This is a genomic window from Priestia sp. YIM B13486 (assembly GCF_042787865.1).
GTDB classification, from domain to species: Bacteria; Bacillota; Bacilli; order Bacillales; family Bacillaceae_H; genus Priestia; species Priestia megaterium.
The window spans coordinates 57,672-149,126 of sequence record NZ_JBHZOZ010000010.1; the positions used below are offsets into that span (position 1 = coordinate 57,672).

The 91,455-nt window shown below is 34.2% G+C and carries 112 protein-coding genes, 2 pseudogenes and 1 riboswitch; of the genes and pseudogenes, 38 read left to right on the forward strand and 76 right to left on the reverse strand.

Features of this window, described 5'->3' with window-relative positions:
- The first annotated feature begins 258 nt into the window (after positions 1 to 258).
- The 3 genes from ACFX4G_RS21620 (at position 259) to ACFX4G_RS21630 (ending at position 2,370) form a co-directional block, all read left to right on the forward strand.
- Positions 259 to 813, forward strand: coding sequence for a helix-turn-helix domain-containing protein (locus ACFX4G_RS21620; protein WP_050691107.1), 555 nt, complete (start codon positions 259 to 261; stop codon positions 811 to 813).
- A gap of 416 nt (positions 814 to 1,229) precedes the next feature.
- Complete coding sequence (locus ACFX4G_RS21625) at positions 1,230 to 1,436, forward strand: hypothetical protein (protein WP_377576823.1); 207 nt, start codon at positions 1,230 to 1,232, stop codon at positions 1,434 to 1,436.
- A 289-nt stretch (positions 1,437 to 1,725) separates the two neighbouring features.
- Positions 1,726 to 2,370: a hypothetical protein gene (locus ACFX4G_RS21630; RefSeq protein ID WP_377576826.1), complete on the forward strand. Its 645-nt coding sequence runs from the start codon at positions 1,726 to 1,728 to the stop codon at positions 2,368 to 2,370.
- Between the two features lie 256 nt (positions 2,371 to 2,626).
- On the opposite strand, the gene ACFX4G_RS21635 is transcribed toward ACFX4G_RS21630, so the two are convergent.
- Complete coding sequence (locus ACFX4G_RS21635; protein ID WP_034652983.1) at positions 2,627 to 3,028, reverse strand: hypothetical protein; 402 nt, start codon at positions 3,026 to 3,028, stop codon at positions 2,627 to 2,629.
- Positions 3,029 to 3,346: 318 nt separating this feature from the next.
- On the opposite strand from ACFX4G_RS21635, the gene ACFX4G_RS21640 reads away from it, so the two are divergent.
- From ACFX4G_RS21640 to ACFX4G_RS21655, 4 genes are all read left to right on the forward strand, one after another.
- Entirely contained in the window at positions 3,347 to 3,901 is a 555-nt protein-coding gene (locus tag ACFX4G_RS21640) for an ABC transporter substrate-binding protein (protein WP_377576829.1), read from the forward strand.
- Between the two features lie 313 nt (positions 3,902 to 4,214).
- Positions 4,215 to 4,553 (forward strand): PadR family transcriptional regulator, encoded by a 339-nt coding sequence (locus tag ACFX4G_RS21645; RefSeq protein ID WP_098622479.1) that lies wholly within the window; start codon positions 4,215 to 4,217, stop codon positions 4,551 to 4,553.
- Positions 4,550 to 5,392 carry a permease prefix domain 1-containing protein gene (locus ACFX4G_RS21650; protein WP_342832011.1) on the forward strand — a complete coding sequence of 281 codons (843 nt, stop codon included), beginning with the start codon at positions 4,550 to 4,552 and terminating at the stop codon, positions 5,390 to 5,392. Before ACFX4G_RS21645 ends, ACFX4G_RS21650 begins: the two co-directional genes overlap by 4 nt.
- A 106-nt stretch (positions 5,393 to 5,498) precedes the next feature.
- Positions 5,499 to 5,897: a hypothetical protein gene (locus ACFX4G_RS21655; protein ID WP_053487885.1), complete on the forward strand. Its 399-nt coding sequence runs from the start codon at positions 5,499 to 5,501 to the stop codon at positions 5,895 to 5,897.
- Between the two features lie 680 nt (positions 5,898 to 6,577).
- On the opposite strand, the gene ACFX4G_RS21660 is transcribed toward ACFX4G_RS21655, so the two are convergent.
- The 7 genes from ACFX4G_RS21660 to ACFX4G_RS21690 all read right to left on the reverse strand — a co-directional run bounded on the left by ACFX4G_RS21660 (position 6,578) and on the right by ACFX4G_RS21690 (position 13,125).
- A complete protein-coding gene (locus tag ACFX4G_RS21660; RefSeq protein ID WP_377576832.1) occupies positions 6,578 to 7,309 on the reverse strand; it encodes a GntR family transcriptional regulator in 732 nt (243 codons plus the stop codon).
- A gap of 261 nt (positions 7,310 to 7,570) precedes the next feature.
- Entirely contained in the window at positions 7,571 to 8,413 is an 843-nt protein-coding gene (locus ACFX4G_RS21665; protein ID WP_377576835.1) for a PfkB family carbohydrate kinase, read from the reverse strand.
- A 151-nt stretch (positions 8,414 to 8,564) separates the two neighbouring features.
- Positions 8,565 to 9,332, reverse strand: a complete 768-nt coding sequence (locus ACFX4G_RS21670) for an amino acid ABC transporter ATP-binding protein (RefSeq protein ID WP_182005969.1) — start codon at positions 9,330 to 9,332, stop codon at positions 8,565 to 8,567.
- A complete protein-coding gene (locus tag ACFX4G_RS21675) occupies positions 9,310 to 9,984 on the reverse strand; it encodes an amino acid ABC transporter permease (RefSeq protein WP_098525984.1) in 675 nt (224 codons plus the stop codon). Before ACFX4G_RS21675 ends, ACFX4G_RS21670 begins: the two co-directional genes overlap by 23 nt.
- 21 nt (positions 9,985 to 10,005) lie before the next feature.
- Positions 10,006 to 10,803: a substrate-binding periplasmic protein gene (locus ACFX4G_RS21680; protein ID WP_377576839.1), complete on the reverse strand. Its 798-nt coding sequence runs from the start codon at positions 10,801 to 10,803 to the stop codon at positions 10,006 to 10,008.
- A gap of 161 nt (positions 10,804 to 10,964) precedes the next feature.
- The gene (locus ACFX4G_RS21685) at positions 10,965 to 11,801 is read right to left on the reverse strand and encodes a YitT family protein (protein ID WP_377576842.1); all 837 of its coding nucleotides are present in this window, start codon (positions 11,799 to 11,801) and stop codon (positions 10,965 to 10,967) included.
- Between the two features lie 310 nt (positions 11,802 to 12,111).
- Entirely contained in the window at positions 12,112 to 13,125 is a 1,014-nt protein-coding gene (locus ACFX4G_RS21690) for an SIS domain-containing protein (RefSeq protein ID WP_377576845.1), read from the reverse strand.
- A 1,014-nt stretch (positions 13,126 to 14,139) separates the two neighbouring features.
- Here ACFX4G_RS21690 and ACFX4G_RS21695 point away from each other — a divergent pair.
- Both ACFX4G_RS21695 and ACFX4G_RS21700 read left to right on the forward strand, forming a co-directional pair.
- Positions 14,140 to 14,364, forward strand: coding sequence for a hypothetical protein (locus ACFX4G_RS21695; protein WP_218812954.1), 225 nt, complete (start codon positions 14,140 to 14,142; stop codon positions 14,362 to 14,364).
- 293 nt (positions 14,365 to 14,657) lie between these two features.
- Complete coding sequence (locus ACFX4G_RS21700; protein ID WP_377576848.1) at positions 14,658 to 14,930, forward strand: HU family DNA-binding protein; 273 nt, start codon at positions 14,658 to 14,660, stop codon at positions 14,928 to 14,930.
- A 95-nt stretch (positions 14,931 to 15,025) separates the two neighbouring features.
- Here ACFX4G_RS21700 and ACFX4G_RS21705 read toward each other — a convergent pair whose 3' ends face one another.
- The gene (locus ACFX4G_RS21705; protein WP_162837702.1) at positions 15,026 to 15,172 is read right to left on the reverse strand and encodes a hypothetical protein; all 147 of its coding nucleotides are present in this window, start codon (positions 15,170 to 15,172) and stop codon (positions 15,026 to 15,028) included.
- 328 nt (positions 15,173 to 15,500) lie between these two features.
- Between ACFX4G_RS21705 and ACFX4G_RS21710 the strand changes: the two genes are divergently transcribed.
- Positions 15,501 to 15,644, forward strand: coding sequence for an anti-repressor SinI family protein (locus tag ACFX4G_RS21710; RefSeq protein ID WP_080743158.1), 144 nt, complete (start codon positions 15,501 to 15,503; stop codon positions 15,642 to 15,644).
- Between the two features lie 28 nt (positions 15,645 to 15,672).
- Here ACFX4G_RS21710 and ACFX4G_RS21715 read toward each other — a convergent pair whose 3' ends face one another.
- A complete protein-coding gene (locus ACFX4G_RS21715) occupies positions 15,673 to 15,801 on the reverse strand; it encodes an anti-repressor SinI family protein (RefSeq protein ID WP_218812978.1) in 129 nt (42 codons plus the stop codon).
- Positions 15,802 to 15,823: 22 nt separating this feature from the next.
- A riboswitch (cyclic di-GMP riboswitch) is annotated at positions 15,824 to 15,908 on the reverse strand.
- Positions 15,909 to 16,466: 558 nt separating this feature from the next.
- Between ACFX4G_RS21715 and ACFX4G_RS21720 the strand changes: the two genes are divergently transcribed.
- Complete coding sequence (locus tag ACFX4G_RS21720; RefSeq protein ID WP_377576853.1) at positions 16,467 to 16,955, forward strand: DinB family protein; 489 nt, start codon at positions 16,467 to 16,469, stop codon at positions 16,953 to 16,955.
- Positions 16,956 to 17,479: 524 nt separating this feature from the next.
- Here ACFX4G_RS21720 and ACFX4G_RS21725 read toward each other — a convergent pair.
- Positions 17,480 to 17,908, reverse strand: coding sequence for an SMI1/KNR4 family protein (locus ACFX4G_RS21725; RefSeq protein ID WP_377576856.1), 429 nt, complete (start codon positions 17,906 to 17,908; stop codon positions 17,480 to 17,482).
- A 1,018-nt stretch (positions 17,909 to 18,926) separates the two neighbouring features.
- On the opposite strand from ACFX4G_RS21725, the gene ACFX4G_RS21730 reads away from it, so the two are divergent.
- The 6 genes from ACFX4G_RS21730 to ACFX4G_RS21755 all read left to right on the forward strand — a co-directional run bounded on the left by ACFX4G_RS21730 (position 18,927) and on the right by ACFX4G_RS21755 (position 22,443).
- Positions 18,927 to 19,100, forward strand: a complete 174-nt coding sequence (locus ACFX4G_RS21730) for a Fur-regulated basic protein FbpA (protein ID WP_377576859.1) — start codon at positions 18,927 to 18,929, stop codon at positions 19,098 to 19,100.
- A 44-nt stretch (positions 19,101 to 19,144) separates the two neighbouring features.
- Positions 19,145 to 19,327: a YolD-like family protein gene (locus ACFX4G_RS21735; RefSeq protein WP_029325259.1), complete on the forward strand. Its 183-nt coding sequence runs from the start codon at positions 19,145 to 19,147 to the stop codon at positions 19,325 to 19,327.
- 135 nt (positions 19,328 to 19,462) lie between these two features.
- Positions 19,463 to 19,600, forward strand: a complete 138-nt coding sequence (locus ACFX4G_RS21740) for a hypothetical protein (protein ID WP_377576862.1) — start codon at positions 19,463 to 19,465, stop codon at positions 19,598 to 19,600.
- Positions 19,601 to 20,227: 627 nt separating this feature from the next.
- On the forward strand, positions 20,228 to 20,491 hold the full coding sequence (locus ACFX4G_RS21745; RefSeq protein WP_034652926.1) for a hypothetical protein: 264 nt from the start codon (positions 20,228 to 20,230) through the stop codon (positions 20,489 to 20,491).
- Between the two features lie 166 nt (positions 20,492 to 20,657).
- A complete protein-coding gene (locus ACFX4G_RS21750; protein ID WP_377576865.1) occupies positions 20,658 to 20,930 on the forward strand; it encodes a stage V sporulation protein S in 273 nt (90 codons plus the stop codon).
- Positions 20,931 to 21,094: 164 nt separating this feature from the next.
- Positions 21,095 to 22,443, forward strand: a protein-coding gene (locus ACFX4G_RS21755; protein WP_377576868.1) for an IS3 family transposase whose coding sequence is annotated in 2 segments (ribosomal slippage) — positions 21,095 to 21,554 and positions 21,554 to 22,443 — 1,350 coding nt in all. Because the reading frame shifts where the segments join, the coding sequence is not laid out codon by codon here.
- A gap of 138 nt (positions 22,444 to 22,581) precedes the next feature.
- On the opposite strand, the gene ACFX4G_RS21760 is transcribed toward ACFX4G_RS21755, so the two are convergent.
- Both ACFX4G_RS21760 and ACFX4G_RS21765 read right to left on the reverse strand, forming a co-directional pair.
- Positions 22,582 to 22,854, reverse strand: a complete 273-nt coding sequence (locus ACFX4G_RS21760; protein WP_097825604.1) for an HU family DNA-binding protein — start codon at positions 22,852 to 22,854, stop codon at positions 22,582 to 22,584.
- Positions 22,855 to 23,119: 265 nt separating this feature from the next.
- Positions 23,120 to 23,389 (reverse strand): hypothetical protein, encoded by a 270-nt coding sequence (locus tag ACFX4G_RS21765; protein ID WP_377576872.1) that lies wholly within the window; start codon positions 23,387 to 23,389, stop codon positions 23,120 to 23,122.
- Positions 23,390 to 23,618: 229 nt separating this feature from the next.
- Between ACFX4G_RS21765 and ACFX4G_RS21770 the strand changes: the two genes are divergently transcribed.
- Positions 23,619 to 24,101, forward strand: coding sequence for a hypothetical protein (locus tag ACFX4G_RS21770; RefSeq protein ID WP_377576875.1), 483 nt, complete (start codon positions 23,619 to 23,621; stop codon positions 24,099 to 24,101).
- 293 nt (positions 24,102 to 24,394) lie between these two features.
- Here ACFX4G_RS21770 and ACFX4G_RS21775 read toward each other — a convergent pair whose 3' ends face one another.
- From ACFX4G_RS21775 to cshA, 4 genes are all read right to left on the reverse strand, one after another.
- The gene (locus ACFX4G_RS21775) at positions 24,395 to 24,892 is read right to left on the reverse strand and encodes a hypothetical protein (protein ID WP_377576878.1); all 498 of its coding nucleotides are present in this window, start codon (positions 24,890 to 24,892) and stop codon (positions 24,395 to 24,397) included.
- A gap of 194 nt (positions 24,893 to 25,086) precedes the next feature.
- The gene (locus ACFX4G_RS21780; protein ID WP_377576881.1) at positions 25,087 to 25,275 is read right to left on the reverse strand and encodes a hypothetical protein; all 189 of its coding nucleotides are present in this window, start codon (positions 25,273 to 25,275) and stop codon (positions 25,087 to 25,089) included.
- Between the two features lie 28 nt (positions 25,276 to 25,303).
- A complete protein-coding gene (locus ACFX4G_RS21785; protein WP_214989313.1) occupies positions 25,304 to 25,474 on the reverse strand; it encodes a hypothetical protein in 171 nt (56 codons plus the stop codon).
- A gap of 338 nt (positions 25,475 to 25,812) precedes the next feature.
- On the reverse strand, positions 25,813 to 27,213 hold the full coding sequence (cshA, locus tag ACFX4G_RS21790) for a degradosome RNA helicase CshA (RefSeq protein WP_377577008.1): 1,401 nt from the start codon (positions 27,211 to 27,213) through the stop codon (positions 25,813 to 25,815).
- A 237-nt stretch (positions 27,214 to 27,450) separates the two neighbouring features.
- Here cshA and ACFX4G_RS21795 point away from each other — a divergent pair, with 237 nt between their 5' ends.
- On the forward strand, positions 27,451 to 27,693 hold the full coding sequence (locus tag ACFX4G_RS21795; RefSeq protein WP_162215385.1) for a cold-inducible protein YdjO-related protein: 243 nt from the start codon (positions 27,451 to 27,453) through the stop codon (positions 27,691 to 27,693).
- A 242-nt stretch (positions 27,694 to 27,935) separates the two neighbouring features.
- On the opposite strand, the gene ACFX4G_RS21800 is transcribed toward ACFX4G_RS21795, so the two are convergent.
- Positions 27,936 to 28,139, reverse strand: a complete 204-nt coding sequence (locus ACFX4G_RS21800; RefSeq protein ID WP_047934552.1) for a cold-shock protein — start codon at positions 28,137 to 28,139, stop codon at positions 27,936 to 27,938.
- A gap of 317 nt (positions 28,140 to 28,456) precedes the next feature.
- Between ACFX4G_RS21800 and ACFX4G_RS21805 the strand changes: the two genes are divergently transcribed.
- From ACFX4G_RS21805 to ACFX4G_RS21815, 3 genes are all read left to right on the forward strand, one after another.
- On the forward strand, positions 28,457 to 28,648 hold the full coding sequence (locus tag ACFX4G_RS21805; RefSeq protein ID WP_377576884.1) for a hypothetical protein: 192 nt from the start codon (positions 28,457 to 28,459) through the stop codon (positions 28,646 to 28,648).
- A 338-nt stretch (positions 28,649 to 28,986) separates the two neighbouring features.
- Positions 28,987 to 30,039 (forward strand): Delta(5) desaturase DesA, encoded by a 1,053-nt coding sequence (gene desA, locus ACFX4G_RS21810; protein WP_162215342.1) that lies wholly within the window; start codon positions 28,987 to 28,989, stop codon positions 30,037 to 30,039.
- Positions 30,040 to 30,635: 596 nt separating this feature from the next.
- The gene (locus ACFX4G_RS21815; RefSeq protein ID WP_374989571.1) at positions 30,636 to 31,481 is read left to right on the forward strand and encodes an STAS domain-containing protein; all 846 of its coding nucleotides are present in this window, start codon (positions 30,636 to 30,638) and stop codon (positions 31,479 to 31,481) included.
- A gap of 568 nt (positions 31,482 to 32,049) precedes the next feature.
- Here the strand turns inward: ACFX4G_RS21815 and ACFX4G_RS21820 are convergent.
- The 4 genes from ACFX4G_RS21820 to ACFX4G_RS21835 all read right to left on the reverse strand — a co-directional run bounded on the left by ACFX4G_RS21820 (position 32,050) and on the right by ACFX4G_RS21835 (position 35,397).
- A protein-coding gene (locus tag ACFX4G_RS21820; RefSeq protein ID WP_377559212.1) for an IS3 family transposase occupies positions 32,050 to 33,200 on the reverse strand; the annotation gives its coding sequence in 2 pieces (ribosomal slippage) (positions 32,050 to 32,948 and positions 32,948 to 33,200; 1,152 coding nt in all).
- Positions 33,201 to 33,384: 184 nt separating this feature from the next.
- Positions 33,385 to 33,855, reverse strand: coding sequence for a hypothetical protein (locus ACFX4G_RS21825; protein WP_377256935.1), 471 nt, complete (start codon positions 33,853 to 33,855; stop codon positions 33,385 to 33,387).
- A gap of 4 nt (positions 33,856 to 33,859) precedes the next feature.
- Complete coding sequence (locus tag ACFX4G_RS21830) at positions 33,860 to 34,648, reverse strand: hypothetical protein (protein ID WP_377576889.1); 789 nt, start codon at positions 34,646 to 34,648, stop codon at positions 33,860 to 33,862.
- Between the two features lie 509 nt (positions 34,649 to 35,157).
- On the reverse strand, positions 35,158 to 35,397 hold the full coding sequence (locus ACFX4G_RS21835) for a hypothetical protein (RefSeq protein WP_377259742.1): 240 nt from the start codon (positions 35,395 to 35,397) through the stop codon (positions 35,158 to 35,160).
- 316 nt (positions 35,398 to 35,713) lie between these two features.
- Here ACFX4G_RS21835 and ACFX4G_RS21840 point away from each other — a divergent pair, with 316 nt between their 5' ends.
- Complete coding sequence (locus tag ACFX4G_RS21840) at positions 35,714 to 36,025, forward strand: hypothetical protein (RefSeq protein ID WP_377576894.1); 312 nt, start codon at positions 35,714 to 35,716, stop codon at positions 36,023 to 36,025.
- Positions 36,026 to 36,233: 208 nt separating this feature from the next.
- Complete coding sequence (locus tag ACFX4G_RS21845; protein ID WP_377576897.1) at positions 36,234 to 37,070, forward strand: STAS domain-containing protein; 837 nt, start codon at positions 36,234 to 36,236, stop codon at positions 37,068 to 37,070.
- Between the two features lie 229 nt (positions 37,071 to 37,299).
- Here ACFX4G_RS21845 and ACFX4G_RS21850 read toward each other — a convergent pair whose 3' ends face one another.
- Positions 37,300 to 37,737: an STAS domain-containing protein gene (locus tag ACFX4G_RS21850; protein ID WP_377576900.1), complete on the reverse strand. Its 438-nt coding sequence runs from the start codon at positions 37,735 to 37,737 to the stop codon at positions 37,300 to 37,302.
- A 520-nt stretch (positions 37,738 to 38,257) separates the two neighbouring features.
- On the opposite strand from ACFX4G_RS21850, the gene ACFX4G_RS21855 reads away from it, so the two are divergent.
- On the forward strand, positions 38,258 to 39,673 hold the full coding sequence (locus ACFX4G_RS21855) for an MFS transporter (RefSeq protein ID WP_197227541.1): 1,416 nt from the start codon (positions 38,258 to 38,260) through the stop codon (positions 39,671 to 39,673).
- Positions 39,674 to 40,377: 704 nt separating this feature from the next.
- Here ACFX4G_RS21855 and ACFX4G_RS21860 read toward each other — a convergent pair.
- The 7 genes and pseudogenes from ACFX4G_RS21860 to ACFX4G_RS21890 form a co-directional block, all read right to left on the reverse strand.
- Complete coding sequence (locus tag ACFX4G_RS21860; RefSeq protein ID WP_377576903.1) at positions 40,378 to 40,782, reverse strand: VOC family protein; 405 nt, start codon at positions 40,780 to 40,782, stop codon at positions 40,378 to 40,380.
- A gap of 380 nt (positions 40,783 to 41,162) precedes the next feature.
- Positions 41,163 to 41,288 carry a hypothetical protein gene (locus ACFX4G_RS21865; protein ID WP_377259753.1) on the reverse strand — a complete coding sequence of 42 codons (126 nt, stop codon included), beginning with the start codon at positions 41,286 to 41,288 and terminating at the stop codon, positions 41,163 to 41,165.
- Between the two features lie 53 nt (positions 41,289 to 41,341).
- Positions 41,342 to 42,288: pseudogene (locus tag ACFX4G_RS21870) on the reverse strand (helix-turn-helix transcriptional regulator).
- Between the two features lie 712 nt (positions 42,289 to 43,000).
- Positions 43,001 to 43,222, reverse strand: a complete 222-nt coding sequence (locus ACFX4G_RS21875; RefSeq protein WP_197227536.1) for a hypothetical protein — start codon at positions 43,220 to 43,222, stop codon at positions 43,001 to 43,003.
- A gap of 1,106 nt (positions 43,223 to 44,328) precedes the next feature.
- Positions 44,329 to 44,598, reverse strand: coding sequence for a hypothetical protein (locus ACFX4G_RS21880; RefSeq protein WP_377576907.1), 270 nt, complete (start codon positions 44,596 to 44,598; stop codon positions 44,329 to 44,331).
- 87 nt (positions 44,599 to 44,685) lie between these two features.
- Positions 44,686 to 44,958, reverse strand: coding sequence for a hypothetical protein (locus tag ACFX4G_RS21885; protein WP_074684125.1), 273 nt, complete (start codon positions 44,956 to 44,958; stop codon positions 44,686 to 44,688).
- A 29-nt stretch (positions 44,959 to 44,987) separates the two neighbouring features.
- The gene (locus ACFX4G_RS21890; protein WP_377576910.1) at positions 44,988 to 45,161 is read right to left on the reverse strand and encodes a hypothetical protein; all 174 of its coding nucleotides are present in this window, start codon (positions 45,159 to 45,161) and stop codon (positions 44,988 to 44,990) included.
- 124 nt (positions 45,162 to 45,285) lie between these two features.
- On the opposite strand from ACFX4G_RS21890, the gene ACFX4G_RS21895 reads away from it, so the two are divergent.
- Both ACFX4G_RS21895 and ACFX4G_RS21900 read left to right on the forward strand, forming a co-directional pair.
- Positions 45,286 to 45,417, forward strand: coding sequence for a hypothetical protein (locus tag ACFX4G_RS21895; RefSeq protein ID WP_377576913.1), 132 nt, complete (start codon positions 45,286 to 45,288; stop codon positions 45,415 to 45,417).
- Positions 45,418 to 45,584: 167 nt separating this feature from the next.
- The gene (locus tag ACFX4G_RS21900; protein WP_377576916.1) at positions 45,585 to 46,571 is read left to right on the forward strand and encodes a DUF3231 family protein; all 987 of its coding nucleotides are present in this window, start codon (positions 45,585 to 45,587) and stop codon (positions 46,569 to 46,571) included.
- Positions 46,572 to 46,785: 214 nt separating this feature from the next.
- Here ACFX4G_RS21900 and ACFX4G_RS21905 read toward each other — a convergent pair whose 3' ends face one another.
- The 3 genes from ACFX4G_RS21905 to ACFX4G_RS21915 all read right to left on the reverse strand — a co-directional run bounded on the left by ACFX4G_RS21905 (position 46,786) and on the right by ACFX4G_RS21915 (position 48,934).
- On the reverse strand, positions 46,786 to 47,346 hold the full coding sequence (locus tag ACFX4G_RS21905) for an MEDS domain-containing protein (RefSeq protein ID WP_377576919.1): 561 nt from the start codon (positions 47,344 to 47,346) through the stop codon (positions 46,786 to 46,788).
- Positions 47,347 to 47,557: 211 nt separating this feature from the next.
- Complete coding sequence (locus ACFX4G_RS21910) at positions 47,558 to 48,394, reverse strand: STAS domain-containing protein (RefSeq protein WP_377576922.1); 837 nt, start codon at positions 48,392 to 48,394, stop codon at positions 47,558 to 47,560.
- Positions 48,395 to 48,622: 228 nt separating this feature from the next.
- Positions 48,623 to 48,934, reverse strand: a complete 312-nt coding sequence (locus ACFX4G_RS21915; protein ID WP_377576925.1) for a hypothetical protein — start codon at positions 48,932 to 48,934, stop codon at positions 48,623 to 48,625.
- Positions 48,935 to 49,249: 315 nt separating this feature from the next.
- Here ACFX4G_RS21915 and ACFX4G_RS21920 point away from each other — a divergent pair, with 315 nt between their 5' ends.
- The 5 genes from ACFX4G_RS21920 (at position 49,250) to ACFX4G_RS21940 (ending at position 53,131) form a co-directional block, all read left to right on the forward strand.
- Entirely contained in the window at positions 49,250 to 49,489 is a 240-nt protein-coding gene (locus ACFX4G_RS21920) for a hypothetical protein (protein ID WP_377576928.1), read from the forward strand.
- A gap of 430 nt (positions 49,490 to 49,919) precedes the next feature.
- Positions 49,920 to 50,774 carry an STAS domain-containing protein gene (locus tag ACFX4G_RS21925; RefSeq protein WP_377576931.1) on the forward strand — a complete coding sequence of 285 codons (855 nt, stop codon included), beginning with the start codon at positions 49,920 to 49,922 and terminating at the stop codon, positions 50,772 to 50,774.
- A 67-nt stretch (positions 50,775 to 50,841) separates the two neighbouring features.
- Entirely contained in the window at positions 50,842 to 51,660 is an 819-nt protein-coding gene (locus ACFX4G_RS21930) for an STAS domain-containing protein (protein WP_377576934.1), read from the forward strand.
- Positions 51,661 to 51,770: 110 nt separating this feature from the next.
- Positions 51,771 to 52,619, forward strand: a complete 849-nt coding sequence (locus ACFX4G_RS21935) for an STAS domain-containing protein (protein WP_377576937.1) — start codon at positions 51,771 to 51,773, stop codon at positions 52,617 to 52,619.
- A gap of 86 nt (positions 52,620 to 52,705) precedes the next feature.
- Complete coding sequence (locus ACFX4G_RS21940) at positions 52,706 to 53,131, forward strand: hypothetical protein (protein ID WP_377576941.1); 426 nt, start codon at positions 52,706 to 52,708, stop codon at positions 53,129 to 53,131.
- Positions 53,132 to 53,857: 726 nt separating this feature from the next.
- On the opposite strand, the gene ACFX4G_RS21945 is transcribed toward ACFX4G_RS21940, so the two are convergent.
- From ACFX4G_RS21945 to ACFX4G_RS21955, 3 genes are all read right to left on the reverse strand, one after another.
- On the reverse strand, positions 53,858 to 54,442 hold the full coding sequence (locus tag ACFX4G_RS21945; RefSeq protein ID WP_377576944.1) for a YitT family protein: 585 nt from the start codon (positions 54,440 to 54,442) through the stop codon (positions 53,858 to 53,860).
- Positions 54,443 to 54,664: 222 nt separating this feature from the next.
- Complete coding sequence (locus tag ACFX4G_RS21950) at positions 54,665 to 55,528, reverse strand: pentapeptide repeat-containing protein (protein WP_377576947.1); 864 nt, start codon at positions 55,526 to 55,528, stop codon at positions 54,665 to 54,667.
- 423 nt (positions 55,529 to 55,951) lie between these two features.
- Complete coding sequence (locus tag ACFX4G_RS21955; protein WP_377517160.1) at positions 55,952 to 56,134, reverse strand: Spo0E family sporulation regulatory protein-aspartic acid phosphatase; 183 nt, start codon at positions 56,132 to 56,134, stop codon at positions 55,952 to 55,954.
- 264 nt (positions 56,135 to 56,398) lie between these two features.
- On the opposite strand from ACFX4G_RS21955, the gene ACFX4G_RS21960 reads away from it, so the two are divergent.
- The gene (locus ACFX4G_RS21960) at positions 56,399 to 56,602 is read left to right on the forward strand and encodes a cold-shock protein (RefSeq protein WP_377517158.1); all 204 of its coding nucleotides are present in this window, start codon (positions 56,399 to 56,401) and stop codon (positions 56,600 to 56,602) included.
- A 268-nt stretch (positions 56,603 to 56,870) separates the two neighbouring features.
- On the opposite strand, the gene ACFX4G_RS21965 is transcribed toward ACFX4G_RS21960, so the two are convergent.
- Positions 56,871 to 57,071, reverse strand: coding sequence for a cold-shock protein (locus ACFX4G_RS21965; RefSeq protein ID WP_013056497.1), 201 nt, complete (start codon positions 57,069 to 57,071; stop codon positions 56,871 to 56,873).
- A gap of 243 nt (positions 57,072 to 57,314) precedes the next feature.
- On the opposite strand from ACFX4G_RS21965, the gene ACFX4G_RS21970 reads away from it, so the two are divergent.
- Together ACFX4G_RS21970 and ACFX4G_RS21975 are read left to right on the forward strand one after the other, a co-directional pair.
- Positions 57,315 to 57,455, forward strand: a complete 141-nt coding sequence (locus ACFX4G_RS21970; RefSeq protein WP_377517155.1) for an FbpB family small basic protein — start codon at positions 57,315 to 57,317, stop codon at positions 57,453 to 57,455.
- 138 nt (positions 57,456 to 57,593) lie between these two features.
- Positions 57,594 to 57,776, forward strand: coding sequence for a hypothetical protein (locus tag ACFX4G_RS21975; RefSeq protein ID WP_377576950.1), 183 nt, complete (start codon positions 57,594 to 57,596; stop codon positions 57,774 to 57,776).
- A gap of 267 nt (positions 57,777 to 58,043) precedes the next feature.
- Here the strand turns inward: ACFX4G_RS21975 and ACFX4G_RS21980 are convergent, their stop codons facing one another.
- From ACFX4G_RS21980 to ACFX4G_RS22010, 7 genes are all read right to left on the reverse strand, one after another.
- Positions 58,044 to 58,181, reverse strand: a complete 138-nt coding sequence (locus tag ACFX4G_RS21980) for a hypothetical protein (RefSeq protein ID WP_377576953.1) — start codon at positions 58,179 to 58,181, stop codon at positions 58,044 to 58,046.
- Between the two features lie 131 nt (positions 58,182 to 58,312).
- On the reverse strand, positions 58,313 to 58,624 hold the full coding sequence (locus tag ACFX4G_RS21985) for a hypothetical protein (RefSeq protein WP_377576956.1): 312 nt from the start codon (positions 58,622 to 58,624) through the stop codon (positions 58,313 to 58,315).
- Between the two features lie 381 nt (positions 58,625 to 59,005).
- A complete protein-coding gene (locus ACFX4G_RS21990; RefSeq protein ID WP_034656093.1) occupies positions 59,006 to 59,476 on the reverse strand; it encodes a hypothetical protein in 471 nt (156 codons plus the stop codon).
- 292 nt (positions 59,477 to 59,768) lie between these two features.
- On the reverse strand, positions 59,769 to 60,614 hold the full coding sequence (locus tag ACFX4G_RS21995) for an STAS domain-containing protein (protein ID WP_377576959.1): 846 nt from the start codon (positions 60,612 to 60,614) through the stop codon (positions 59,769 to 59,771).
- 21 nt (positions 60,615 to 60,635) lie between these two features.
- Positions 60,636 to 61,031, reverse strand: a complete 396-nt coding sequence (locus tag ACFX4G_RS22000; protein ID WP_377559028.1) for a hypothetical protein — start codon at positions 61,029 to 61,031, stop codon at positions 60,636 to 60,638.
- 26 nt (positions 61,032 to 61,057) lie between these two features.
- Positions 61,058 to 61,489: a hypothetical protein gene (locus tag ACFX4G_RS22005; RefSeq protein WP_377576962.1), complete on the reverse strand. Its 432-nt coding sequence runs from the start codon at positions 61,487 to 61,489 to the stop codon at positions 61,058 to 61,060.
- A 127-nt stretch (positions 61,490 to 61,616) separates the two neighbouring features.
- Complete coding sequence (locus tag ACFX4G_RS22010; RefSeq protein ID WP_034656101.1) at positions 61,617 to 61,814, reverse strand: hypothetical protein; 198 nt, start codon at positions 61,812 to 61,814, stop codon at positions 61,617 to 61,619.
- Positions 61,815 to 62,271: 457 nt separating this feature from the next.
- On the opposite strand from ACFX4G_RS22010, the gene ACFX4G_RS22015 reads away from it, so the two are divergent.
- The gene (locus tag ACFX4G_RS22015; RefSeq protein ID WP_034656103.1) at positions 62,272 to 62,484 is read left to right on the forward strand and encodes an alpha/beta-type small acid-soluble spore protein; all 213 of its coding nucleotides are present in this window, start codon (positions 62,272 to 62,274) and stop codon (positions 62,482 to 62,484) included.
- 150 nt (positions 62,485 to 62,634) lie between these two features.
- Positions 62,635 to 62,931, forward strand: a complete 297-nt coding sequence (locus ACFX4G_RS22020) for an HU family DNA-binding protein (protein WP_370511592.1) — start codon at positions 62,635 to 62,637, stop codon at positions 62,929 to 62,931.
- A 110-nt stretch (positions 62,932 to 63,041) separates the two neighbouring features.
- On the opposite strand, the gene ACFX4G_RS22025 is transcribed toward ACFX4G_RS22020, so the two are convergent.
- The 29 genes and pseudogenes from ACFX4G_RS22025 to ACFX4G_RS22165 form a co-directional block, all read right to left on the reverse strand.
- Positions 63,042 to 63,365 carry a hypothetical protein gene (locus ACFX4G_RS22025; RefSeq protein ID WP_034656109.1) on the reverse strand — a complete coding sequence of 108 codons (324 nt, stop codon included), beginning with the start codon at positions 63,363 to 63,365 and terminating at the stop codon, positions 63,042 to 63,044.
- A gap of 393 nt (positions 63,366 to 63,758) precedes the next feature.
- The gene (locus tag ACFX4G_RS22030; RefSeq protein ID WP_377576966.1) at positions 63,759 to 64,319 is read right to left on the reverse strand and encodes a L,D-transpeptidase; all 561 of its coding nucleotides are present in this window, start codon (positions 64,317 to 64,319) and stop codon (positions 63,759 to 63,761) included.
- Between the two features lie 198 nt (positions 64,320 to 64,517).
- The gene (locus ACFX4G_RS22035) at positions 64,518 to 65,345 is read right to left on the reverse strand and encodes a hypothetical protein (RefSeq protein WP_377559018.1); all 828 of its coding nucleotides are present in this window, start codon (positions 65,343 to 65,345) and stop codon (positions 64,518 to 64,520) included.
- Positions 65,346 to 65,396: 51 nt separating this feature from the next.
- Positions 65,397 to 66,035, reverse strand: a complete 639-nt coding sequence (locus ACFX4G_RS22040; protein WP_377559016.1) for a restriction endonuclease — start codon at positions 66,033 to 66,035, stop codon at positions 65,397 to 65,399.
- The gene (locus tag ACFX4G_RS22045) at positions 66,028 to 67,023 is read right to left on the reverse strand and encodes a toprim domain-containing protein (protein ID WP_377576969.1); all 996 of its coding nucleotides are present in this window, start codon (positions 67,021 to 67,023) and stop codon (positions 66,028 to 66,030) included. Before ACFX4G_RS22045 ends, ACFX4G_RS22040 begins: the two co-directional genes overlap by 8 nt.
- A gap of 78 nt (positions 67,024 to 67,101) precedes the next feature.
- Positions 67,102 to 68,136: a hypothetical protein gene (locus ACFX4G_RS22050; RefSeq protein WP_377576972.1), complete on the reverse strand. Its 1,035-nt coding sequence runs from the start codon at positions 68,134 to 68,136 to the stop codon at positions 67,102 to 67,104.
- A gap of 303 nt (positions 68,137 to 68,439) precedes the next feature.
- Positions 68,440 to 69,540 (reverse strand): annotated as a pseudogene (locus ACFX4G_RS22055) (ArdC-like ssDNA-binding domain-containing protein); the annotation flags it as partial.
- Complete coding sequence (locus ACFX4G_RS22060) at positions 69,533 to 69,808, reverse strand: hypothetical protein (protein WP_050691675.1); 276 nt, start codon at positions 69,806 to 69,808, stop codon at positions 69,533 to 69,535. The gene ACFX4G_RS22060 and the pseudogene ACFX4G_RS22055, both read right to left, overlap by 8 nt.
- Before the next feature lie 43 nt (positions 69,809 to 69,851).
- A complete protein-coding gene (locus ACFX4G_RS22065) occupies positions 69,852 to 70,292 on the reverse strand; it encodes a hypothetical protein (protein ID WP_207372123.1) in 441 nt (146 codons plus the stop codon).
- A 1-nt stretch (position 70,293) separates the two neighbouring features.
- Entirely contained in the window at positions 70,294 to 71,499 is a 1,206-nt protein-coding gene (gene mobP2 / locus ACFX4G_RS22070; RefSeq protein ID WP_377576975.1) for a MobP2 family relaxase, read from the reverse strand.
- Positions 71,496 to 71,876: a hypothetical protein gene (locus ACFX4G_RS22075; protein WP_377576978.1), complete on the reverse strand. Its 381-nt coding sequence runs from the start codon at positions 71,874 to 71,876 to the stop codon at positions 71,496 to 71,498. The genes mobP2 and ACFX4G_RS22075 overlap by 4 nt, the downstream gene beginning before the upstream one ends.
- Positions 71,873 to 72,130 (reverse strand): hypothetical protein, encoded by a 258-nt coding sequence (locus ACFX4G_RS22080; RefSeq protein ID WP_155660827.1) that lies wholly within the window; start codon positions 72,128 to 72,130, stop codon positions 71,873 to 71,875. Before ACFX4G_RS22080 ends, ACFX4G_RS22075 begins: the two co-directional genes overlap by 4 nt.
- A 244-nt stretch (positions 72,131 to 72,374) precedes the next feature.
- Positions 72,375 to 73,262 (reverse strand): hypothetical protein, encoded by an 888-nt coding sequence (locus ACFX4G_RS22085; RefSeq protein ID WP_377576981.1) that lies wholly within the window; start codon positions 73,260 to 73,262, stop codon positions 72,375 to 72,377.
- 10 nt (positions 73,263 to 73,272) lie between these two features.
- Entirely contained in the window at positions 73,273 to 73,857 is a 585-nt protein-coding gene (locus ACFX4G_RS22090; RefSeq protein WP_377559007.1) for a MerR family transcriptional regulator, read from the reverse strand.
- Positions 73,858 to 73,870: 13 nt separating this feature from the next.
- Positions 73,871 to 74,986 carry a bifunctional lytic transglycosylase/C40 family peptidase gene (locus ACFX4G_RS22095; RefSeq protein ID WP_377576984.1) on the reverse strand — a complete coding sequence of 372 codons (1,116 nt, stop codon included), beginning with the start codon at positions 74,984 to 74,986 and terminating at the stop codon, positions 73,871 to 73,873.
- A 3-nt stretch (positions 74,987 to 74,989) separates the two neighbouring features.
- A complete protein-coding gene (locus ACFX4G_RS22100) occupies positions 74,990 to 76,924 on the reverse strand; it encodes a VirB4 family type IV secretion system protein (protein WP_377576987.1) in 1,935 nt (644 codons plus the stop codon).
- Positions 76,925 to 76,950: 26 nt separating this feature from the next.
- Positions 76,951 to 77,079: a hypothetical protein gene (locus tag ACFX4G_RS22105; protein WP_268798492.1), complete on the reverse strand. Its 129-nt coding sequence runs from the start codon at positions 77,077 to 77,079 to the stop codon at positions 76,951 to 76,953.
- A gap of 16 nt (positions 77,080 to 77,095) precedes the next feature.
- Entirely contained in the window at positions 77,096 to 77,746 is a 651-nt protein-coding gene (locus ACFX4G_RS22110; protein WP_377576990.1) for a hypothetical protein, read from the reverse strand.
- Positions 77,747 to 77,760: 14 nt separating this feature from the next.
- Entirely contained in the window at positions 77,761 to 78,051 is a 291-nt protein-coding gene (locus ACFX4G_RS22115; protein WP_060746299.1) for a DUF5592 family protein, read from the reverse strand.
- A gap of 40 nt (positions 78,052 to 78,091) precedes the next feature.
- Complete coding sequence (locus ACFX4G_RS22120; protein ID WP_377576993.1) at positions 78,092 to 80,890, reverse strand: pLS20_p028 family conjugation system transmembrane protein; 2,799 nt, start codon at positions 80,888 to 80,890, stop codon at positions 78,092 to 78,094.
- Between the two features lie 23 nt (positions 80,891 to 80,913).
- Entirely contained in the window at positions 80,914 to 81,120 is a 207-nt protein-coding gene (locus ACFX4G_RS22125) for a hypothetical protein (protein ID WP_029325442.1), read from the reverse strand.
- 25 nt (positions 81,121 to 81,145) lie between these two features.
- On the reverse strand, positions 81,146 to 83,764 hold the full coding sequence (locus ACFX4G_RS22130; protein ID WP_377558998.1) for a VirD4-like conjugal transfer protein, CD1115 family: 2,619 nt from the start codon (positions 83,762 to 83,764) through the stop codon (positions 81,146 to 81,148).
- Positions 83,754 to 84,260: a hypothetical protein gene (locus ACFX4G_RS22135; RefSeq protein ID WP_377558996.1), complete on the reverse strand. Its 507-nt coding sequence runs from the start codon at positions 84,258 to 84,260 to the stop codon at positions 83,754 to 83,756. The genes ACFX4G_RS22130 and ACFX4G_RS22135 overlap by 11 nt, the downstream gene beginning before the upstream one ends.
- Before the next feature lie 170 nt (positions 84,261 to 84,430).
- The gene (locus ACFX4G_RS22140) at positions 84,431 to 85,546 is read right to left on the reverse strand and encodes a hypothetical protein (protein WP_377576996.1); all 1,116 of its coding nucleotides are present in this window, start codon (positions 85,544 to 85,546) and stop codon (positions 84,431 to 84,433) included.
- Positions 85,547 to 85,605: 59 nt separating this feature from the next.
- Positions 85,606 to 85,911 (reverse strand): hypothetical protein, encoded by a 306-nt coding sequence (locus ACFX4G_RS22145; protein ID WP_055990036.1) that lies wholly within the window; start codon positions 85,909 to 85,911, stop codon positions 85,606 to 85,608.
- A 21-nt stretch (positions 85,912 to 85,932) separates the two neighbouring features.
- Complete coding sequence (locus tag ACFX4G_RS22150; RefSeq protein ID WP_061860170.1) at positions 85,933 to 86,181, reverse strand: hypothetical protein; 249 nt, start codon at positions 86,179 to 86,181, stop codon at positions 85,933 to 85,935.
- Between the two features lie 28 nt (positions 86,182 to 86,209).
- The gene (locus tag ACFX4G_RS22155; protein ID WP_377576999.1) at positions 86,210 to 86,674 is read right to left on the reverse strand and encodes an ABC transporter permease family protein; all 465 of its coding nucleotides are present in this window, start codon (positions 86,672 to 86,674) and stop codon (positions 86,210 to 86,212) included.
- 482 nt (positions 86,675 to 87,156) lie between these two features.
- Entirely contained in the window at positions 87,157 to 87,405 is a 249-nt protein-coding gene (locus ACFX4G_RS22160; RefSeq protein WP_274582673.1) for a hypothetical protein, read from the reverse strand.
- A 31-nt stretch (positions 87,406 to 87,436) separates the two neighbouring features.
- A complete protein-coding gene (locus ACFX4G_RS22165) occupies positions 87,437 to 87,694 on the reverse strand; it encodes a helix-turn-helix transcriptional regulator (RefSeq protein WP_377577002.1) in 258 nt (85 codons plus the stop codon).
- Between the two features lie 97 nt (positions 87,695 to 87,791).
- Between ACFX4G_RS22165 and ACFX4G_RS22170 the strand changes: the two genes are divergently transcribed.
- The gene (locus tag ACFX4G_RS22170) at positions 87,792 to 88,226 is read left to right on the forward strand and encodes a helix-turn-helix domain-containing protein (RefSeq protein WP_211079594.1); all 435 of its coding nucleotides are present in this window, start codon (positions 87,792 to 87,794) and stop codon (positions 88,224 to 88,226) included.
- 156 nt (positions 88,227 to 88,382) lie between these two features.
- Here ACFX4G_RS22170 and ACFX4G_RS22175 read toward each other — a convergent pair whose 3' ends face one another.
- From ACFX4G_RS22175 to ACFX4G_RS22185, 3 genes are read right to left on the reverse strand one after another with little or no spacing between them, the layout of a single operon-like run.
- Positions 88,383 to 89,012 (reverse strand): response regulator, encoded by a 630-nt coding sequence (locus ACFX4G_RS22175; RefSeq protein ID WP_377558990.1) that lies wholly within the window; start codon positions 89,010 to 89,012, stop codon positions 88,383 to 88,385.
- Positions 88,981 to 90,393: an ATP-binding protein gene (locus ACFX4G_RS22180; protein ID WP_377577005.1), complete on the reverse strand. Its 1,413-nt coding sequence runs from the start codon at positions 90,391 to 90,393 to the stop codon at positions 88,981 to 88,983. Before ACFX4G_RS22180 ends, ACFX4G_RS22175 begins: the two co-directional genes overlap by 32 nt.
- On the reverse strand, positions 90,390 to 91,025 hold the full coding sequence (locus ACFX4G_RS22185) for an HAD hydrolase-like protein (protein ID WP_098602761.1): 636 nt from the start codon (positions 91,023 to 91,025) through the stop codon (positions 90,390 to 90,392). Before ACFX4G_RS22185 ends, ACFX4G_RS22180 begins: the two co-directional genes overlap by 4 nt.
- Between the last annotated feature and the right edge of the window lie 430 nt (positions 91,026 to 91,455).

Consider the following 91,455-nt stretch of genomic DNA (forward strand, 5'->3'; position numbering starts at 1 on the left):
TATGTGGAACTGGAATTGGAGCCATCTTAGGAATACTAGCTTATACAAATAATTGGCTAGGATAAGTAATTTATTAGATGAAAAAAAGCCGTTTTCTCTAACGGCTTTTTTTGTGTCGTATTTTTATTTTCTCGGAAACTAGTTATTAAAAAATAAACTTTTTCCCCAATGTAAACTAAGCGTTGTCATATGTATACCAAGGGTTTATAGCTTTATGTGGATTAAGAAAATACACTGAATATGAAGGAGGAAGCGAAGATGAGACTTGGTGAACAAATACGAAAGATACGTAAAAATGAAAATCTTTCACAAGAGCAGTTGGGACAAAAAATGAATGTTACCAGACAAGCTATTTATAAATGGGAAAGTGGAAAAGGATACCCTGACATTCAAAATCTAATTATGCTAAGTGAATTATTTGAAATTAGTCTCGACGAGTTAATAAAAGGAGACAGTTCTTTTCAAGGTAAAATTAAAGTGAAAGGAGGTACAGGTATGTTCTCTAATCGTAATCTCTTATCAGCATTAAACTACTTTAGCTTGTTTTTTGCTCCGGTTTTTTTTCCACTCATCACACTGATATTTGGATATAAGGAAATGAAGCAACACGGAAAAAGAGCATTTATATCTCACTTAATTCCGACTGTAACGCTCATCATTATAGCAATTACCTATTACCTATCTGCAAAAGTAGAAGGAGCAAATACGCCTAATTCCATATTAGTTAGTGGCTGTACGATTTTAATCTCCCTGATCACAATGGGCGTTATTATATGGAACATTAAGGAAGGCATAAAACAATTAAGGTCGTAAATATAGAACCTTTTTATTTCTACCGAGAATAATTGTGATATTAACTTGAAATTAATGATATAATTACCTTTAAATGTATAATCACTGTGTTTATTTGTTAAATACATTTCTTATATAAGAAAACATGGTAGGGAAAGGGTTAAGTAATTATGAAAGAAGAGAAAAAAGAGCATAAATTTGAATTTTTATTTTATGTCGTACCAGCTGCGATTTTATTTTTCCTAGATAAATATTATTTCCACTTCTTTGATTAATTCAAGAAATCTATACTACATATTTATATTCAGACAAAAGAAGCCTAAGTAAAAGGCTTCTTTTGTTTCTACCCAGAACGTACATTATGTAAATTAAAATACTTTATTTATCCATAAATGTTATTATTTATAGTATACATATAAATGAAAGGTGGAATGTTTATGGAAAATAGGTCAGTTGTAGCTTACATTTTAATCTTTTTATCATTGGCATTATCAATTTATTTATTTGTTAGCCCAAGCTTATTAGTTCCGAAAGGTTATGAATTAGCTATTGATGGCTATCTAATATCTCGAACATTAGTAATGATTTTTACTTTATATTTAGTTTCCAAATTGGGATATGCTCTATTAAATAAAAAAGGTTAACTCATTAGAGCTAACCTTTTTTATGCTACCTAGAAGAGTAATTACGTTAACTAACTTTATATATTCTATACAACATAAAAAAGGGAAAAACTACTGCTCCTGCACAGTAGTTTTCCTAGTCGTTGAAATATAGATGTTACGCTGATGCTCTATTGCATCCTGAGTAGTTTACTCAATAAACAAATTTTTATTCATCATAGATAGTTTCAATAGAATAAGTTATACAATTGGTTTATAAATTATAAACATAGGACAACTTAGATTGAAATAAAAAAGGGGGTTATAATGTATGTCCCAAACTACGATTCCCAGAGCTGCTGTGCGTGGTACAGCTTCTGGAGTTATCTTCATGGCGTTTTTCGGTACTCTTTGGGCAGGAATTGGAATTAGAGGAATGCAAGGGTGGGAATTTCCTGTACTTATCACCCTATCTTTATTGATTGGAGTCATATTATTTATCAGTGCAATTGCATTAATAAAGAATTCTCGTCAATTAACTAATGAAGTAATTAAAAAGGATGGGGATCGTTGGAGAAAAAAGAATAGATGGTTCGGTATTATTTTCATTTTAGAAGGTCTTTTTATTGCTATTGCTGCTTTTATTTGTGTATCTACTAATCACTTAAATTTGTTTGTTCCTGTTATGGCCCTTATTGTCGGTGCTCATTTTTTCCCTCTAGCATCCCTATTTCAAGTTCCAATTTATTATATTACGGGGACACTTCTGTGCTTACTTGCAACTATTACCATGTTAACTTTTCCTGTGAAAATAATAATAAGTGATCATCAAATTATGGCATGGTGGGTATCTGTAGGTTTTGGCTCAGCTCTAATATTATGGGGAACTGGAGTAATCGTTTGCCTTAAAGGATTTAGGCTACTTAGCATAGCTCAGCATGGAGATGAAAATAGTAAGATATCTACACGATTATAATGTGCTTTTCACTACCGGTAAATTGTTTTATGTTAACTAGAAAGGAATAGTTAAACATATACTCTAACACCGGTGTATATAGGGATGTTAAGTATAGGCGTATCTTTTTATAAGGGCCAAATATATGTTGAAGGTTATAAAAAGTGGCAGCTTAGTATGAGAAGTTGCCACTTTTATTTTACATGATCAGTACCATTATTTGTGATACAAGAATCTAAAAGAGAATCCTTAATTTCTGCTTTCATATTCCATGATTTTAATACTTCTGTTTCAAATCTTTGTATATCTTTAAAGCTTGTTCATACGTATTGTTGTTCGAAGCAATTTGATAATTTTTTGTACTATCATCTGTATGAAAAATCCCCTTATCATCTATCATTAAAGTTCCCGAAATTTTATCATGATAGACAAATATTATTGATATTGCCTTATCATAATTCAGTTGTTGGTTGGTTTGTCCTATGTATTGAAGTTGATTATAAGAATTAACAAGTGATTGAACACTTTCTTGCTCAACTTTATTATATCCCTCATATAAACTTTGCCCTAAACCAATATCAACGTAATCTGCTTTGATTCCCTTTACAGAGTTATTACTGCATCCATTTATAATAAGGACTATTATTACAATGCTAAGAATAAATAATGATCTTTTCATAATTTTAATCCCTTCAAATTATTAGTGTTATTAATTTTTAAGCTTTAATAAACACGCCACTATCTTTTTTACTTAGACCTATATATTTAAAATACCTCCTAGAATTTTTTTGTATTATTAATGGTAACATTTATTTTTTAATTTAAATTACTAAAGTGTAAAACTAATTCAAACTTCCCAGAGCGCACATTATGGTAAATAAAAATGTATATATTACTCGCTTAAAAACAAAGATTTCATTTTAATTTTTTCTATTTTATGAAATAATTGTATGGTTCATTTAAAATATGACAATTAAATTTATAGGGAGAAGAAAAAATGAAATCAATAAAAAATATTGTATTTTTTGTGCTGTTGTTATTTATTATTTCAGCTTGTTCTAATTCAAAAGATATAAAGCTTTCAAAAGCAGACGCTATAATAACTAATAACAAAGACCTTGTAGGAGAAACTGTTAGAACCATAGGAGAAGGTAAGAGTCAAACAACTGTGGACACGGTGTTATACTATACGTTTGTAGTAAAGAACAATTCTAATAAATCTATATCTAATGAAGACTTGAACCAGATAAAACTAAAAATAAAACCTAATCAAGAATTACTATCAGTTGTAGAAGATACAGTAGGATCTAACATTTATAACGTTAACAAGAGCAAAATAGGAGGGGGCCAAGGAATAGAGGAGATTCCAGCTCATGGTACTGGAAAGTTTACTATTTATTATAACTTAAGTACAGATAAACAGGGGAATAAACTACCTTCTATACCTACTAAAGAGGAGTTAAAAAGAATAAAGGAAAATGCTTTAAAATCTACACTTGTTGTCTCAGAAAATGGAGAAGAGATTGCTCACTTCAATTTAAATAAAAAGTAGTATGTAATTTAGAAATACATAGAGTAATTAAAGAGAAGACCATTTAAATGGTCTTCTCTTTAATTACTACAGATAAGCTTTATTATCCTAATCAAGGATGCATAGAATATATTACTTGAACCTAACTAACTTTAGATTTTTCATTCATAGATTCCATCCTCTAGAAAAGATTAAAAATGTTATTTTTTTATTAGAGCAGATATACTTATTACGACTTTGGTTATTTCCGACAATCTTAATTATGGTACTTATAAAAAATAATACCTTGTAATAAAAGGTATTATTTTTTATAATCAACAAAGAGGTGGAAAATTTGGAAATTAATAGAGAGATCTTAAAGGGTCATATTGATACGTTGATTTTGTCGTTACTTTATCAAAGGGATATGTATGGTTATGAATTGGCTAAGATTGTTCGAGAAAAAAGTGATGAACAATTTGAACTGAAAGAAGGAACTCTTTATTTGTCTTTAAAGAGATTAGAAAAGAATAATTGGATTTCTTCTTACTGGGGTAGTGAGCAAGGTCCTGGCGGAAGAAGAAAGTATTATAAGCTTACCTCCTTAGGTAAGCAAGGCTTTGAAGATAAGCGTTTAGAATGGCAATTTATAAAGAAAATGATGGATTCGTTTTTATGGGGAGGAACTAAGTGAAGAAAATAGAAGCATTTGTGGATTCTATGTATCTAAATGTAGACGGAGATAAACAAGAAATCGACGAATTAAAAGCAGAAATGAAAAATCATTTGTTTGAATCAGTTCAGGAGTTAAAAGAAGAAGGAAAAACAGAACAACAAGCTATTACAATTGCGATTCAACGGTTTGGTGAAGAAAAAGAAATGCGCGCTGTTATTGGACAATTGTTTGAGATACAAAAAATATTTGCAAAGCGTGTGCTTTACATAGCAATAGTCTGTTTAATATTAACAATATCAATGGGTAGTTTTCTTTGGGAAATTGACGATTCAACTGCTCAAGGATTATCTGAAACAAGTACATTAATATCTAAGGAATTAGAAAACAAAGACGTTATGACCTTCAGTATGAAAAGGAAAATTGAAACTTTAGTAGAGGATACGAATTATATATCTGAAGTCACTATCTATAATTCAAAAGATATAAGAAGTGTTAGCCAAAATTCTGGTGAGTATCATTGGAAATCACAGAATCCAGATTTTCAATATCAAAGAACGATTTGGGCTCCAAAATGGCTAGGTGTGGATTCTTCCACGTCTGGAAATGGAAATGAACAATGGTTTGTACTAATAGAGAGTAGAAGTTTTGATCAATTACAGGTAATTGTAATATTTATGGGTGGAGCTATTTACTGGACGCTGTTCACTATTTGGGCAATTATTAATGCACACCATCAAAAACGGTTACGAATTGGATGGATTTTTATATTTATAGGGCTTAATGTTTTAGGTTATTTACTTTATTATTTTACAGGAATACGGAGCGTTTCTTCTAAAGAGCATGAGGATTTATATTAAGATTCTGTATCCTCTACCTCAAAACTAATATATACACTTATAAACTAATATGGTAAAATTACTCATATTTTGTCGTTAGGAACTTAGATTTTGTTGGAGGTTACAAATGAGTTACGGCGTTTCAGTATTTTTTATATTAGTGCTTATGTGTATTATTGCAAGTCAGTCTTACTTACCAAAATGGTTAAAGTGGTTAGTTGGTGTCTACTATTCTTTAGGAATATTACTTTTTAGTTATCTTCAAACTCGTTTAGCCGATAAATGGTATGTACATACTCCTGTTCCAGACGAGTATTGGGATGCAAATTCAAGATTAACAGATCTATTTGCTGCTGTGTTCTTTATACCCGTCTGCATACTTTTTTTCATACTATATTATAACTGGTTCAAAAAACTAAAAAAGCCCCTACATCGTGTGTATTTGGGAATTAGTGTGGTTCCTGTTTTACTTATAGGTTTTGTATGTTTCTTTATGTTTGAATTCTTATATGGGTATAGGCCTTAAAATCATATTACATTTTACAACTCCAGAACTAAGCGTACAAAAAATAAACCTTTGCTAATATAAGCAAAGGTTTTTCAAATTTATTGGAATAGGGGGAGTACGTTATTAGCCTGGCCAGATTTGTAGATTCATATACATATACCTTAAAAACAAATGTTGTCATTAACTATATTTATAGAAAATAACCTCGACTCCGTTTTATTGTTCTTTAAGTAAATAATAAATTACTTCATTTATTATTAATGTTTTATCATTTACTCTAGGTGACGACAAATATATTGTTTTTCTACATTATAATTAATATCTATAATATTCTTTAACAAAATACTTTAAGTATTACTTTTATTATTAATAAAATAATTACATTCTACTAATTGATATTATAGTTTCTCCATTTAATGTACTTACATTAAAACTGTAGATTAATCTATAGAAATAATAAAACTAACGAATATCTCCTTATTTCGATAAATAGGAATACCTTATATTATGTATTACAAGAAATTTTTAATTTTATATAAACTTATAATAAGTTATATCTATTGCAATGGTTATAGAAAAAGGAGCATTGCAATTTAAAAAGTCACCTAACCTTATATGAGGCTAGGTGACTTTTGATTAATCATGGAATAACTACATAAAAAATTTATATGTAAATGAAAAACAATTAAATCTTATACTCACTGGGGATTAGTAGGTTCTGAGTAGAATTCGATAAGATCTCCTCTTGCTAACGTTTGATAATATTCAATAGGTCTTTCTAAGGAATCATAAGTGGTGCCTTCAATCGAAAGGCAGGGGGTTTCATTTCCGATTTTAAGTAATTTACTTTCAATCGAATCGGATAAAGATATTCGCATATACTGCTTTTGTTTAGCCAATTTTAACCCAAAAAATTCATCTAATATCTTATACAAGGATATTTTGTTAGATATATACTCTTCTATTTGCGAACAAAATTTGTATGGTATTTGACTTAACTCTATAGCAACTGGAATATCATCAATAATTCTCAATCTTTTTAAAGAAAAGACTTCTTCTCCAGTAGAAATATTTAATTTATTTGCTAGAAATTCATCCGCCTTTTCAATTTTTGCAAAGATTGTCTCAGTAGTAGGTTTTAATCCTTTATCCTCCATCCCTTTAGTAAAACTATTTACAGTTATAAAATTCCACTGAATTTTACGATTAGATATAAATGTACCTACGCCTACTCTTCGTTCTACAAACCCCTCCCTTTCCAAAGTAGATAGCGCATGACGAGCTGTCATTCTACTCACTCTAAATTTATCAGCTAACTCCCTTTCTGAAGGAATCTTATCGCCGTACTTAAGATTTCCATTTTTAATTTCCTCTATAAACATTGTTTTTAGCTTTTGATAATAAGGAACTCCATCAATTTCTTTTTCCATTTTCTACCCCATTCTTTACATTTTCAAATTATATGTGTTATTAATAGATAATATATATATAAGTAAAAGTTTACAACCTTGGCATAAAGCTACAATTAGTCAATCTTATTGGATAAATATTGGGTAACTTCAATCAATACCATTTAAAATAAAAAATACTTCAATATTTCTAATTATCTGTGGTAAGTATAAAATAAAATAGGGAACGGACTCAAATACTAAAAAGGACCGTCCCCTATAATTCACAGATACTCTAAAAAATCATACCAATTTTTTAGAGAGATTTTTTTTTTTACTTAATCCATATCCAAATGCACCGTAACTTTCACAGTTTTTTGCTGCTGCTATTGCCGATTGATACAATGCTTCATTTACATTATGATGTTGATGATAATGTGTCAAGAACATCGAGATAAAGGAATCACCTGCTCCTAGGGTGTCTATTACATTTGCTTCAACGATAGGCTGTTTATAAACTTGTTCATCTACTAAAAATAAGGCACCTTTTTCCCCTCTTGTAATTCCAATAACTTTTGTTCCTAAGCTTTTCACGTAATGCATTAACTCAATACACTCCGTTTCGTTTAATTCGCTTCCTGAGAAAAAGCCATAATCAACGTAGGGGCAAACCTCTTTAAGGTATGTTTCTTCGTGTCGGAAAGAAAAGTCAAAAGAAATAGCTATTTTTTCAGAGAGCATAGGTAACTCTTGTTCTATATGACTGTATAAACTTGTATGCATAAGATCATGAGTTGAAATATAGTTAAGGTCGGTTTTATCAAAGTTTAATTTTATTAGGGCTTGTACCCCTCCATTATTTGATCCAACAAAAGTACGATCGTTATCTTCATTAAGGGAGATTACAGATTCTCCATTTGGTCCATATGCTTTCCTGATTCTAGAGATATCAACATCTTCGGCCACCAAACTATTTACAATATGATCAGCCGCCATATCGTTTCCAATCACTCCAATATACGAGCTTTTCTCAACCCCATATCTTTTACATAAAACAGCTATATTCAGAGCGTTTCCTCCTGGATAAATTTCATCACGGTCTTGATAATAGTCAACTACGTTGTCCCCTATCCCTATTACCTTCATTTCCCTTCACCTCTGTATCTATATTTCATCTAATAATTAAGTTATTTAAAAAAAAGTGAAGGATCTTTTATTTAATTTAAAGATATACTACTTTCTTTAACCCTATAATTAATTTAAAGATCCTTTTTATTTCTAAATGTACTTTCTAGTTTCAAACAGCATTCCTTGATAATGTACTTAAAAACTTCCTGATACGTTCATTACCATTAGTAGTATGAAAGAACTTTTCTGGTGGTGCATCTTGAACAATTACTCCCTGATCAATGAATATGACACGGTCACCTACTTCACGAGCGAAGCCCATTTCATGGGTAACTACAGCCATTGTCATTCCTTCTAGTGCTAACTCTTTCATTACTATAAGAACTTCACCGACTAATTCAGGATCTAAGGCAGAAGTTGGTTCATCAAAAAGCAACATTTTGGGCTTCATAGCCAAAGCTCTTGCAATAGCAATTCGTTGTTGCTGCCCCCCCGAAAGAGAATGAGGATACTGATCGCGTTTATCTGACAGACCAACTTTCTTTAGCAAATATTCTGCTTCCTGGATTGCTTGCTCTTTTTTTATTTTCCTTACGTGAATAGGACCTTCAATAATATTTTCAAGAACAGTTTTATGGGCAAATAAGTGGAAACCTTGAAATACCATTCCAATTTCAGCTCGAAATTTGCTTAATTCCTTGTCATTTCGTGAAGTATGCTTTCCATTTATATCTTTATAGAGAATTGACTCTCCTTCTAGCCTGATATCTCCTTCGGTAGGGTACTCAAGGGCATTCATCATTCTCAGAAGAGTACTTTTCCCACTACCACTTGGTCCAACGATAACGACTACTTCACCTTTTCGTACTGATAAATCAATTCCTTTAATCACTTTTTTTTCATTAAAAGATTTTTTAATATTGGCTAGTTGTAACATTATTTTTATTACCTCGCTTTTCTAAATAATCTACAAGAATGGCAAGTGGATAATGTAGAGCCCAATAAATAATCCCGATCATCGTGAATATCTGTATATTTTGATACGTGGATGAAGCTAATAAATTTCCTTCATGCATTAACTCTGTCACTGTAATAACTGCTGCTAATGAAGAGTTTTTGATTAATACAATAGCTGAATTTCCGATCGCAGGAATGACATTTTTAATTGCTTGAGGGAGAATAATCCTACGCATTGAAAGAGAGTAATTCATTCCAATAGCCTTTGCTGCTTCCATTTGTCCTTTAGGAATGGATTTAATGCCTGCTCGGAATGTTTCAGCTAAGTAAGCACTCTCATTAATAGAAAGAGCAACAATAGCTGCCTGAAAAGCACTTAATGAAAGACCTAAATCCGGGAAAACGAAGTAAACGTACATCATTTGCACTAAGAGAGGTGTTCCCCTCACTATGCTGATATAAATACCACATACTTTATTTATAAATTTATTAGGGGTTATTTTACCAAGAGCAACCGTTAAACCAATAATAAGAGAGAGAATTAATGATATTATGGTTAATTCAACTGTAATAATGGTACCTTCAAGAAATCTTGGCGCAAATTCTCTCGCATTTGATAAAAAATCATTCATTTTTAGTCCCCTTCCTCTTCATTAATTAAAGTCCCAATCTACACCCCATTTTTTATAAATATCTTTAAGAGTGCCATCAGCTTTCATTTCTTGAATAGCTTTGTTAAATTTTCCAACTAATTCAGGACGATCTTTAGATACACCTATTCCCACTTTCCCAGTAAGAGAAGGAACATACCCCTCGACAATTCGATACTTCATATTAGGATTTTTAGCTTTAAAATAACTAAAAGTAGGAGCATCTGCCAAAGCTGCATCTATACGGTTTGTTTGAATATCTTTTAGTAAATCGGATAGTGTTTGGTAAGTCTTCACTTTTATATTTAAATCTTTATTTTCTTTTTCTAACATGTCTTTAAATGACGTTCCCATTTGAACACCAATTACTTTTCCTTTTAAGTCTTTCAATGATTTTGTCGTTTTATCGCCTTCTGGTACAATAAGGCCTTCACCAAAGCCAAAAACAGGATCTGTAAAGTTAATTTGTTTTTTTCTTTCGTCAGTGATATACATAGCATCAGCAATAACATCTGCCTTACCTGATTGTAAAGAAGGAATAAGTGAGTTCCATTCTCCAGTTGATATTTGAGTTTTTACATCTGATCTCTTCGCTACTTCATTAACAATATCGATGATAAAACCTTCAATCTTATTCGTTTTTGGATTTGTAGCATTGAATGGATATCCTCCAGCTGTAGTTATTACTTTAATTTCCTTATCATTTTTTGAAGCTTCTCCACTAGTTGATGTATTTTTTCCACATCCTACTACTCCAATAAGTAAAATAAGAGTTATACATGCTATTAGAATTTTTTTCATTACAAACTTCCCCCTATATTAAAGATGTTCTTATTTGTTAAACGCTTACAACTTGATTGTCATATTATTAGATAATATAGAAAATTCCTAAAGTTATAAGGATAGGGCTATCATATCACAGAAAAAACAAAATGGTATATACCAAATAGAATTTATTTAAATCACCACTTCAATTTAAACTTTCCAAACGTTTTCTTAGTTGGTAATGATAAAATAAAGGCTTCGGGGTCAATACTCTTTACTGCATGTGTTACTTCTATCCACTCTAATTCGATAATCAAACATAGTAACACCATTTTTTTCTTTTCTCTGTAGATATCAATATCTTTCCATGAAGTAACTTCTCTATCTAATTTTTTTGCTAGTACTGAAGAGACTTCTTCACCCTCGTTTGTAATAATCATGATGGCACTTTTCTCTGCAATGTTTAAAATAGCATCATATGTTTTGGTGCCCACAAAAAATGATAGGATGGTATACATAGCTAGTTGAATATCGAAAATAAGCGCTGAAATGGCTACAATAGTGGCGCTAAAAATCAAGCCAAACTTCCCTATAGAAATGTTCGTATACTTAGCGATAACACGAGAAAGTATATCAAGCCCTCCCACTGATCCGCCTAGTCTAAGAATAATAGCAGCTCCACTTCCTGAAATGATTGCTCCATAAATGCAGCACAATAATATATCATTAGTCCATACTAGGCGGACAGGAATCCACTCTAAGAAAAGAGAAGATACTATTACTGAAAATACAGTGTAAATAATAAACTTTTTACCAATATGAATGTATCCTAAAAACAGTAATGGAATATTGTAAACAAAATACTGTATCCCCATTTGCCATTCAAATAAATGATAAAAGATTGCACATATTCCGCCTAGCCCGCCAGCTAGTAAACTTGAAGGTGTTAGCAAGCAATTAGTTCCAAAAGCAAAAAGAAAACAACCTACTGTAATTCCTGCTAGTTCATAAGTAATTTGATACTTACGAGCCACACTAAAACACCCTTTCACACACTCTCTCAGATTATCTTCTGTTAACTCTTCATTAACTTTAAATTCATTATGCTCTAGGTCTAATGAATGGATGTTAAAGGGAAATTATTTTGTGATCAATACTTTTCCAAAAACTTTTTTTCATCAGACACATCTATTTGTACGTTTAAAAACTTTAAATTTCCAGAAAAGTATTGACGTATGTAGTAATTATTGATTCTTTTATTACTAAAATCTGTAGTTTAAGAAACTCACTTGAGGAGAACGCTTATATCTTATATCTTATATTCTCCTCAAGTTTAACTACTTCTTAATAAGCTACAGTACGGTAATACCTTCTTTTATCTAAGGAGTGATTGCGCTTATCTTCTAGGTGAACACTTACCCGTTGAAGTAGACTTCCTAAAACCAGTGGAGGGAAATATTGACGAAATTCTGGACTAATCCCTTCAAGCGTATAATCTTTAGTATCAAAAATCGTAAGCTTGTCTGTATATTTCTCAGCAAAACGCTCTACTCTATCAGCTAATGGTCTCGTTGCATCTTCCCCTTTAAGTAAGATAATACTCGTGTCTCTTTCAACCAGCTCAATTGTTCCGTGGAAAAATTCTGCTGCATGTACGGACTTCGTACGAATCCATTGCATCTCTTCCAATACGCACATACTATATGCATAAGTTCTTCCCCATGCTGTTCCAGATCCAATTAACATATGATAATCTTCATCCTTATATTTGTTTGCAAATTCTTTAGCCTTTTCTTCCACCTGTTCTTTTACTGAAATTAGATTTTCAGGCATTTTTTCTAACTCTGATACAAATTTATCGTATTTTGGGAATTCTCCGTTATTATGCATTAGTCTGAAGATAATCATATACATTTGAAGATTTATTGAATCTGCAGCATAGTCGTTTTCTGCGTAGTTAGCTATCGGATAATCTACGATGTTAGCTAATGGTGTACCCATTTCTCCTACTAACCCAATAGTAGTTGCTCCTCTTTCCTTACAATATTGTGCTGCTTCAACAGTCTCTTCTGTAGTACCTGATAGAGAAGAGAGAATAACAACTGAATTTTTATCAAATTGCTTATGACTCTGTAGCATAAATTCAGAAGCAATTTCAGCGTAAACAGGAATAGTTGAAGTAGAATTCCATATGTATTCAAATGGATACATGATAGCAATAGAACCCCCTGATCCAATAAGGAATAAGTTTTTAAATTCTTTTTTTGAAACTTCATCCATTTTCTTTTCTATTTCTGCTCTTAATAAAACTGCTCCATTTGTTACTTTTAAGTAGTTCTGTGGATTAAACTTTAACATTTAGCAATCTCTCCTCTTATTTTTTAAGTTAGCCACTCAATGGTATATACCATTGAGTGTAAAAAATATAATGGTATATACCATTTGTAATTTAGATTATAGCACGCAAAATTCTGGGTTTCAATAAAAATATTAAAAAATTCTGATAATTAAAATAACAACTGTTTCTTTAAGGCCATTGGTAATTCAATCCCCAACAACAATGATTGTTAAAAATGATGAATTATTGTTGTTTACAAAGCTCGTAAAATTATACTTTGGTGAACTAAATAAAACTTGATTCGAAAGTGTTTTTTTAAATCAATTTAGCTGTAAAAATAATATGCGGTCAATTTTGGTCTAGTACTTAAATAGTGTTTTTATATACTTTGTAGAAAAAATAGTTCATTTTCCTCGTTAAATGTATGTATAAATGGTTTTCTTTGATAATATAGCTAACATGTTCATAACATCTTCAATGGTAATGATTTAACTAGAATTATCGATCATACAACACACTCCTTTTATTTATGTTATCTAATAATTTATTATATTGTATTAATACAAAGTTACAGATTAAAAGTTTTTATAGTAGATGTGTAAATGGTGTAACTAACTTATAAAAGTTTAAGTTATATCATTTACTCTAAGTGACGACAAATAGATCATTTTTCTACAAGATGTGTAAATGATAACACTATTTTTTATAAAGTATTATACTATTTACTCTTATAAATAATATAACAATAAATTTTATCTATATTTAAAAGTAAAAAGTATTAATAATTTATTTAATAATTAATTTTAAAGCTATCTCACGTTTATTGTTTTTAGTTCGATGTTCGTTATGATGAGAATACGTTCCTTAATTTATACAAGTAGAATTTACCTTCAATTCTTTTGTTCAATAATTCCTTTACAATTTAATTTTCTAAATATTCGAGACGAATTAACTAAAAAGGTTAAATTATCCATAACCATCTTATATACTAATAATGAACCAATACACAATAAGAAAGAGGAGGAAGAAATCCTATGATAAGCATAAAAAAAGTTGCTTGTACTCATTATGGAATAAGAATGGACGTTTTTAAACCTGAGGAAATAATTAGCTTTAATCATTTGCAATCAAGAGGATACCTCACTTGTCCTTATTGTGGCGATATCGAAATCGCTCATGAATGCCAAGAAGGAAAATCAAGGTTTGTAGTTGCTGCTAATAGAGTTCATACTCATGATTGCCTCTCGAAAGAGTCATAAAAAATTAGTCGCTCTAAAAAGATCCATCCTTTTAGAGCGACTAATTTTACTTACACAAAAGTCTTTTCAAAATGACATATTTTATAGAAGAAACTCGCCAAAAAAGTAGCCTTTGCTCAACGGGAGCAAAGGCTTATTAGAATTTAGGCGGTTGGGAAATATGATATTAGTTTGAGCTAAATTAAAAAATCATCTCCCTTTTACCTAACCTTATTAAGTGACAAGTGTGTAAAAGCTATGATATGTTAGCATCTCTACATATGATCTAAAATTAGAGAATGAGGTGTTTGAATATGAATAAAACTGAACTAGTAGATGCGGTTGCTACACAAGCAGAACTATCAAAGCAAGATGCTAAAAAAGCTGTGGAAGCGTTGTTTGAGACGGTTTCTAACACACTTGCGAAAGAAGAAAAAATTCAGTTGATTGGATTTGGAACATTTGAAGTACGTGAACGTGCAGCCCGTACAGGTCGTAACCCTCAAACAGGTGAGGAAATGACAATTCCGGCTTCAAAGGCTCCTGCTTTTAAACCAGGAAAAGAATTAAAAGAAGCCGTTAAATAAATATGTCTTATAATCAGCCCTCTCTAGAGATAGACTTCTAAAGGGGGCTATTTTTCACGGTGAAAAACTTCTAAATACCTACACACAAATATTACCTAATCAAGGTTTCTATTTTCTTGTGTCGTCTTAGAGTTTGAGGTAGGCTCTTTGCCAAGTCCAGGTTTCCAATTACCTAACTTGTTTTTTAAGTAATCCTTTAAAAAATCACGTTTCTTTTTTCGTCTTTTATCCCTGTTTTTCATAAGTACTCACCACCTTTAGGTTACTTAATAGGTGCAATTTCTCCTTATTATAATTATGTTGAAAAATCCACTCCTTATGCTAAATCTATAAGTGAAGATACTTTTTCTCGTCGGTGAAGGGAATATCAGAGTATAAAAAATGCGGTGACTCCGGAAGAATAATAGAAAGAATTTTATTTTTCACTACATAAAAAGCTATCTATAGTCGATTAAAGTAAAGAGGATTAACTATTTAGTTGTAATATAGTGGATGGTCACTATAAAATAGGGTTTTAAGCTTAAAATAAACGGTAAATGATAAAAAGGATTTATGTAAGGAGGTACTATTATGAAAAAGTCTATAGCAGTTCTGCCAGAAGAGTGGATGAAGCTAGTTAAAGATGCAATGAATTCAAATGTGAGTAAAGAAGAATTTAAACAGTTTCTAGAAGCAAAATCTCAAGATAACACGATAGCAAAAAACATTAGATAGCGTGCCTATCTAATGTTTTTTGTTATCACTAGGTTTGTGTATTATCTAAGAATGCTTTTACTTCTTTAACCGATAACCCTACTTCCTTAGCCTCTTGGATAAGTCTAATCCATTCTTGGTCTAAATGTGGCGTTATTACTTCTTTTTTACTGTCCATAAACATAAATTCCTCCAGATTTTCAGGAGGCTCAGCTGTCATAGTCAATTGACTTTAGACCTGTAGCTTTGCGTCCTAGCTTTTCAACTAGTTTGCCTTTATCTGAATGTGTAAATTTATATAAATATTACTACATAATGGATGTTGAAATATGTCGAAATAAGTATTCTTATAATTATTTTCTGAATTAAATAACTATTCCTAACTCCAAAAACAATGCTGAGAGTTATCAGCTGGGAAGAGACGTAAACCAAGCGTACAATAAGGCCTAGTATTTTTAATACGTCTAAAAAGGATTGTTTATAAGATTAAATTGTCACTTTAAAAGGTAATTTGCACTTATTTTAAGTGCTATTTTGCATATTATTATAACATAAGATAAAAATAAATAAGTTATTGAACATAGAAAAGTGAACAGGGTTTTGTAACATTTTTGACAATAAAACACGCCTCTTTCAAATCAAGAAGAAGCGTGTTCAGAAAAGGACGAGTTTTGGAACAAATAATAAAATGTGTGCTTTTTTAACGTTGTTCAGCAATTGGGTAAGGGAGGTAATCAGATGGTTCATCTCGAAATTGTAAGTTATGCCAGAACAACATGCCGCAAATGAATATTGACCAATGGGATTATCTATTAAAAGGGATAAGATTGGAGGGAATAGAAAATGGATGTAAGGACACTTTTGTTACAACAATGGGCAAGCTGCTTAGATAAAGAAGACTGGTTTCCACCACTTGAAAAAGTACTAGAGAATATTACTTTGGAACAGGCAATTTGGAAACCAGTTGAAGGGGCACATTCCATTTGGGAATTAGTTTGTCATTTACTTTTCTATGAAAAGAGAATTCTGTTACGCTTTCTAGGTGAAACAGCAAATGAACCAAAGGCAGAAAATAATGGCGCTACATATCGATTACCAACTGAGACCTTTCAAAATTGGAAGGAAACAAAACAAGAATACTTTTCTGTTCATCGTGAACTTGAAAAAATACTAGCAAAATCAGAACTAGAAGATTTGTATAGACCGATTCCTGATGACAATCCATTAGTGCTTGAACTGAAGAGTTTAGCAATGCACGACGCATATCATATTGGGCAAATTGTATTCCTTAGTAAAATGCAAGGAGCTTGGGCAAGGAAACGCAGCTTTTAAAAAGTTTTATTAGCTTTACAGTTATTCCACTATAGAGCACTATTCCGAAGTGATGATAAAAGTCCAATTTCTTAATTTTAATATTGAGAAATTGGACTTTTTATATTTATTTATAGTGCAAAATATCGCTTGAAAAAGGTGCAAAATAACTCCTAAAGTGACAATTAAATAGACGCATTATCGTTTATTTTTTTACCGTCTAAAAAGGTGTACCTTTTTAGACTACCTATATTGGACAACCCTGAACATTAACAAAATAAAAGGCTACACCATAATGAAATGATGTAGCCTTTTATTTTTGAGTATTAGATAAAATTTGTAAAATATAATCAGTTTCGCTACAAATATATCACATTCATATGATTAATAAATAAATTTTTTTGGCGTTTCTGCATTTATCTAAACGTAACATTTTTTATGCAGTACGTATTATTTATCCAAAGCCCTTTTATTAGTTGTGCATCGGAAAGAGTCATTATGGGAACTTACTTATAATAAATTGCACTTAATAAAAAAAGAGCTATTTAAATGCTTAACTTTCCACTTATCCACCCTTCTACAAAATCTTTTAAAGAAGGTGCAGTCTGAGTTCTTTGATTGGTCTCATGATTCCAAACATAAATACCATTTTGTTTTATGGATCTATCTGATGTTGAATATCCAAACATATCGCCATTCCCTGCATCTGCGAAAAACAACAAATTGTTAAAAGGAATGTATGTGTCCTCCATTCTGTCTCCTAAACTTAAATTCTCTCTTATAATTTTCTCTATAGACCAAATTAACGAGCAACCATAACCATCATTTACACCATTTGTTTCATACAACAAATTTCTTAATTCTTTTGGGATCTGAATACTAAATAGTTTTTCTAGCACTTCTATGTCCTCTATGCTAGCCGGTTCTCCATATACACATTCTGTTGAAATATTTTGTATTAAATCCTTCCACATAGGCTCACCTTCCTTATTAAAAAATTATATGTTAAGTTGGTAAGATAACAAATAATTGCTTCAATTGCAGTGAGAAAATTCACAGCTTCAAAGACTGAAGGATGTTACGATGTATTTGACTTTTCTAACAAAAGGTCAGTCTTTCTTTGCATTATATAAGAACAATCACTCTGTAGTAATCTCTGTTTTTCTATGTTCAGAGATTTTTTCTGTGTTGAGAATACTTTCTAGTTGTGTCGGGTAGGAAGGCCCTCTCACGAGTGCCCCTCCTACCTGACTAAAAGGTTTTATGAGCTAAATCACTTCTAATACACATGTAATGATTCATAGAAAAAATAGAGTCTTTTTCTACATACGTTTAGAAAAATATTTCTCTTTTTACTTTTTAATATCAAATAATGCTCCACAAATTCGTGATTTTATGACTATTCAGGAAGTCACAATTTATAGGCTGCAAAAAACCCTTAATAAAAGGGTTCCTTAGCATGATGTTTCAGATATTTTATATCATGCAAACCGGTCTCTACTTCAAATCAACGAAAGATTTTGTGGAAATTTGCATTTACTTTTATTTGAAAAGAGTAAAATTATTTGATGATAATTTAGAATCTTTGTAAATTAATAGGAAGTTTTGTAGAAAGTATTTTATATACAGGAGAAAACTAACATAATGTATTTAATGTTAGTTTTTATAAGGAGTTTATTACAATCCATAATGAACACAATCTTTTGTTGTTTAGAAGAGAAGTGAATCGCTTGAGGGAAGAATACAAGAATTGGGAAAAGGAACTGTTTAAAAGTGAAATTCATAGGGATATTATATTATTGAGCGATGCCATAAAAGTTGATTATAAAATAAATAGGTAGGAAATATGCGTTCACTTATGTAATCAAATTTACTTATTTATTACACCAGTTTAACTTCATTTTCATTTCCTTGTAACTGGCATGCTTTATAATGAATTAAAGTAGTTGGACAATCATACGAAAGACCATTTTGAATTTAGGCGGTGGGATAATGAGCGAACAGCCCTATTCTGACATACAACGTAAAAAAAACTCGATTATAGATTCTTTAATCCATTTAGGAATCTATAAAAAAGGAAACAAACAGCTCTATGAATTAACATTACATGAGTTAGAAACAGAGTATCATATAGTTAATCCGGCAATCCAAGACCTATCTTTTTAAGTTTTTGCTAACCGCAATTCATTTGTTAAGAGGAGGGTTAATCTATGTTTTTGAAAAAACTAATCAAAAATGGTTTAATTACGGTTAATTATTATGAAAATGGGTCATTACAAACTTGTAAAGGCCGTGTTTATAATCTTAATCTCCATGAACAGACCCTGTCTTTAAAAGATGAAAAACAAAATATTTTCTTTATTCGTTTATCCGGTATTGAAGACATTTATTGATTTCCTTTATTTGATTTAAACTTAGTGAAGAATTTTCTCTATTTTTTATGATAAATGGTCACTTTGTATGTATAAGAAATTTCTAGTTAAGGAGCCATAAAGATATAAAAGTGAAATAAAAAAGGGGGAGGAATGATGAGAGAAACCAAACAAATATGGTCTGATTTTATTGAGGAGGACCAATTTGAACTACATTCGTACCTTACTTATTTATTTAAACAATGTGACGAGGAGAATCTAAGACAGTTAGAAGATGAAAATATAAAAGAATAAACCTATAAATAAAGCAAACTGGAAGGATAAAAAATGAAAATGAAAATAATGTAGGCGACCTTATGATTCTAATCGAATGAATAGGTCGTTTATTGCTGTTATAAATCTTTTTATAGGGAGCTAATTTGATGTCAAAAGAAAGCGTAATGTTAAATTTGAGGATTAATTTATGTAAACAGATTAAAGATTTACTAGAAGAAATAGAGCAGGGGAATTTAGTTTAAAAAAGAATATATATAAAATAAAACTTCCTAATTTTCTTTAAAGCTGGTAAGGAGAAAGTCTAATTATTAGTTTATCAATGATTCCTTTTTAGTCCTCTTAATATGGTATTAGTGCAAAAATCATCAAATCAAGCTAATTAAATTGCCCGTGGGATTAACACTCCTTTACTACAGGGATAACTTTTCCCTTCTCCACTATCTTCTACGCGTATTCATACAAGTTCCCGTTTTCTAATATAATACACTTATGTAACAGCTTCCCCCTGCAATATTACGTAGCATTTTCATTATAGAAAGTAGAGTGTTTCTTCTACACGCAGTTAAAAAGTGTTCTCGTTCAGTTTATAGTAACTATGTGGTATCCGGTTTTTAACCGTCTGAATTTTAGAAGGAGGAATCCATTGTGAATACAACTGTTAATGAATTGTATGATTTTGGAACAGTCGTAAAGGGGAAGCTATTAAATAATAATCTTTATGCTCATTATTTGAGTGATGCCATGAGAAGAGGAAATCATTTTGATTTTTTATATTATTTTTTGACAGCAACTGTAGATAGTCGAACACCTATACCTGAACATGTCTCTACTGTTTTTTTAAAGGTTCTTAGCAATAAAATAAAGTTGAGTGATCTTACTCCATTTATCATGGGAATGGTCGGGAAATAAACAAAAGTTAAGAGATATATGTCTTAACTCCTTTAATTGAGGCACCCATTTAGGAGTCGGTTAATAGTTCAGTTTAATCGGGATATGGATATGATTTAAAGATACGTCAATTACATTCGTTCCATTGATCAAATAAATCGATTAAATAACAGGAGGAGCACTTTATATGGATACTATATTAAGAGTATCATCAATATCAAATCCAAGTTCAGTTGCAGGTGCAATTACAGCCGTATTTAGAGAAAGAGGTAATGTAGAAATTCAAGTAATGGGAGCCGGCGCTTTAAATCAAGCGATTAAAGCTGTTGCGATTGCAAGGGGATTCGTAGCTCCCAGTGGTGTTGATTTGGTTTGTGTTCCTGGGTTTACATATATTTCAATCGATAATGAAGAACGAACAGGAATCAAATTAATTTTAAGCCCTAGAAAAAAACGATAGATTTGCGTTAAGTAAAAAGGACTTTTTAGCATGTTATTGCCGATAATTGCTGTTATACAAACTAAAAAAGCATATAGTATGCATTTTTAAATGCAAAAAAACTACCTCAGGTGAACTGCACCCCAATTGTTAGACAAAGAAACTCTAATGATTGGGGTGCTTTTATGTCTAGACATACATTTGAAGATAAGTTGAAGGCTATTGATTTGTACCTAAATAAGCGCAACTCATATAGGGAAACAGCCAAGTTAATGAGCGCCACTAAATCAGATATTATAAAATGGGTGGCATTGTATCAAAAACATGGAGAAAAGGGTTTACAGCCGACCTATACAAATTACTCTGTGAAGTTTAAAATGGACGTATTAACTTATATGGAAAAAACAGGAGCGTCTATTCGTGAAGCATCATATGTATTCAATATTCCTTCTTACTCAACGGTGGCGAAATGGAAAAGAACCTTTGAAGAACAAGGTAAGGATGGCCTGTTTCCTAAAAAGAGGAGTCGTCCAAAAATGAAGAAAAAGCCTACTGAAAATCTTGATACAGACAAGACAAATGAAGAGTTACTAAAGGAAAATGAATACCTACGAATGGAAATTGCGTATTTAAAAAAGTTAAACGCCTTAGTTCAAGCATCAAGGGAATCAAAGAGCGAGAAAAAGCCCAAATAGTGTTTGAATTAAGGCATGAATATAAGGTCGTCGACCTTATAAAGGTAGCTAAAATCGCTCGTAGTACTTATTATTACTGGACGAAAGCTTTTAAGGGTCCTGATAAATACAAAGAGATGAAACAACTAATTAAGCATATTTTTCATGAGCACCAAGGTAGATATGGTTACCGTCGTATTACCTTAGAGCTGAGTAGACTAGGGTATTCTATTAATCACAAGACCGTATATAGACTGATGAAAGAATTAGGATTAAAGAGCCTCGTGCGACTCAAAAAATATCGCTCGTACCGTGGGAAAACAGGAAGGATCGCTCCTAACATTCTTAAACGCGACTTTGAAGCGTCTAAACCAAATGAAAAATGGGTCACAGATATTACAGAGTTTCATCTGTTTGGAGAGAAGCTTTATTTATCCCCTATTCTAGATCTTTTTAATGGTGAAATTGTCTCTTATCATATAGACAAACGGCCTGTTTTTTCCCTTGTGACAACAATGTTGAATGAGGCATTTAATCACTTACAAGTCGGAGAACGTCCAATACTCCATTCGGATCAAGGGTGGCATTATCAAATGACAAAATATCAGCATTTACTTAAAGAAAACAATATTACTCAAAGTATGTCCCGTAAGGGAAATTGTTTTGATAACGCAGTCATTGAAAACTTCTTTGGTCTATTAAAATCAGAGTTACTCTATCTCCAAGAGTTTGAGAGTATGGAGCACTTTCAACAGGAATTAGAGAGGTATATTGTTTATTACAACCACAAACGAATAAAAGTAAAATTAAAAGGATTGACCCCTGTAGAATACAGAGTTCAATCCTCATTCGCTGCTTAGATAAAGGGTCTAATTTTTTGGGTTCAGTTCAAGGAGGTAGTTTTTTGAGAACATACACCATAATAAAATTGGAGTTGATGTTTCCATCTTTATAATCAATTTTAAATTTATAGTGGTTTTATTCATCAAAAACTATAGTTATTTAACAGCTTGTTTTAATTCCTTTCCTGCTTTAAAAGCAGCCACTTTCGAAGCAGGAATATCTACTTCTTCACCTGTTTGAGGATTACGACCTGTTCGTGCTGCACGGTCCCGCACTTCAAATGTCCCAAATCCAATCAGTTGGATTTTTTCTTTCTTGGCAAGTGTGTCATAAATTGTTTCCAGTAGCGCATTTACAGCGTTTTCAGCATCTTTCTGTGTTAGTTCTGCTTTTGTTGCAACAGCACTAACTAGTTCCATTTTATTCATATTCAAACACCTCATCCTATTATTTTAACTTAGTATGTAGAGGTGTTAACCTAGCTTCTACACACTTGTTACCTTATAATATTAGATAGAAAGTGAAAAAAACCTCTTTTTGTATGATTTACATACGAAAATTCATATATTGTTTGGTATGATAAATTCCGCATAAGTATACTTAGATGAAAAGTATAAGTATAATTTTATAGATTTATTTATCTATATATTTCAATTACACGTTGCTGTTTTAGTGGGTGCTTTTGATATGCCATTATTTCTGATCGTCATAATTTGAAAGAAAGTATTTAAGCGTGTGAATTTCTCCTGAAGCTAGAAGATCTTCTTTCATTTTCATAACTCGAAGTTTTATTGTGTCACCCATTGTCGGGAAATTCATCATATCAAACCTATCTCCTAAACCTAATGGAATATTTTCCCCGTGCATGCTTCCTTCTTTAAAAAATTCAGAGGCTGGACCTTCCATTAATAAATTTCCATCTAAGTAAAACTCTACTTTTTCTTTTCCTGTGATTTTAGCCATAGCTTTCACTACCTTTTCCATAAGTTACTTTCATTTAATGTTTTATATTATTCTGAATATTTTTGATGCCTATTTCCTATATTGGTTTAAAGATAAGTTAAATAAAATTGCAGGAAGTACAAATTGTATACCGAATTCTCTTTAACAAACAGAGTTCTTTTTAAACCCAAGAGTTTCTGGTATGTTGACTAGATATATATAAAACCTATACTGAGGAGATGAGTGCTAGTTGTATTCTTGGAGAGTAACGAAATATAACCCTTTAAAAAGAGATAATAATGGTTACTTTCTCAATGATGAATGGACCTGTTTTTCTGAAGTAGGAATAAATGTAGAGATGGATGAATATTTGAAAGTGGAAAAAAAGTATATTAATGCTGTTATAACATTCATGAATGAAATGAATATCAACAAACTTTATATAAAAGGGTTAGAACAATGGTCTGAAGATATAGAAGCTCAAAATGCAACTGAATTCATATCAAAATTATGGATAGGACAATGGATAAGTATTCAAGAAGTAAAAACGCTAGTAAAGTTAACATTACGAAATGCAGTGTGGTGTAAATTAGAGTTAGGAAACCAGTTCTTTGTCCATTTTGGCTATGATTATTATATGTACATAGGAACCTCTCAAAAATGTTTTAATGCTTTAGAAAAAGTAGTTTTAACAGGTCTACATGTTGAGAGGGTTGATTCCCCTTATCTATAACTTTAAAAAATAACTTTCTCAAATGTATGTTATATAAAGAATATTAGTTAATTAGCAGTCTTTGTTAATATTCGTCTAGAATAGTAAGGGTAGAAAAGATTCTGTATTAATATTACATATTTGTATATATTTTTAGTGAATAGTAAAACTAATGATTTTCACAAAATACTTTATCATTTACTTAAGCATAACGACTGTTCTCGGAAATAATATACGAAAAGGCTCGTTATGGAAAAATAAATAAGCACCTTGATAAGATAGGGGTGCTTTTACGTATTTATTTCTTCTTTACCCTAAAGTAATTCTTTCTTTAACGTATCAAAGTCTCTTTTAGCTACTTTTTCAATCTTATCAAATAATTCATCACCTTCGATTAATCCTTTTTCTTCTAGTATTTCTTCTAACGCTTTAAATCTTACTCTAGATAAAACAACCTCATTTACGGCATTAACCATCAACTTCTGATCTTTTGTAAGTTCTTTTTCTTTGACTGGTTCTTGTTGTAACTTAATTCTAAATACGACTTTTGTGTCATCTGATATCTCTGCTGCTTGATAAAAAGTACTGTGTGAAATATTTCCCATTTTAAGTTTCTCATTTGTATCAACAATAGTAAGTTCAAAATGGGGGCTTTCGAAAAATAAGTCATATAAGTTATAATCTTTTTTTCCTATAACCGAAAATGCAAAACCAATCTTTTTTAGCTGCTCACCTGTAGTGGAATGTGTAATTGTTTTTTCTTCGAAATTTTCAACGTTAAATTCAACATTATTGATAATTAATTGTTTCAATTCAATCACCTCTTTATCTATATTAATACGACGAGTCTTAAAAAATTCCCTGTTTTCTCAAAATAAAAAAGGACACTGATGACACGTCATGGAATCAAAAAGCTCTAAACCTTATAGTGTTGCTTATTTCTTAAATCAGTATTTCTATCAAAATAAAAAGCACCCCAATTAATAGATGCCTATTTTTATTATTCTTATTTTTCTTCTGTAACCATAAACTGTACCACATTATTTAAATTGATGTGCACTAGCTCTTTTTCATTCGAAATGAATCTTTCATATTTTGTTATATGACTAATGACTTCTTTCTTTGATGTGGCTTCAAATTTTAATTCCTTTGTCCTGCCATTTATAAATGCAAAAATAACTTTAAATTTAAGCATAGGTGTAGCACCCCTCTTTATCTACTTATTATTCTTGCTTCATTAATTCTTCTTCAAAGAAAAAAGTACTTGGATATTTATTGACCGTATAAGAGTATCTTTTCATGTTTTTTACATAATGACTTTTTAAGATTGTCACTAATTCATTCGATACTCTTATGTTTACTATTTCTCCATTAGTAAATGGTTTTACGCTCATGGCCCTCATCCTCTCTCGTATCAGAAATAATAAAATTTATCTTAAGACATAATTTAAATCTCTTAAGATTCTTTATTTTTACCCAGTTCTTTTGCCTGATATTTTTTTAGTTCTCCACAATCATAAGGATTAACAATTAAAGTTTCCGTGTGATTCTTATAATGGAGCTGAGAAAGGCTTACATCAATTCGTATAGGTTTTCTGATATATGTGTTAAAAAAGTAAGCAACCTTTCTTCGATAGTTGGTTCACGAAGGGATAGTTGTATGTTGACACCTTACGGTGTGATAAACCTCAATACCTACTAATGAAGTACATAGTCATAAAACAGTAAGGGATTATTTTCTATACTTTTTTTCACGCCATACTGTTTCTTTTCTGCCTCTACTTCTCTTACGCTCCGTTTTTGCCTTTTCATTACGAAGTGGTGCCACTTCAGTTAATTGGACAGGAGCCATATTGGATTCTTTTGTTAAGAGCTTTAAAGTGGCTGACAATAAAGTAACAGAATCCACTTCTTCTAATAACTTTTCCGCCACAGGTTTATATTCCCCGAACTCTCTCTTGTCGATGGTGTTCAAAACGCGGTGTATGATTGCTTCCTGATGTCCTGCCATTACTTCACTAGAAGTGGGAGGCGATTGTCTAGACATCTTTGTTTTCGTAACATCTTCAATCACTTTTAAGTGATGACGTTCTCTCGAAGTTATAAATGTAACCGCCAATCCCTTATTACCTGCCCGTCCTGTTCGACCAATACGATGAACATAGCTTTCAGGATCCTGAGGAATATCAAAATTATAGACATGACTGACACCTGTAATATCAAGTCCTCTTGCTGCAACGTCGGTTGCGACCATAATCTCAATCGTATGATCCTTGAATTGACGAATCACATCGGCACGTTTTGATTGTGTAAGGTCTCCGTGAATGCCTTCTGCTGCATACCCACGTTTTTTTAGCCCTTCAGCAAGTTCATCCACACGTTTTTTTGTTCGTCCAAACACAATAGCAAGGTCTGGTGCTTGAAGATCTACAAGATTACAAAGAACATCAAACTTTCGATTATCTGGAATTTCCACATAACGTTGCTCAATATTCTTTACTGTTAACTCCTTCGCTTTTACTCTCACGAGTTCAGGATTGTTCATAAATTTCTGGGCTAAACTTTGTACTTGCTTCGACATGGTTGCTGAAAATAGTAAGGTTTGATGGGGAGAAGAAATCCCACCAAGGATTGTTTGGATATCTTCAATAAAGCCCATGTTTAACATCTCATCTGCTTCATCCAGAACAGCCATACGAATATGATTTAAACGAATCGTTCTTCTTTTCATATGGTCCATAAGACGTCCAGGGGTTGCCGAGATAATATGCGGTCTGTTCTTGAGGGCCTTGATTTGACGATTAATGTCCTGCCCCCCATAAATGGGTAATGTTTTAACTCCTTTTACCTGTCCAATTCGATTTAATTCCTCAGCTACTTGAATCGCCAGTTCACGCGTCGGCGCTAGAACGATTCCCTGAATCGCTTCTTCATCAAGCTCAACTCGCTCAATAAGGGGTATACCAAAAGCTGTTGTCTTTCCAGTCCCGGTTTGAGCTTGTCCAATTAGATCTTTACCCGTCATAGCCATTGGAATAGCTTCAGCCTGAATTGGCGTAGCCTCTTCAAAACCCAAGTTATGAATGGCCTTTTCAATGTCCTTACTTAAGTGAAAATCAGAAAAATTTTTCAACTGTTTCGTGCTCCTTCTTTTACTCAAATTCAGAAATGAGAAAAGTACTCTTTAACCAGAGATGTTACTTATTCATTCCTGCGTATTGTAAATCAGTGTTATTATCAATGGAAGTCTTGTTCTAACTTATCTGTACAAGACGAATTCATGCCTTATTTTATCCGCGCTTCCGTGTATTTATAAATTCTTATAGGATCTATAAAATGCGGTTTAATTTAGAAAGATAGGGGTCCTGATATCTCTTTTTTAAAAGGTAAACTATTTAGAAGGAATGATGTAGTTAAGTATTATAACCATAGGAAGAAAGGTCAAGAACCCTTACCTAAAGAACGAACAGAAATTTGGGAATATCAATCAGAAGAGTCTAATGGTTGGATGAGAAAAAACTTCTCTTATGAAAATCATCAAAAGTGTCCTTTATGTGGTCATAAAATGAGAGCTCGAGAACGGTTTTTAGATGAGTCTCCTAATCCCCATTAAAAATAATTCATACCCACATTTTTGTGTAAATCACCAAAAACTTCTGATTTTTTTAACTACAATTAAACTCTTTAACAAATTGATATCCTTATTTGCTTTATATTTCCAGTGTATGTTTTAACTAGTCTACATCTTGTACCGTTCGTTTTGTCTAAAAAACCAGACTTTTAAGTCTGGTTTTTCTAGCTAGTGGAATTAAAAGTAAAAAAGACTCCCAGGTGGAGTCTTTTTACTCATTTTGATTATGCTACTTTATGAACGTTAGCAGCTTGTGCTCCACGTTGACCTTGTTCGATATCAAACGTTACTTTTTGACCTTCGTCTAACGATTTAAAGCCTTCACTTTGAATAGAGCTGAAATGTACAAATACATCGTCTCCGCCTTCAATTTCAATAAAACCGAACCCTTTGTCTGCATTAAACCATTTTACTGTACCTTGTTCCATAATATTGCCTCCTGGTGTGGAATATTCCACACTTGTATTACTACCCTTGTCCAACCATACTATCTTAAGATGAAAATTTCTATGGAAGAGATTTCTCTTCTCTTAATCCTACACCGAACAAAAATAATTAACTTAATCGTACCATATAAAACTTAATATAGCAAATCCAGGAAAGTAGATGAATCTTTAAGATGTAAAAACCTGTATTGTAAAAGGCCTAATTTAAAATTTACTGTTTTTGTGTAGATGAAATTTTTTATAAAATTGATATGTTGGGTACAATACAGGGTATATACGTGATAGAGGGGGAGGATTATTTGAGACTGAAGGATGGAGATTTTTATACAGATAGTAGAAGCGATAAGGTATATAGGTTAAATGAAGATGACAAGGGCAGCTGGTATGTGAGTACATATGAAGATGAAGGTAATGATAAACTGTCTAGAACATCGGGGCGTGAGATGATGAAATTGTTAAAGAGTTTTTATACCAAAATGAACGACAGTTGAACATTCATAGCTCTGAAAAACTACCATCCTTAGTCATCATAGGGGAGGTAGTTTTTTGTTCGCATTATATTTAAAAGTAGTGGCTCAAAGTCTGTTGGAAAGGTACACATTTATGAGCACTTTTAAATAGCTGTAACTAAAATAATGCTACTACTTTAATGAAAATGAATTTTTCTTCACACCCTTTTCCTTTCATTAAGAAAATACATACACACATGTATGACAGTTGTCATACTAGTTACTTGACGTTTATATCTTTCATTACCAGGTACTATGCTCTACTATAAAGATAAAGAAGAGCTGAATATTAAACACGGTAAAGATGTAAGGAGGAACACATGAGTAAACAAAAAACGACTGAATTAAGAAAAAATGTAGCACCTTTTGAAAAATCCAATACGAAATCAAGTATAAAGCAATTAATAAACACATTCCTTCCCTTTTTACTACTTTGGTTTCTAGCTTATCAAAGTTTGTCTATTTCTTATTGGCTAACACTACCATTATGTATTGTTACAGCCGGGTTCGTCGTCCGAATCTTCATTATTTTCCATGATTGTTGTCATCAATCATTTTTCAAAAGCCGAAAAGCAAATAATATCCTTGGTACAATCAGTGGGGTTATAACCATGTTTCCGTATGAACAGTGGAAACGAAGCCACTCGATTCATCATGCTACGAGCAGCAACTTAGATAAACGAGGAACTGGTGATGTGTGGGTCATGACAGTTGATGAGTATGTTGCAGCTTCCTACTGGGGCCGGTTAGCATACCGAGTTTATCGCAATCCAATTGTTATGTTTGGATTAGGCCCCATCTATCTTTTCTTCGTTTCTAACCGATTGAATCGAAAAGACGCGAAACGAAAGGAACGTTTGAACACATATTTAACCAATTTCTCAATTGTTGCGGTGTATGCACTTTTATGTTGGGGTATTGGTTGGCAAGCTTTTCTGCTCGTTCAAGCTCCCATCCTTTTTGTAGCAGGATCACTTGGAATTTGGTTATTTTACGTACAGCATCAATTTGAGGATTCCTACTTTGAAAGAGAAGAAGAGTGGGATTACGTGAAGGCTGCGGTTGATGGTAGCTCCTATTACAAGCTCCCTAAAGTTTTACAATGGGTAACAGGTAATATTGGTTTCCATCATGTACATCATTTGGCTCCAAGAGTTCCCAACTATAATTTAGAAAAGGCGCATGAGTCTACGCCACCATTACAGAAAGCAACAACCATTACACTAAGCACAAGCTTGAAGTCTCTTCGTTTTCGACTTTTAGATCAACAAAATAAACGTTTTGTAAGCTTCAAAGAAATTAAGCATCTACTAGACAATAAAAAATCGCGTGTGAATTTGAATAACAAAAGACCAAACCTCGATAAAAATTGAATATCCATACGATAAAATCATTCAATCTTAATAAAAAAATACCTGGATTAGCTGAACTATAACCCGAATAAGGGTCACTACATAAAAAGTGTCCCTTATTCGGGCTTTTTTCACTTGAGCACTTTGTGAGATTTTCTTACTAATAAATCATTTCTTTTCGTCTTCTAGTATCATCAATCATGAAGTTATGTTTTTTGTAACAAAAGTGGAGAAGGTAGTTGAAAAAATATCGAGATATTGGTATTATAACTATTGTTTTTGCAAAAGACCTTGAAGAGAATCTTATGGAAATTCAAAATTGGAGAAAATAAAAGAGAATAAAGAAGAATTGCTTAAAGATAAACAAGCAGTTGAAAACTTATAGAAAAACGCCATGAAAATATAAAGCTAGCTTAACACAGCTAGCTTTATTTGTAGTTTATAGAGCTAGTTACTATAAAGCGAGTTCTTGAAATTAAAGAATTAATAACAATGACTCTTACTACCTTAGGAACAATCAAATTATCTAAAAAATCTAATTATGTAGCTCATATTTCAAATGTTAAAATAATGAAAATTACCTTTTTAGATAAGGTAAGATCGGAGGACAAAATTCAATGAATAATTTGCACTTTCTAGGAGAAAAAATCGTAGAAAAAAAGTATGAAATTGCGCATAAAGTACATACAAATAGAATGGTAGACCTTAAACAAACAAGAAATTTCAATCTTACAAATGAAAAAATTATTGAAATGAGAGCAAACTTCATCAACAATTTTGGAGAAGCAATCATGTTAAACCTCGATCAAAATACAAGTTTCGATCGAATATTGAAATGGGGCAAAGAGTCAGGAGAATTGGCATCAAATCTAGGGGTTTCTCTGAGTGAGGCTTTAGAGACCACAAGTTATTATCGGAAATTCATATGGGAAGTACTTAAAGAAGAAATAAAAAAACACAACATGCCGATAGACACTGTATTTGAATTAAGCTCGATTATTGATCCTTTATTAGATAAAGCTGTTTATGCTTTTAGTTTGACTTATGTTAATTTCCATCATGAAACATTAAAAAAAGCAAAGAGTGCCTTCCTTGAATTATCCGTCCCTATGGTCCCTATCACAAAAGGAATTGCTATACTCCCTCTAATTGGAGAGGTAGATACGGAAAGAGCCACTCTCTTACTAGACGAAACGTTGAAGAAAGCAAATGAATTGAAGTTATCTCACCTTCTATTTGATCTCTCTGGTGTTATGATTGTGGACACTATGGTTGCCCATCAAATTTTTAAAATCATTGAGGCATTAGATTTACTTGGGGTAAAAACCATGTTAATTGGTATCCGTCCTGAAGTTGCTCAGACCATGATACAACTTGGAATTAATTTTAGTAAAATAACTGTAAAATCAAACCTCGAACAAGCACTTCTTAGTTTGAATTTAACCATAGATACGTTAGAATAAATAGTCTCACCTAATAGTGTATGAATTGAATTCTATTTATCTTCAAAAAACTGCTTAACATAAGACTATTTATAAGTAGTTAATCTATTTTTAAAGCGATACTCTTTCGAACAATTGAAGTAAAATACACACTATAAAGTATAGAATTTTTTGAGTAGGGCAGACTGCTAAAGTTCGCTTGAATATACACAATACCTGTTGTGAATAGCTTTATTTCTTGTTGCAGACTTCCTAACAAGTCTGCTTTTTACATATAGCAAATTTCTTCCACATAAAATATTTTTGTTTCATTTCTTAAACAAAAGGGTAAAGTACCATGATAGATTGGAATGTAACAAGAAACAGATCTTTTTTAAAAGATCTGTTTCTTGCTTTTTATTTAATAATTACAAAAATGAACAATAACTCATACCTTGAGTAAACTATTCAAGACAGGGTGAGCTGTCATCACAAAACCTAATTACGTAACAGAAAAGACTACTCAGATTGAACTGCACCCCAATTGTTAGACAAAGAAACTCTAATGATTGTGGACTTGTCAATATTTATTGGACACTAAGTTAAGATACTATGATGAATAGGCTTTTTCGTATTCAATAGGGGAAAGATAATGCAGAGAAGAATGCATTCTTTTGGTATTGTAATAGAGCTCTATATATTTAAATACTTCTTTTCGAGCTTGTTCTGGTGTTGTAAATTTGGCACCATGAATGAGCTCTCTTTTTATGGTCTTATAAAAAGATTCCATTAATGCATTATCGTAGGGGTTTCCTTTTCTGCTGACACTTGAAACAGCACCATACTTTTTCAGTACGGCTTGAAAATTACTACCCGTATATTGGGATCCTTGGTCTGTATGGATAATTAATCCTGTTGGAGGATGTTCTTTGTTATATCCTTGTAAAAAAGCGTCTATCACAAGAGAATCTTTCATCCGTGTACTCATAGACCAGCCACTCACTTTTCTCGAGTACATATCCACAAATACCGCAAGGTATAAAGTACCCTTTTGAGTAGGGATATAGGTAATGTCACCGACCCATATTTTATTTCGTCCGTCTGTGTGAAAAACTTGATTAAGGAGGTTGGGTCTTTCTATAGAAGGTGATTTTTTATTATAACGTTTATAGCGATACCTGCTTCCTTTCGCATATAGGTTCATTTGACGCATCAGTTTTCCTACTCTTTTTCTGTTTACCTTGATTCCCTTCTTCTCAAGAACCTTTGTAACTCTTAAAGATCCGTATCGACCCTTATGTTCCTTAAATATCTCCTGTATTTCCGCACGTAACACTTCATTCTCTAAAGCTCTTTTAGAAGGTTTTCTCTGTAAATATTCATAGTAACCTGATCGTGAGATGTTTAACGTTTTACAAGCCTTCTTGATGTTATAGTTGTGTTTATTTTCTTTTAAGAATTGAAACCTTACACATTCTTTTTCTTCAAGAAGACCCGGAACTTTTTTAGTAGATCAAGCTCTTTTCTAAGTTCTTCATTCTCACGTTTAAGCTTTTTCATTTCATACTGGGAATTATAAAGTGCGCTCCCACGGCCTGGAAACGCACTTTCCCCATATTCTTCGTATTCACTTACCCAACGATATAGCGTATTAGGATGAATAGATAATTCTTTCGCAATCTCTTTTACAAATAGGTTCTCTTCCAGTACCAACTGAACTGCAGCCATTTTAAATTGACGATCATAAACTTTTCTACCCATAAACCGAATCACCTTTTTCTCTTAATTTAGTGTCCAGTTTATCGTACCATCTCCAATTGGGGTGCTTTTATGTCTAGACATACATTTGAAGATAAAATTAATCGTCACTTATCATAAAATCAAAAAAAGCAGAAGTTAATTTATCTTATGTCTGGTCATTATATTGTACGTTCATGACTTGTTTTTATAAACCATCTGATCTAATTTTTGAAACCCCTAAGGCTAAATTATTCCACAAAATGTGTTCAACCACTTCGGCGTCTACAGCATGACAATCAACAATGAGTATGACTTCCGAATGTTTACCGCGTAGAAGCCGTTGCTTTTTCTTAATGACTTTAAACATAAATAGTTTAATTCCTAGTCCTAAGACAAATCCGATAAAAGCACTAATAATCCCCCAATAAATAGGGCCCCAGCTTAGTTTAAAACCAATACTCGCACCAATAACAGAAAAGGCTGTGGCTAGAGCCATTCCTAAATCAATAAGAGAAACCCCATCTGCTCGATGAAGGCTATCAAAAATCCGACGGTTTTCCGTTCGATTATTGAGAGGAACAATAAATGTGTCTTCTTTTCCTATTCCTTTTTCCTCTAACTCGGAAATAGCTAGTTCTACATAACTTGAGTATTCAAATGTAGAAAAAATTTGCATATGTTCATTTCACCTTTTTTCCTTTTCCAATACGAAAGCTGGGGTGTTGATACATTTTCTCGAAGAAGTTTTTCTGCTCTCTTTCAACAAGTTTATTATTCTCCACGGTATTCATATAGGAATCGAAGATAGCAAAACCATATAAAGAGGGGAAAAACAACAACCATTCTGCATCTAAAACAGAAGTCGCCTGTTGTATTTCTCCTGAAAATAGCAGAGAAATACCCTCAAGTAGGTGAGAATAATAAAAGAAAACGACTGCCCAAATGATGACAAAGAAAGCACCAATGATCCGATGAATATAGAGTTGTCCTAGGCCAGGCATTAATACCGACCAAAAAACGGATAAGATGGGATTCCGTTTATCTAAATAGTTTATTTCCATGGCTCCTATACTGAAGGAGTTGAACCGATGATTTTCTCTTTCAGCTAACACGTATATTTTATTTAAATCAACTGTTGTTCGGTAACTATCCCATATAGCAAAAATATAAACGGGAATATAAATAAGAAGCCATCTTGTATTAAGCACGTCTTTGGCCATATCAATGTTTCCTTGAAAAGAATAAATCATTGCCAAATTTACATGAGATTTAATATTTATGGTGACCTCCCATATAAATAACACAAAGCCGCGAAGGTATTTAGACAGTAGTAAATGTCCAAAACCAGGAAAAGCTGCTGACCACCAAGCAATAATATAGGGGTTTCTTAAATGGATTTGAGTCGTTCCAAATATACTAACATGAGCAATATAGCGTCTTATAGTATTGTCATTATTATAATTATTCATTTGCGATCTCCTATAGATGTTATGAAAATATACTTTTTATACCTACCATCCATATTTAACATGCTCTTGTTTGTTTATTCTGATTCAATCAATTGATATAAATCTAATCCTTATCAAAATGAAGAGTCTTGTGACTAGAAAAATCCCTATATTTTTCCATAAATAGATTTTTTATATGTTATTTTCAAGAAAACAAAGTATGGTAACTAAATTCGTATATTCAAACGAAAAAAACTACTGCTCCTGTACAGTAGTTTTCCTAGTCGTTGAAATATAGATGTTATGTTGATAATGCTCTATTGCATCTTGAGTAGTTTGCTCAATTTACTGTTTATGATTCGTGATTTTTGTATGTATTTAGAATGTACATTATGGTAACTAAAGATAGAAAAGCTCCTGATGCCTATTCAGGAGCTTTTCTGTCTACAAATATTCATTCTACTGCCTACTGATATGGTGAACAGTAAAGAGAAACATCATACTTGTTATGTAAACTTTAAAATGGATTATTACTCAGTGACTTCTTTTTCCACAATACTTATTACTCTATACAAAGCTAAAGATGTAGTCTCCACATCCGGAAAATGTTCAATATGGCCCGTTTTAATATTCTTCACTTGAAAATTCTTTAGTTTTTTAGAATAACTGAGAGAAAAGGTATGATTTCCATTACAAAAGGTATGAGTGATTTCACTATCTTCATATCGTAATAACGTTTCTAACATTTCTTTGATTTTTATTATTGTCATGTATCACCAAACCCCTTTCTCACTATTTAAAGAAATTTTACAAATTAAAGTTTAATCCATTTTAACATAGGGTATATTTATAAGTTATTACCTTCAATAATTGAAATAAAGATTTTAAAATTGAAATAAATTTGTAAAAAAAACAAAAAGTGTAATGTTACATTGGGATTAGGAAATATATTACCAATATAACGTAGTTGGGAATTACAGATAGATATGGTATAAAAGATGTAAATAAAATATATGTTTTAGGGGTAAAGATACAAAGAATCTTATTTAAAAATGAGATTTTTGGGGAGGTAGGAGGTATCTGAAGTTGAGTAGTGGATCTAGATTCAAAATGCAAATATACAGCCCTCTATTGGGGTATAAGGACCTTTATCATTTTAAAAAAACAAAAGATGGTTGGACGTTTGAAAACTATAGATGTAAGGGTGAAGTAGATAAAGGTGGTAATCCTTTATTTTATAAAGCCCTTATTACTGAATCCATTTCCTGTCCTGATCATCTAGGGATTTATATTTCTAGTGCATGGGAGAATGTTGACACGTTAAATAAAGAACAAGTGCAGAATATTTTTGATGAGCTATCTGAATGGATAGCAGCCAGTGGAAATAACCTCCATTGATCCTTTATCATGTTGAAAAAAGTGGGCACGACCATGGGTATATCCAGGTTTAAAGATTCATTATAAAAGTCTTATTGTTCTTTTATTTAAAACATATTTAGTGAAGGTAGTACAAGGCATGAAAATAAAAATAAATAATAACTCATTTGGGAATATGTATTAATTAAGGATAACAATAATCAGTAAACAAATAAGGGGCGTATTCAAAATGGAAATTATTTATAATCAGAGAGAGAAAATGACCGATTTCATTAAAGATAACAAACAGAACTTCCAGGATAAACTTTTATCAGAGGCAGTTAACGTAGCCTCTAAGATTAATGACATTTTAGAAACTGGAAATATTGATCTTTTAAAAAATGCTCAAAAGTTATCTCTATATGTCGTGGAGCAAAAGGCAGAACAACTCGTTGCTTTCGCTCAACAAGAAGGAATAGCCTGGGCAGAGTATTCCTTAACTCTTGCCTTCAAACTAGAATGGGTACAGGCCATTAGGCGAACATTGTGGCATTTTATCTATCAATATGATCAAATAAATAACCATTTTAATGGCCGTGAAGAATTTTATGCCTTAGAGAAACGAATTAATGATAAGATTGATCAATTTCTTAACACTTTTCTCATTAGTTATTCCACGTATAAAGATGAATTAATTGCCTCCCAAAGGGACTTAGTTGAAAATCTATCAGTACCCGTTATACCACTTAGCCAATCTATAGCTGTACTACCGTTGATCGGAATGATTGACCTCAATCGTATCCAAACGATTGAGGAGAAAGTATTGATGGGTATCTCAGGTTTAAAGATTCAAACATTAATTATAGACCTTTCTGGAATTGCTAACATGGAGATGCATGTCATTGACCATTTTCAAAAAATATTAACTGGGATTTCAATGATGGGATCTAAAGCTGTTCTTACAGGTTTACGTACTGACCTAGTGCGAACAATGATTCACTCAGGAATCTCTTTTGAGGACAAGGCAGAAGCAAAAGGGACATTACAGCAAACATTAAAAGAATATCTAGAACTCGACCGCATGTAGGAGGAATAGAGAAGTTTTCTCTACACGCAGAAATGAAGATGAGTTTGTGAAATTAGAAGCGTTGTTGAAAAAGTAAATAAAGTTTATTATACCTGAGTAATCATTACTCAGGTAACCCTGGAGTTATAACTCTAGGGTTGTTTTGCGATAGTACCGATAAAATACTAATTCCGCATATGATATACATCCTAAATCAACTTAATGCAAAAAAGCTGGGAAACTTAATTTCCTAGCTTTTTTGAGTTTCTATCGCTTGTTTAACCGTTGCATAGGTTTTAATAGAGGAGAAATCAATGCCATTTCTAACAACAGTTTGAGCAAGTTCAGGTCGTATACCTGTCATCATGACCTCCTCAATACCTTGTAAGCGAAGAACACTGTAGATACCAAAGAGGTAACGTTCAGCTATAGTATCTATATTCAAGATACCTGAAAAATCAACAATCAGATACTCTATTTTCATTTCGATAATTTTCAAGATCACATTCTCCAAGATATATTCAGCTCTTTCTGAATCGATAGAGCCTATTAGTGGGAGAACGGCAGTTTTATCCTGAATGGGGACGACAGGAACCGATAGTTTCAACACCTCTTGTTGTGCCTTTTTAATAATTTCATCTTTTACTTGTTCAAATACTATAACAGTTTCGGTGATACTTATATCCAACAAATAGTTAAATCGTTTATTAATAAATACAATTTCTTCTGTAGAGAGTCCGTGTTCTATACTTATTTTGCGTTAAATATGTATATCAATCAAGTTACATGACTTTTCTTTGAAAGCTTGTTATTCTATAATAAGAAGAAGTTACTCTCTAATGAGGTATCTTCTTTGAAACTACATAACATGTAGTTATTTACAATATATGAGTAACATTTGTATATTGTGGGTAAACTACTTAGGATGCTGAGAGGCATCAACTTTCTTATTCTATGTGAAAAAAGCTACTGTTGGTGGAGTCAGTCAGTAGCTTTTTTCTATGTCTTTCAACTTTACCCCTATATTTGACTACTAACTAAAAGGAACAAATTGTATGTAGTATTTTTTCAGAATGAATACTTCCCACTGTTTTATTTAAAAATAATGAATGTTTAAAAGCTTTTGTATGTCTGGTTAAGTAAGCCTTGAGTTTGACTTTGCTTCTTATTCTTGTATAATCATATGCCTTGGAGGTGACATAATATAAATGAAGTTTAACAAGAAAAAAATTAACGTCGTAGATATTGACAAAGCTAAAAAAAGCGTTTTTGCTACAGGCGTAGGAAACGCAATGGAATGGTTTGACTTTGGTTTATATTCATATTTAGCTGTTATCATTAGTCAAAACTTTTTTAGTGCTGTTGGGAATGATGAGCTAAAATTGGTATTCACATTTGCCACTTTTGCGATTGCCTTCTTAATGCGCCCAGTAGGGGGTATTATATTCGGAAGAATTGGAGATAAGTTAGGAAGGAAAGTTGTTCTAACCACCACCATTATTTTAATGGCGTTTTCCACATTGCTCATCGGTTTATTACCTACATACGATCAAATCGGTATATGGGCACCGATCCTCTTATTAATAGCAAGAATTATTCAAGGTTTTTCAACCGGAGGTGAATATGCTGGTGCAATGGTCTATATCGCCGAATCGTCTCCAGACAATAAGCGTAATGTACTTGGAAGTGGATTAGAAATTGGAACCCTCACGGGTTATATCCTAGCATCACTGCTGGCTAGTTTGCTTTTTCTTCTTCTAACGGATGAACAGATGGCCTCATGGGGATGGAGAATACCGTTCTTACTTGGCTTACCTTTAGGTCTAATTGGATTTTATTTACGAAGCAGTTTAGAGGAAACGCCGATTTTTGAAAATGAACTTTCCAGCTCTGATGACCAAGTCCAGGAAGAAAGCTTTCTATCCATTTTGAAAAATCACAAAAAAGATGTGTTTGTTTGTTTTGTAGCTGTGGCATTCTTTAACATTACAAACTACATGCTATTATCGTACATGCCTTCTTATTTAAATGAAATTATTGGATTGTCTAATACAGTGGGAACTGTATTAATTACTGTGACCATGATTCTGATGGTGCCACTTGCTTTCATGTTTGGAAAGCTTAGTGACAAAATTGGAAACAAGAAGGTTTTCTTAATCGGTTTAGGTGGATTAAGTCTATTGTCAGCTGTTTCGTTTTATTTAATCAATTTAAACAGCTTAGTCTTTATTTCATTAGGTATTTTAATTTTAGGTGTTCTACTTTCCACTTACGAAGGTACCATGCCTGGAACATTACCAACGATGTTCTATACCGATATTCGCTACCGAACATTAGCCGTGACGTTTAATGTTTCTGTTTCAATATTTGGTGGGACGACGCCATTAGTTGCCACATGGCTAGTTCATGAAACAGGAAATAACTTAGCCCCTGCTTTCTATCTAACCATTGTGAGCATTATCGGGTTCTTAGTGATTTTATTTTTATTCAAGAACACGGCAGGAAAATCTCTAAAAGGTTCTTATCCAACAGTTGCTTCTAAATCTGAATACAACGAAGCTGTTGAAAACCCGAAAGATGCATTATGGTGGCATACCGAACAAAAAGAAAAATCAACGGAATAAAAGAAAGTAGCTACTCAACTATTTTGCGTTTTAAGCTTACTTGTTTCCGAAAAGCATTTTCTCACAAACGTGATTTCTCGGGAGAAGAAAGACAAAAGACAACTTTTTGGGTTCAGTTCATATAGGATAGTTTTTTCATTTGCTGTTAGTATATTTTTTATGCACTTGGAACAAAATGCAAGTAGAATGCCTTCCGACTTTTGGTATTCGAAACCCATTTTTTTGATTAGAAAACACTATTGTCAAGATACAGTAGTGTTTTCTTTTTGCAATAAATGTTTAATACCTCTAATTTAAAAGTATGCATATTATACTGAAGTGGATAAGGAACGGGTTTCAAATTTGAATCTGCTCCTTTTTTATTTTTCAGACTGTATATCGTATTCACTTCTAGTTTACATAAGCCCGATTATGTAAAACATTATATGAACTAAATTACTCTTAATCCTTAAACAATAGTTAACGTATTTTAGTGAAAATAGTTTTATTTATTATACTTGTGTAGAAAAACATAGTAAATAACATCTTATCCTGTAGGATTAACAGTCTCCCATTGATTTTATTAAAGATACCACTCTCCATACCTTCATTAATTGGCCCTTTACATAAAGAAAGAGTGTAATTCTTGCTGTAGAATTGCGCCCTTTCGCTGAATAACAATTATGTTTCTTAGATTATATCTTTCCAATAGATCCAAGCGTTTATTAACCCCTACCGCGGAACCGTTTGATCGCTTCTTCGGTCACCGGCTCGAAGAGGTTAACGAGGTTGCCGTCGGGATCACGGAACAACACAGCACGGTTCCCCCCCGGCATCATGGTCGGTTCCTTTACCCACTCGTTGACAAACGGTTTCAAGCGCTCGTATTCGGCATCGACATCGTGGATGCGGAACTCGATGATGACAGTGTGATTGTCGGCCGCCACTGCGGAACCGGCGCCGAACAGTGGCATCGTCTGTGAGTGGCCGATCGCCAGGGTGCACGATGGCACAACGAGTTCGGCAAAGACAGGCACGGGGCGTTCCGCCGAAACACCCATGACTTTCTCATAGAACTTGACAAGACGATCCACGTCGTCGGTAATGATGCGTACAGAAGCAAAATTCATAAGATACCATCCTTCCTATAATAAATGATACAATATCGTATCAGATCATTTTGGGCCAGAACCAGCGAAGCTTCAGTAAGGGGCAAAGTAGCTGTAAAAAATAGGTTACAAAAGTTCCAAGGACGATCATTTTCGGAACAATTCACTTAATGCTGTAAGAGAAAGAAGGACTTTTACACCACTAAAATCAATGGTGTTCCTTTTCCATTTTAATTTTCGGAACTTTTCCTTTCCTCAAGCATCAAACAGCCTATTTGAAGGCTTGTTTTTTCCATTTCTAAGTAACCTACTTTACGAGTTAACCGACGTTCGCTGGTTCTACCCCGTGTTGTATATTTTCCGTAAAGGCACGATTTAATCAGAAACTGAACCATTTGGTTCTACGACCATCCTTCCATGCCTTGCTGCTGCTCAATTGATCCATAGTGAAATGAATTAATTCCTGTGGATGTTGATTGGCGGTCTCCCCCAACCGATGCAAGACATACTTCGCATTTATCTCTCACCCCTTTATGTTTACTTACTCCAATTATAAAATAACGCTACTGACAACTGTATGTCAGTAGCGTTTTAACATTTTTTTTGTTTCCTCACGAATCCGATTTCGGAATGATTCAGGCTCCAATACAATCACACCTGCTCCCCAGCCAAGCACCCATTGCAACAATTCGTCCAGTTGATGAACGCGTAAAACCACATGCAATCCATCTTGATGCTCTTCCATATCCTCCATGTAATGATAGTTCGATTCCTTCACCATATCCGCGATGTCATGGTTAAATCGAAGGCAAACTAGCAAGTGCCGATCATCCGGAGGGGTATACTCCCTTAAGTTAAAATGCGCCGGTAGTTCGAATCGTTCTTCCAGATTGATAAGTTCCGTCATTCGGGACAAGCGAAAATGGCGAATTTCTTGGCGCAGATCACACCGAGCCACGAGCATCCACGAACCTTGAACGAGCACCAATCCATAGGGAGCAACCGTACGAACACTATGGCGATTACCTTCGGAATCTGCAAGCCTTTTTGCATAATGAAAGCTAATCTTTTGCACGTCTAATATCGCTCGACGAATCTTTTCTAGATATTCCTTTTCTTTTGACTGCCTGACCTGTTTATCAGAAATGAGCAAACGCATAGCCTTGCGTACACGAGATGTTTCATTGCGAATGCTCTCCGGTAAAATGGCCTCAATTTTGCCGCGGGCAGCTTGAGCTCTGACACGATAATCGTCATCAAATCGTTGTTCGATAAAATCTGTTCCAATCAGCAGGCTCACGGCTTCTGGTACCGTGAAACCGATCGGCGGGAGGAAATAGCCTTCCATCAGGGAATATCCTGTCCCAGGGGCTCCTATGATCGGCACGCCCACTTCACTCAGTGCCTGAATGTCGCGGTAGATGGTCCGCACGCTAGTTTCAATAGGGTCGCCAAATCTTCGGCCCGTACAACTTCTTTACGTTGCAGCTCCAGTACGATGGCTAACAAACGGTCTGTTTTGTTCATTGGTTGCCTCCCTTTAATGTTTATTGCAAAATAAAAAGCCACCTCTTGAGTGTGCAGCACTAGAGATGGCTTTTTATTTTGGTGTACATGTATAACAAAAAAATCGATTTAAATAAATATTAGCACATTTTTGCCATATAGACTACATTTTCCGTGCGATCACACGTATAAAAGGTGCACTTTTTATACATCCTCTTCCTACTTGGGTATCGGGTAAATGTAGTCATATCAAGGATCTATGAAAAGCTGCATAAAAGAGAAATAAGGACCCCATCAACTGTTTGGACTAGTTGCTTAAGACCACGAGTCACTAGAAATTATTTGCTTTTTTATATTTTCTTCAAGTATTTGCACCAGAACCATGAATAAAGATGAGCTATTTAAGAAGGTCATAGAAGAAGCTAAAAAGGAAATAATCAATTCTTTAATTTGGTTGCTACATTTTGAATTTGGGCTACTGGTGGGAATAACTCACAAAGAATATATCCAATCAGTAGCAGAACGATACAAACATAATCATAAAGTGTTGAAGCAGCTCGAACCATATTTCGAGTTATGGAAGAACGAAATAAAATAAACTGGCTATATCTTATATAAAAGGTATGGTCAGTTTATTTTTTTACTTATTTAAAGGTGCGTTATTTTGCATCAAATGGTGATATATCTTACTAAAAAAAGTTAAGTTTCTTAAAATACTCAATAGAAGCAACGCTTATGTATATATCTTTCTTTGGTTATCTGTTCTAAAGGAATTAGTTACTGGTTCAAGAGATACGACATATTTAGGATTGATAGAGATTTCAGAGAAATGAATTAATCCATCATATAACTTTCCTTCCGAGTCCTGAATTCTTTCAAGGACCTCGTCGACATGTTTTTGAAACGTAATTTCTTTGCCGTTAGATAAAGTAATTTTACAAAGGTCTTTCTTCATCTTAATTACCTCCTTTTTATTATCAATACGACAAATAGTATTGAAATACCTCTTCATTATTAGATTTATGTAGTTCTTATAATTTATATCAATTCAAAAAAATGGATTTAAATGGATAATTAGAATTATATTTATTTCACAAATAGACCAAATATGGAAGAAAAAATATAATATAGTTATAAAAAATACATAAGAGGGAGTAAAAATGATGAATAAAAAGAGAATATTTATTGCTTTATTAGTCTTTCTTGTATTCGGGAGTACTACACAAGCTTAAGCCGATGTAAGTGTACGTGGATACTACAGAAAAGATGGTACTTATGTTAGACCTCATATGAGAAGTGATCCTGACGGTAACTTTAACAATTACTTATTTTCCAAACGGACTAATGATCATTTATTGGATAGCTTTATTTTTATTAGTACTGCTACTGATTTACAGTATGTATCTTTTTTTAAAAAGTACACGATGAAATAAGCTTTATGTAAACCAAAACAAGCAGGTCCTCAATTATTAAGGATCTGCTTATTTTACTATGAATTTTAAATTATTACCGAAAACATCCATTACTTGAATTTACTTATAATAAATCACGATTAATAAAAAAGAAGCCTTTGCTGATACCCGGCAAAGGCTTTTCAAATTTATCGAAATAGGGGGAATACGTTATTAGTCTGGACAGATTTGTAGATTCATATACATGAAAATTCAAAAATAAATTTTGTAATCCAATCTACTGAGATAAAAACCTACTTTTCTTCTACCTAGGTTTAATTATTTGTTAAGTAAACACTAAAGTAATTCGTATATTATTAAAGTTTATTGTTTACTCTTATCGACTAAAAGTTATGAGTTATTCTAATTATGTATATAATTTATATAGTTACATGACACATGATATATTATTGAAAAATATAATGATATTTATATAAATTAAATTTAATCTCATTAATAGGAGTAACAACTAACTTACTTTATTAAAAATAGCATTAACTATTACTTATAATGTAGAAAAAGACGCTATTTGTCATCACTAAGAGTAAAGGTGTAAACTTTCATTATAATATTGATAAAACACCTTTTACACCTCTATATAAGTAAAGATTTAAAAACGCACATATAAGTCAAGTGAGTTGTAAGTAGTGTTACGTTTATTGTTAACGATATTAATTAATGAATTTAAACGTTTATTATCTTTCACTTCTGTTCCTAGCAAGTAATCACAAAATGCTATACTGTGTAATGTGGTAATGAGCATAAGCTCTAAATCTTCTTCATCGACAATATCATGAATGGTTTTATAAAACTGATCTCGTCTACTGGTTAATGTTTTTTCCTCGATGACAACTGATTTATCAAATTTATGAATGCTCACGCTCTGTTCAGCTCACTTTCTTATAAGTCCCTTATTCTAGTAATATGCTCAGACTGATAAAAAAAGAGACACGTGTCATCACGTATCTTATTCGTCCTCCATTTTATTTAGGGATTCGTAATTCTTCTGAATGGATTTTGTCAATATAGAACTTCGTAAATCACCTCGTACGTTCAACACTACCTCTTCATCGATTATCACTGTTCGTTTATCAACATTTTTCTCTACGATGTCGTTTGCTTCTTCGGGAGAATATAAGCCAGCTCTTTGAAGATTCGTCGTATATCCACGTTGATTCTCTTTCCAATATGTAACCATTCCCGAATATATCGAGCGTTCTAAATCCATTAAATAAACCATGATGTCCCCCCTATAAAAAAACGTAACGATTAATTTTCGTTACGTACATGTTTTTTATGAGAACCTTCAATAACTTGATCAAAAAATTCTTTTTTCGTAATCCCTAATGCCTGTACTACTTCTTCTAATTTATCTCTAGTCTCCACGCTTACATCAGCAAGGATTCTGACTTTAGGTTCTGCCATCGTACGAACAGCTCCCATCTATATTACCTCCTTCTATTTTAACATGGACGTACGTACTTTATATAAGCTATTTAAAAAGAGAGCCGAAGCTCCCTTATGTTGGTTATTATTTTTTAAAAGATCAAGTATGAGGGTAGATGTAATGACACATTGTGAAGCATCTATTCTAAGGGATTTAAAATTTACTACAAGTTGGGGAAACATTATGATTGAAAGAGGGTGGATAGAGAAACCGCCTCAAGCAAATGATCGAAAGGAATTGCCTAATAATTAAAGTTTAGAAAAAGACATCAGGACGTTAATCGAGCATCTTACTTTACCAATAAACAGGTTGAGAATTATTTAAATCATTTTTTCTGGAAAAACTATAGTTTAGGGAGTAGGAGAATAGATATTCTTTTAATGGTAAATCTAAGAAAAAATCGGTTTAGGAGATTGTATATGGAAAAATTAAATTCTGCGGAAATGGGTAAACTTTGGGCTACATATATGGGTAATAGCATGGCTACATGTATCCTAAGTTATTTTCTCCAACATGTTGAAGACCAAGATGTAAAGAAGTTATTAGAAAATGCATTAAACTTGAGTAAAGAATTTCAGAGTACTATAAAAGATACTTTCGTAAAAGAGGACATTCCTATTCCAAATGGTTTCACAAAAGACGATGTTAATCTTGATGCTCCAAAATTATTTGAAGACGAGTTCTATGTACATTATTTAAGATATGTAACTAAAGTAGGACTTAGTCTTTACAGTGTAGCAATACCGTTAATGTATAGAGAGGATATAAGGAAATTTTCTCTTTATTGTATGGAGTCAACTATAAAATTGGGGGAACAGATCAAAGATCTTTCAATAAATAAAGGGTGGGTTATTAAATCGCCTATTATTCCGACCCCACAAAAAGTAAATATAGCACACAAAAATTATTTAAAAGGTTTTATTGGAGATGTACGACCTTTACATGCATTAGAAATTGCCCATTTATACGATAATTTAGAGACGAACATGGCAAGTAAAGCCTTAGTAATGGCGTTTAGTCAAGTTACAAAAACGAAAAAGATTCGAGATTTATTTATAAAAGGAGAAGAACTTACTTATAAAGCGATTGAAGGTTATAAAAAAAAACTTCATAATGATAACTTACCTTCTCCGGAATTAATCGATCATTTAGTAACAACTTCAACATTTTCTCCTTTTTCGGAAAAATTAATGGTATTTCATAAAATGGATATGTTTTCGATGAGAGTAAGAAATTTTGGAAATTCAGTAGCTGTAAACGGAAGACGCGATCTAGCGCTAATGTATGCTAACTTTTTAAAGGATATATCAGGATTTGTTAATGATGCTGCCGATATCATGATAGAAAACGGATGGATGGAAACACCACCCGAAGCTGCGGATAGAGAAGACTTATCTTCAAAGTAGGGACTACACAATTGTCAATGGCAGGCGGTCCGGGAAGCATTATCATGCTAATTCTCCAGTTTCCTTACGAGAACAGACAAAGCCACTGTGAAGGGCAGTAGCTTTTTTCTGTTTTTAACCTGTATATTATATACATCTTTAGTTAACATAATGTGAAATATAGGAACCAAAAAAGCCATGGATATGTAAATTCATGGCCATATTTTTAATAAATTCACTCATTGTAAAAGGAAGAAATAAAAAAGGTCTCATCTGTCATAATGTATTGATGTAATTGTTGCAGAGTAGTATCCAACGTTGGAGATAATGATTCAGCAGCATATGCACAAACAGAAATCATACCTTCCTCTTTAACGAAATTATCAGCAGTTGATTCAAATTCTTCTAGTAAAAGAACATCTGGTACCTCTGAAGCCCATTCTACGTGAGCCCATGTTCTGATCCATGTATTTTTCATTTTCAACATAGACAAATCTTCTTGAAAATGAGTAAGAATGGTTTCGGTGTGAAAATCACCATTTGCCAAGTAATAATCAAAATTATTAACTAAACGAATAGATTCTTTTTGTTGATGATTAAACTCTTTATCAATACTAGCTCTTATTTGAGGAAGGGTCCTCATATTCTCAATTATTAATATACGTTGTTTACTCTCTAATCCATTTTTTATAAAACTCATTAAATTATTTATATAAAATTGTTTATCCTCAAAACGGTAAAAGACATGGCCTTTATCAAATTTTTTGGAACTAGATATAGAATTAACTGTTTTCATAGTTCACCTCAGAATAATTTCGGTAAAAATCCAAAAAACTTACAGGCTAATAAGGTATTCTCATTTGCGGAATTAGTGTTTTATCAGTATTATAGCAAAACAACCTAGGGTTATAATTTCAAGGCTATCTTATTAATGATTACTTAGATAGAATAAATTTTATTTACTTTTCAATACGAATGTATTTTCACAAACTCATCTGTATTTCCTCCTACAGTTGGTTCTGTACTAGATATTCTTTTAATGTTTGCTGTAATGTTCCTTTTGCTTCTGCCTTGTCCTCAAAGGAGATTCCTGAGTGAATCATTGTTCGAACTAGGTCAGCACGTAAACCTGTAAGAATAGCTTTACATCCCATCATTGAAATTCCAGTTAACACTTTCTGAAAATGGTCAATGACATGCATTTCCATGTTAACAATTCCAGATAGGTCTATAATTAATGTTTCAATCTTTAAATCTGAGATGCCCATCAACACTTTCTCCTCAATCGTTTGGATACGACAGATGTCAATCATTCCTATTAACGGTAATACAGCTACAGATTGGCTAAGTGGTATAATGGGCACCGATAGATGTTCAACTAAGTCCCTCTGGGAGGAAATTAATTCATCTTTATACTTGGAATAACTAATGATAAAAGTGTTAAGAAATTGATCAATCTTATCATTAATACGCTTCTCTAAGGCATAAAATTCTTCACGATCAATAAAATGGTTATTTATTCGATCATATTGATAGAGGAAATGCCACAATGTTCGCCTAATAGCCTGTACCCACTCTAGTTTAAAGGCAAGAGTTAAGGAGTGCTCGGCCCAGGCTATCCCTTCTTGCTGAGCGAAAGCAACGAGTTGTTCTTCCTTTTGCTCCACGACATATAGAGCTAGCTTTTGAGCATTTTTTAAAAGATCAATATTTCCAGTTTCTAAAATATCATTAATCTTAGAGGCAACGTTAACGGCCTCTGATAAGAGCTTATCCTGAAAGTTCTGTTTATTATCTCTAATAAAATCGGTCATTTTCACTCTCTGATTATAAATACTCTCCATCTTGAGTACGCCCCTTATTTTATAGTTGGCTTTAAGTAATCAATATTTCTAACTGAAATATTATTTGTTTTCATTTTCATTCTTTATATATAAAGAAAAGTCCTCCTTCCTTGTACTATCCATAATAGATTTGGCTTTAAATAAAAAAACGATAATACTTTTATAATGATTTTTTAAATCTTGAGCATACACTTAAGTAGTGCTCACTTTCTCCATATGGATACAGAGTTAATGGAAGTTGTTTTCATTAGCTGATATCGATTGAGACAATCTATCAAAAATGTTCTGAACTTGTTCTTTATTTAACGTGTCAACATTCTCCCAAGCAATAGAAATGTAACCTTCTAAATAATCAGGATAGGAAATAGATTCAGAAGTCAGTGCTTTATAGAATAAAGGATTACCACCTCTATCCACTTCACCCTTACATCTATAGTTTTCAAACTTCCAACCATCTTTTGTTTTTATAAATTGATAAAGGTCCTTTTGTCCCCATATAGGACTATAAATTTGCATTTTAAATCTAGATGCACTACTCAATTTCAGATACCTCCTACCTCCCCAAAATATCATTTTTAAATAGGATTCTTTGTATCTTTACCCCTAAAACATATATTTCATTAACACCTTTTATACCATATATTTCTGTAGTTCCTAACTATATTGCATTTTCCATATAGCGCCTAATCCCCTTAAGAAATTACATTTTATTGATTTATTTACAAATTTATTTCATAATTGAAATCTTTATTTCAATTATTGGAGATAACAACTTATTTGTATACCCTATGTTAAAATAGATTAAACTTCTATTTGTAAAATTTCGTTAAATAGTGAGGAAGGGTTTGGTGATAAATGACCATAATTAAAATCAAAGAAATGTTAGAAACTTTAGTACAGTATGAAGATAGTGAAATCACTCATACCATTTGTATTAAAAATAATACCTTTTCTCTCAGTTATTCTAAAGAACTAAAGAATTTTCAAGTGAAAAATGTTGAAACAGGTTATATTGAACATTTTCCAGATATGGAGACTACGTCTATAGCTTTGGAAAGAATAATAAGTACTGTGGAAAAAAAAGTCACTGAGTAATAAGCTACTTTTAAAGTTTACATAAGAGGAATTCTAGACATTAAAAGGATAAGGAATTTAATTCAAAGTTATTTTTCTCTCTATTAGTTTAATTTGAAGGACAGAAGAAATCTACTCAAGTTGCAATAGGGCATCAGATTAATGTCTATATTATAAGTTCTAGAAAAACTGCTGAAACAGAATCAGTAGTTTTTTTATTTTAGGATATATAGGGTATACAAACTTTCCGTTTATTGGATTAACCATATAATAAAAGACGAATTCGACTTTGATTCTTTACCATTTGTAACAAATTGTTTAATAAGTCATAAAGGTGAGAGTAGAGAACTTTATACTAAGAAATTAACAAAAAAATAAGTATTTTGACACGTGGTGGTATAATTAATATAAAAACTAACTAATAGCCTCAACAGGCTTTTCGGAGGAAATCATGAAAGATGAAATAGGATTTTTAGGAGATAAAATCTTAGAATATAGATTTGAAATCGCGAATGAAGTACATGAAAATAGAATAATTGATATTACAGAAGAAGAAAAAAAACAATTGGCTTCTTTTGAAGTGGAACTTATTAATATCCGAGCTCACTTTATAAGTCTATTTGGTGAAGTTCTTAGGGATCATCTGGATGAAGAAACAGCACTCCAAAAATTTACACAATGGGGAAAAGAAACAGGCGGAATGTTTTGCAATTTGAAGGTACCATTGGATGAAGCGTTAAAAGATACAAAGTATTATCGAACTTTCTTATGGAAGAAATTGAAGGAAGTAATAAAGGAAAATAATCTATCAATAGATACGGTATTTGAAGTCGGTGGAATTATTGATCCTCTTCTCGATCATGCTGCTTATTCCTTTAGTTTAAGTTATATGCATTTCTATCAATTAACCCTTGAACGTGCGCAAAATGCATTTCTTGAATTATCGGTGCCTGTTGTACCTTTAGCCAAAGAAATCGCTGTGTTACCTCTCATTGGAAATATAGATACAGAAAGAGCCAATTATCTAATGGAAGAAACGTTGAAATCAGCGAACAGACTACAGCTTCAACGTTTAATAATAGATTTATCGGGTGTTTATATTATAGATACCATGGTAGCAGATCAAATTTTCAAAGTGGTAGACTCGTTAAAGCTTCTTGGTGTAGAAACAATTCTAACAGGAATTCGTCCGGAAGTTGCACAGACTATTGTAAGTATTGGTATTGATTTCAGTAATTTGACTATAAAATTAAGTTTACAAAAGGCGATAGAAGATCTACTTATTCGTGTCAAAACCAATAAATAGAGAAAGCAAGAGATAAAATGACTAACTAAACGTATTCATGAATAAGAAGATGAGGAAGTGACTATTATTGAAAGGGATTATAGGGGTTGCTAGATACTTAAATGATCACGCAGAAATGTTAGCAAATGAAATTGTTCAAAAAATTTCCCAAAGCCCTAATTTTGAGGCTCTGAAGGAGGAACTTGAACAAGCAATTATCGTCTATACTGAATTTATTAGGTTTTTAGGCAAAAGTCTCCTTAGCAGTGAAAACAACGTACCTGAAGGACTTGTTGAATGGAGTAAGACCAATGGTAAGCGTACAGCATCTCAAGGGGATAGAATTTCTATTATTATTACACGCTATCCTCCTACTCGCCTAGTCTTTATCGATCGCCTTACTGAAATAAGTATAAAGCACGGACTTTCTTCAGAAGAAGTTGTATTTATTAATAAACGATTTAACTATTTGCTGGATATAAGCATCAGCGAAACGGTTACAGTGTTTGAACAAGTAAAAGATGAAATGGTAAAAAAGGCACAACAAGAGGTATTGAAACTATCTGTTCCTGTCGTACCCATCCAAGATGGAATTGCCGTGCTCCCACTAATTGGCTCTATTGATTCAGAGAGAGCTGAATATATCTTGGAGAATGTTATCTTGAAAATTATTGAAATGAAGGTAGAGTATCTAATTGTTGATTTCTCAGGTATCTTGAATATAGATGCTATAGCCGAACGTTATCTCTTTGATATCTACAGTGTTCTTCGTCTACAAGGTATTGAGGTAGTGATGACTGGTATACGACCTAAACTTGCCCAAACTGTTGTTAGAAATGGAATCAATTTCACATCTATTAAAACCTATGCAACGGTTAAACAGGCGATAGAAACTCAAAAAAGCTAGGAAATTAAGTTTATGAACTTGCTCGTACCTTAATCGTCAATTTAACATGATTAGTAGTACAATAAATAACTGGAGTAAAATGAGTTTTTAGCTAGGAGTGAAAAATACAGGTGAATAAAAATGAACAGTTACGTACCTTTTTACTAAACAATGCCAAACGACTAACAGAAGAATGGTACGATTCATTAGATAAAAACAACGCTGGAGGGGTTTATGCTTCAACTGACTCTAAAGTTATTCAAACATTAAAAGCACAAAATTATGAGTTTCATGTATATGTTTGTAATGTATTCATAGAAGATGAAAAAACTTTTTTTGAAGAATTTGAAGTATGGATTAATAAAATCGCAAAAGATAATGAGCATACAAGAACACCCCTTGCGTCTATTATCAAAGAGTTTATGCGTGTTCGAAAGCAATATTGCGATTCTATAGATGAATTTGTAACCACATATGAAGGTCATATTGAACCTACATTAATAGATGCATGGGAACAGCATATCATTCGAATTTTTGATATTACCATTTTAAAATTTGTCACAGCAGCTGAACAAACATCTCGTATGCAATTAAAAGCACATCAAGAAATGATTCACGAGTTAAGTTCTCCTGTAATTGTAATTAAAAAAGATGTAGCTCTTTTACCATTAGTCGGAGATATTGATACAGCAAGAGCAAAGATGATTTTAGAAAGTACATTACAACAATGCGCTGAGAAACACATTGCTTATCTCTATATTGACTTATCAGGAGTCATAATGGTGGATACAATGGTTGCTCATCAAATCTTTCAATTAATTGATACGCTTAATTTATTGGGTATAAAGTGTACTTTATCCGGCATTCGACCAGAAGTTGCTCAAACGGCCATTCAACTTGGTCTTTCATTTGAAAACATAAGAATTAAATCAAATCTTGAGCAAGCATTAGAATCCGATATCAAACTAACTGTTGAGTAAAAAACAGTCAAAAAGCCAAGGGATTTCCTTGGCTTTTTATAAAGATTATGAAATAAATTTATCGCCCAAGGTAAAGGAGGTATAAAATGGATAGTAATATATTTAAATGGGCTCCTGTTCCCTACTTTCAAATTAATCAAGAAGGTACCATTCTAAATTCTTCAAACATCACCCACTCATATTTTTACACTACATCTAATATATGGAATATCATTTATAAAGAAGATCTAACTAAAGCCATATTAATGCTGTCACGGAATGCTGGTTCTACTCCTATAACCGAACGTCTAAGATTACAAACAAGGAACAAGTTATTTGGAAATTTCAGATGCACGATCCAATGGAAAGATAGTATAGGTCATCTGGTATGTACTGAGGTCAAAAGTATTAAAGTTCAAACTGTTCCATCTTTATCTGTTCTAAAATCTTTAGTAAATACTCAAAAACGTTTAGAGAAAACAGAAAAACAATTAAATAAAGTTGCTCAAATAATAAGTATAAAAAAACACTAATTTTTTATTTTACTGTACATGATTTTCTCTATATTGAGCAAACTACACAAGATGCAATAGAGCATTATCAACATAACATCTATATTTCAACGACTAGGAAAACTACTGTGCAGGAGCAGTAGTTTTTTCCGTTTTTTTGTTTTATAGAATATATAAGGTTAGTTAACATAATGGGTTTTATCGGCAACCATAAACAAATAGCAGCTTAATTCAAGCTTCTATTTGTTATACATAATTTCCCTTTATCTGAACATTCTACTTAAGAAAGGCTAAAATATTTACTCTAAATATATAAAGGTGGATTCATGTAAATGAAGGGTGAAAATCATAAAGTTTTTCTTGCAACATTCAGTATTTATGCTATTCCCTTTGTTATTATCTTTTTTACCGATTGTTTAGTTAGGATAAATAGTAGAAAATAATTTATATTCTTGCTGCTGGATAATAAATGGTATTTTGAGCAAACTACTCAAGACGCCGTGAGGCATCAGTCCTTTCGTTTAATAAATGTAGTAGAAAAAACTCCTGAACAACCTGCAGGAGTTTTTTCTGTTTTTAAGCTGTATATTTTATACATCTTTAGTTACCATAATGAATTCTCTAGGAACCAACCATAAAAAAGAACCCTTTAGTCAATCTCAAAGTTGTTGTAAGGGCCTTTTAAATTTATAAAGATCAAGAAGGGGCAAAAACGGCGGATAGAAGATACTTATTTTATAATCCAAATTATTCTTTTTTAGTAAGTAACGAAGTCGTCATGCCACCTATAAAAATTGTCGAACATGAAAAAAGAAACGTTTTAGGTCCTAATAAAGGAAGACCTGCTGTTATGATAAAACCATCTATAATTAAAATGACGATTCCAATGTTCAAAGAAAAAGCTTTTGATATAAGTTGGGCTAGTAAATCTGTTCCTCCAGTGCTTGTCTCGTATCTAAGCATAAGACCAATCCCCGTTCCAATACATACTCCTCCAAAGATCACACTAGGAAAAACAGAAAGTTGACACTGGTCTTTAATAGGCTCTAGCCAATCAATCAATAAGGAAGAAATAACTAACCCATAAAAACTATTATAAAAATAAGTTCTTTCATAAACCCAAGCAAACCAACATAACGGGAAGCCCAAAATAATCATCGTTACACCTGTGGGAAATTCAAAATAATAGTGAAGGATAAGAGCAATTCCAATTGTTCCTCCATCCAACAAATAATGAGGAACTAAAAATCCATTAATTCCTATACTTAATAATAAGCTTCCGACAAGAACAACCGGTATTTTCCGAAAAATAATAATCACCTTTTTAGTCAAATTATCTCTTACTATATGTATAAACTTTAGCTAGCTCTCATGAATGTTTTTTTATCATTTGAGCAAACTACTCAAGATTCATTAAAGAATCAAAAATCTGACATGATTAAAGAAAAACCTACCTCCATCTTGCAAAGGTAGGTTTTTCTTTTTTTAGCTGTATACTCTATACAAAGATAGTTTACATAATCAAAATTATAGGAACGAAGAGAAGCTCAAGAACTAGTTTATTAGTCCTTGAGCTCCTTTTCTCCAGTGTCCTGGAGTCGCTAAAGCAGAGGGCAACTTTGTGTGTAAATCGCCTTTTGCTGCATTTACCTGAGCTTGAGTAAGAAAAATACTTCCTGTAAGATCGGCTCCACTTAAGTCAGCATCTCTAAAGTCTGCTCCAATAAGATCCGTTAATCTAAGGTCAGCCTCTCTAAGATCAGCAGCTATAAATAATGCTCCCTTTAAATTAGCTCCCCTAAGATTAGCTCTTCTTAACTTAGCCCCAATATAATCACTACTACGCTTAAATTTCTTTCCTAACTTTTTACTAGATGTTTTGGGACGGACCAATTCACTTGTATGTAAAAGTAATTCTCTAACTTTCATTCGATGTTCGTGCACATCAACTTTTAAGATATTTTCTGGTGCTTGGTTAATCAAACGTTCCGTTTCTTCAAAGGAAACCTTTAAATCATTGTGAATGGAATCCGTAGCTTGGAATTCAAGTGCCTCGCTTAAATACCAAAGCATTTCATGCAATTGCTGAACAATTGGAAACACATTAAACATTTCTTTAGCTCTTGTTTTGTTATCTCTCCAATCATTTCCTTCATAAATCATTTGAGAAACCCTTTGGCCAGCACCGAAACATTCATATCCCACACAACCTTTGAATCCCGTAGTGATAAGGTTTTCGTGAATGGAACATGAATAGTTTGACTGTAAATGTCGGCAAGGAGTTCCACCATCTTTGTCAAACGCAAAGTCAGCAGATTTTGCGTAAGGTAAAGCTACGCAGCACAAACCAAAACAATTTGGGCAGTCCGAACGTAAATTTTCTCGAGCTTTATTATCTATCACTAGTTTATTAGGCAATACAATACATTCCTCTCCTATAAATTTTCATAATTTTATAATAATAGGAATTAGAAGGAAAATAAAGGTTGTTACTGATTTAGATTTATTATTGTATATCGTATACAAAGCTAGTTTACATAAACACTCTTCCGGTACACATCACAAAAAAGAACCCGTATGGCAGAAGGACTCTGACAAGGGTTCTTTTTCCGGAGTATGCAGCTTTTTATACATCCTTGATTTATCAACGCTTTCTCAGTAGGTGGTTGAGAAACTAATGTATAAGAAGTGCACCTTTTATACATATGCTAGCCCTTTGAAATATAGTATTATTGGGAAAAATATGTTATTATGTGTCTACACATGCATTTTATAGTAAAAAGCCACCAGTCCTGCAAATACTGGGTGGCTTTTTATTTTGTATATATTAAAAATAGACAATTAATCATTTATATTAATTTCTTCTAATTTATTTAATAACTGGTCTACAAATTGACTAAGTAAAATCGTATTATCGCTAGTAAATCCTTCTTCTAACCCTATTTCAACCATAAGTTCCCTCGCTGCTTCTATATCTACAAGTAGAGCCTTTCTTAACATACTGGTGTATCTGTATCTTTGCAATTATGTAGTCACCTATCTCTCTAAGTTGTTAAATCTTTATTTAACAATAACTGGATTTCATCCGTATAACAATAATTGTTCTTGTAAAATCCAATTAAGAGCGTATAATGCCGATTTTAGGGTTTGAATGGTTAAGTTTTTATACTTAATACATATTTTATTCTTGAATTTATAAAAATAAAGCTGTAAAAACTACCAATGCATATAAATGATTCATTACTCCTTTATAAGGTATACTATAGTAAGAGGAGTAGTGATGTTAGTATGTATTATTACGGCAAAAGAAATCAAGAACCTTTAGCCCAAGAACAAACAGAGGTTTGGGAATGTACAGTAGAAGATTGTAAGGGCTGGATGAGAAAAGATTTCTCTTACGATAGTCATCAGAAATGTCCTTTGTGTAAAAGTCAAATGAAAGCTGAAAAACGCCTTATTGATAAAATCCCCCTTAATCCCCATCGAAGATAATTTGCACCAATGCTTTCACACAGATTAAAAAATTATTACTATATTATTTAATTGCAAATATTGTTAATGTATTCACATTTGCTTTCTATTTCTATTGTATGTTATAACTAGTTATACCTTGTATCGATCGTCTTGTCTAAAACCCAGGCTTTTTTTAAAGCCTGGGTTTTCTATTGAACTAATATTAGATAAAGCATGGTTTCCTAATTATAAGACCATAACAAAAAAAGACTCCTTCATAGGAGTCTTTTTTTGTTATCACTTTTGATTATGCTTTGTGAACGTTAGCAGCTTGTGCTCCACGTTGACCTTGCTCGATATCAAAAGTAACTTTTTGACCTTCTTCTAATGATTTGAAACCTTCACCTTGAATAGCACTGAAATGAACGAATACATCGTCTCCGCCTTCGATTTCAATGAAACCGAAACCTTTGTCTGCATTAAACCATTTTACTGTACCTTGTGTCATAATGTTGCCTCCTGCTGTGGAATACTCCACAAATGTATTACCTCTCTTGCTCAATCATACTATTTCAAGATAAAAACTTCTGTTTAAGATTTTTTCTTCTCTCAATCTTATACCGAACAAAAACAAGTTAATTGTAGTGTAACACATAGATATATTGATAGCAAATAATTGCTTTATTCCATTTAATCGTTATAATCATACTTGTATACGGACTAAATTAAACCGTAAGAAAGAAGTGCCATTATGAGAAAGTTAAAAACCTCTTTTCAAAACCTAGTCAATGAAAACAGACATAAAATACTAGAAGATAAAAAGGTCATGGAAAAGATTGAAGAAAAAATTGAAGCTCGCCAGGAGCATGCTATAAAGATGAAAATGAAATAAGAGTAGAATAAAAACATCCTATCTAAACGGATGTTTTTTTGTATTGTGCTGCTGTTGCATTTCTAGGTAAATGGCTTTTTACAGGATATTTCATCTGCTATGTCGAATCTAGCAAGTCACAAGAAAGGGGCTGTTAATATGAATTCAAAAAAACAAAAGAGATTGGCAACTACTAGAAAATTAATGGACAAAGCTAAAGAACGAACTGGTTTATCTTCTGAGTTAGAACAGGACTTAGAGAATTTAGGATTACAACGACGAATGAAGCAATTAGAGTTAGAGAGTAAGTTCCTAAAAAACCTGAACGACGAAAGAGGTTAATTCACAGCCCCCGTTCAGGGGTGCTTTTACGTATTTATTTCTTCTTTACCATATAATTATTCTTCAATTAGCACTGTATACCCTATGCTAGTTTACATAAATCAGATTTTCGCGGAACCAAATAAAAACGCCATCTCTTAGGGGACAAGGGATGGCGCTACATTAGATTTTATCGTTTATGCAGGATTTTATACATCATTTATTTATCAAATTTTTAACCTTTTGTCGTATAACTCGTACTGTATAAAACCCTGTATAAATTAATCTTTAATTTCCTTTTTCTAAAATGTCATTAATTCTAGAGGGAAAGTTAACCGTGTCAGATAAGAACTTCTCCTGAAAATTCTGTTTATTATCCCTAATAAAGTCTGCCGTTTTCTCTCTTGAATTATAAATAATCTCCATCTTGAATGTCCTCCTTCACTGCATCTCTTACTATAAACACAGTTTCAAATAAAAAAACAAGACATTTATTCCAAATTCCTAGGCCGTTAATAGTCCCATGACTGTACACGGTTTTTCAGAATTATACTGGGTTAACTGAGGTCATTTTTGCTAGCTGATACCCATTCAGATATTTCATCAAAAATATTCTGAACTTGTTCTTTATTTAAAACTTCAACTTTTTCCCAAACGATGGAGAGATATTCCTCTAAGTGATTAGGATATGAAAGAGATTCAGTAACAAGGGCTTTATAAAATAATGGATTACCCCCTTTATCTACTTCACCTTTACATCTATAATTTTCAAATTCCCATCCTCTTTTTGTTTTTTTAAAATGATAAAGGTCCTTATCCTCCCATTGAGGACTGTAAATCTGCATTTTGAATCTAGATGTACTACTCAATTGTAAATACCTCCTCAAAAATATAATTTTCATAAGGCACTTTTTATCTTTACCCTTTAAACATATATTTTATTTACAATTTTTTACCGTAATTTTGGCAGTTCTAATTACCTCATTCCCAGAGAGCTCACCTCTATTTTGATACTTATATTTTTTCACTTTTACGAGCTTTATTACTCCCTATAAGAGGTAGTATGATAAGGAAAATACATATAATATATGGTGTAAAAGCAGAAAAATACTGCCTCTTCCCAGTTAAAAGAGGCAGTATTTTTCTATTCGTTGAATGGTAGTCGTTAGGTGACGCTCTATTGCATCTCAGATAGTTTGCTCCAAATATAAAATTTTAAACATTTTATTAAGTAAAAAGAGCTCAGCATACTAGGATCTTTTGCTAGATAAAGCATTATCTTTTACATATATTTCATAATGTCCATTTATATAACTAGTTACCTTTAGATTAAGCAAAAGGGCTTTTAGGTTAACTAGTTCAGAATCTAATTCGCAATCTCTTGCCATATCTTCAATCTTCTTTTTGATTATTTGTATATTATTTTCTAAATCAGTTACCGTTTTTTCACTGTATTGGAAGGGAACTTCATCTACAACTTCTGTAATTAATTGATTCTGTCCTTCGTATTCTGATTTTCCTTTAATTGCAGCCTGTTTTCCAATCAATACAGCCTGCTCTTTTATGTCTGACAGAAGAATCATTAAACCAATTCGTTTACTCATAGGAATATGCTGCTTATCAAAAATAGAGATAATTTTTGTTTGATAGTCATCCATAGTGGTATGAAGTTGATGTTTTGCTTCTCGGATTACTTCTTCCTGATTTTTAATAAGTATCATTTAAGGATTCTCCTATAATATCCATGTATATCCTAACTATGGTTATTAGGTTATTTTTTTCTGATGAAAGAAGAAAACAAATCTTTAACAAATAAAGACATGTTTCTTTTAAAATTCTACTCTAATTTAATACTTTACCCTTTGAGTTGAAAAATAAACACAAAAAAAGTAACTAATTATTATAGAAATAATGAAAGAATGAATATATGGCTACCGATAACGGTGATTGCACCAACTAAAGATGTATATGAAATTCGTTTGCATTTTATTCATCCAAATTGGATAAGAACATTTATTCTAAAGTATCTATAGTTAAATTTAAACCAAGAAGTGCTTGCTCTAGATTTGCTTTTATCGTTATTTTGCTAAAATCAATTCCTAGTTGAATCATCGTCTGGGCAACTTCAGGCCGGATACCAATTAATATTGTTTTTACCCCAAGAAGACCTAATGCGTCTACAATTTTAAAAATTTGATGGGCAACCATGGTATCTACAATCATCACTCCGGAGAGGTCAAATAGCAAATGTGATAATTTTAGTTCATTTGCTTTCTTTAATGTTTCCTCTAGTAAAAGTGTTGCTCTTTCCGTATCTACCTCTCCAATGAGAGGGAGTATAGCAATACCTTTGGTGATTGGAACCACCGGTACAGATAATTCAAGGAAAGCACTCTTTGCTTTTTTTAGTGTTTCTTGATGAATATTTACATACGTCAAACTAAAAACATAAACAGCTTTATCTAATAAAGGATCAATGATAGTGATTAATTCAAATATTGTGTCTGTAGGTATATTATGATCTCTTATTTCTTCTTTAAGGACTTCCCATATGAATTTTCGGTAATAGGTCGTATCTTCTAAAGCCTCACTCAGAGAAATACCTAGATTTGATGCAAATTCTCCTGACTCTTTTGCCCATTTCACTATTTGATCAAAAATTGTTTTTTGATCGATTTTTTCCATGAGAGCCCGCCCAAAATAACTGATGAAGTTTGCTCTCAATTCAATAATTTCTTCTTTTGTGACATTGACGTCTTTTACCTCTTTAAGGTCAGTCATTCTATTCGTGTGTACCATATGTGCAATTTCATATTTTTTTTCTAAGATTTTCTCTCCCAGAAAGTGTAAATTATCCATTTCACATTAACTCCTGTTCTTTTAACCGTTTAGATTGCTATTTTTATTTTTAATTTCTAAAGATAAATTCTTAAAAATTTTCAACCTATCCTCTAAGCTACTTCTCAAGATAATATTTAAAATTAGTAGGGTAAATGCGAATAAAGATGCTATGAAAAATATAGGTGTAAATACCGGAACGAAAATAAATACAGCAATTACTGCAATAATGGTGAAGGTTAAAAAATTAAGCATTTGCTTATTTAATTTACTTGTTCTTTCTAAAAGCTCTTCATTTCTCTTTATATACTCTATAATTTTTTCTGGACTCTTCGCAATATAGTCCCTTTCTAATTTTTTATTCATCTTACTAATTCCTTGAAACACAATAATAATTGCTAAGGTTACGACAAGAGATATAATAACATAGTTTGGCATTTAAACATCCTTCTGCTCTTTTTTCATTAAGGTGTGCTCCTGATAAAGTAATCTAGATAAAAAACCCCATCCACAACAATAAAAATAATTGGTCCTACAAAATAATCTAATATTTTTGATTCCCCTATAGTTTTTCCATTAGCAAACATGAATAAGAAAAATCGTATGATTGAATAAGAAAGAAAATATACAAAAAGTGAAAGTATTGGATAAAAAACAAAAAACCAAAGTACTGCTATAACAAGGTTTGCTTGACTATTGTCACCGAACATAGAATAAAATTTTGTTCCTCCCTGTTCATGGTAAACCAGAAGCATAAAGGCCATACCACCAAAAACTGCACTAAAAGCTGGCCATCCTTTAGGTAAATCAATTTTTTTAGAGATTACAAGTTGATAACCAAAAAGCAAGAAAGCTGCTAAAATACCTATCATAAAGAACCAAAAAGCACTATCCATAAAAAATACCTCCTTGATTTTTATAGAGCTATTAGAAGCGTCCAAACTTGCAATGAATGGGTGTCTTGCCTCGATTTCCAGCAGATATATCAATAAAAAAAGTACCCCATTGGATACTCTATAGTCATTACCCTAATTCTTTTTCTTGCTGTTTTAGTAACTTACTTTCCATTTCTAATTGTCTCATTCTTCTTTGAAGTTCTAAATTCTCCAATTCTTTCTCTAATTCCGAAGATAACTTAATCCTTTCCCTAGCATTCTCCATTAATTTTCTAGTAATTGCTATTCTTTTTTCATTTTCATAAAATTGATCTTTTAGATTCATATTTACAGCCCCTTCCCGATAACTTGCTACGTTCGACACTTGAAAGAAAAAACCCTTTAATTCAGATGGACAGTAACCATGTACTAAACACAGAGGTAAAAAGCTCAGCCTATAGTTTTGGGAAATGCTAGGATTTTTACTCATATGGAATGATAACATTTTGAATTTTATCATTTAATATTAAGAATAACTTTCTTTAATAAACTTCTGTAGTATTTATAAAAGGATTGGGAGCATTTAAATGTTCGAAGATGATTTTATCATTAAAGCGATTTATGATTTAAATAGTAAGGAAATAGAAAAGGAAAAATAATCATTTGTCATCAACAAGCACAAAGAATAAAATTCATGATTTTTATGAACTGAACTGCTTTTTAAAATTAATTTCTCATCTTATGAATAAACTATCCTTCTTTTACACATTTTAACTTTATAAAATGTAAAGGAGTTGCATACAATGGCAAACAATAAAAATAGCAATACAAATGAACTATTAGTATATGGTGCTCAACAAGCAATTGACCAAATGAAATATGAAATCGCTAGTGAGTTTGGTGTCAATCTTGGTCCTGATACAACGGCCCGTGCAAATGGATCTGTAGGTGGAGAGATTACAAAACGTCTTGTGCAAATGGCGGAACAACAACTTGGTGGCAAAAACATCCGATAATAAGATCCTTCTAACTGAACGTATACTAAAGGAGAAATGGGTTCCCATTTCTCCTTTTCTTGTTGTAAAACATTTTTCTACACTTAGAAAAGAACTTATGTTTGGCCTTTTCACAAAACATATGCTATATTTTTAATCTACATATTCTATATACGAAAAGATGAGGTATTATCTATGAAAAAAGCTGAATTGATTGAGGCAGTTGCTTCAAAGTCAGAATTAACAAAACAAGAGGCAAAAAAAGCTGTAGAAGCGTTATTTGAAACCATTACTACGACCCTTGCCAAAGGTGAAAAAGTTCAACTAGTAGGATTTGGCACATTTGAAGTACGTGAACGTGCAGAGCGTACAGGTCGTAACCCTCAAACAGGGGAAGAAATAACGATTCCAGCAACTAAGGTTCCAGGTTTTAAAGTAGGAAAAGAATTAAAAGAAGCTGTTAAATAAAGAGTGTTTACCATAAGTATCCAGAAAACACTTCTAAAAATTTTAGGTTATTTAATTTATAAAAGATCAAAAGGTGTACAAACGTACACCTTTTTCATGATTTAATGACCTTATTCTGTTTGAGCCGATCCATCTTCAATCTGATTTTCAAACTGTTTTCGGTGAACCCGAACAAAAGAAGAAATTTTACTGTAGTAATGTTTTTCCACTTCATCATAAGGTATCCATATTTCTTTTTTCATGATGAGATCATATACTTCATCTAGAATTTGATCTCGTTTATTTGGACGCAGTTTGACATTTGGATACTTGATCATTTTAATATATCGGTCTCTTAGTTCATTTGTAATCCACTCTTTCTGCTTTTGCTTTAATGCTGAAAATTTTTTATTGGTTTGAATGAGACGACCATTTTGATAAGTATGGTTCTTCATATAGATTTCCCCCTTTTCTCCCGATTCTCCTATAAAATCACTGAATCTTCCTTTACCTAGTAACATTTTTCTTGAATTGTTCTTTCACATAGGTACAATTTCGTTTATGCTCACGAGAAAAGAAATGATCATGCTTATAATGTACTTTTACTTCACAAGAGGGACAGAGAAAAAAACCTCTTTTTGCTCTGTCTTGACTCACCTCATGAGCATAGAACTCTCCCGTAGCTTCAAACATCCATACATGTTTAGCCTTTTCAATCTTTGCGCGCATATTATGCTCTCCTCTCACCATATTTTTCATCTATTTCTATCATAAGGGGTATATGGTAAAGAGACAAAATAAAAAGCAGTATTCCCATGCTATTTGCGCATGAGAATACTGCTTTTTGATTATTTTTCTTTTAAATCATAACCTTTGAACTCATAACCGTACACGCTCGTCAACTCTACAAAACTCTTATACGAATAGGTAATCGCAACCGGTGTACCTACTTGAACCTTATCATATAACTTTTCAACAGAAGCATTATGCATTCTCACACAACCTTGGCTCACATATTTTCCAATGCTGTTTTCATTACTATTGCCATGAATGCCATACGTATCGCCATATGTGTTATTGGCATTCAACCCTAACCAACGTTTCCCTAATGGGTTTCGGGGATCTCCGCCAGGAATATGTCCTGTATAATAAGGACGATTTTTAATTTTATTGACGATTTTAAAGAACCCAACCGGTGTTTTCTCCCATGTCTTACCTGTAGCAATGGGATCCACCATTTCTAACTCTCCATCGTGAAAATACGCAAGCTTATTATAGTATTTATTAATGATAATTAAATCTTGATTCACTGATTTGCTTGCTGCTTCTGTTTTTCCTCCATTAACTCCATATAATGCGACCATTAGTAATGTAAGAACGGTCATTGATTTCATAAAAATGTTCTTCATAAAAACTCTCCTCTTTTTTATATAAAAGGAAAAAAGCATCTTTCGAAAGATGCTTTCTCGTCACAATCATTTATAAATAAAAATCTATACACTTGATGACTTTTCCATGCTAAAAAACGCTCTCTGACGAAATTAACTTTTGTTTTGCGTATAACTAAACTACTCATTCGATGCAAATTTCAGTATCTAGAAGAAGGGTTATTTCTTTGCTGCTACTTTCACTTTAATATTAGGCAGCTTAAGAAGTTTTGCTTCTTCTAATTTTAAAGATTGGGAAGGTATTTTTTTGACCCAAGCCTTTTTCATTCCATATCCATTCCACATAAAGCCGTTTTCTTTTAAATAGGCTTTATGATCGTAACAATTGGAAACACACAAATAATAATAAGACTCGATTTTAATTGTATTGGCCTGTTCCATTTGGATATTCTTTTCATCAATCCATTGAGCTACAGTCAATTTTTCCTCTTCTGCTTCAGAAGCACTCATTTCCTTCACCCATGCTTGCTCTAAGGAGCTATATTTATAGCCTCGATTTTTCAATTTATCCTTCATTGCAAATGATTGATATACTTTGATAAAGCAAGAATCTTGCTTATAATCTAAAGTTGAAATATCCCATTCATCGATGTCACCAAAATGTTTTTCTAACCATTTCTTATCTGTACTATCACGTTCTGTTAAGATATCTTGTTTTGACATAACCCCCATTCCAATAGCTGTTACAAGTAACTGATGAAAAATCTCATAAAAAGTCTTTGAGTGATCACTTTTTTTGCGTAAACAATGGTCTATATGATGGGACACTTCATGAAGCGTCGTAGCAATGGTATGCCCATTTGGTCTTGAAAGGTTAAAAACTTCAATCTTTCTATTGTGCGGATAATATCGTCCATGAATGGATTTCATCTCTTTCACTTTAATATCGATAAAAAAATTCTTGAATTTATTGTCAGGATAACTCTCCAAGGAATAAGCTTGATCGATCACATCACATAATGTTTTATAAATGGTATATGAACTCATAACATCGGCTCCTTTAACAAAAAAACAGACCTTCAACTGTAAGGTCTGTTCTCACTTATTTATTTTTTCTGTATGACGACAAGAAGGGAAAGACGAACAGCCAAAAAAGCGACCTCCTTTTCCTTGTCTCACTACTAATTGCTTACCACACGTTGGACACTTGTGTGCTTCTGGTGTGATATTTTCATAGATTTTTTTTGCTTCGAACGTGGGATTAATAGCACAAATGAGCTCTTGCAGATCCTCACGATCAACCAACTTTACATCACATGCAGTTGCCAACTCTTTGGCTTGTTTGGTGAAATAACTATTAGTCACCACCCATGCTTGGTTTGCTCGATAATAGGCTTTCGCCCCGTATACCTCTTGCACAGCTGATAAACTGACTCTATTTTTGTAGCCGTACCGTTTGGCTTGAACCACAATTTTTTCATCTCTCTCCATAACTAAATCAGCGCCAAAGTCTCCAGACTGCTTTGTTACTTCTGAATGATAGCCTAAATGTCGAAAAAGAACTTGTAGATAAATTTCAAATTGCCGCCCATCCATTTTATCAATATACGGCATATCAGCTTTTAATAAGGCCTTCTGCTGTTTACGTGTTCGAAGAACTTGATAAAGAAAAAGAAAGCTTTTACATATAAGAACAAAAACAAGAAAACATCCGATGCTGATGATAAAATTATCCATTCATGGAACGCTCCTGTTCGTTGGGTTTGGTTCGCGAAGGAGAAAAGTATTTGGAAAACGGCTTTTCTTTCGCCCCTTTTTTCAACTCATCGTTCCAATCCTTACCTGTAGACGGTAGTTTCTCTTTAAGGAGATCGGCATTGACGATTTGTTTCATTTTCTTGATAAATCCCTTTCCTCCTTGGTCATGATCCACAGCTAAAATCAATTCCTTAATGGGAAGTCCTTCACGCCGAGCTGTAAGATACGACTGCGCAACGGTTTTCGGTTTTAACCCATTCATACTAATAAGGCGTGTATTCTGCAATTCCTTTCTTTGTATACTCCAATAAGAAAGTAGATCAATCGGACTTTCAAAAAAATGAATGCTCGTTGGCATTCCTACATCAACGGAAAACCCCGTATGAGGGTTGTTATTGGGCAGGACTTGTTTAAAGGAACCACGCTTATTCTTCATCTTCATCGTTCCTTGGCGATCTGCACCAATGACTTTTCCTTTGCCTCCCTGTTCACGCCATTTAAACACCACATTGTTGCGTTTATCTTGGGCGATTAAGTTTTTTTGGAAGAGCCAATGGACTAACCGAGGATCAATGTTTCTTTCCCTCATAAGATAGTCTTTTGCCTTACTTGTGTCTTTTACCTCTAGCTCTTTTGGATAGCGAAAAGGCTCTTTTGACGTTGAAACTGACGGTTGCTCATGAGAATGAGAAGCTTCTTTATAGTCGCCTTTATTAATATCTAAGACAGCTTGTGGGAACGACATCCCATAATACATTTGAGCGAAACTGATTGCTCCATACCCTGTCTCATTTCGGCTATTCCATGCGTACATGTTCCCTTTAATCAGCAGACTATCATGCTTGGTATGGCGGTAATACTGCCCTTCTTTGATAAATGTTTCGCCTTTGGCTTCCAAATACGACAACAAATCGACGTCTCTGGCTTTCATAGACTCCTCCTTTTGGACATAAAGGCGTTTTTCCATCTCACTCCCTCCTCCTTTTCACCCTATGAAAAAAGAGAGGGATTCATCCCTCTCTAGTTATTCCATCTTTTGCTTTTTTTAACGTTCTACTTCATGTGAATCTTGTTGTTTTGTCTTAGAATGTGCTCCATTCTTCCGTGCAAAAAATTTCACAAAGCCATTTTGTGATTTCTCTTCTTTTTTCTGTTGGTCATGATCCTTTTTCTCCGTATCTAGGGCTTTTTCCAATTTGGTTAACGTTTCACGTTGCGAATCCGACAAATCTAACCCTTTTAATTCCTTCAGCACTTCTTTTTTTAACTTATAAACCTTATCAAACGAATGTTTTTGTTCAAATTCCCTCATCTTGGCCAAACGCTGCTCTTTCTCCTGGGGTGTTTCTTCTTTCGCTTGTGGTGGAACAGCTGCTTGTTTTTCCTGCTCATCTTGCTTGGGGGGTTCTTTGTCCATTGTTTTTTCTTGTGTGATCCCTAACCGTGAAAGCAACTGTTGTTTATAGGCTGCTTTATACTGTGATTCATCACGTGGCTTTTCCAATTCTTGAAGAAGCTCTTGTTTGTAATCCTCCTGGTAGTCTCCTTGTTCCTTCGCTTGTTTTTGATCGTAGTAATGAACGGATACACGAGACTCCATCGCATCCACTTGTTCTCTTGTAAACGTGCCTTCTTTCAACGCCAGCCCTTTTAACTGTACATAGTCTTTTTCGGCATTCACACGGGCCAACATACTATCTACCTGTTGAGGCTGTTCTTGGTCGTGTGCTTCTAACAACTTTCGATAACTCACTTGTAGCTGTTGGTCTCGATCTTGTGGCAACACAGGACTGACATCATGACTCTTTAAAAACTCAAGTGTTGTGTCACTTTCATACGCTTGTTTTTGTCCGTTTTCGTCTGTCGATACCAATAAAACCTGCGGTTTTCTTTCGCCTAATGCGGACTGCGTGAGGTAGATGACTCCAGAAGGAATCTCTAGCAGCTGTTCACCACTGATATTTGCCCATCCTGCCTCAATTTTTTCATTCTGTGGATATTTCATGAACGTTTTTAAGGCTCGTTTATCCGCAATAAGGGTGTTAAATTTGTCATTTGAAAGAGATGTCACTTTTTTCATCATTACTTCCCCCATTTAAATAGTAGTTAGGCATAAAAAAAGAGAGCTTTTTATGCTCCCTTACCTTTCGAGTTCTTGTTCTTCTTTTTTCTTTTTGACGGTACCTGTTCGCTTTTGAAAATACGGCTGATGCCCTACTTCATGACGTGTTTGAAAAGTAAGAGGCTGTTCTTGAATTTGACCATCTATGACTCCCTGTTCATTTTTCTTCGTCACAGAATCCAGTTGATGCTCAAGCTTTATCACTTCTTCTTTCGTCATCCACCCATTTTTAATGGCTTTGACCTGGGTTGAATAATAGGTTTCCTCGGCTCTTACGCGTTCGAACACACTCTTTACGTCATCCAAAGATTCATTCTGCTGTTTTTCTCTATAAGCCTCATATCCTTCCTTCAATTTTTTATACACATTTTGAGGAGAAAGAGGTTCTTGGTCATCTGCCTCTCTTTCAAGAGACCGATTTTTTTCTCTTTCTTTCACTAAGGTATCTTCAATTGTTCCAATAAACTCAGCTGATGTTTCATGTACTTCTTTTAACAGGTTAGTTTTATCTTCAAAGGTTTTCCCCTTCGTCCAGTTCGACAGATAATCGAGGGAGTACGAGCTCGTGTCGATTCCAAAGTAAGACGAAACGGTATAAGCTGTCATTTCAGCTTGAAACTCTTTTTCTGCCGCCGTATAGTTCATATGTGTTTCTTTTGTATGAAGCTTGGCATGGGCCAATTCGTGCAACAGGCTCTTTACATTTTGTTTTTCAGAGTTTCGAGGGTTGAGGGCTACTTCTTTTGTTAGCGTATAGCTCGCACCCTTGGCGCTCCCTAATTCCTCTTTGGGTGAAATAATGGCAATGCCGTTCTTTTCTGCGATAGCTTCCATCCCTTTATAAAGTGTTTTGTAATCTTCCACGTTTCCTTCTAGCCAACGATTCGGGAAGATGGAAGGTAAATCACTCGCTTTTACGTTCGTCTGGACCACATCAAAAACATGGCCGACTGAAAAATACAATCGGCTCGGTGTGACATCTTTTTTCCCTTCTTGGATTAATTTCTTTTCTTGAGGAGTTGCCTTATTAATTGATTTCCATTTTCCTTTTTCATCTTGAAACTTAGGAACAGTTTTGTTTGGGACCAGAATTTGAATTCCTTTCTCTCCTTTATTGACAGAGAATCCTTTTTCTTTCCAGAAAGCAAATGATCCAACAGCTTGCGCCCCCATGAATTGTTGCTGAATCAGTTGAGTGTTTGATAAAGAATACTGATGGAACTTGCCCATGAAAGAGAGATACTCTTTTAAGTCTTCTGGTGAATGAAAATGCTGTTCGACACGTTTGTCCATATCCTTGGTGAGTGCTTCTATTTCTTTTCGCTTCTCTTCGGCTAATTTTTTCACATATCCTTTACTCATGGTTCTCGTTCTCCTTTTGATACGAGATTTCTTTTAACTCCTCTAATTCTTGTTCATCCCAAGGTTCATCTACTTCGACAAAGAGCTTCTTCGTTTTGATATTCATCGGGACCAACATATCACCTCCCTGACTAATATATTGATGAAACTCTTTCGCTTCTTCTGGTGTAAAAAACACTTCCTCTTCTTGATCACGATACCGTACAATGGCACTCCTTTCGCCAATCCATTTAATCGATACCAACACCACATCTTTTTGAAATAACATCTCTTTTTCCTCCTCTATTTTTAAAATACTAATGAATGTAACATTATTGAGTAGAAGTTGATTTCCCTCTCGATTCTTCCCAATCAATCCGTTTTTGTCGCTGATGAGCAATACGTTCCTCTACCGTCTCTCGTGCAATTCTCGTACTATCCATTTCTCGCATTCCAGTAGTAATAAGCCCTTTAAAGCCGTGAAAAGCAAACAATCCATTCATATACTCAATTAAAATCTGCGTATTTTTATCTGTCGCATTTGTGCCAAGGCGAATCTTCTTAAGCTCCTCTTTTAATACATCATGCAGGTTATGACTTACAACTTCACTAATATACTTTAATGACCACTCTTGCGCTTTTTGTTCCTTGTGTTCCTGACAAATTTGAGAGATGGCATCGCCTGTAAACCCAATATCATGCTCTTCCATATACGTTTGAATATAGTGTTTTGCTTCTTCTGTTAATGATAGTTTCATACGTTGTTTCGTCATCTTAATAACTCCTTTCATCCTCATAATGTTGTTGCCCGTTACGTTGTGATTCACGCTGCATTCGTTCATAATGCTGCTGATTTTTCCAACTTTCATATTCACTTTTAAACGCTCGTTCCATTCTTTTTAAGGATGCATGCATCGACACATGCTGCTGAAATCCTTTCGGACGTTTGGATGTTTTCACATGCTCGATAAGACGTTGAGCACGCTGCTGCTTTTTATCATAAGCCTTCATTTCTTGTAAAAAAGCATTGCCCATTCGCTGATATAACTCATCAATTTTATTCTGCTTATAATCTTTATATCGCTTTTGATCGTTTGTTCCTTCCCCATAAGCTTTCTTTAATTCTTTGACCTCTTCATCTAGTTTTTCAAGTAGCTGTTGGTACTCTTTTTGATGATGTTTTTCAATATAGTGTTGACTTAACGTATTGATTAAAGGTTTAAGAGGCTTTACTGTTTGATATCCATAATGCCATTGTCTTTTATCAACCGGTAGATGATTATAAATTTGTAGAAACAAAGGTTTCATGTGACGGTTTTTCCATGTCATCGAGGAATCTTGTTTCTTTCTATCTACAATGTGCGCACGAATTAACTCATTAATTTCTTTTTGATGATCGCCCCTCTCTAGGATTTGATTCACTACTTTAGACTTCATTGCATCTAATGTTTGAGGTTTTCGTTTTCCTCGTTTGCGTGTAGGATCTGGCTCTACGGTGGCAATATGAATATGGATGTTTTGGGTATTATAATGAATAGCAGCCGACCAAACAGCCGACTGATCTAACTTTTCCCTTTTAAGCATTTCCTCCATTGATTGACGGGTCACATGCATTAACTTTTGTTCATTGACTGTATGAGTACGTGCATCATATAGCCCGTTTTCTTCGAGCCACGGATTATGAAAGGTGATGACATCTTGCCACATTATACTCTGATTTTTTTGTGCGGTCTCAAACAAGAACTTCAAATGTTGCTTCTCCTCTTTATTTAACTGATCAGATTGTTTAGTAAACAACGCAGAGGTCTTTTCAGGGTTATCCATATAATCATGATAATGAGAAAAACGTTGCTCATGACTCTCCTCTTTTTGAGCTTCTTCACGATCAACATACTCCACATATTCTTGAAACGCTTTTTGATTAGCTGTGATGAATTTCGTTTTAAGCACGACACCTGGTGTAAGAGAAGCAACTGTCATTTGTTATACCTTTCTAAAAAAGCTGCGACCAATTCTCCTCGTTTGGCAGCTTGTTTTTCTTCCACTTGTTCAAAGACTTGCACCATGGATCGCTTCATACTTCCTTCCATACAAAACCATTCATTTCGTAGAAAGAGGCGCTCTGTTTCCATCAATCGATTTATTCTTTGAGAGATGACCTCAACAATTTCTTCTACAGGTGGTACGGTTGAGACCTGTTTTTGTTTTTCTTGTTTTTCCTCTTTAAGTATTTGATGCTCTAGACATATGCGAGCAATCGCATCACCGGGAAAACGAACATGTTGTTCTTTCATATACTGTTGAAGGTATCCATCTGTTTTCTGATCAAAAGAAACCATTTTCCTTTGTTTCATCACACTTCATCCTCCTCCATTAATTCCTTGATAAATTGATTCATTGTTTCCATGACTTCTGTGCATTTTTCTACCGTTTGAATGTTAAAACGAACGAGATTCTCTAACTCTATTTCTCTGTCGGTTTTTGCTTGAAATAACGTGAGTGTTTCAAGCTGACCTTTTAAAAATTCTTGACGAGACATCTTCTTTTTCTTGGCAAGTTCATCTATTTTTTTAACCGCAATAGGATCTACATTTCGTATTTTAATTTCCATTTTATCTTCCCTCTCTTTTGTAGTAGTGCTCTCCCCCCTAAAAGAAAGAAAGAGCATAAGGGGTTTTTGCCCCCACAATGGGTGGGGGGCTAGGCAAAGCCTAGCAAAACGATGGGGTCAAAGAAAAGCTCTTCACGTCCCTTTTGAGTCCCCTTTTCACCCTTAAACCCTGTTTTTCAGGTTAAATTTTTACCTTTTAATTCCATTTATTGACCCTAGTCCCTTTTGAGTCCCCTTCGTTTTTTCACTTCATGACCAAATCCTGTTCTTTTTCGTTCAACTTTTTCAGCTTTTCTTGTAAACTTTTTTGCTCACCTTCATAGAGCTGAATGCTTTCATCACTCGATTGAATTGCATCTTTTTTCATCGCAATTTTTGATTCTGTATCGGCTTTCTCCTCATCAACTTGGTACTTCATATCACGTTGTAACTCATTCATTTCCTGTTGCGTTTGACGTTTTTGTTTCGCTTCCAGAGCGATGGCTTTTTCATAGTTTTGCATTTTCTTTTTGACTGTTTTTTTCTCCAACCCATTCACTAAAAGGGAATAGTCTTGCTTCTGTTGAAGGCTCTTTCCTTTCCCTTGTTTTGTCTTTGTCTGATCAGAATAAAGGGTTGTAAGGAATGATTGACTGTCTTCTTTTTCAGCTGTATCTGTTGAATAGTGGCTCGTCATATCCTCCACGTTCACCGTTTCATTCTCTTCCTCTTCTTGATACAAATCAAAGGCAAGTGCTTCCCAGTGAGGCGATAAATTATTTACTCTTACTACGTAATATCCTTCATCTTCATAAACGACTTTCACAGGTAATTTCACGTCTGGGTTTGCTTTTTCCATCGCCGAAAAGGAGAGGTTTTCGTCCTCTCCTTGATCGATTTTCACCACCATATCCAAAGCATGAGCTGTTGGATAATAGACACGTTCTTCAAGTGTAATGTTTCCCGTTCCTGTCGTCGAAATCGGCTCAAACGTTTTCGTATGATAGAGCTTGTCGTCCGTATGAATATAAAAATTTGACGTTAAGAGAGACAAAAAACCAAGAAAGAAAAAGGCTAAAATGGCTGTGTATTTCCATGACTGTTTTCTCCGTAAATTAAACCGGTAATCGTCTAGTTTCTTTTTAATTGTCAATGTGTTCACCTCATTTCAAGATCTCTGTTTTTAATTCTTCGACACTATAAACAATCCATTTCTTTTCTTCTTTTCGTAATAAAACCTGAATGATGTCATGTGTTTGATCGTCTACATTTTCCTCTTTGATAACCAGATGATTGGTAAACTCTGCGATCACTTTCACCTCATCGTGCCCCCCATCAAACTGTTGAACATAAAGATGAAGGTCACTTGGGTTGGAGCTATACGTATTGCCATAATCAAAGGTTTCTGTTGGATAAAATTGCGCATAAAGTTCTTTGTCCATAATCGCTTTTGCAATCTTTTTTCGCATCTCAAATCCTTCTTTTTCACGATGGTAGGACACATCAATAAACTGTTTGACTGTATCTAGGTACGCTCGCTTTTGTTGTTCTTGCGCAGAAGGAAGCACCTCATTCAATTGCTTTTTCAATTCATTATTTTCCTGTTTTAATGTGTCATTTGTGACTTGAAGTTGTTTCGAAGCTGTCGCTTGAGAGATATTCTGATTGAGGTAGATATTCCAAATGGTCACGCCTGCAATCGCAAGGGCAAGCGCTCCAAATAATATGACACCAGCTTTGTTTTTCATCCTACATTCTCCTTTAAAATCGTTTTACACGTCCGTTAAATTTGTCACCAAAGTAGGTGCCTTTCTCCATACTTGCAATAGCTACACCCGTTTTTCCTTGGCAACCTAAGAACTTATTATCACCGACGTAGATACCCACATGGCCGTCTATCTTATACGTATCAAAGAACACCACATCACCGGGCTTCATGTCTTTTGGATTGATCGCTTGCCCCAGCGTTTTAAGGGTATCGGTTGTGACACCAGACAGTGGACCGACATTCACACCTACCTGTTCAAACGCCCATCTCACAAAACTTGAACAATCAAAACGTCCTGCGTTAATATCAGATTGAGATCGTCCCCCACCGAATACGTAACGTGTTTTTCCTATTAGGGTTTCTCCTGCTTCAATAACTTTCACACCGGATTTACTTCCACTTCCACCACCCGAAGGGGTCGTAGGTTTTCCATCAGTTGCAATGGTTCCTGTGTAATATTTCAATACCGCAGAAACGTACAATGCGTCGCCGTAACATGCCCCGTAGGGTATCATTTCAGGACGTACACAGTGATAATTTCCGGTATGTTTAACTCGTTGATATTGCATTTGCGAAAAGGAAATCGCTAACTCTGGGGTGTACTTTCCTCCATTTTTCATGACATAATTGATAAATCCACCGCCAAAATTATAACTCTGTAGACATAATTTCAAATCATACTTCGCTTTTTCTAGTACACTTTTGAAGTGTAAAACCCCTTTATCAATCGATAATTCCGGGCTCTTAATACAGCCAACCTTACCGTCACAATAGGACTCAGAACTTTGCATCGGATCGCTTCCGCGTCCGCCACTTTCTTGCATCATCAGTGCCATCATAATTGGCACATACGAAATATCTAACCCATGCTTTTGGGCGTACTTTTCAAGCAAAGGTTGATATCTCATGACTTCTGGTGATACATTAGCCGTCCCTACGCCAATGCCTCCACCTTCAATTTCTGTTACCTCTCCTTGTTCATTCTCGCTTTCAAATCCGCCCGTTATGGCGACAAAGGTTCCCATGAGTAAGAGGCCCGATAATCCTAACAGGATCAACGCGCCTCCAATCAAATATTTTTTAGGAATGAGATGCAAAACGACATGCAAGACTTACGCACCTCCTCCGTATAGAGCTTTCTCTTCTTCATCTACTTCGATATGGAAAGGAATGTTTTTTACGGCATCAATGGATAAAATGACATCCCCTGTGGCAAGCTTCGGGATCTCTTCTAGTTCACTGGATGTAATCCCGGTTCCAAAGACACGTTGAATCGTTTCAATGCTGTTTCGGTCTTGTTGCATGATAAATTTATACTGCGTAAATTCAAATAGTTTTTTGATTTCCTCGACGGCTGTTTGATCCGAACCCTCTGGCACAAAGTCACGGATTGAGTGACTCGCAAAGATTAATCCGCCAAAGTACTTTCGGGCTTCTCGGCTGAATTTCCCTAGAAATTGTAGGGCATGTTCATTCCCTTTCCGCGTGTTAATTATATGATGCGCCTCGTCAATGACGATGAGATAACGAATGGCATCTTCAAAGGGAAGTTCACCTCGCCCGTAAGCTTCCATTTGAGGCGCTCCTTGTTGAAGCATGTTATCCCACAACATGTTCATTACATTAAACAGCTGTGCTTGGAAGATTTCGGATTTTAGACTTGATAAGTGACGCAATGAAAAGAAGACGATTTGTTCTTCCGCAAAATTATCAATCGTTGAAATGCCATCAAACAATTGAGCATAGGTTTCAACTAAGTTTGTGATGTGTAGCTCCATTAGTTCTAATCGCTCTTTACGTCCTTCTCCTAAATGAGCATGATGTACTTTCTCTTCACAATCTGCATAGAGTTCTTGACGAATATACGTTAAAAAATCACTAAACGTCGGATATTCCTCAGGGCGGAGACTTGTAATAACATTGTCATCGCCTTTTTCTTCCTCCCATAATTCCCTTTCAATATAAAACTTTCGCAGAAGGTTTTCATATTCTTTGAGTTCTGCATCTGTTGCTTCGGGCGCAATAAAACGGTAGAAAATGGTCAGTTTAGACAAGTGATGCGTAAAGCTTAACGTCTCTTTTTCATCCGTTTTATAGACTTGTAGGGGATTAATTTGCCCTTCCGATCCATCAAGGGAAACTTGCTTTCCTCCCAGTTGCTGCACAAGGTCTTTAAACTCTCCAACGATGTCTAGTCCACGGATCTTATAGCCTTTGATCGCGTTATCCATCGTGACTTTTTTGAGGAAGGTCGATTTCCCAGCCCCCATGCGCCCAATCATGACCGCATTGTAACTTTTTCGCTGTTCATCTTTATGAAACAAATCAAAAATGACGCTGCCGCCTGTGCCAGTTGTACCTTGATAGGTCCCGTAAGGATCATCTAGCTTCATAAAATGAAAAGGAAACCCTCCGGCTAACGCAAGTGCGGGGATTTCCTTTCCTTTTCGTCTATTGGGGTATTTCTTTTGAATATGAAAAGGCGTGACCATCGACTCCCATTCATACTCTTGTTCATTTAAGAAAATGGATCCTCGGAAGTTATGGGTTTCAAGGTGATGAATGACTTCTTTCACGTGTTGTTCCAAGTCAGGAATCGTTTTAGCTGCAAGGTAAATGCGAAGATGAACACGTTTAATGACTTCGCCATTCACCACATGTCGGTACAAGTCTTTCATGTCTAAATATTGTTCCTGGGCATCCATTCGATCAATGTTTTCTTTTGCATTAATATGACGGGCGTTTTGCTCACTCATATTTTTACTAATGGCTGCCACGACTTCTTTACGGTTGTCACTGATCACATCAAGGGTCGTAATCGCATTCGGCATATTCATAATCGGGGCTAACCAGAAGTTATTCACGTTGGTTGGGTAGCCGTATACATGAACGCATGTGGTATACCCGTCACCATTGCGCGTCAGATTTTCTTTGAAGCTTAGGCCTCCTTGCGGCTGAATTTGGGCAATTAAGCGTGGGTTATAGCCTTTCTTTTGTTTTTCTTGTTCAGGTGTTTTCTCTTTTTTACGAAATGGAATAGATATCATCTTGGTTTCATCCTCTCTTCTTGATTTTATCGTTTCTCTATGGGTTCATGAACAAGGTGAAAAGGATTCACGTTTCCCTTTTCGACCTCTATCACTACTTTCGTTCCTCCTACTTGCTGCAGCATATGAGTGAAGCCCTCTATTTTTTTATTCATTAAGCATTCTCCTTCTCTATTGTTTATTGCCGAGCTTGGCATTTTGATTATAAAGTTTATAAAGTAAATCAATTTTCTTTTCTTGTGACACCGTTGATAAAGGCAGAATGGATTGAACATCACGCATGAATTGAGCATGACGGGCGATGACATCCGTTTCCTTGTCCCCATAGAGAAAGAGGAAGTATTCACGATTGGTGCGCCCCCACTCTAAGTATTGCAGTTCCTTTAATTTTTTCTGTAGGAACCGTAGGAATAAGGCATCCTCTGATTGTTGGATTTTCTTTTGTAAAAACTGTTGTTGTTTTTGAGTGGATACAGGTAAATTCAAGGACACCACTTTGAGCGACTTCTCATCCCCTTGATAGCCTTTGGCTAGCATATAAATGTGACGATTCGCATCTTCCTCATTTAATGAGTTTACATCGGTACTTTGAATTTGCCAGATATCAAAATAGCCTCCTTCTTCTTTCAGTTCAAACAGGCCATTCTTGGTTTGATCGATAATTGGAATAATATCCGTTACACTCTTTTTAATTTCTGGCGGTTTTTTCTTTTTCTTTTTCTTTTTTATTTCTCCTTTTGACCCTTCACGGCTAAAAGGAAAAAGCTTTTTTGAGGAACGTGCTGCTTGTTTTTGGATCTCCTTTTCATCAAATATTGCCATGTGGTAACCCTCCTTTATTCATAATCCCGATCAATGGCGCAATAGGTGCTTTTCTTGCGTACCATCGTGAGTAATAAGATTTCATACATCCGTTTTTGAGGATTGGTTACGGGTCGAAGAATCATAATCAGACCAAATATGCCCATAAACACGTAAAACGGAATATGGAGCATCGGATGAATAAAATAGCGTAACATCATCGTGAAAAGTAGTAAGCCGATGATAAACAACAAATCAAATAAATAAAGCGATTTATTAATCTTCAATTCCGTTGAAATCTCTTTGGGAATTGTATAGTTTGCCATCTAGGAATCTCCTTTCCATAAAAAAGAGAAGTAACGCCCGTTACTTCTCATCTAATTTCTTTTGTTTCTTAGACACAAGTTTACGTAAATCTTGCCCCGTATTACGCCCGATTTGATACGAGCGCTTTGTCTTATGAAGCGTTGGTGAGCTTTCAATTCGGTTCTTAACGTTTCCTATTTTCCCTTTAACATTATCACGCACGACATGGGCGATATTCCGCGTTTCTGTCCGGTTTTGATGTGGCATTGGAATATCACTTGTGGAAGCAGGAACCTGATCTTGCTTGATGGTTTCTTTTACCTGACGGGGTTCTTGGGTAGTTGCCACTTGTCTTTGTGCCTGATCCATGTCTCTCGGCATCGTAATAGAAGGTTCATTTATTGATGAAGGAACCTTTGTACTTCCTATAGAAGAGCTGTTTTCACTTGGGCTTCCACCATAACCGGAAGTTTGGATCTCCTCTTGAACAGGCGTACTTACGCTTCCTATAGAAGAACTGCTTTCACTTGGACTTTCACTATAACCGGAAGTTTGGATCTCCTCTTGAACAGGTGTACTTACACTTCCTATAGAAGAGTTGCCTTCACTTGGGCTTCCACTATTTCCAGAAGTCTGCATTTCCTCGTGAAGAGAAGCTCCTCCGTTTTCTACACTAGAAGATGTTCCCTCACTTGAGCTGTTATCATCATAACCAGAAGCTTGCATTTCCTCGTGAAGAGAAGCTCCTCCGTTTTCTACACTAGAAGATGTTCCCTCACTTGAGCTGTTATCATCATAACCAGAAGCTTGCATTTCCTCGTGAAGAGAAGCTCCCCCGTTTTCTACACTAGATGATGTTCCCTCACTTGAGCTGTTATCATCATAACCAGAAGCTTGCATTTCCTCGTGAAGAGAAGCTCCCCCGTTTTCTACACTAGAAGATGTTCCCTCACTTGAGCTGTTATCATCATAACCAGAAGCTTGCATTTCCTCGTGAAGAGAAGCTCCCCCGTTTTCTACACTAGATGATGTTCCCTCACTTGAGCTGTTATCATCGTAACCAGAAGCCGCCATTTCCTCGTGAAGAGAAGCTCCCCCGTTTTCTACACTAGATGATGTTCCTTCACTTGAGCTGTTGTCATCATAACCAGAAGCCGCCATTTCCCCGTGAAGAGAAGCTCCTCCGTTTTCTACACTAGATGATGTTCCTTCACTTGAGCTGTTATCATCATAACCAGAAGCCGCCATTTCCTCGTGAAGAGAAGCTCCTCCGTTTTCTACACTAGATGATGTTCCTTCACTTGAGCTGTTATCATCATAACCAGAAGCCGCCATTTCCTCGTGAAGAGAAGCTCCTCCGTTTCCTGCGATGGCTGTATTTCCTTGTTGCTCTCCCTTTCCGTGGGCATAGTTAATATTTCCTTTTTGTCCACCTTCTTGTTGACCGGATTCTCTGCCTGTTGCGGCTCCTTGCTTCATATCTCCTCCCTGTTGTCCTTTAGAAGCATCTTTTCCATTTCCTCCTCCGACTCCGGCTTTTTTCATTTCTTCATGTAGACTGGATTGTTGGCCGTTATTCCCTTTACTTCCTACTAATCCTTTACCAAGCCCTCCAAGACCTGCGGCAGCTTGAAGAGCACTGCCAGCTGCACCTTTTCCAAGACCTCCAATCCCTTTTGCAAGATCTGTTGCATTTTTGAACGTTCCTTTCGCACCATTCATGGTGCTTTCCATTCCTTTCATCATCGCAAGACCGCCTGCGACAGCTCCCCAACCACTTTTGAGCCCCGCATCAATTCCGAAAAGACGCTCACACATGACCGGTCCATCTACAACTGCAATACTAAAGGCAATCTGAAGAATAAGCGTTGTGACACCTTCTGTGTGTTCAGCTATATAAGTCATCCCTATCAGATAGACCTTCATCGAAATGAAAATCATAATAATCACCAGGAACGTATTCAATATGTTGTGTAGAACAGTTTTTAACTTTTGTCCATCTCCTACATCCGCAGGAGCGACCAATTGTGCTAAAATCGCATTAAACCCTAACTCGTAACAAAGTTTCGCTAGCTTAATAGATGTAAATAACATCGTCATCCCTGTGACAAAAAGAGAAATGGCAATCGTCCAAAAGTTCCAGTGCCAACGATAGTAAAGCTCTGGAAAGAAATCAAACCAGCCATTTTTAAGCTCTACGAGTCCTTCTTTTCCGTCAGGGGTAATGGCTGCTTTATGTGTGAGTATCTTCGTTCCTTCCTCTGAAAGTTTATCTTTTTCATTGACTTTAAAGTCACCATCAATCTTTTCCGTAATGTCAATTAGATCAATACGATTTTGCGGCACTTTATTAGGTTCTTTCAGATTAGGTGTTTTCCACTCATTCACATCAAATTGAGCCACATCGGTTATGTTTTGCTTAATAACCTTTTCACTGACAGTACTATCACCATCTAAATCCACAGCATCAATGGCTTGATCGGTAAACTTATCAGCTTTTACCATACCTGTGTTTAATAAAAGCAACACAGCCATTGAAATAAAAATGTTAATCATGATTTGTTCTCGATTGACTTTTTTATGGATGATTAACATATAACCGATATACAGGAAGGAAAATGCCCATAAGATATAGAGAAACGGCTGAATCTCTTTAATGAAATCTTGAATCGCAGGTGAATTGAAAAAGAGCTTAATGCCTAATACATTGTCTGTAATTCCTTCTAAACTATCAACAAGAAAGGATAGTACTTGTATAATGCCCCACCCTATTTTTCTCAATAGATACGAAGCAATATTCCCTTTATCAAGGTAATCAGCAAATTCATATAGCTTTTTCAGAATCTCTTCATCTTTCATTCTCTTGCCCCCTTTCTACATCCTTACAACCCTTGAAATAAGGCATCTACTGTCATGTTTAATCGCTGATCGAGAAGAGAAACACGAATTTGAATTGGTGCTTCTCCCTTTCTTCCTTTTTCAAGATGGACCGTTCCATCTAACAACCCAATGGCGATCTGTCTTCCTTCCTGTACAAGAGGCGAATATGCCTCTAACATCTGTTCTAATTCTTTTGAAATAGCTCTCATTCTGTTTCTCCTCCTTTAATATAAGTTAGTTTTTGGCATGTTCTCTGTCTTGTTCACACTTTATTAAGATCTTATTGATCGTTTCTTCAATGAGCTGATAATCTTGTCCATCCAGTTGATCCGTATAAGCTGATCCCATAAACGCGTCGTAAAAAGCACCCATAGATTGTTGTTTAAAGACATCAAGTGGAATATCTAAGGAAGGAGCCACTGTGGTTTGCATATACGTCCATACCCCTTCATCCAATGAAAAGAATGCTTCAACCGTTTGGCTTTTCCAGTTCTCACGATTCACATCGGCAAAAGGTTGATCCTTTTCTCCTACAGATGCTTCTTCTTTTAACTCCTCTCCTTTCACTGGTTCTGGCTCTTGTTTGGCTTGTTTTTGGAAGGAGAAGAAGTTTTCAATGACTAGCTCTCTTGGATTCACTTCCTTATGCAAGGATTCAATGTCAATGTCTAACAGTGAGCGATCCGTGTTAAAATCGTCTCCAAGATATTCCCATCGATATTTAAGAGCCGTTTTTCCTGTGTTATGAATGGGATGGGCCTTGATACGTCGACGTGATTGGTCTTGACGCTTTACAACACGCACGACCACGCTTTCGCCTTCTTTCAGTTCCATCAGCTCATTGGGCGTTAATAATGGCTTGGCATCCACACCCTCCGTCTTATTTTTATCCGTTGATAAGGTCTTTCCACTTCGAGACGTAGAATTGATGGTCCCGTCTCCTAACTTCTTTGAAATCTCTTGCGCGGTTTCATAGTTATTCGTTAAAATATAAATGGTGTTTCCGCAGTTCCCTTCAATCGTGGCTGCATCTTCACCATATTTATTTTTGAGCTGCGGATAGGCTTGAATCACTAAATTAAAGCGTATATTTCTTCCTAAACAAACTGTGATAATGTTTGCCATTCCTTCAATCGCCGGCATATTTCCAAATTCATCCATTAAAAACACCACTTCACGATGACACTTGTTTCCTTTAGCCAGTGATGCATTTTTGGCTAATACATAATACAGTTGACGTACGAAAATAGAGGCAATCACATGATTACTAGAATCATAGTCAGGTGTAACCATAAAGATCGCAATTGGCTTTGTAAAATACGTCACTTCACTTACGTGGATGTCCGGATGTTGCTTCTCTACACGAAAAGAGGTCGTTCCTTTTTTTCGGTCTATGTTATAGACCGACACAACCGTTTCATTTTTATGATCGGTGACAATCTGGTCGTTCACCTTTTCAGCAATACGGATCTCATTTTCTTTTGGCTTAATCTCACTTGTAAAATTGAGTTCAAATAAGCCTTTGGCATCCGTTTTAATACTTTCCACTTTCCCATCGGGAAAGGTAACCTCTAGACGCGTAAGAGGTATAGCTTTTCCTTTCAGGGTCTTCCCAAAGCCTACGCGCTTTAAATCCACACTATTTTTAGCCGTCATTTTCGCAATTTCGTCAAACGTAAAAATAGACAATCCATTCATTGTTTGGGTAAAGATCCCGCCTCGTGTAGTACCTTTCGAGAAGTTCGATGTCGCATATTGCATTTTCGCGACGCTATTTGTTGGTAACTCATCAAAGTACATATCTAAAGCATTTTGTGTATTTCCTTTTTTATCAATCACGACTTCTTTCGATCCTAGCTCTGACAACATGTTCGCTACGGTGTACATCGTAATCTTTTCTTCTGTTTTTTCCTTAATGCACTTATCTGTTACGGCTAAAATCATGGCATTACATAGACTCATCGCACATTGTTGCCAAAAGGGATCTTTCGCATTTGGATTGTAGTAAAGCGTGTAGGATAGTGTGTTACAAAGTGCCTGGGCAGTTGAATAATCTCCGTCTTTATACGTTTCTTTAATCATTTCCAACAAGTTATAGCTCATGGATTCTAAGGGGTTTAACAAGTTCAGCACCTCAATGTGATAACCCCTTTTTTCAAGTGTTTCTTTGGACGCTGCGAGCAGTTCAGCTTTGGGATCATTGAGGATTAGTGACGGCTGTTTTTCAGCCCTTGAATACACGTCAATGGCTGGAATGACAAAGGTTTCTCCTTTCCCTGATCGTGTAATCCCGATAATGAGATTATTTACGGGCGTATCGTCAATTAATAAGTGATTACGAGTTGTAAATAGTTGATGGGCTTTAACCAATTTATCCATTCCCTTTAACTTTTGATAGTCGTGCCAGTTATGAATAAGATTGCGCGTTTTGATACGAGAGATTGGTACACCACCTCCGCCTGGATAATGCTCCGTTTTCTCGGGTACTTTTCGATATTGTTTTTGAAGCTCTCGACGTGTTGTAAAGCGTCCCGATCCTTTTTGGTTTTGATTTAAATCTTTGAAGTTGGATCGGACATCATATGTCAATTTGGCCGTGAGTAAGCAGGAAACAAGTGCCATCATGCAGTAGATGGCTGCATACTGTCCTGTGTCAATTTGCCAGAAAAATGAGAGTGACAAATGAAACGGCTGCGGATCAAATACGTCACTAAACGTGGTTTGAATCAGGCTTCGCAGCGTATTGAATAAAAAGTTTAAAACCAGAAGAATAATCACAAAAAAACAAGCACTTAAAGGAATAAGTACTTGTTTCTCAGCTACGATATATTTCATGGACTTATTAGGTTGCATGGTGTACCTCCTGTTGCACATGAGTTGACAGTGGAATCACATACGATGAGCTAGGTGCAAACAAAAAATGCGATTGATCTCTAGCCTCATACTCTTGTTGAAGGTACTGAAAAGCTGTCTTGATGTCCCAACTGACCTCTTTCATATCCTCTTCAGTCACGATATACGCTTGATTTTGGATAAACTCCTCTCTCTCTTGATGAGTAAGTACTGATAATTCTAGAGGCGGTAACTTAGGCTTTATACATACTCTAAACTTATATGCGTGTTTGAGAAAATCATCATTAATCGTGATTGAATCAGCATTTTTGAAAATAACTACCATATGATCTTTCAGAAGAATAATGCTGTTTACACTGTTCGCAATCCGTTGGGCATGAAGAGGAGTCGTATGGAACGTTCCCAACTCTAATTCTAAAAAGAGATTCTCATGTCCATATTCGACACCCACCACAAAAGAGTGTCGATGATTCTTTGTTGTGCTCTGATTGAACATTCTTTTCATCCTTTCTTTAAACTGGAATTAATTCACCCTCCAAATGATAAAGGAGTTGCAACTCCTCGTACGATGTCTGGATGCTTGATGGCTATATATATAATCACTCCCAATAAAAAAGATACCGTGAAGCCCATGTATTTTCTCATCCTAGTTGCCTCCTCTTTTCCTTATATATTTTTCATGGTATCTTCTTGTTTCTTTTGTTGGTCGGCTAGAGATTTAATTTTCTCCTCGTCTTTTTGATCTTTCTTACCTTCCTCCTCCATCTGTTTTTTCGTTGATTCTAATTCTTTTTTGGCTTTTTCATACACAACAATCTTTTGATTCAAGTCTTGATTCTGAATGTGAGCTGCTTCTTCTTTTGCCTCCTTCACTTTATCGAGCTTCAAATACCCGTAAGCCTTCATTTCATACCTCTTATCGGTCATTTCCACCCCCGGTTGCTTCACCATCTCTTCCCACCGTTGTTCTTGATAAGCCAAATCAAATGCACCATTAGGGGTAGGAAACAATTGCTGAAATGCTTTTAAAGCGTCTATATCTTCTTTTTGGGCAATCATATTTTCTACAGTTTGTGGATGATGGTCTTGAATCTTTACAGCTTCCTTATAATTTTTTTGACTAATGAGAAGGCTCGTATAGACGTTTTTTTGTTCTTTCGTTAGGTTTTTCTTTGGAATAGATGAAAGCCTTTTTAAAGCCCCTTTCTGTTCTCCTAAAAGAGCATCCTCATAAACACTAGTTATTTGTTGCTCGAATTTGACTTGTTTTTGTAAATCTTGGATAGTTTCAGCTCGATTGTGAGAAGTAGCCACTGTTGAAAAACATGTAGCTGAAAGGATGAGAAGGGCAAGAACTCCTCCTCCATACATCCATTTTCGATGATGATTAGATGATGAAACGTTCGTTAGGAGATGTTCTCTGGAAGTAGAAAGACCACCTGAATGCCTCAGATGGTCCGGTACCTGTTCGTTCAGTCTTTCCAGAAAAATTCGCTTTCGCGCTTCTTGTTGATCGTTCATTTTTACACCTATTAATGTCTTACAGATATGATCCACCACATGAGAAGCAGCACCTGATCCAAAAGATAAGGCTCCACGATAAAATTCCACGCCGTCGTTGTCGAGGACAACAAAATCAACCTTAGCTTTTTTCTGTTTCTCTTGGTACTCTTTTTCAATCTGTGATGTGACTTCGCATGCTTCTACAACCGGCATCTTATGAAATGCCTTCAATTGGTCAATTTGGTTTTGCATAAATAGGACAGATAGCATGTTTTCCATTCCTTCCTTCTAAAAATGGGCATAGAAAAAAGCTATACAACCCTCGTGTATAGCTTTTCTTAACCACCGAAATGAACATTTGTGTTAACCCCTTCGGCTAACTGATACGCTCCCATGACAACAATCAAACCAATTGCTCCTCCTACAAACCACGCGATACATTTATGACGCCCTCGTTCGCCTCCCAAAATTAAATGGTAGCCTCCTACACAAAAAGCAAGTGCTGCGGCTACCATGGCGATTCGTTGCATCCACTTGATAATCGATTTTCCACTTTCGATGAGCCCTGTCATCCCATCTGCGGCTCCCAGTGTTAAATGAGAGGTTAACTGCGTCACATCTACGCTATTCAATAAATCTAACATGTCTTTCACTCCTCTTATTTGTTAATTTTGCATTGCTGGAATACTTGTTGGCTTTACAGAAACTTGTTCATTTTCCTTTGGTTCGCTTTTCTCCTCCTCTTCTCCTTGGCCTGTAAAAGCACTCAATGCTTGAAGAATTAAATCCTGATTTTCTTCAATGAACTGTTGATGTTGTTGATGAAGCCAATCGTTGTATTTTTGGTCATTGACTTTCAATAACTTCTCGACCAGATCCTTTGACTTCTTTACATCTTTTTGCGAAACAGTCATCTTATCACCACCTTCCAAGGGAAAACATTTATTCTTCAAAGTAGAGTTCTTTTGATGTTTCAATGAAATGAGGTAATTCACTCTCTAATTCAGATGGATCATACTCATCAAGCTTAATCTGTTGCTTTAATTCTCCATCTTTATAAATAGCTAGACTATCAGTACTTTGATCAATGCCATAGTAGGTACGACTTTTTTTCCAATCATACTTTGGATCACCACTATAGATTTCCTTTGCATCTACATCATTTTCCTTTAAAGCTTTTTTCACCTCATGCATATACACATTTCGTGTATCATCATCAAAAGAATACATAATAAACCCTGTACCATCTTCTTTCATGAACTTTTTCATTTCTAGAGGATGTAATTCTTCTAGTTCACCATTTCCTTTCACTTCACTTGAATTGTAGGAAGAGACAAACGCTGTGCCTATTCCAAGAGCCACAACGATTCCTGCCACCGCAGAAATTAACCATTTTTTGTTTTTCATAACCATTCTCCTTTGTTCTTAATATTCAGACATAACAAGCGATTCTGAAACCTACCGAGAGTAATATTTTACCATAGGCTTAGCGATCATCTCTGTCTTTTCAAGGTTATGAAAGGAAATATATACCCGTTTCTGGCTGGAAGGGCAAACCCTATATTGGCATGCATAGTTTTCACTAAGCCCAATAATGCACAACGTTTTCGGCATGTACGAAGAACCTCATGTATCTACTGTTTGGAGTGTTGTCGCTTCTTCGGAGTCACCCTCACGCCACCACTCTTCACAGATCATGGATACACCGTCACTGTTTTGTTGCTAGATCACCGATGAGTTTTAGGACGCACTCATCGAACCTTTTTGTTATCGTATACCTTAACCCCCTTGTGATCCGTTTAGGGGAGGCACGCAATATAATATTATCAATGTACCACTTCTCGTGCTCTCAGCACGTTTCAAAATCGCTTGTATGCTGCATGTAAGAACTAGCAGGTCTTTTGTAAAACTTCCTTCAATTCCTCATCTTTCTTTCTTCGCTTGGCGACGATGGTATGAGCCTGATCCATTACTGAACGTACTTCATAATAAATATCAGCTACACGTTTGATATCGCCCGTTCCCTTTTCTACAGCTACCCCTCCTTTTAACGTATACAACTTTCCATCAAAGGTTTTGGCACTTTTCGCCCGTGCGTCTGATATATCATAGAATGCTAGTCGCTTTTGTTCTTCCATGTTCATCGCCCCTCGTTAAGTATTCTAAAACTTAGTTCATATCCTTGTGACTTGGTAAGAAAATATCTTCTAACTTAAGATCCAATGCCTCTGCGATCTTCTTCATATTTTCAAACGTTGGATATTGACGAGTCCCATTTTCGATTTGAGAAATAGTAGGTTGCGGAACTCCCGACAGTTGAGCTAGATAGGTTTGACTCCACTTTTTCTCCAACCTCTTTTCTTTTATGGTCTTTATTTCCAGCACCTCCTTGAACATAGTGTATTCTATATCGAATAGTTTAGTCAACACTTTTTATTCTTTTTTTAATATTTTTTACCAAAAACACCCTTTATTTATTTCTGATATAATAAAATTAAAAAATTTTGCAATGGTGGATGAATTTATGGATCAATTTAACCTCGAACTTGGAAATAACATTAAAAGCTTTAGAAAGTCTATATTTATGTCGACTACTACATTAGCCGAACTTTCTAATACTTCACAAGGTACGATAAGCAAGATCGAAAACGGTCATTCAACTTCTGATATTAAAACGTTAATAAGGATTTGTAAGGCATTAGGAGTTACCCTATATGACGTGCTTCCAGATGATATTTCAAAAGAATTTAAAACAGATAACCCAAATAAAGAACAACTATTTAACATCCTAAATGACTTGTCACCATCAGAAATCAAAGTCATTTTGAGCTTACTTACAACAGACATAATACCTGTATTAACTAACCTATCTCCCGTAATAAAAGCATTTGAACAACTGGGAGAAAAGGAAAGAAAGCTTTTCACAGACCTTCTAGAATCTATAAAAAGTAACTCCTAAATATAGGATATATAAGTTCTGAAAACTTGCATACTGTGATTTTTCCTCACCCTATTTTGAAAAAGGGGTGATATTTTTTCACCCTCTTTTAGACAAGGGGTGACGAAATATCACCCTTTTTGCAAACAAAAAAAAGTGACTTGTTAATTTAACAAGTCACTTTAGGCCGCCAGTTTTTACTTTATTTATAAGATCTTTTGTATTAGATACAGATAATTTTTTGAAGATGTTTTTAAAATGTGTTTTCAGTGTATTGTCGGATTTATGTGTCTCTAGCGTAATTTTTTTACGTGAGTATCCTTTTTCAATATATTCAAAAACTTCTCTTTCTGCATTAGTTAAATCTTTAAGCTGCTCCTCAGATTTTAAACGACGAAATTCTTTTAATACAGCTTCGACTGGACTAGATTCATTGTTGTAATTAGAACGGATAATTTCTGGTATGCGATGTACATCCTTCTTCAATATATAGTCTGATGCTCCTGCCATAAATGCCTTTTGAATAATGTCTTCCTCCGACATAGACGTTAGCATTATTACCTTTGATGTTTTTTCACGTTTCAATTCTAGAGCTGTATATATGCCATCAAGATTAACCCCTGACAAATTAATATCTACAAGGAAAATGTCTATATTGTTTAAAGCGTGTGAAAGAGTGATCCCTTCCTCTTGCGTTTGAGCACACCCTACTAGGGTCATATCTTCTTCCTTACCAATTAGGTTTTCCATTATGTTAAGCCAATCTGGATCGTCTTCAATTAGTACTACTCGAATTGGATTTTTCATAAACATCACCCTTTTTTAAATGTATTGGAAAAGTTAATTTGATTGTGGTTCCTTCATCAACCTTACTTTCAACTTTCAAGTCTCCACCAGTGTTAAACATTACTTCAAAGCAATGATTTAATCCCAACCCATAATTTAAGTCACCTTTTTTCTTAGTACTAAAAAAAGGATCAGTAACATATTTCAAATCCTCTGATGGAATACCCATTCCATTATCAGAAAAAGCAACCATTATATTTTTACTGTTCTTAGGTGAAATAGTTACCTTTATTTCTCCTCCATCGTCAACTGCCTCAATTGAGTTTTTCAATATATTTATAAACAATTCGTAGGTCTGCGTACGATCACAATATACAGTGTTTTTCTCTGATGAATAGAGTTTTTTAACCTTTATATTCTTCTTGTATAAATCTAATTTCAAATCTTCCAGGCTTTCATCTACTAACTTATTTAAGTCATTCTGACTTTTTATAATCTCGATCTCCTGTGTTTTGCTATGCATACGCTCAATGATCTCTGTCAAATGTTTAGAACTACGATTTATGATTTCAATTGAATTTTGAGAAGATGGATTAAGTTCATCTACGTTTATAGTTTGTAAGCTTGAATTAATTTTATAAATTTGATTCTTTATAGCATGGTTTAATAATGCTGTTCCTTTATTGATTGCTTCTCTAGTCTTTTTATGAGCCTCTCTCTCGTAACGCAGCTTAATTCCATTAAGAGATCCAGCACCCTTTTTCAGAGCTTTCCATAAAAAAATAAAGAATGCTAATACGAGAAAAACAATCATATAGCGCCAATATTGGTGATGATTGTCTATTGCTCTTACAATATAATTTAAAATTAAAGCTGATAACATGACAGGAAATGAAATAGAAATTGTGGTAATGCGTTGCTTTTTCTTGTTGGGATCACTCTCTGTGTACCAAGCGTATATATGGACTAAACAGGCAGCAATAATATAAGGAACTGCCCAATATAACATAGAATGAAAATCCGGTATTATATCAGGGGAATACACGGTTGTTTTGAGCATAAAAATAATCGGGATAGGTAAAAGATACTTACAGATTTGGATAACTCTTTTAGTGAACTTATCACTATAAGTAATGGCCCACATGAGTAAGGCATAAGGAAAAAAGTAAATAGAAATAAAGCCAGTTATAATTCTTAGGTAATATAAAAGCGAGTCTAATAAAGCAAAATCCATATTGAATTTATCTAATGTAGGAAGAAAAGTCTCTATGGTAGCTCTAGAGAGTCCTGCAAATGCTGCACAAACTAGTACAAGAACCCCCCATCTTATAGATGGTGATTTAGGATCGTAACGATAACTAATAATCGCAAATATTGTACTAATTAAAAAGAGAGCAATCATTTAGTATCATTCCGAACGATATCCATGATCTCTAATGGACTTCTAACTAAGAAATCAGGATTACTTTTAGATAAAAGTTCCTCTAAATCATACCCCCAAGTAACAGATATTATTGGGATCTCACTTTTTCTTGCAGCAACAATATCACGATGCTCATCCGCAATAAGGATAATTTCATCTTTTGCTACGTTATGTTTTTTCATGTAACTGTTCATTGTTGTATGTCTTCCAAAAAAGCGACTTGACTGAATAATTTCATCAAAGTATTCCATGTCATTTAATTTCAAAAACTTTTGGATATTTTCTTTAGAGTTAGCTGAAATCATAACAAGCTTAATTCCTAATTCTTTTAGGTTTTTAAGTACCTGTTTCATTTCTTGATTCACTTCTAATGTTGGAATTGATTTTTTGTATCGTTTAACAACATCCATAGTAAGCATAGGAACCTTTAATACGGGCACCTCATACTCTTTGAAACGTTCTTTTACAGTCAATGCTCTAATTCGGTCGCTTTCACTTTGAGGGATTTTTTTGTAGTCATACTTATCGGCAAACTCATTAAAGAGATCGAACACAACTTGACCAGAATCTACAATAGTGCCATCAAAATCACAAATTATTGTTTTAAACATCTCTACACTTCCAATTCATTTAACTAATTAACTTTTTATAGAACACTCGTTTCCTTAATCCTATCAAAGTTCTAACCTCTTTCAAATAGAACATAATTACTTTATTTTACATCTAACCCAATTAAATATTTCCTGTATAAATTCTATTTATTGTAATTAAAATACATAATATTCTTATTACCTACATTTTCCTCTCAATAAAAAGATACATTTTCCCTATATTTACATCCTATTTTTCTTAGAATATTCCCATAGATATTTTCATTAATAATAAAAATATCCCAATTGTAGCTATACAACCTTCTCTCTCTAATAGAATCTGCATCAATGTAATGAAAAAAACAGTTTACTAGGTTGTGTTGCCCATCGACATGCTCTTTATTACCTGGACGTGATGCAGAGCGACATTAAAATTGAGGATTGCCAAGTT

Excerpts from the sequence above, each read along its gene's own strand:
- ACFX4G_RS21665 (WP_377576835.1), bottom strand. The coding sequence starts at position 8,413 with ATGAAGGTAATAGGGATAGGGGACAACGTAGTTGACTATTATCAAGAC.
- ACFX4G_RS21860 (WP_377576903.1), bottom strand. The coding sequence starts at position 40,782 with ATGAATTTTGCTTCTGTACGCATCATTACCGACGACGTGGATCGTCTT.
- ACFX4G_RS21715 (WP_218812978.1), bottom strand. The coding sequence starts at position 15,801 with ATGGACAGTAAAAAAGAAGTAATAACGCCACATTTAGACCAAGAATGG.
- ACFX4G_RS22010 (WP_034656101.1), bottom strand. The coding sequence starts at position 61,814 with ATGAATCTAAAAGATCAATTTTATGAAAATGAAAAAAGAATAGCAATT.
- ACFX4G_RS22050 (WP_377576972.1), bottom strand. The coding sequence starts at position 68,136 with ATGAAAAAAGTGACATCTCTTTCAAATGACAAATTTAACACCCTTATT.
- ACFX4G_RS21990 (WP_034656093.1), bottom strand. The coding sequence starts at position 59,476 with ATGATACTTATTAAAAATCAGGAAGAAGTAATCCGAGAAGCAAAACAT.
- ACFX4G_RS21750 (WP_377576865.1), top strand. The coding sequence starts at position 20,658 with ATGGATACTATATTAAGAGTATCATCAATATCAAATCCAAGTTCAGTT.
- ACFX4G_RS21960 (WP_377517158.1), top strand. The coding sequence starts at position 56,399 with ATGTATTATTACGGCAAAAGAAATCAAGAACCTTTAGCCCAAGAACAA.
- ACFX4G_RS21655 (WP_053487885.1), top strand. The coding sequence starts at position 5,499 with ATGAGTTACGGCGTTTCAGTATTTTTTATATTAGTGCTTATGTGTATT.
- ACFX4G_RS22090 (WP_377559007.1), bottom strand. The coding sequence starts at position 73,857 with ATGAAAAACAAAGCTGGTGTCATATTATTTGGAGCGCTTGCCCTTGCG.
- ACFX4G_RS22140 (WP_377576996.1), bottom strand. The coding sequence starts at position 85,546 with ATGGAAAACATGCTATCTGTCCTATTTATGCAAAACCAAATTGACCAA.
- ACFX4G_RS21885 (WP_074684125.1), bottom strand. The coding sequence starts at position 44,958 with ATGGTTTATTTAATGGATTTAGAACGCTCGATATATTCGGGAATGGTT.
- desA (WP_162215342.1), top strand. The coding sequence starts at position 28,987 with ATGAGTAAACAAAAAACGACTGAATTAAGAAAAAATGTAGCACCTTTT.
- ACFX4G_RS21735 (WP_029325259.1), top strand. The coding sequence starts at position 19,145 with ATGTTTTTGAAAAAACTAATCAAAAATGGTTTAATTACGGTTAATTAT.
- ACFX4G_RS22045 (WP_377576969.1), bottom strand. The coding sequence starts at position 67,023 with ATGGAAAAACGCCTTTATGTCCAAAAGGAGGAGTCTATGAAAGCCAGA.
- ACFX4G_RS21835 (WP_377259742.1), bottom strand. The coding sequence starts at position 35,397 with ATGACAATAATAAAAATCAAAGAAATGTTAGAAACGTTATTACGATAT.
- ACFX4G_RS22175 (WP_377558990.1), bottom strand. The coding sequence starts at position 89,012 with ATGAAAAATCCAATTCGAGTAGTACTAATTGAAGACGATCCAGATTGG.
- ACFX4G_RS21815 (WP_374989571.1), top strand. The coding sequence starts at position 30,636 with ATGAATAATTTGCACTTTCTAGGAGAAAAAATCGTAGAAAAAAAGTAT.
- ACFX4G_RS22155 (WP_377576999.1), bottom strand. The coding sequence starts at position 86,674 with ATGAAAAACAAAAAATGGTTAATTTCTGCGGTGGCAGGAATCGTTGTG.
- ACFX4G_RS21895 (WP_377576913.1), top strand. The coding sequence starts at position 45,286 with ATGACACATTGTGAAGCATCTATTCTAAGGGATTTAAAATTTACTACA.
- ACFX4G_RS21900 (WP_377576916.1), top strand. The coding sequence starts at position 45,585 with ATGGAAAAATTAAATTCTGCGGAAATGGGTAAACTTTGGGCTACATAT.
- ACFX4G_RS21765 (WP_377576872.1), bottom strand. The coding sequence starts at position 23,389 with ATGGCTAAAATCACAGGAAAAGAAAAAGTAGAGTTTTACTTAGATGGA.
- ACFX4G_RS21730 (WP_377576859.1), top strand. The coding sequence starts at position 18,927 with ATGAGCGAACAGCCCTATTCTGACATACAACGTAAAAAAAACTCGATT.
- ACFX4G_RS21830 (WP_377576889.1), bottom strand. The coding sequence starts at position 34,648 with ATGAATAATTATAATAATGACAATACTATAAGACGCTATATTGCTCAT.
- ACFX4G_RS21905 (WP_377576919.1), bottom strand. The coding sequence starts at position 47,346 with ATGAAAACAGTTAATTCTATATCTAGTTCCAAAAAATTTGATAAAGGC.
- ACFX4G_RS21800 (WP_047934552.1), bottom strand. The coding sequence starts at position 28,139 with ATGGAACAAGGTACAGTAAAATGGTTTAATGCAGACAAAGGGTTCGGT.
- ACFX4G_RS22040 (WP_377559016.1), bottom strand. The coding sequence starts at position 66,035 with ATGGATAATTTTATCATCAGCATCGGATGTTTTCTTGTTTTTGTTCTT.
- ACFX4G_RS22110 (WP_377576990.1), bottom strand. The coding sequence starts at position 77,746 with ATGGCAATATTTGATGAAAAGGAGATCCAAAAACAAGCAGCACGTTCC.
- ACFX4G_RS21975 (WP_377576950.1), top strand. The coding sequence starts at position 57,594 with ATGAATTCAAAAAAACAAAAGAGATTGGCAACTACTAGAAAATTAATG.
- ACFX4G_RS22185 (WP_098602761.1), bottom strand. The coding sequence starts at position 91,025 with ATGTTTAAAACAATAATTTGTGATTTTGATGGCACTATTGTAGATTCT.
- ACFX4G_RS21625 (WP_377576823.1), top strand. The coding sequence starts at position 1,230 with ATGGAAAATAGGTCAGTTGTAGCTTACATTTTAATCTTTTTATCATTG.
- ACFX4G_RS21785 (WP_214989313.1), bottom strand. The coding sequence starts at position 25,474 with ATGAGCGTAAAACCATTTACTAATGGAGAAATAGTAAACATAAGAGTA.
- ACFX4G_RS22060 (WP_050691675.1), bottom strand. The coding sequence starts at position 69,808 with ATGTTATTTCAAAAAGATGTGGTGTTGGTATCGATTAAATGGATTGGC.
- ACFX4G_RS22130 (WP_377558998.1), bottom strand. The coding sequence starts at position 83,764 with ATGCAACCTAATAAGTCCATGAAATATATCGTAGCTGAGAAACAAGTA.
- ACFX4G_RS21890 (WP_377576910.1), bottom strand. The coding sequence starts at position 45,161 with ATGGGAGCTGTTCGTACGATGGCAGAACCTAAAGTCAGAATCCTTGCT.
- ACFX4G_RS22005 (WP_377576962.1), bottom strand. The coding sequence starts at position 61,489 with ATGGATAGTGCTTTTTGGTTCTTTATGATAGGTATTTTAGCAGCTTTC.
- ACFX4G_RS21680 (WP_377576839.1), bottom strand. The coding sequence starts at position 10,803 with ATGAAAAAAATTCTAATAGCATGTATAACTCTTATTTTACTTATTGGA.
- ACFX4G_RS21705 (WP_162837702.1), bottom strand. The coding sequence starts at position 15,172 with ATGAAAAACAGGGATAAAAGACGAAAAAAGAAACGTGATTTTTTAAAG.
- ACFX4G_RS21690 (WP_377576845.1), bottom strand. The coding sequence starts at position 13,125 with ATGTTAAAGTTTAATCCACAGAACTACTTAAAAGTAACAAATGGAGCA.
- ACFX4G_RS21965 (WP_013056497.1), bottom strand. The coding sequence starts at position 57,071 with ATGACACAAGGTACAGTAAAATGGTTTAATGCAGACAAAGGTTTCGGT.
- ACFX4G_RS21920 (WP_377576928.1), top strand. The coding sequence starts at position 49,250 with ATGACCATAATTAAAATCAAAGAAATGTTAGAAACTTTAGTACAGTAT.
- ACFX4G_RS22025 (WP_034656109.1), bottom strand. The coding sequence starts at position 63,365 with ATGAAGAACCATACTTATCAAAATGGTCGTCTCATTCAAACCAATAAA.
- ACFX4G_RS22115 (WP_060746299.1), bottom strand. The coding sequence starts at position 78,051 with ATGGCAAACTATACAATTCCCAAAGAGATTTCAACGGAATTGAAGATT.
- ACFX4G_RS21845 (WP_377576897.1), top strand. The coding sequence starts at position 36,234 with ATGGAAATTATTTATAATCAGAGAGAGAAAATGACCGATTTCATTAAA.
- ACFX4G_RS21670 (WP_182005969.1), bottom strand. The coding sequence starts at position 9,332 with ATGTTACAACTAGCCAATATTAAAAAATCTTTTAATGAAAAAAAAGTG.
- ACFX4G_RS22120 (WP_377576993.1), bottom strand. The coding sequence starts at position 80,890 with ATGAAAGATGAAGAGATTCTGAAAAAGCTATATGAATTTGCTGATTAC.
- ACFX4G_RS21700 (WP_377576848.1), top strand. The coding sequence starts at position 14,658 with ATGAATAAAACTGAACTAGTAGATGCGGTTGCTACACAAGCAGAACTA.
- ACFX4G_RS22065 (WP_207372123.1), bottom strand. The coding sequence starts at position 70,292 with ATGACGAAACAACGTATGAAACTATCATTAACAGAAGAAGCAAAACAC.
- ACFX4G_RS22145 (WP_055990036.1), bottom strand. The coding sequence starts at position 85,911 with ATGTTAGATTTATTGAATAGCGTAGATGTGACGCAGTTAACCTCTCAT.
- ACFX4G_RS22100 (WP_377576987.1), bottom strand. The coding sequence starts at position 76,924 with ATGATATCTATTCCATTTCGTAAAAAAGAGAAAACACCTGAACAAGAA.
- ACFX4G_RS21720 (WP_377576853.1), top strand. The coding sequence starts at position 16,467 with ATGGATGTAAGGACACTTTTGTTACAACAATGGGCAAGCTGCTTAGAT.
- ACFX4G_RS21970 (WP_377517155.1), top strand. The coding sequence starts at position 57,315 with ATGAGAAAGTTAAAAACCTCTTTTCAAAACCTAGTCAATGAAAACAGA.
- ACFX4G_RS21855 (WP_197227541.1), top strand. The coding sequence starts at position 38,258 with ATGAAGTTTAACAAGAAAAAAATTAACGTCGTAGATATTGACAAAGCT.
- ACFX4G_RS21620 (WP_050691107.1), top strand. The coding sequence starts at position 259 with ATGAGACTTGGTGAACAAATACGAAAGATACGTAAAAATGAAAATCTT.
- mobP2 (WP_377576975.1), bottom strand. The coding sequence starts at position 71,499 with ATGACAGTTGCTTCTCTTACACCAGGTGTCGTGCTTAAAACGAAATTC.
- ACFX4G_RS21875 (WP_197227536.1), bottom strand. The coding sequence starts at position 43,222 with ATGAAGAAAGACCTTTGTAAAATTACTTTATCTAACGGCAAAGAAATT.
- ACFX4G_RS22180 (WP_377577005.1), bottom strand. The coding sequence starts at position 90,393 with ATGATTGCTCTCTTTTTAATTAGTACAATATTTGCGATTATTAGTTAT.
- ACFX4G_RS21710 (WP_080743158.1), top strand. The coding sequence starts at position 15,501 with ATGAAAAAGTCTATAGCAGTTCTGCCAGAAGAGTGGATGAAGCTAGTT.
- ACFX4G_RS22150 (WP_061860170.1), bottom strand. The coding sequence starts at position 86,181 with ATGACTGTTTCGCAAAAAGATGTAAAGAAGTCAAAGGATCTGGTCGAG.
- ACFX4G_RS22000 (WP_377559028.1), bottom strand. The coding sequence starts at position 61,031 with ATGCCAAACTATGTTATTATATCTCTTGTCGTAACCTTAGCAATTATT.
- ACFX4G_RS21980 (WP_377576953.1), bottom strand. The coding sequence starts at position 58,181 with ATGGAGATTATTTATAATTCAAGAGAGAAAACGGCAGACTTTATTAGG.
- ACFX4G_RS22080 (WP_155660827.1), bottom strand. The coding sequence starts at position 72,130 with ATGGAAATTAAAATACGAAATGTAGATCCTATTGCGGTTAAAAAAATA.
- ACFX4G_RS21780 (WP_377576881.1), bottom strand. The coding sequence starts at position 25,275 with ATGCTTAAATTTAAAGTTATTTTTGCATTTATAAATGGCAGGACAAAG.
- ACFX4G_RS21760 (WP_097825604.1), bottom strand. The coding sequence starts at position 22,854 with ATGAATAAAATGGAACTAGTTAGTGCTGTTGCAACAAAAGCAGAACTA.
- ACFX4G_RS21825 (WP_377256935.1), bottom strand. The coding sequence starts at position 33,855 with ATGCAAATTTTTTCTACATTTGAATACTCAAGTTATGTAGAACTAGCT.
- ACFX4G_RS21995 (WP_377576959.1), bottom strand. The coding sequence starts at position 60,614 with ATGGATAATTTACACTTTCTGGGAGAGAAAATCTTAGAAAAAAAATAT.
- ACFX4G_RS21635 (WP_034652983.1), bottom strand. The coding sequence starts at position 3,028 with ATGAAAAGATCATTATTTATTCTTAGCATTGTAATAATAGTCCTTATT.
- ACFX4G_RS22105 (WP_268798492.1), bottom strand. The coding sequence starts at position 77,079 with ATGAATAAAAAAATAGAGGGCTTCACTCATATGCTGCAGCAAGTAGGA.
- ACFX4G_RS21910 (WP_377576922.1), bottom strand. The coding sequence starts at position 48,394 with ATGGAGAGTATTTATAATCAGAGAGTGAAAATGACCGATTTTATTAGA.
- ACFX4G_RS22160 (WP_274582673.1), bottom strand. The coding sequence starts at position 87,405 with ATGGAAGAACAAAAGCGACTAGCATTCTATGATATATCAGACGCACGG.
- ACFX4G_RS22125 (WP_029325442.1), bottom strand. The coding sequence starts at position 81,120 with ATGAGAGCTATTTCAAAAGAATTAGAACAGATGTTAGAGGCATATTCG.
- ACFX4G_RS21940 (WP_377576941.1), top strand. The coding sequence starts at position 52,706 with ATGGATAGTAATATATTTAAATGGGCTCCTGTTCCCTACTTTCAAATT.
- ACFX4G_RS21740 (WP_377576862.1), top strand. The coding sequence starts at position 19,463 with ATGAGAGAAACCAAACAAATATGGTCTGATTTTATTGAGGAGGACCAA.
- ACFX4G_RS21725 (WP_377576856.1), bottom strand. The coding sequence starts at position 17,908 with ATGTGGAAGGATTTAATACAAAATATTTCAACAGAATGTGTATATGGA.
- ACFX4G_RS21675 (WP_098525984.1), bottom strand. The coding sequence starts at position 9,984 with ATGAATGATTTTTTATCAAATGCGAGAGAATTTGCGCCAAGATTTCTT.
- ACFX4G_RS21640 (WP_377576829.1), top strand. The coding sequence starts at position 3,347 with ATGAAATCAATAAAAAATATTGTATTTTTTGTGCTGTTGTTATTTATT.
- ACFX4G_RS21660 (WP_377576832.1), bottom strand. The coding sequence starts at position 7,309 with ATGGAAAAAGAAATTGATGGAGTTCCTTATTATCAAAAGCTAAAAACA.
- ACFX4G_RS22170 (WP_211079594.1), top strand. The coding sequence starts at position 87,792 with ATGGATCAATTTAACCTCGAACTTGGAAATAACATTAAAAGCTTTAGA.
- ACFX4G_RS21695 (WP_218812954.1), top strand. The coding sequence starts at position 14,140 with ATGATAAGCATAAAAAAAGTTGCTTGTACTCATTATGGAATAAGAATG.
- ACFX4G_RS21925 (WP_377576931.1), top strand. The coding sequence starts at position 49,920 with ATGAAAGATGAAATAGGATTTTTAGGAGATAAAATCTTAGAATATAGA.
- ACFX4G_RS21630 (WP_377576826.1), top strand. The coding sequence starts at position 1,726 with ATGTCCCAAACTACGATTCCCAGAGCTGCTGTGCGTGGTACAGCTTCT.
- ACFX4G_RS22030 (WP_377576966.1), bottom strand. The coding sequence starts at position 64,319 with ATGAAGAACATTTTTATGAAATCAATGACCGTTCTTACATTACTAATG.
- ACFX4G_RS22135 (WP_377558996.1), bottom strand. The coding sequence starts at position 84,260 with ATGTTCAATCAGAGCACAACAAAGAATCATCGACACTCTTTTGTGGTG.
- ACFX4G_RS22015 (WP_034656103.1), top strand. The coding sequence starts at position 62,272 with ATGGCAAACAATAAAAATAGCAATACAAATGAACTATTAGTATATGGT.
- ACFX4G_RS22035 (WP_377559018.1), bottom strand. The coding sequence starts at position 65,345 with ATGAGTTCATATACCATTTATAAAACATTATGTGATGTGATCGATCAA.